This is a genomic window from Klebsiella sp. P1954 (genome assembly GCF_018199955.1).
Taxonomy (GTDB): domain Bacteria; phylum Pseudomonadota; class Gammaproteobacteria; order Enterobacterales; family Enterobacteriaceae; genus Klebsiella; species Klebsiella pneumoniae.
Map to the genome: position 1 here is coordinate 793012 of NZ_CP073373.1, position 112320 is coordinate 905331.

115 protein-coding genes, 1 pseudogene and 1 other annotated feature (1 of these 117 only partly in view) are annotated in these 112320 nt (G+C 58.7%); of the genes and pseudogenes, 65 read left to right on the forward strand and 51 right to left on the reverse strand.

The annotated features are described in order from the left end of the window. Positions 1-541, forward strand: partial view of a cob(I)yrinic acid a,c-diamide adenosyltransferase gene (gene cobO, locus KB890_RS03970; RefSeq protein ID WP_002901749.1) — the 3' portion only. Its footprint begins 50 nt before the window's first position; only the last 541 of its 591 coding nucleotides appear in the window; its start codon lies beyond the left edge, outside the window; its stop codon occupies positions 539-541. A 60-nt stretch (positions 542-601) separates the two neighbouring features. Here cobO and rluB read toward each other — a convergent pair whose 3' ends face one another. Next, complete coding sequence (gene rluB, locus KB890_RS03975) at positions 602-1504, reverse strand: 23S rRNA pseudouridine(2605) synthase RluB (protein ID WP_002901746.1); 903 nt, start codon at positions 1502-1504, stop codon at positions 602-604. Positions 1505-1651: 147 nt separating this feature from the next. Between rluB and KB890_RS27530 the strand changes: the two genes are divergently transcribed. From KB890_RS27530 to KB890_RS03990, 4 genes are all read left to right on the forward strand, one after another. Continuing rightward, the gene (locus tag KB890_RS27530) at positions 1652-1885 is read left to right on the forward strand and encodes a hypothetical protein (protein ID WP_071527864.1); all 234 of its coding nucleotides are present in this window, start codon (positions 1652-1654) and stop codon (positions 1883-1885) included. Between the two features lie 102 nt (positions 1886-1987). After that, positions 1988-2494, forward strand: a complete 507-nt coding sequence (locus tag KB890_RS03980) for a PAAR domain-containing protein (protein ID WP_004190748.1) — start codon at positions 1988-1990, stop codon at positions 2492-2494. Then, on the forward strand, positions 2494-3870 hold the full coding sequence (locus KB890_RS03985; RefSeq protein ID WP_004179461.1) for a PAAR domain-containing protein: 1377 nt from the start codon (positions 2494-2496) through the stop codon (positions 3868-3870). Before KB890_RS03980 ends, KB890_RS03985 begins: the two co-directional genes overlap by 1 nt. Then, the gene (locus tag KB890_RS03990; protein WP_004190751.1) at positions 3851-4273 is read left to right on the forward strand and encodes a hypothetical protein; all 423 of its coding nucleotides are present in this window, start codon (positions 3851-3853) and stop codon (positions 4271-4273) included. The genes KB890_RS03985 and KB890_RS03990 overlap by 20 nt, the downstream gene beginning before the upstream one ends. 528 nt (positions 4274-4801) lie before the next feature. Here the strand turns inward: KB890_RS03990 and gcvA are convergent. Continuing rightward, a complete protein-coding gene (gcvA, locus tag KB890_RS03995) occupies positions 4802-5698 on the reverse strand; it encodes a transcriptional regulator GcvA (protein WP_004179460.1) in 897 nt (298 codons plus the stop codon). A 111-nt stretch (positions 5699-5809) separates the two neighbouring features. Between gcvA and KB890_RS04000 the strand changes: the two genes are divergently transcribed. Further along, positions 5810-6718, forward strand: coding sequence for a DMT family transporter (locus KB890_RS04000; protein ID WP_004179459.1), 909 nt, complete (start codon positions 5810-5812; stop codon positions 6716-6718). Positions 6719-6739: 21 nt separating this feature from the next. Here the strand turns inward: KB890_RS04000 and KB890_RS04005 are convergent, their stop codons facing one another. Together KB890_RS04005 and rnm are read right to left on the reverse strand one after the other, a co-directional pair. Further along, on the reverse strand, positions 6740-7360 hold the full coding sequence (locus KB890_RS04005) for an L-threonylcarbamoyladenylate synthase (RefSeq protein WP_002901738.1): 621 nt from the start codon (positions 7358-7360) through the stop codon (positions 6740-6742). Positions 7361-7376: 16 nt separating this feature from the next. Then, on the reverse strand, positions 7377-8240 hold the full coding sequence (gene rnm / locus KB890_RS04010; protein ID WP_002901735.1) for an RNase RNM: 864 nt from the start codon (positions 8238-8240) through the stop codon (positions 7377-7379). Between the two features lie 159 nt (positions 8241-8399). Continuing rightward, positions 8400-8495, forward strand: a sequence feature (Trp leader region). A gap of 33 nt (positions 8496-8528) precedes the next feature. Here rnm and KB890_RS04015 point away from each other — a divergent pair. The 5 genes from KB890_RS04015 to trpA are packed head-to-tail and all read left to right on the forward strand — an operon-like array spanning position 8529 to position 15060. After that, positions 8529-10091 (forward strand): anthranilate synthase component 1, encoded by a 1563-nt coding sequence (locus tag KB890_RS04015; RefSeq protein ID WP_004176488.1) that lies wholly within the window; start codon positions 8529-8531, stop codon positions 10089-10091. Further along, entirely contained in the window at positions 10091-11686 is a 1596-nt protein-coding gene (trpD, locus tag KB890_RS04020; protein ID WP_004148109.1) for a bifunctional anthranilate synthase glutamate amidotransferase component TrpG/anthranilate phosphoribosyltransferase TrpD, read from the forward strand. The genes KB890_RS04015 and trpD overlap by 1 nt, the downstream gene beginning before the upstream one ends. A gap of 3 nt (positions 11687-11689) precedes the next feature. Beyond that, positions 11690-13048: a bifunctional indole-3-glycerol-phosphate synthase TrpC/phosphoribosylanthranilate isomerase TrpF gene (gene trpCF, locus KB890_RS04025; RefSeq protein ID WP_004179455.1), complete on the forward strand. Its 1359-nt coding sequence runs from the start codon at positions 11690-11692 to the stop codon at positions 13046-13048. 9 nt (positions 13049-13057) lie between these two features. Then, positions 13058-14251 carry a tryptophan synthase subunit beta gene (trpB, locus tag KB890_RS04030; protein WP_002901730.1) on the forward strand — a complete coding sequence of 398 codons (1194 nt, stop codon included), beginning with the start codon at positions 13058-13060 and terminating at the stop codon, positions 14249-14251. Continuing rightward, positions 14251-15060, forward strand: a complete 810-nt coding sequence (gene trpA, locus KB890_RS04035; RefSeq protein ID WP_002901728.1) for a tryptophan synthase subunit alpha — start codon at positions 14251-14253, stop codon at positions 15058-15060. The genes trpB and trpA overlap by 1 nt, the downstream gene beginning before the upstream one ends. Before the next feature lie 218 nt (positions 15061-15278). On the opposite strand, the gene KB890_RS04040 is transcribed toward trpA, so the two are convergent. The 3 genes from KB890_RS04040 to KB890_RS04050 are packed head-to-tail and all read right to left on the reverse strand — an operon-like array spanning position 15279 to position 18954. Continuing rightward, complete coding sequence (locus KB890_RS04040; RefSeq protein ID WP_004179454.1) at positions 15279-16538, reverse strand: glycerate kinase type-2 family protein; 1260 nt, start codon at positions 16536-16538, stop codon at positions 15279-15281. 2 nt (positions 16539-16540) lie between these two features. Continuing rightward, complete coding sequence (locus tag KB890_RS04045) at positions 16541-17629, reverse strand: tartrate dehydrogenase (protein WP_004179452.1); 1089 nt, start codon at positions 17627-17629, stop codon at positions 16541-16543. Positions 17630-17643: 14 nt separating this feature from the next. Next, entirely contained in the window at positions 17644-18954 is a 1311-nt protein-coding gene (locus KB890_RS04050) for an MFS transporter (RefSeq protein WP_004179450.1), read from the reverse strand. A 128-nt stretch (positions 18955-19082) separates the two neighbouring features. Between KB890_RS04050 and KB890_RS04055 the strand changes: the two genes are divergently transcribed. After that, on the forward strand, positions 19083-19991 hold the full coding sequence (locus tag KB890_RS04055) for a LysR family transcriptional regulator (protein WP_004179448.1): 909 nt from the start codon (positions 19083-19085) through the stop codon (positions 19989-19991). Between the two features lie 42 nt (positions 19992-20033). Here the strand turns inward: KB890_RS04055 and KB890_RS04060 are convergent, their stop codons facing one another. Next, positions 20034-20492 (reverse strand): MarR family winged helix-turn-helix transcriptional regulator, encoded by a 459-nt coding sequence (locus KB890_RS04060; protein WP_004179446.1) that lies wholly within the window; start codon positions 20490-20492, stop codon positions 20034-20036. 74 nt (positions 20493-20566) lie between these two features. Between KB890_RS04060 and KB890_RS04065 the strand changes: the two genes are divergently transcribed. Further along, complete coding sequence (locus tag KB890_RS04065) at positions 20567-21514, forward strand: quinone oxidoreductase family protein (protein WP_004179445.1); 948 nt, start codon at positions 20567-20569, stop codon at positions 21512-21514. A 35-nt stretch (positions 21515-21549) separates the two neighbouring features. On the opposite strand, the gene KB890_RS04070 is transcribed toward KB890_RS04065, so the two are convergent. Next, positions 21550-21822: a hypothetical protein gene (locus KB890_RS04070; protein ID WP_004179443.1), complete on the reverse strand. Its 273-nt coding sequence runs from the start codon at positions 21820-21822 to the stop codon at positions 21550-21552. 118 nt (positions 21823-21940) lie between these two features. Here KB890_RS04070 and KB890_RS04075 point away from each other — a divergent pair, with 118 nt between their 5' ends. The 3 genes from KB890_RS04075 to ybiX all read left to right on the forward strand — a co-directional run bounded on the left by KB890_RS04075 (position 21941) and on the right by ybiX (position 25969). Beyond that, on the forward strand, positions 21941-22648 hold the full coding sequence (locus KB890_RS04075; RefSeq protein WP_004179441.1) for an SDR family NAD(P)-dependent oxidoreductase: 708 nt from the start codon (positions 21941-21943) through the stop codon (positions 22646-22648). A gap of 309 nt (positions 22649-22957) precedes the next feature. Continuing rightward, positions 22958-25243 carry a catecholate siderophore receptor Fiu gene (locus KB890_RS04080; RefSeq protein ID WP_004179439.1) on the forward strand — a complete coding sequence of 762 codons (2286 nt, stop codon included), beginning with the start codon at positions 22958-22960 and terminating at the stop codon, positions 25241-25243. Between the two features lie 48 nt (positions 25244-25291). Then, a complete protein-coding gene (gene ybiX / locus KB890_RS04085; RefSeq protein WP_004179437.1) occupies positions 25292-25969 on the forward strand; it encodes a PKHD-type hydroxylase YbiX in 678 nt (225 codons plus the stop codon). An 84-nt stretch (positions 25970-26053) separates the two neighbouring features. Here ybiX and ompW read toward each other — a convergent pair whose 3' ends face one another. After that, positions 26054-26692: an outer membrane protein OmpW gene (gene ompW, locus KB890_RS04090; RefSeq protein WP_002901634.1), complete on the reverse strand. Its 639-nt coding sequence runs from the start codon at positions 26690-26692 to the stop codon at positions 26054-26056. Between the two features lie 269 nt (positions 26693-26961). Between ompW and KB890_RS04095 the strand changes: the two genes are divergently transcribed. From KB890_RS04095 to yciA, 5 genes are all read left to right on the forward strand, one after another. Beyond that, positions 26962-27375 (forward strand): YkgJ family cysteine cluster protein, encoded by a 414-nt coding sequence (locus tag KB890_RS04095; protein ID WP_002901633.1) that lies wholly within the window; start codon positions 26962-26964, stop codon positions 27373-27375. Between the two features lie 25 nt (positions 27376-27400). Beyond that, the gene (locus tag KB890_RS04100) at positions 27401-28144 is read left to right on the forward strand and encodes a YciC family protein (RefSeq protein ID WP_002901632.1); all 744 of its coding nucleotides are present in this window, start codon (positions 27401-27403) and stop codon (positions 28142-28144) included. Positions 28145-28198: 54 nt separating this feature from the next. After that, complete coding sequence (locus KB890_RS04105; protein WP_002901631.1) at positions 28199-28738, forward strand: septation protein A; 540 nt, start codon at positions 28199-28201, stop codon at positions 28736-28738. Positions 28739-29009: 271 nt separating this feature from the next. Beyond that, on the forward strand, positions 29010-31193 hold the full coding sequence (locus KB890_RS04110; protein WP_004179434.1) for a TonB-dependent siderophore receptor: 2184 nt from the start codon (positions 29010-29012) through the stop codon (positions 31191-31193). Positions 31194-31292: 99 nt separating this feature from the next. Further along, positions 31293-31691 (forward strand): acyl-CoA thioester hydrolase YciA, encoded by a 399-nt coding sequence (yciA, locus tag KB890_RS04115; protein WP_002901629.1) that lies wholly within the window; start codon positions 31293-31295, stop codon positions 31689-31691. A gap of 29 nt (positions 31692-31720) precedes the next feature. Here yciA and KB890_RS04120 read toward each other — a convergent pair whose 3' ends face one another. Further along, positions 31721-32257 carry a YniB family protein gene (locus tag KB890_RS04120; protein ID WP_002901627.1) on the reverse strand — a complete coding sequence of 179 codons (537 nt, stop codon included), beginning with the start codon at positions 32255-32257 and terminating at the stop codon, positions 31721-31723. Between the two features lie 188 nt (positions 32258-32445). On the opposite strand from KB890_RS04120, the gene hxpB reads away from it, so the two are divergent. From hxpB to KB890_RS04140, 4 genes are all read left to right on the forward strand, one after another. After that, positions 32446-33114 carry a hexitol phosphatase HxpB gene (hxpB, locus tag KB890_RS04125; protein WP_004140335.1) on the forward strand — a complete coding sequence of 223 codons (669 nt, stop codon included), beginning with the start codon at positions 32446-32448 and terminating at the stop codon, positions 33112-33114. Between the two features lie 149 nt (positions 33115-33263). Then, entirely contained in the window at positions 33264-34025 is a 762-nt protein-coding gene (gene kduD, locus KB890_RS04130; protein WP_002901621.1) for a 2-dehydro-3-deoxy-D-gluconate 5-dehydrogenase KduD, read from the forward strand. A 91-nt stretch (positions 34026-34116) separates the two neighbouring features. Continuing rightward, complete coding sequence (locus KB890_RS04135; RefSeq protein ID WP_002901611.1) at positions 34117-34707, forward strand: metal-dependent hydrolase; 591 nt, start codon at positions 34117-34119, stop codon at positions 34705-34707. Between the two features lie 135 nt (positions 34708-34842). Further along, positions 34843-36234, forward strand: coding sequence for an L-cystine transporter (locus KB890_RS04140; RefSeq protein ID WP_004151918.1), 1392 nt, complete (start codon positions 34843-34845; stop codon positions 36232-36234). A 59-nt stretch (positions 36235-36293) separates the two neighbouring features. Here KB890_RS04140 and cedA read toward each other — a convergent pair whose 3' ends face one another. Next, complete coding sequence (cedA, locus tag KB890_RS04145; RefSeq protein WP_008807754.1) at positions 36294-36548, reverse strand: cell division activator CedA; 255 nt, start codon at positions 36546-36548, stop codon at positions 36294-36296. Between the two features lie 190 nt (positions 36549-36738). Here cedA and katE point away from each other — a divergent pair, with 190 nt between their 5' ends. After that, on the forward strand, positions 36739-38997 hold the full coding sequence (katE, locus tag KB890_RS04150) for a catalase HPII (RefSeq protein ID WP_020323769.1): 2259 nt from the start codon (positions 36739-36741) through the stop codon (positions 38995-38997). 57 nt (positions 38998-39054) lie between these two features. Here katE and chbG read toward each other — a convergent pair whose 3' ends face one another. The 8 genes from chbG to osmE form a co-directional block, all read right to left on the reverse strand. After that, on the reverse strand, positions 39055-39813 hold the full coding sequence (gene chbG, locus KB890_RS04155; RefSeq protein ID WP_004179430.1) for a chitin disaccharide deacetylase: 759 nt from the start codon (positions 39811-39813) through the stop codon (positions 39055-39057). Positions 39814-39825: 12 nt separating this feature from the next. After that, entirely contained in the window at positions 39826-41172 is a 1347-nt protein-coding gene (locus tag KB890_RS04160) for a 6-phospho-beta-glucosidase (RefSeq protein ID WP_004148093.1), read from the reverse strand. 110 nt (positions 41173-41282) lie between these two features. Continuing rightward, on the reverse strand, positions 41283-42107 hold the full coding sequence (chbR, locus tag KB890_RS04165) for a transcriptional regulator ChbR (RefSeq protein ID WP_002901552.1): 825 nt from the start codon (positions 42105-42107) through the stop codon (positions 41283-41285). Between the two features lie 27 nt (positions 42108-42134). Continuing rightward, positions 42135-42482, reverse strand: coding sequence for a PTS N,N'-diacetylchitobiose transporter subunit IIA (gene chbA / locus KB890_RS04170; RefSeq protein ID WP_004179419.1), 348 nt, complete (start codon positions 42480-42482; stop codon positions 42135-42137). 53 nt (positions 42483-42535) lie between these two features. Next, a complete protein-coding gene (gene chbC, locus KB890_RS04175) occupies positions 42536-43894 on the reverse strand; it encodes a PTS N,N'-diacetylchitobiose transporter subunit IIC (protein ID WP_004148091.1) in 1359 nt (452 codons plus the stop codon). A gap of 11 nt (positions 43895-43905) precedes the next feature. Next, positions 43906-44022 (reverse strand): hypothetical protein, encoded by a 117-nt coding sequence (locus KB890_RS04180; RefSeq protein ID WP_014907779.1) that lies wholly within the window; start codon positions 44020-44022, stop codon positions 43906-43908. Between the two features lie 19 nt (positions 44023-44041). Beyond that, a complete protein-coding gene (gene chbB / locus KB890_RS04185) occupies positions 44042-44362 on the reverse strand; it encodes a PTS N,N'-diacetylchitobiose transporter subunit IIB (protein WP_002901547.1) in 321 nt (106 codons plus the stop codon). 278 nt (positions 44363-44640) lie between these two features. Then, positions 44641-44979 (reverse strand): osmotically-inducible lipoprotein OsmE, encoded by a 339-nt coding sequence (gene osmE, locus KB890_RS04190; protein WP_002901544.1) that lies wholly within the window; start codon positions 44977-44979, stop codon positions 44641-44643. A gap of 282 nt (positions 44980-45261) precedes the next feature. Between osmE and nadE the strand changes: the two genes are divergently transcribed. Beyond that, on the forward strand, positions 45262-46089 hold the full coding sequence (gene nadE / locus KB890_RS04195; RefSeq protein WP_004151921.1) for an ammonia-dependent NAD(+) synthetase: 828 nt from the start codon (positions 45262-45264) through the stop codon (positions 46087-46089). A gap of 100 nt (positions 46090-46189) precedes the next feature. Beyond that, positions 46190-47053 (forward strand): excinuclease Cho, encoded by an 864-nt coding sequence (cho, locus tag KB890_RS04200; RefSeq protein ID WP_004179417.1) that lies wholly within the window; start codon positions 46190-46192, stop codon positions 47051-47053. 87 nt (positions 47054-47140) lie between these two features. On the opposite strand, the gene spy is transcribed toward cho, so the two are convergent. The 6 genes from spy to KB890_RS04230 all read right to left on the reverse strand — a co-directional run bounded on the left by spy (position 47141) and on the right by KB890_RS04230 (position 53993). Next, positions 47141-47626 (reverse strand): ATP-independent periplasmic protein-refolding chaperone Spy, encoded by a 486-nt coding sequence (gene spy, locus KB890_RS04205; RefSeq protein ID WP_020323768.1) that lies wholly within the window; start codon positions 47624-47626, stop codon positions 47141-47143. 343 nt (positions 47627-47969) lie between these two features. After that, a complete protein-coding gene (astE, locus tag KB890_RS04210; RefSeq protein WP_004179413.1) occupies positions 47970-48935 on the reverse strand; it encodes a succinylglutamate desuccinylase in 966 nt (321 codons plus the stop codon). 9 nt (positions 48936-48944) lie between these two features. Continuing rightward, positions 48945-50270, reverse strand: coding sequence for an N-succinylarginine dihydrolase (astB, locus tag KB890_RS04215; RefSeq protein ID WP_004179412.1), 1326 nt, complete (start codon positions 50268-50270; stop codon positions 48945-48947). After that, positions 50267-51745 carry a succinylglutamate-semialdehyde dehydrogenase gene (gene astD / locus KB890_RS04220; protein WP_004151922.1) on the reverse strand — a complete coding sequence of 493 codons (1479 nt, stop codon included), beginning with the start codon at positions 51743-51745 and terminating at the stop codon, positions 50267-50269. The genes astB and astD overlap by 4 nt, the downstream gene beginning before the upstream one ends. Then, positions 51742-52776, reverse strand: coding sequence for an arginine N-succinyltransferase (astA, locus tag KB890_RS04225; RefSeq protein WP_004179410.1), 1035 nt, complete (start codon positions 52774-52776; stop codon positions 51742-51744). Before astA ends, astD begins: the two co-directional genes overlap by 4 nt. Beyond that, positions 52773-53993, reverse strand: a complete 1221-nt coding sequence (locus KB890_RS04230) for a succinylornithine/acetylornithine transaminase (protein ID WP_002901489.1) — start codon at positions 53991-53993, stop codon at positions 52773-52775. Before KB890_RS04230 ends, astA begins: the two co-directional genes overlap by 4 nt. 438 nt (positions 53994-54431) lie before the next feature. Here KB890_RS04230 and xthA point away from each other — a divergent pair, with 438 nt between their 5' ends. From xthA to KB890_RS04270, 8 genes are all read left to right on the forward strand, one after another. Then, positions 54432-55238 carry an exodeoxyribonuclease III gene (gene xthA, locus KB890_RS04235; RefSeq protein ID WP_002901486.1) on the forward strand — a complete coding sequence of 269 codons (807 nt, stop codon included), beginning with the start codon at positions 54432-54434 and terminating at the stop codon, positions 55236-55238. A gap of 213 nt (positions 55239-55451) precedes the next feature. Next, positions 55452-56108: a TVP38/TMEM64 family protein gene (locus KB890_RS04240; RefSeq protein WP_004140389.1), complete on the forward strand. Its 657-nt coding sequence runs from the start codon at positions 55452-55454 to the stop codon at positions 56106-56108. Further along, complete coding sequence (locus tag KB890_RS04245) at positions 56095-56805, forward strand: TVP38/TMEM64 family protein (RefSeq protein ID WP_004179407.1); 711 nt, start codon at positions 56095-56097, stop codon at positions 56803-56805. The genes KB890_RS04240 and KB890_RS04245 overlap by 14 nt, the downstream gene beginning before the upstream one ends. Continuing rightward, positions 56802-57362, forward strand: coding sequence for a carboxymuconolactone decarboxylase family protein (locus KB890_RS04250; RefSeq protein ID WP_004176519.1), 561 nt, complete (start codon positions 56802-56804; stop codon positions 57360-57362). The genes KB890_RS04245 and KB890_RS04250 overlap by 4 nt, the downstream gene beginning before the upstream one ends. Positions 57363-57364: 2 nt before the next feature. Then, complete coding sequence (locus KB890_RS04255; RefSeq protein WP_020323770.1) at positions 57365-58543, forward strand: ABC transporter substrate-binding protein; 1179 nt, start codon at positions 57365-57367, stop codon at positions 58541-58543. Next, positions 58516-60051 carry an ABC transporter permease subunit gene (locus KB890_RS04260; protein ID WP_004179403.1) on the forward strand — a complete coding sequence of 512 codons (1536 nt, stop codon included), beginning with the start codon at positions 58516-58518 and terminating at the stop codon, positions 60049-60051. The genes KB890_RS04255 and KB890_RS04260 overlap by 28 nt, the downstream gene beginning before the upstream one ends. Then, positions 60051-60683: an ATP-binding cassette domain-containing protein gene (locus KB890_RS04265; protein WP_004176522.1), complete on the forward strand. Its 633-nt coding sequence runs from the start codon at positions 60051-60053 to the stop codon at positions 60681-60683. Before KB890_RS04260 ends, KB890_RS04265 begins: the two co-directional genes overlap by 1 nt. A gap of 93 nt (positions 60684-60776) precedes the next feature. Next, positions 60777-62084 (forward strand): sulfurtransferase, encoded by a 1308-nt coding sequence (locus tag KB890_RS04270; protein WP_004179401.1) that lies wholly within the window; start codon positions 60777-60779, stop codon positions 62082-62084. 51 nt (positions 62085-62135) lie between these two features. On the opposite strand, the gene KB890_RS04275 is transcribed toward KB890_RS04270, so the two are convergent. Continuing rightward, on the reverse strand, positions 62136-62759 hold the full coding sequence (locus KB890_RS04275) for a CDP-alcohol phosphatidyltransferase family protein (protein WP_002901398.1): 624 nt from the start codon (positions 62757-62759) through the stop codon (positions 62136-62138). An 86-nt stretch (positions 62760-62845) separates the two neighbouring features. Between KB890_RS04275 and KB890_RS04280 the strand changes: the two genes are divergently transcribed. Next, positions 62846-63256 carry a pyrimidine (deoxy)nucleoside triphosphate diphosphatase gene (locus tag KB890_RS04280; RefSeq protein ID WP_002901395.1) on the forward strand — a complete coding sequence of 137 codons (411 nt, stop codon included), beginning with the start codon at positions 62846-62848 and terminating at the stop codon, positions 63254-63256. Positions 63257-63438: 182 nt separating this feature from the next. Beyond that, a complete protein-coding gene (gdhA, locus tag KB890_RS04285; RefSeq protein WP_004176526.1) occupies positions 63439-64782 on the forward strand; it encodes an NADP-specific glutamate dehydrogenase in 1344 nt (447 codons plus the stop codon). A 43-nt stretch (positions 64783-64825) separates the two neighbouring features. On the opposite strand, the gene KB890_RS04290 is transcribed toward gdhA, so the two are convergent. The 3 genes from KB890_RS04290 to selD all read right to left on the reverse strand — a co-directional run bounded on the left by KB890_RS04290 (position 64826) and on the right by selD (position 68980). Continuing rightward, positions 64826-65806 (reverse strand): NAD(P)H-quinone oxidoreductase, encoded by a 981-nt coding sequence (locus KB890_RS04290; protein ID WP_004179398.1) that lies wholly within the window; start codon positions 65804-65806, stop codon positions 64826-64828. Between the two features lie 179 nt (positions 65807-65985). Further along, positions 65986-67932, reverse strand: a complete 1947-nt coding sequence (locus KB890_RS04295) for a DNA topoisomerase III (protein WP_004148065.1) — start codon at positions 67930-67932, stop codon at positions 65986-65988. Between the two features lie 4 nt (positions 67933-67936). After that, complete coding sequence (gene selD / locus KB890_RS04300) at positions 67937-68980, reverse strand: selenide, water dikinase SelD (RefSeq protein ID WP_004176528.1); 1044 nt, start codon at positions 68978-68980, stop codon at positions 67937-67939. Positions 68981-69205: 225 nt separating this feature from the next. Here selD and phoC point away from each other — a divergent pair, with 225 nt between their 5' ends. Beyond that, positions 69206-69952, forward strand: coding sequence for an acid phosphatase PhoC (phoC, locus tag KB890_RS04305; RefSeq protein WP_002901387.1), 747 nt, complete (start codon positions 69206-69208; stop codon positions 69950-69952). Positions 69953-70687: 735 nt separating this feature from the next. Here phoC and KB890_RS04310 read toward each other — a convergent pair. Beyond that, positions 70688-71239, reverse strand: a complete 552-nt coding sequence (locus tag KB890_RS04310; RefSeq protein WP_004176531.1) for an NAD(P)H nitroreductase — start codon at positions 71237-71239, stop codon at positions 70688-70690. 165 nt (positions 71240-71404) lie between these two features. On the opposite strand from KB890_RS04310, the gene sppA reads away from it, so the two are divergent. The 5 genes from sppA to yajD all read left to right on the forward strand — a co-directional run bounded on the left by sppA (position 71405) and on the right by yajD (position 76995). Then, positions 71405-73258, forward strand: coding sequence for a signal peptide peptidase SppA (gene sppA, locus KB890_RS04315; RefSeq protein WP_004179393.1), 1854 nt, complete (start codon positions 71405-71407; stop codon positions 73256-73258). Between the two features lie 138 nt (positions 73259-73396). After that, positions 73397-74416 (forward strand): asparaginase, encoded by a 1020-nt coding sequence (gene ansA, locus KB890_RS04320; RefSeq protein WP_002901285.1) that lies wholly within the window; start codon positions 73397-73399, stop codon positions 74414-74416. Between the two features lie 9 nt (positions 74417-74425). Beyond that, positions 74426-75067, forward strand: a complete 642-nt coding sequence (pncA, locus tag KB890_RS04325; protein ID WP_004179391.1) for a bifunctional nicotinamidase/pyrazinamidase — start codon at positions 74426-74428, stop codon at positions 75065-75067. 169 nt (positions 75068-75236) lie between these two features. Further along, complete coding sequence (locus KB890_RS04330; RefSeq protein WP_002901255.1) at positions 75237-76490, forward strand: chitinase ChiD; 1254 nt, start codon at positions 75237-75239, stop codon at positions 76488-76490. Between the two features lie 160 nt (positions 76491-76650). Beyond that, positions 76651-76995 (forward strand): HNH nuclease YajD, encoded by a 345-nt coding sequence (gene yajD / locus KB890_RS04335; protein WP_211778012.1) that lies wholly within the window; start codon positions 76651-76653, stop codon positions 76993-76995. 94 nt (positions 76996-77089) lie between these two features. Here the strand turns inward: yajD and KB890_RS04340 are convergent, their stop codons facing one another. Together KB890_RS04340 and msrB are read right to left on the reverse strand one after the other, a co-directional pair. Further along, positions 77090-77368, reverse strand: coding sequence for a YeaC family protein (locus KB890_RS04340; RefSeq protein WP_002901249.1), 279 nt, complete (start codon positions 77366-77368; stop codon positions 77090-77092). A gap of 43 nt (positions 77369-77411) precedes the next feature. Then, complete coding sequence (gene msrB / locus KB890_RS04345; RefSeq protein WP_002901246.1) at positions 77412-77825, reverse strand: peptide-methionine (R)-S-oxide reductase MsrB; 414 nt, start codon at positions 77823-77825, stop codon at positions 77412-77414. 338 nt (positions 77826-78163) lie between these two features. Here msrB and gapA point away from each other — a divergent pair, with 338 nt between their 5' ends. After that, a complete protein-coding gene (gapA, locus tag KB890_RS04350) occupies positions 78164-79159 on the forward strand; it encodes a glyceraldehyde-3-phosphate dehydrogenase (RefSeq protein WP_002901243.1) in 996 nt (331 codons plus the stop codon). A gap of 73 nt (positions 79160-79232) precedes the next feature. Then, a complete protein-coding gene (locus KB890_RS04355) occupies positions 79233-80117 on the forward strand; it encodes a D-hexose-6-phosphate mutarotase (RefSeq protein WP_004140424.1) in 885 nt (294 codons plus the stop codon). A gap of 56 nt (positions 80118-80173) precedes the next feature. On the opposite strand, the gene KB890_RS04360 is transcribed toward KB890_RS04355, so the two are convergent. Together KB890_RS04360 and KB890_RS04365 are read right to left on the reverse strand one after the other, a co-directional pair. Continuing rightward, a complete protein-coding gene (locus tag KB890_RS04360; RefSeq protein ID WP_004176538.1) occupies positions 80174-81028 on the reverse strand; it encodes an aldo/keto reductase in 855 nt (284 codons plus the stop codon). Between the two features lie 91 nt (positions 81029-81119). Next, positions 81120-81866 (reverse strand): MipA/OmpV family protein, encoded by a 747-nt coding sequence (locus KB890_RS04365; RefSeq protein ID WP_002901236.1) that lies wholly within the window; start codon positions 81864-81866, stop codon positions 81120-81122. 416 nt (positions 81867-82282) lie between these two features. On the opposite strand from KB890_RS04365, the gene yeaG reads away from it, so the two are divergent. Further along, positions 82283-84217 carry a protein kinase YeaG gene (gene yeaG, locus KB890_RS04370; protein ID WP_002901234.1) on the forward strand — a complete coding sequence of 645 codons (1935 nt, stop codon included), beginning with the start codon at positions 82283-82285 and terminating at the stop codon, positions 84215-84217. An 85-nt stretch (positions 84218-84302) separates the two neighbouring features. Then, positions 84303-85586: a YeaH/YhbH family protein gene (locus tag KB890_RS04375; RefSeq protein WP_004152363.1), complete on the forward strand. Its 1284-nt coding sequence runs from the start codon at positions 84303-84305 to the stop codon at positions 85584-85586. Between the two features lie 45 nt (positions 85587-85631). Here KB890_RS04375 and KB890_RS04380 read toward each other — a convergent pair whose 3' ends face one another. Then, complete coding sequence (locus KB890_RS04380; protein ID WP_002901231.1) at positions 85632-86195, reverse strand: hypothetical protein; 564 nt, start codon at positions 86193-86195, stop codon at positions 85632-85634. A 158-nt stretch (positions 86196-86353) separates the two neighbouring features. Here KB890_RS04380 and KB890_RS04385 point away from each other — a divergent pair, with 158 nt between their 5' ends. Beyond that, entirely contained in the window at positions 86354-86836 is a 483-nt protein-coding gene (locus KB890_RS04385; protein ID WP_002901230.1) for a glutathione peroxidase, read from the forward strand. Between the two features lie 121 nt (positions 86837-86957). Here the strand turns inward: KB890_RS04385 and KB890_RS04390 are convergent, their stop codons facing one another. Further along, positions 86958-87269: a hypothetical protein gene (locus KB890_RS04390; protein WP_004179388.1), complete on the reverse strand. Its 312-nt coding sequence runs from the start codon at positions 87267-87269 to the stop codon at positions 86958-86960. 67 nt (positions 87270-87336) lie between these two features. On the opposite strand from KB890_RS04390, the gene KB890_RS04395 reads away from it, so the two are divergent. Beyond that, on the forward strand, positions 87337-87456 hold the full coding sequence (locus KB890_RS04395) for a hypothetical protein (protein WP_004220356.1): 120 nt from the start codon (positions 87337-87339) through the stop codon (positions 87454-87456). Between the two features lie 70 nt (positions 87457-87526). Here the strand turns inward: KB890_RS04395 and KB890_RS04400 are convergent, their stop codons facing one another. After that, positions 87527-88408 carry a LysR family transcriptional regulator gene (locus tag KB890_RS04400; RefSeq protein ID WP_004179386.1) on the reverse strand — a complete coding sequence of 294 codons (882 nt, stop codon included), beginning with the start codon at positions 88406-88408 and terminating at the stop codon, positions 87527-87529. 175 nt (positions 88409-88583) lie between these two features. Between KB890_RS04400 and KB890_RS04405 the strand changes: the two genes are divergently transcribed. Next, positions 88584-89801: an MFS transporter gene (locus tag KB890_RS04405; protein WP_004179384.1), complete on the forward strand. Its 1218-nt coding sequence runs from the start codon at positions 88584-88586 to the stop codon at positions 89799-89801. Here KB890_RS04405 and KB890_RS04410 read toward each other — a convergent pair. After that, positions 89798-90547, reverse strand: coding sequence for an SDR family oxidoreductase (locus KB890_RS04410; protein ID WP_002901225.1), 750 nt, complete (start codon positions 90545-90547; stop codon positions 89798-89800). The two genes, KB890_RS04405 and KB890_RS04410, sit on opposite strands and share 4 nt — an antisense overlap. Before the next feature lie 166 nt (positions 90548-90713). Here KB890_RS04410 and KB890_RS04415 point away from each other — a divergent pair, with 166 nt between their 5' ends. Beyond that, positions 90714-91619 (forward strand): LysR family transcriptional regulator, encoded by a 906-nt coding sequence (locus KB890_RS04415; protein WP_020324095.1) that lies wholly within the window; start codon positions 90714-90716, stop codon positions 91617-91619. 6 nt (positions 91620-91625) lie between these two features. On the opposite strand, the gene KB890_RS04420 is transcribed toward KB890_RS04415, so the two are convergent. From KB890_RS04420 to ltrA, 3 genes are all read right to left on the reverse strand, one after another. After that, positions 91626-92891, reverse strand: a complete 1266-nt coding sequence (locus tag KB890_RS04420) for a Y-family DNA polymerase (RefSeq protein ID WP_004179379.1) — start codon at positions 92889-92891, stop codon at positions 91626-91628. A 2-nt stretch (positions 92892-92893) separates the two neighbouring features. Beyond that, complete coding sequence (locus tag KB890_RS04425; RefSeq protein WP_002901192.1) at positions 92894-93313, reverse strand: translesion error-prone DNA polymerase V autoproteolytic subunit; 420 nt, start codon at positions 93311-93313, stop codon at positions 92894-92896. A gap of 78 nt (positions 93314-93391) precedes the next feature. Continuing rightward, entirely contained in the window at positions 93392-94879 is a 1488-nt protein-coding gene (gene ltrA / locus KB890_RS04430) for a group II intron reverse transcriptase/maturase (RefSeq protein WP_004178082.1), read from the reverse strand. A 614-nt stretch (positions 94880-95493) separates the two neighbouring features. Between ltrA and KB890_RS04435 the strand changes: the two genes are divergently transcribed. Further along, positions 95494-95736 carry a DinI family protein gene (locus KB890_RS04435; protein ID WP_002901096.1) on the forward strand — a complete coding sequence of 81 codons (243 nt, stop codon included), beginning with the start codon at positions 95494-95496 and terminating at the stop codon, positions 95734-95736. A gap of 170 nt (positions 95737-95906) precedes the next feature. On the opposite strand, the gene KB890_RS04440 is transcribed toward KB890_RS04435, so the two are convergent. Further along, positions 95907-97043 carry a glycosyltransferase family 9 protein gene (locus KB890_RS04440; protein ID WP_020806128.1) on the reverse strand — a complete coding sequence of 379 codons (1137 nt, stop codon included), beginning with the start codon at positions 97041-97043 and terminating at the stop codon, positions 95907-95909. On the opposite strand from KB890_RS04440, the pseudogene KB890_RS27535 reads away from it, so the two are divergent. The 3 genes and pseudogenes from KB890_RS27535 (at position 97038) to KB890_RS04450 (ending at position 98353) form a co-directional block, all read left to right on the forward strand. After that, positions 97038-97194 (forward strand): annotated as a pseudogene (locus KB890_RS27535) (hypothetical protein). The gene KB890_RS04440 and the pseudogene KB890_RS27535 overlap by 6 nt on opposite strands. Before the next feature lie 95 nt (positions 97195-97289). After that, complete coding sequence (locus KB890_RS04445; protein ID WP_004179374.1) at positions 97290-97790, forward strand: YbaK/prolyl-tRNA synthetase associated domain-containing protein; 501 nt, start codon at positions 97290-97292, stop codon at positions 97788-97790. A 116-nt stretch (positions 97791-97906) separates the two neighbouring features. After that, positions 97907-98353 carry a DUF441 domain-containing protein gene (locus tag KB890_RS04450; protein WP_002901080.1) on the forward strand — a complete coding sequence of 149 codons (447 nt, stop codon included), beginning with the start codon at positions 97907-97909 and terminating at the stop codon, positions 98351-98353. Here KB890_RS04450 and KB890_RS04455 read toward each other — a convergent pair. Then, complete coding sequence (locus KB890_RS04455; protein ID WP_004140469.1) at positions 98337-99131, reverse strand: AraC family transcriptional regulator; 795 nt, start codon at positions 99129-99131, stop codon at positions 98337-98339. The genes KB890_RS04450 and KB890_RS04455 overlap by 17 nt on opposite strands. A gap of 107 nt (positions 99132-99238) precedes the next feature. Here KB890_RS04455 and KB890_RS04460 point away from each other — a divergent pair, with 107 nt between their 5' ends. Further along, positions 99239-100414, forward strand: coding sequence for a CynX/NimT family MFS transporter (locus KB890_RS04460; protein WP_020324105.1), 1176 nt, complete (start codon positions 99239-99241; stop codon positions 100412-100414). Positions 100415-100445: 31 nt separating this feature from the next. On the opposite strand, the gene KB890_RS04465 is transcribed toward KB890_RS04460, so the two are convergent. Further along, positions 100446-101138 carry a CTP synthase C-terminal region-related (seleno)protein gene (locus KB890_RS04465; RefSeq protein ID WP_004179371.1) on the reverse strand — a complete coding sequence of 231 codons (693 nt, stop codon included), beginning with the start codon at positions 101136-101138 and terminating at the stop codon, positions 100446-100448. A 145-nt stretch (positions 101139-101283) separates the two neighbouring features. On the opposite strand from KB890_RS04465, the gene KB890_RS04470 reads away from it, so the two are divergent. Next, positions 101284-101793, forward strand: a complete 510-nt coding sequence (locus KB890_RS04470; protein WP_004150778.1) for a 2-thiouracil desulfurase family protein — start codon at positions 101284-101286, stop codon at positions 101791-101793. A gap of 4 nt (positions 101794-101797) precedes the next feature. Further along, entirely contained in the window at positions 101798-102136 is a 339-nt protein-coding gene (locus tag KB890_RS04475; RefSeq protein WP_014343000.1) for a DUF488 domain-containing protein, read from the forward strand. On the opposite strand, the gene KB890_RS04480 is transcribed toward KB890_RS04475, so the two are convergent. Further along, positions 102126-102365 (reverse strand): putative hemolysin, encoded by a 240-nt coding sequence (locus KB890_RS04480; RefSeq protein ID WP_004179368.1) that lies wholly within the window; start codon positions 102363-102365, stop codon positions 102126-102128. The genes KB890_RS04475 and KB890_RS04480 overlap by 11 nt on opposite strands. A gap of 300 nt (positions 102366-102665) precedes the next feature. Here KB890_RS04480 and KB890_RS04485 point away from each other — a divergent pair, with 300 nt between their 5' ends. The 4 genes from KB890_RS04485 to KB890_RS04500 all read left to right on the forward strand — a co-directional run bounded on the left by KB890_RS04485 (position 102666) and on the right by KB890_RS04500 (position 104155). Then, positions 102666-103679, forward strand: a complete 1014-nt coding sequence (locus tag KB890_RS04485) for a sensor domain-containing diguanylate cyclase (protein ID WP_004176549.1) — start codon at positions 102666-102668, stop codon at positions 103677-103679. A 57-nt stretch (positions 103680-103736) separates the two neighbouring features. Then, the gene (locus KB890_RS04490; protein WP_004150782.1) at positions 103737-103838 is read left to right on the forward strand and encodes a YoaK family small membrane protein; all 102 of its coding nucleotides are present in this window, start codon (positions 103737-103739) and stop codon (positions 103836-103838) included. Then, positions 103838-103912 (forward strand): protein YoaJ, encoded by a 75-nt coding sequence (yoaJ, locus tag KB890_RS27790; RefSeq protein WP_004213093.1) that lies wholly within the window; start codon positions 103838-103840, stop codon positions 103910-103912. Before KB890_RS04490 ends, yoaJ begins: the two co-directional genes overlap by 1 nt. A gap of 117 nt (positions 103913-104029) precedes the next feature. After that, positions 104030-104155 carry a hypothetical protein gene (locus KB890_RS04500; protein WP_004140488.1) on the forward strand — a complete coding sequence of 42 codons (126 nt, stop codon included), beginning with the start codon at positions 104030-104032 and terminating at the stop codon, positions 104153-104155. A gap of 59 nt (positions 104156-104214) precedes the next feature. Here the strand turns inward: KB890_RS04500 and KB890_RS04505 are convergent, their stop codons facing one another. From KB890_RS04505 to fraE, 4 genes are all read right to left on the reverse strand, one after another. Next, positions 104215-104478: a DUF2534 family protein gene (locus KB890_RS04505; protein WP_004190891.1), complete on the reverse strand. Its 264-nt coding sequence runs from the start codon at positions 104476-104478 to the stop codon at positions 104215-104217. Positions 104479-104608: 130 nt separating this feature from the next. Next, positions 104609-105247: a leucine efflux protein LeuE gene (leuE, locus tag KB890_RS04510; RefSeq protein WP_020324076.1), complete on the reverse strand. Its 639-nt coding sequence runs from the start codon at positions 105245-105247 to the stop codon at positions 104609-104611. 89 nt (positions 105248-105336) lie between these two features. After that, a complete protein-coding gene (gene lpxP, locus KB890_RS04515; protein WP_008807690.1) occupies positions 105337-106251 on the reverse strand; it encodes a kdo(2)-lipid IV(A) palmitoleoyltransferase in 915 nt (304 codons plus the stop codon). Positions 106252-106912: 661 nt separating this feature from the next. Then, a complete protein-coding gene (gene fraE, locus KB890_RS04520) occupies positions 106913-107956 on the reverse strand; it encodes a fructose-asparagine asparaginase (RefSeq protein ID WP_004150784.1) in 1044 nt (347 codons plus the stop codon). Positions 107957-108258: 302 nt separating this feature from the next. Here fraE and KB890_RS04525 point away from each other — a divergent pair, with 302 nt between their 5' ends. Further along, complete coding sequence (locus KB890_RS04525; protein WP_004140494.1) at positions 108259-109467, forward strand: HD-GYP domain-containing protein; 1209 nt, start codon at positions 108259-108261, stop codon at positions 109465-109467. Between the two features lie 73 nt (positions 109468-109540). Continuing rightward, entirely contained in the window at positions 109541-111325 is a 1785-nt protein-coding gene (locus KB890_RS04530; RefSeq protein WP_020324097.1) for a sensor domain-containing diguanylate cyclase, read from the forward strand. 6 nt (positions 111326-111331) lie between these two features. Here the strand turns inward: KB890_RS04530 and KB890_RS04535 are convergent, their stop codons facing one another. After that, entirely contained in the window at positions 111332-112222 is an 891-nt protein-coding gene (locus KB890_RS04535; RefSeq protein WP_004150788.1) for a LysR substrate-binding domain-containing protein, read from the reverse strand. Positions 112223-112320 lie beyond the last annotated feature (98 nt).

Sequence of the window (112320 nt, forward strand, 5' to 3'; positions counted from 1 at the left end):
TGACGCCCGGGTGGCGGCGGCCCAGGACGAGCGCGGCATTGTGATGGTCTTTACCGGCAACGGCAAAGGCAAAACCACCGCCGCCTTTGGCACCGCGACCCGCGCCGTCGGCCATGGCAAAAAAGTCGGCGTGATCCAGTTTATCAAGGGGACCTGGCCTAACGGCGAGCGTAATCTGCTGGAGCCTCACGGCGTCGAATTTCAGGTGATGGCCACCGGCTTCACCTGGAACACCCAGGATCGCGACAGCGACACCGCCGCCTGCCTGGCGGTCTGGGAGCATGCCCGCCGTATGCTCGCTGACGACCAGCTCGATCTGGTGCTGCTGGACGAGCTGACCTACATGGTGGCGTATGATTACCTGCCGCTGGAGTCGGTGCTGAGCGCCCTGCGTGAGCGCCCTGCCCATCAGTCGGTGATCATCACCGGCCGCGGCTGTCATCGCGATATTATTGAACTGGCCGATACCGTCAGCGAACTGCGTCCGGTCAAGCATGCATTTGATGCCGGGATTAAAGCGCAGATGGGGATAGACTACTGAGGGCCTGATAGCGCGGAAGGAAGTACGCGTTCCGGCGGCAAGTCACCGGAACGCATAACATTAACCGTTAGTCTTATTACGAGTACTGGAACGACGGTTGCTGTTGTTACCCTGGCGCGGATTAGCGCTGGTCTGGCTGTGACGCTTCACCGCCCGACGGATCTGATTGGCTTTCAACCGCCGACGGTCTTTCTCGACGGCAACCTTAGAGCTGGTTTCCGGCGTGAGCTCCACCAGCTCGCGCAGGTAGTTGGTCTGCGCCAGGTCCAGCTCGGTATAGCCGCCGCGCGGCAGGCCTTTCGGCAGCAGAATATCGCCGTAGCGCACGCGGATCAGACGGCTGACCTGCACGCCGACCGCTTCCCACAGGCGACGCACTTCGCGGTTACGCCCTTCGGTCAGGGTAACGTTATACCACTGGTTAATCCCTTCGCCGCCGGTGAATTTGATGGTTTTAAACGCTGCCGGACCATCTTCTAACTGTACGCCGCGCGACAGCTGGCGCAGCTTATCATCATCCACCTGGCCGAAAACGCGAACGGCATACTCACGCTCGACTTCACGGCTCGGGTGCATCAGGCGGTTGGCCAGTTCGCCATCGGTGGTGAACAGCAGCAGGCCGCAGGTATTCACGTCCAGACGACCAACGGCAATCCAGCGCGCGCCGCGCAGTTTAGGCAGACGATCAAACACCGTCGGGCGTCCTTCCGGATCGTTACGGGTGCACAGCTCGCCTTCCGGCTTATAGTAAGCCAGCACGCGGCAGATCTGCTCGGCAGACTCTTTCACCGAGATCAGATGACCATCGATACGAATTTTTAAACCAGGGACAATTTCCACACGATCGCCGAGGGTGGCGATTTTGCCGTCGACGCTGACGCGGCCAGCTTCGATTTTCGCTTCAATTTCACGGCGGGAGCCGTGGCCGGCGCGGGCCAGCACTTTTTGCAGTTTCTCGCTCATTGAGCTTCCTTAAGGTGTCGCCTTCCCAGGCGTCTGGTATGCTTTCAAAAACAACGAGTTAGCCTAAAACTCAACTTAACTCACTGATCTGTAAATATTTCATGGCACACAGCATGGCAAACAACGTATCACACAAGCTGTCACACAATGATTCGTGGGCGCACATACTACACGAATTTTAGACTAAATGATTCAACAAGTTTTGTGCGCCTGAGTCTTTCTGAACTTGGACGTATAACGATGAGCAATCCGGAACAGTCAAGCACAGCGAACGGGAAAACGCTGTGTGTCTACTCCAACAGTATCTACACATTTACCTTCGTCACGGAGTCGCAGCATTGCCCGTACAGCAAAAGCTTCGACATAGTCGATAGTAAATGAATCGCGCCATAACATTCACAAAATAAATATTTTAAAACGCAGTTTCATTTTTATGAAAAACAACTTCCGGCACATGGGTGTTATTTGTACAATGAATTACGTATGAAGATTAATTCACAACAAGCAGAGGGACTTATGCAGCAATATACCAACGAAATCACACCCGAAATTAATGAGGCCCAATCACAACCGCCTTACGACGAAGAGCTTTTGTCACTCTGCGATGATAAAACCCGGAAAGAACTTGAGGAAATTAAAAAACAGCATCTAAGCCGCCCGTTAGCTCACATTTTCCGGTTTGCAGTCGTTGGAAGTCTGACCCGTCGCGGTGGAGTCATTCGCCATGCTTCAGGCGGTGCGACTACCGGAGGATTACAAGTTGCTCGGGTAGGTGACAAGGTTGTATATGCTGATGGCAGCGAGTCCACTATTATTTCCGGTGCTGGCAAGGCCCGAATCATGCAGGGCGCATCCGCTGCACTCGTTGGCAGTATGCTTGATAATGGTGATGAAATAATCTCTACCCCACAATCGTGCAGCAAACTGGTTTTTCGTGAAGGCCGCGAACTCCCGGAAGGATTCTTGACCGTGTCAGGGAGTAAGCACTGATGGGCGTTAAGGGATACTATTTATTCAGAGGTGATAAGACACGATGTGGTGGCGTTATCACTGAAGGATGGAGCGACCACCAGCATTTTGACAGAGATATGTCCTGTGAAGGGCATAAAGTAACTTGTGGTAAACATCCAGGGCTTTACCGTATTTGTGGTGGGCTTGATGATGACATACACGGCAAAAGGATTGCCGGAACACTACACAGTTATAGCTCCTGCCCCTGTAAATCCAAATTCATCAATTCAAACTGGGATGATGATTACGAACTTGGTGGAGAAGCAACGGTAACGCACACTGATCTACCTCACCTCGTCAAGATGCCTGAACTTCCAGGGCCGATTGAGTCAGAACCGGAACAGAACGCCCAAACAGCAAAAAAGAAAACAGGTATAGATGCAGGTTTTGCCGTTATCACTTATGGCGGTACTACGGAAGCGTGGCAACGTCTGTTATTCACTGAAAACCCACCAGCAGGGGCAAAAGAGCTATTCTCTATTCTGAACGGCCCGGATGAAAGATACAAAGCTGGTTCGATTATGCTTCTGGTTGATCCAGAGAAACAGGACGACGAGCAGATTGCCCACATGAAAGCCGCGAAAGCGCGAGTTGATGCGGCGTTAGAACCGCTGACAATCCAGGAAGCTAACTTGCTGCACAAACACTACGCAACCATAGCTAATTTCACCAGCTACGCTGATACAGGAATTGGCCTTGCTGCTGATCCTGTTGGAAAATACTTTGAGAGTATCGAAAAAATACTCAGAGAGATTCAAGAAACGTATAAGAATACCTACATAACGAGAGGCTCGTTGATAGGAGAACAATTTTACATTCAACGTAGCCTGTTGTTTAAAGAGCTTGAATCAATACTTAAAGTCAGATTCCTGAATAAGGCTATGAAATTCGAAGAGTATACAAAAATAAAAAAAGCACTTGGCCTATCCAGCAGTTCTATTACCCACAAATGGAATGAAACGGGGATCAGTGACATTGAAGGCTATGCTACCCACATCGAACGGGCAGTTAAATACGTAAAAGCAATGCGTTACACTGGTTATTTAGGCATTGGTTTTAGCGGACTGCATTCACTAAATGAAATAAATGAGGCTTGTTCTGTTGGTCGCGAAGCTGAATGTACCAAGAAAAAGTATACTGAGATTGGTAGCTTTGCTGTAGGTACGGGGGTTGGTGTTGCTGGTGGCTATTTAGCAATACCTCTTTGTATCGCTATCGGTGTTGGTACTGCTGGTGTCGGAGGGCTTGCTTGCTCTGTGATTGCTGGGGCTGGTTTAGGCTATGTCGGTAGTAGTGCAGGTGGCGCATTCGGTGAATGGGGTGGAGAGCAGCTGTATGAAACTTTCGGTAATTAATTTTATAATTATGCATCGTAACTCGATTGGATTGGTATTGTGTCTATGCCTAATACTTACGGGGGTTATTTCAATTATTTACGATCGCATTTCGAAAAATAAATTCATTACTCTCTGTTCGCTATTTGTTGAAAAATTTGGCGCAAGACCAGTAGAGGCTTTAATTTATCAGGATGGGGGGTTCTTTTTCTCGTTTATGCGTGATGCTTTTTTTATTAAAGCATTATACTTTAAAGAAAACTCATTTCATACGCGAGGAATGGATAATGAACAAATTCGATTCATTAAAGAACTTCCTAATCAGTATACCGATTGGTTACGTGTAAAAGTACGATTTTCCGTGGTCGGTATTATTTTTCTATTCATGATGTTATCAGTTTTCTATTTACCATCATTCATTTAATTGAAATAAATAGCCAAGAGCAAAACTTGGCTATTTTATTCACTCCCGATCAGTATCATCAATTACATAAGAAACTGAGGATAAGGGAAACGTATGCAATTAGCGCATAGCGATCCCTCATATTGATCTTTGGCAAAAAGTCTATTCAGAGAAAAAATGATGATGTCGATTATATACGGGAGCTACCTGCAAACATCAAATACTGGTTTATCGCCGAATTGTTGTGTTCATTGGTAGGTTTTATTGCCCTACTAATTGGTGGTATCTGTCTTTGGGTCGATAAATGATTAATTCAGCAGAACTGATCATCTGCGGGTTAGGAAGATTAAGCCTCATCTGCGGTATAGCTGTTACGGTGCTCTCATTTATCAACAAAAAGCGCTTCTCCGCGACCTGTACGCTGTAAAAAGAAAAACTTCGTCGGGAAAGCTTCTGTTCGCCGCACCCCGTCTTTAGTATGGAACAGATTTTCCTCATTCTCCTGTGCCCATTCACGCATACGGATCTTTATCGGACAGCGCCCCCTCACTACGCGCGCTCCTCAGCAACGGCCGGGCGCTGGCCAAGCAGCCAGTCGCGAAAACAGCGGTTGGCAGGCGCCAGCAGCGCGGTCTCGTGGTAAACCAGATGATAGGCCAGCGGACAGGCGATGGGCTGCGCCAGAGGATTAACCAGCCGCCCCTGCGTCAGCGCAGGCGCTATGAATGAGCGTCGCAGCAACGCCATCCCCATACCGGCGAACGCCGCCTCCATCACGCCGTTGGAATCAGTGAACACCGGCCCACGCCGCGCGAAGTGCGGCGCCAGCCCCACGGCCTCACACCACAGCGCCCAGTCTTCACGATGTTCATCGTGCAGCAGCGGATACTGCAGTAGATCGCTCGCATCGGTGAGCGTCCGGCGCGGAGCAATCAGTTGCGGGCTACAGACCGGCATCAGATCGTCATCCAGCAGGCGGTAAGCCTGCAGTTCCGGCCAGCCGCCGACACCATGACGCACGGCAAAATCGATCCCTTCACTCAGCAAATCCACTCGCCGGTTGGTGGTGCCGATCTGGATCTCTATCTGCGGATAGCGTCGTTCAAAATCAGCCAGCCGCGGCAGCAGCCACTGAATGGCGAAGCCGCTGGTACAGCTGATAGCTACCTTTTCTGGTCCCGGGGGCACCTGCAGGCGCTGGGTGGCGGCGGCTATCTGATGAAACGCCGGCTGAACGGCCCGCAGGTAGATCTCTCCCACCGCCGTTAACTGTAACCGTCGCGGAGTACGGATAAATAGCGGGACATTCAGCGTCTCCTCAAGGCGGGCAATCTGCTGGCTGACGGCGCTGGGCGTGACGCAAAGCTCACTGGCGGCCAGCTTCAGGCTGAGCAGCCGCGCCGCCGCCTCAAAGCAGCGCAACGCATTCAGCGGCGGGAGTTTCATGGGTATGGAACCTCAGTTAAGAAAAACTTAATCATGTAAGCATAACGCGTTTGTCGCACGCTGCACGTGGGTTCTACAGTTGACTTCCTTCGTGACTACAAGGAGTCAATCATGCGTGTTATCGACTATGGCCGCCTGCTGCTGCTCGCCGCCCTCTGGGGCGCCAGCTTTTTGTTTATGCGCATCACCACCCCGGCCTTCGGGGCGTTGAACAGCGCTTTTCTTCGCGTACTGTTCGCCGCTATCGCGCTCGGGCTGTTACTCGGCGTGCAGGGTAAATGGAGCGGGTATCAGGGAAAATTCACATCCACTCTGCAGCTGGGGGTCATTAATTCAGGCCTTCCTTTTCTCATGTACTGCCTTGCCGCGCAATGGCTGCCGGCAGGGTACTCCGCCACGCTTAACGCCACGGCGCCGATGATGGGGGTGCTGATCGGCGCGTTATGCTTTGCAGAACCGTTAACCCTGCGCAAAGGCGGCGGCGCGATACTGGGCGCCATTGGCGTGGCGGTGATCGCGCGCCCGACATCTGGCCTTAGCGCCGCCCTGCTGCTGCCGGGGATTGGCGCCTGCCTGACCGCGACCGCCTGTTACGGTCTGGCCGGCTTTCTGACCCGCCGCTGGATCCAGCAGCGAGGCGGCCTCGAGGCTGAACGCGTCGCGCTGGGTAGCCAGGTCGGCGCCACGCTGTTTCTGTTTCCTTTCTTTCTCTGGTCCTGCTGGCATGGGCCTGCCGTAGACTGGCGGCAGAGTCTGCCGTGGATAGCGATAGTCATGCTGGGCGTGGTCTGCACGGCGGCAGGGTATATTCTCTACTTCCGCTTGATTGCAGATATAGGGCCGCTGCGTTCGCTGTCGGTGACCTTTTTGATCCCACCTTTTGCGGCGCTGTGGGGCTATCTCTGCCTCGGAGAGACAGTGGAGGAAGGATTGATTCTCGGCGCGCTGCTGGTTTGTGTAGCGCTATGGATGATTATCGTGCCGTCGGGGCGAAAACGCGGGGTACCGGACGGCGCATGATGCACCGCCCGGCAGATAGCCTTAGAGAAACGGCCTCACGTCGCCGACGCCTTCGCGCAGCACCACCGGGGTGTCTTCAGTGAGATCGATAACCGTGGTCGGCTGCTGCCCAAGGAAACCGCCGTGAATGATGAGGTCCACCACTTTCTCCAGACGATCTTTGATCTCTTCCGGGTCGGATTCGGTAAAGTCGCTGCCGGGCAGCATCAGCGACGTGGAGAGCATCGGCTCGCCTAAGGTCTCGAGCAACGCCTGAGCGATGGGGTTAGACGGGACGCGCATGCCGATGGTTTTACGCTTCTCCTGCAGCAGCCGACGCGGCACCTCTTTGGTCCCCTTAAGGATAAAGGTATAGTTGCCCGGCGTGTTGTTTTTCATCAGGCGAAACGCCACATTATCCACAAAAGCGTAGGTTGACAGCTCGGACAGATCGCGGCACATCAGGGTAAAGTTGTGGCCGTCCGGCAGCTGACGAATGCGGCAGATCCGCTCCATCGCCCCCTTGTCTTCAATTTTGCAGCCCAGCGCGTAGCCGGAGTCGGTAGGATAAACGATTACCCCGCCCTTACGCACAATCTCCACCGCCTGGTTAATCAACCGCGCCTGCGGGTTATCCGGATGGATATAAAAAAACTGGCTCATACTTCCCTCTCAATTTTTATTCGGCGGCCGCTTCCCAACTGTGCCAGACGCCTTCCACGCCGGCAGGAAGCCAGAGCTTACGGCCAAGTTCGATCCACGCGCAGGGCTGATGAAAATCGGATCCCTGCGACGCCAGAAGACCAAACTGCACGGCCAGGGTGGCCAGCTGGGCGCGTTCATGGGGCGCCTGCTGACACTGGGCCACTTCCATGGCATCACCGCCCTGCTCGCTAAAGTGGGCCAACAGCCGCTTCAACCACTTGGCGGAAAGATCGTAGCGCCCGGGATGGGCAATCACCGCCTTGCCGCCAGAATGATGAATCACATCAATCGCTTGTTTTATTGTACACCACTGCGGCGGCACGTAACCGGTTTTCCCGCGGGCAAGGTATTTTTTGAAGACTTCCGCCATGTTTTTCGCATGGCCGGCCTCCACCAGAAAACGGGCAAAATGGCCGCGGGTGACGGCGCCACCGTCCGCCAGTCGCAGCGCCCCTTCCCAGGCGCCGGGGATCCGCGCCTTCTCCAGGCGCTCGGCAATCATCTGACCGCGCTGCTGGCGCCGCGCTTTCTGCTCCTCCAGCAGGGCGGTCATCGTTGGGTGCGCAATATCAATATTCAGACCCACAATATGAATCTCGTGATTCTCCCAGAGGGTGGAAATCTCGACGCCGTTCACCAGGGTCAAGGGTAATCCGGCGCGGGCGATCTCCTCCCGGGCCGCCGGGATCGCCGCCACGCTGTCATGGTCGGTGATCGCCAGGGTGCCGACGCGCATCTCATGGGCGCGATGGACCAGTTCCTGCGGAGTCAGCCGCCCGTCAGAGGCGGTGGTATGGCTGTGCAGATCGTAAATCACTGCGTATTGGCTGTCGCTCAAAAGGACTCCTGCTGGACATCAACGTAAATAAGCGCATTATCATACCGACAGGCAGAGAAAATCTGCAAACAAGGGTTGACTTTATTCCATTGAACTAGTTAACTAGTACGCAAGTTCACATGAAGGGGTATCACGATGAAAATGCACTTTATCACTCTGCACAGCTGGTGGCGCACCTCCTGACGACGGGCGGCGTGATCGCGTTTTGCATTCAGCATACAGATACCCGGCCCGCCAATGAGCGGGCTTTTTATTGGACAAAAATAATACGAACAGGCGAGAACAATAATGCAAACATCCAAACCGGCACTCGAGCTTCTCACCAGCGACGCCATCTACCGGGAGAACCCGACGGCGTTATTCCACCAACTGTGCGGCGCCCGGCCGGCGACGCTGCTGCTGGAATCCGCTGACATCGACAGCAAAGATGACTTAAAAAGCCTGCTGCTAGTCGATAGCGCGCTGCGCATTACGGCCCTTGGTGACACTGTCACTATTCAGGCCCTCTCCGCCAACGGCGCGGCGCTGCTGGAACTACTGGACGGCGCGCTGCCCTCCGGGATCAACAATCAGCGCCAGCCCAACGGCCGCATCCTGACCTTCCCGGCCGTCAGCGCCCTGCTCGATGAAGACGCCCGTCTCTGCTCACTGTCGGTGTTTGACGCCTTCCGTCTCCTGCAGGAGCTGGTGAGCGTTCCGGACAACGAGCGCGAAGCGATGTTCTTCGGCGGCCTGTTCGCCTATGACCTGGTGGCCGGTTTTGAAGATCTTCCCCAGTTGCAAAGCGACACCGCCTGCCCGGACTACTGCTTCTATCTGGCGGAAACCCTGCTGGTCATCGACCATCAGACCAAGCATACCCGCATTCAGGCCAGCCTGTTCACCCCGCTGGAGAGTGAAAAACAGCGCCTGGAGCAGCGCCTGAGCCAGCTGCGTCAGCAGCTGAACGAGCCGCCGGCGCCGCTACCGGTTACCACCGTGGCCGAAATGCGCTGCGACGTTGACCAGAGCGATGAAGAGTACGGCGCGGTGGTGCGCAAAATGCAGCGCGCGATCCGCGCCGGGGAAATCTTCCAGGTGGTTCCTTCCCGCCGCTTCTCGCTGCCCTGCCCATCGCCGCTGGCCGCTTATGATGTGCTGAAGAAGAGCAACCCCAGCCCGTACATGTTCTTTATGCAGGACAATGATTTCACCCTGTTCGGCGCCTCGCCGGAAAGCTCGCTGAAGTATGATGCCGTCAGCCGTCAGATTGAGATCTACCCCATCGCCGGCACCCGGCCACGCGGCCGCCGCGCCGACGGCTCGCTGGATCGCGACCTCGACAGCCGCATCGAGCTGGAAATGCGCACCGATCATAAAGAGCTTTCCGAACACCTGATGCTGGTGGACCTGGCGCGTAATGACCTGGCGCGCATCTGCACCCCGGGCAGCCGCTATGTCGCTGATTTAACCAAGGTTGACCGCTACTCCTTCGTGATGCATCTGGTCTCCCGTGTAGTAGGCGAATTGCGTCAGGATCTCGACGTCCTCCACGCCTATCGCGCCTGCATGAATATGGGCACCCTCAGCGGCGCGCCGAAGGTCCGCGCCATGCAGCTGATTGCCGCCGCCGAAGGTAAACGCCGCGGCAGCTACGGCGGCGCGGTGGGCTATTTCACCGCCCACGGCGACCTCGACACCTGCATCGTCATCCGTTCCGCCTACGTGCAGGAAGGTATCGCTACCGTCCAGGCCGGAGCCGGCATTGTGCTCGACTCGGTTCCCCAGTCGGAAGCGGATGAGACCCGAAATAAAGCCCGCGCGGTGCTGCGCGCCATTGCCCAGGCCCATCACGCGAAGGAGATTTTCTGATGGCTGACATTCTGCTGCTCGATAATATCGATTCCTTTACCTATAACCTGGCAGACCAGCTGCGCGCCAACGGCCATAACGTAGTGATTTATCGCAACTCCGTTCCGGCGCAGGCGCTGATTGAGCGTCTGGGCACCATGGACAACCCGGTGCTGATGCTCTCCCCGGGCCCGGGTACGCCAAGCGAAGCCGGCTGCATGCCGGAGCTACTGACCCGTATGCGCGGCAAGCTGCCGATCATCGGCATCTGCCTCGGCCACCAGGCCATTGTCGAAGCCTACGGCGGCTATGTCGGCCAGGCGGGGGAGATCCTCCATGGCAAAGCCTCCAGCATTGAGCACGACGGCCAGGCGATGTTTGCCGGTCTGGCTAACCCGCTGCCGGTGGCGCGCTACCACTCGCTGGTCGGCAGCAATATTCCCGCCGGGCTGACGATTAACGCCAATTTCAACGGTATGGTGATGGCGGTGCGTCACGATGCGGATCGGGTGTGCGGCTTCCAGTTCCACCCGGAATCGATCCTCACCACCCAAGGCGCACGGCTGCTGGAGCAGACCCTGGCCTGGGCGCTGCAGAAGCTGGAGCATACCAACACCCTCCAGCCGATCCTTGAGAAACTGTACCAGGCGGAAACCCTGAGCCAGCAGGAGAGCCACCAGCTGTTCTCCGCCGTCGTGCGCGGCGAAGTGAAGCCTGAGCAACTGGCCGCCGCGCTGGTCAGCATGAAAGTGCGCGGCGAGCAGCCGCAGGAAATTGCCGGCGCCGCTACCGCGCTGCTGGAAAACGCCGCGCCGTTCCCGCGCCCGGACTACCTGTTTGCCGACATCGTTGGCACCGGTGGCGACGGCAGCAACAGCATCAATATCTCCACCGCCAGCGCCTTTGTCGCTGCGGCCTGCGGGTTAAAAGTGGCGAAACACGGCAACCGCAGCGTCTCCAGTAAATCAGGCTCTTCTGACCTGCTGGCGGCCTTCGGCATTAATCTCGATATGAACGCCGATAAATCCCGCGCCGCGCTTGATGAGCTGGGCGTCTGCTTCCTGTTCGCGCCGAAGTACCACACCGGTTTCCGCCACGCGATGCCGGTCCGTCAGCAGCTGAAGACCCGCACCCTGTTCAACGTGCTGGGGCCGCTGATCAACCCGGCGCATCCGCCGCTGGCGCTGATTGGCGTCTACAGCCCGGAACTGGTGCTGCCGATCGCCGAGACCCTGCGCGTGCTGGGTTATCAGCGCGCGGCGGTGGTGCACAGCGGTGGGATGGATGAAGTTTCACTACATGCGCCTACGGTGGTGGCCGAACTGCATAACGGGGAAATTAAAAGCTATCAGCTGACCGCCGACGACTTCGGCCTGACGCCTTACCATCAGGCGCAGCTGGCGGGCGGCACCCCGGAAGAAAACCGTGACATTCTGACGCGCTTGCTACAAGGTAAAGGTGAAGCCGCTCACGAAGCCGCCGTCGCCGCCAACGTCGCCATGTTGATGCGTTTACACGGGCATGAAGATCTGAAAGCTAACGCTCAGCAGGTACTGGATGTGCTGCACAGCGGCGCGGCCTATGACAGAGTGACCGCCTTAGCGGCAAGAGGGTAAATAATGCAAACCGTTTTAGCAAAAATCGTTGCCGACAAAGCGATTTGGGTGCAAGCCCGCAAACAACAACAACCGTTAGCCAGTTTTCAAAATGAGATCGTTCCGACGCAGCGCAATTTCTATGACGCACTGGCCGGCACCCGCACCGCGTTTATTCTCGAGTGCAAGAAGGCCTCACCGTCGAAGGGGTTGATTCGCGAGGATTTCGATCCGGCAGCGATCGCCAGCATCTACAAGCACTACGCCTCGGCGATCTCGGTGCTGTGTGATGAGAAATATTTCCAGGGCAGCTTCGATTTCCTGCCGATCGTCAGCCAGGTCGCGCCGCAGCCGATCCTGTGTAAGGACTTCACCATCGACCCTTACCAGATCTACCTGGCGCGCTACTATCAGGCCGACGCCTGCCTGCTGATGCTCTCGGTGCTCGACGATGAACAGTATCGTCAGCTCTCGGCGGTGGCTCACAGCCTGAATATGGGCGTGCTCACCGAAGTCAGCAATGAAGAGGAACTGGAGCGCGCCATCGCCCTGAAGGCGAAGGTGGTGGGCATTAACAACCGCGACCTGCGCGATATGTCGATTGACCTTAACCGCACCCGTCAGCTGGCGGCGCGTCTCGGCCCGGATGTCACGGTGATCAGCGAATCCGGCATCCATACCTATGCCGAAGTGCGCGAGCTGAGCCACTTCGCCAACGGCTTCCTGATCGGCTCCGCCCTGATGGAGCAGGCGGATCTGGAAACGGCGGTTAAACGCGTGCTGCTCGGCGAGAACAAAGTGTGCGGCCTGACGCGCCCGCAGGATGCCCAGGTGGCCTGGGAGTCCGGCGCCGTTTACGGTGGGCTGATCTTCGTCCCGACCTCGCCGCGAGCGGTGAATGACGCCCAGGCCAAAGCGGTGATCGCCGCTGCGCCGCTGCAGTACGTCGGCGTCTTCCGCAATGCGCCGCTGGAGGAGGTGGTCGCCCGCGCGCAGGCTCTGGGGCTGGCCGCCGTGCAGCTGCACGGTGATGAAGACCAGGCCTATATCGACGCGCTGCGCGACGCCCTCGCGGACAACGTCCGCATCTGGAAAGCGCTGAGCGTCGGCGAAACCTTCCCGGCCCGTACGCTCCGCCATGTCGACAAGTACCTGCTCGACAACGGCCAGGGCGGCAGCGGCCAGCGCTTTGACTGGAGCCTGCTGCAGGGCCAGGATCTGCGCAACGTCATGCTGGCGGGCGGCCTCGGCGCCGATAACTGTGTGGAAGCGGCCAAAAGCGGCTGTGCCGGACTCGATTTCAATTCAGGCGTAGAGTCGCAACCCGGGATTAAAGACGCCAGCAAGCTGGCCTCCGTATTCCAGACGCTGCGCGCATATTAAGGAGCAATAATGAGCACTTTACTGAACCCCTACTTCGGCGAATTCGGCGGCATGTATGTGCCGCAGATCCTGATGCCCGCCCTGCGCCAGCTGGAAGAAGCCTTTGTCAGCGCGCAGAAGGACCCGGCCTTTCAGGCGGAATTCACCGACCTGCTGAAAAACTACGCCGGTCGTCCGACGGCCCTGACCAAATGCCGGAATCTGACCGAAGGCACCCGCACCACCCTGTACCTGAAACGCGAAGATCTGCTGCACGGCGGCGCGCACAAAACCAACCAGGTGCTGGGCCAGGCTCTGCTGGCCAAACGGATGGGCAAAACCGAAATTATCGCCGAGACCGGCGCCGGCCAGCACGGCGTCGCCTCAGCGCTGGCCAGCGCCCTGCTCGGCCTGAAATGCCGTATCTACATGGGGGCCAAGGACGTCGAGCGCCAGTCGCCGAACGTCTTCCGTATGCGCCTGATGGGCGCCGAGGTGATCCCGGTGCACAGCGGCTCCGCCACGCTGAAAGATGCCTGTAACGAGGCGCTGCGCGACTGGTCCGGCAGCTACGAAAAGGCGCACTATATGCTGGGCACCGCCGCCGGTCCGCACCCGTTCCCGACGATTGTGCGTGAATTCCAGCGCATGATTGGCGAAGAGACCAAAGCGCAGATCCTTGAAAAAGAGGGCCGCCTGCCGGACGCGGTGATCGCCTGCGTCGGCGGCGGATCAAACGCCATCGGCATGTTCGCTGATTTTATCGAGGAAACCAACGTCGGCCTGATCGGCGTGGAGCCCGCCGGACACGGTATCGAGAGCGGCGAGCACGGCGCGCCGCTGAAGCATGGCCGCGTTGGGATCTACTTCGGTATGAAGTCGCCGATGATGCAGACCGCCGACGGCCAGATCGAAGAGTCTTACTCCATTTCCGCCGGGCTGGACTTCCCGTCCGTTGGGCCGCAGCACGCGTTTCTGAACAGCACCGGTCGCGCTGACTATGTGTCGATCACCGACGACGAAGCGCTGGACGCGTTTAAAGCGCTTTCCCGCCACGAAGGGATTATCCCGGCGCTGGAGTCCTCTCACGCTCTGGCCCACGCGCTGAAGATGATGCGCGAGAACCCGGAAAAAGAGCAGCTGCTGGTGGTTAATCTCTCCGGCCGCGGCGACAAAGACATTTTCACCGTACATGACATCCTGAAAGCGCGAGGGGAAATCTGATGGAACGCTATGAGACGCTGTTTGCCCAACTGAAAAATCGCCAGGAAGGCGCCTTCGTCCCCTTTGTCACCCTTGGCGATCCGGGACCGGAGCAGTCGCTGAAAATTATCGATGCGCTGATCGAAGGCGGCGCCGATGCCCTTGAACTGGGGATCCCTTTCTCCGACCCGCTGGCGGACGGTCCGACCATCCAGGGCGCGGCCCTGCGCGCCTTCGCCGCGGGAGTGACCCCGGCGCAGTGCTTTGAGATGCTGGCGGCGATCCGCCAGAAGCATCCGACCATCCCAATCGGCCTGCTGATGTATGCCAACCTCGTCTTCAGCCCGGGCATCGATGCGTTCTATGCCCAGTGCGCCCGCGTCGGCGTCGACTCGGTGCTGGTGGCCGACGTGCCGGTGGAAGAGTCCGCCCCGTTCCGCCAGGCGGCGATGCGCCATAACATCGCGCCGATTTTCATCTGCCCGCCCAATGCGGATGACGATTTACTGCGCCAGATTGCCTCTTATGGCCGCGGCTACACCTATCTGCTGTCGCGCGCCGGAGTGACGGGTGCGGAAAATCGCGCCGCGCTGCCGCTGCACCACCTGGTGGAGAAGCTGGCGGAATATCACGCCGCGCCGCCGCTGCAGGGCTTTGGTATCTCCGCGCCGGAGCAGGTGAGCGCCGCCATTGACGCCGGAGCCGCCGGGGCTATCTCCGGTTCCGCCATCGTCAAAATCATCGAACGCCACCTCGATGAGCCGCAGACCATGCTCGACGAGCTGAAAGCCTTCGTCCAGAGCCTGAAGGCAGCGACCAAAACCGCCTGACCATCAGCCGCCTGGCATCGCGCCAGGCGGCGATTTCCACGCGTTACCTTCCTTTCCATGTCATCTTGCACGCCAACACATCAGACGGACCGATGATCGACACCTTGACGCCAGGCGATGCGCTTTAGCGTGGAAATGGATGGCGGGCGGATACCGAAGATTTGAACTATGTTGAAAGGGAAAAATATCGCTCTCCCTGGCACAGGAGAGCGATACAGTCAGGCAATCAATATTGCCCGAATATCATTGACGTTGGTTAACGTCGGGCCGGTGATCAGCAAATCATTAAGCGCGTGAAAATAGCAGTAACTATCATGGCCATCCAGATATTGCACTGCATTAAGACCGCTCAGCTTGCCGCGCGCAAGCGTATCCGGGAAGACGATCGCACCTGCGGCATCTTCTGTGCCATCAATACCATCGCTATCTCCCGCCATGGCCCAGATACCGTGTTCCCCCTGGAGCGCACAGGCCAGACTGAGTAAAAACTCGGTATTGCGGCCCCCTTTTCCAGGCTGAGTGTTGTTTACTGTCACCGTGGTTTCGCCACCTGACAACAGCACAGCAGGCCCTGAAATCGGGTGACCATACTGCTTCGCCGATCTCGCCATACCGGCCATGACCACCGCCACTTCCCTGCTTTCACCTTCTATAGCATCCCCCAAAATAAGGGGGGTGAACCCATGTTGTCGTGCGGCCAGAGCCGCCGCCGCTAACGCCATCGCCGGCGTGGCGATAAGCCTGACCTCGCCTGTCGCGGCGTTTTCCACCGGGCCGGCCGGCTGGTTTAGCCGTTCGCTAACGGGCTTCGGGATCGCAATGCCATACCGCTGCAATACCCGGAGCGCATCACGTGGTGCGCTGTTATCGGCAACGGTGGGGCCAGACGCTACGTCCGTCGGATTATCGCCAGGCACATCGCTGATAATCAGTGATACGATGCGCGCCGGTTGCGCCATGGTCGCCAGCTTTCCGCCTTTCACCGCTGAGAGATGACGACGTACCAGATTCATCTCTTTGATGCTGGCCCCGCTATGGAGCAGGGCCCGGGTGATGGTCTGCTTATCTGCCAGCGTTAACCCCGGGGCGGGCAGCGCCATCAGCGCCGACCCTCCCCCTGAAATCAATGCCAGCACCAGATCATCGGCAGTTAAACCGCGCAGCGTCTCCACAATCAGCATTGCGGCAACCTCGCTCATGGCATCTGATACGGGATGAGCCGCCTCAATAATGCGGATGCGGCCCGCAGGAACCGCGTAACCGTAACGCGTCACCACCACGCCCGACACCGCCACATCCGGCCAGGCCGCATCCACGGCAGCCGCCATTGCCGCGGACGCTTTACCCGCACCGATCACCACACAACGGCCGCGAGGTTTTTCCGGCAGGTTAGCCAGGGTCACCGGCCCGGCGCGGGCACTGTTGACCGCATGTTGAAAGATATCCTGCAGGATCTCTGCAGCCTGTTCGTTATTCATGTTTATGCGGTCTCGACAATGTCAGCTTTAGCGTCAATGTAGTGCACCACGGCGCGTGTCACCTCCGCGGTATTGGCTGAGCCACCGACATCTGGCGTCAGAATGCCTTTTTCACACACATACTCAATGCTTTCCATAATCAGCGCAGCGGCATGGCGTTCGCCCAGATGTTCAAGCATCTGTACCGCGGTCCAGAAAGTGGCAATGGGGTTCGCAATCCCTTTGCCGGTGATATCGAATGCGGAACCATGGATCGGTTCGAACATGGAAGGGAAGCGGCGTTCAGGATCAATATTCGCGGTCGGCGCTACGCCCAGACTACCCGCCAGCGCGCCAGCCAGATCGGAAAGGATATCGGCGTGCAGATTGGTGGCAACGATGGTATCCAGGGTCTGGGGATGCAACGTCATACGGTGCGTCATGGCATCGACCAACATTTTGTCCCACTGCACATCCGGGAATTCCTGCGCCACTTCAGCGGCAATCTCATCCCACATCACCATACCATGGCGCTGGGCGTTGGATTTGGTCACCACGGTCAGCAGTTTACGTGGACGAGACTGTGCCAGTCTGAAGGCATAGCGCATAATGCGTGTCACCCCAACACGGGTAAAGATTGCCACTTCGGTACCGACTTCTTCAGGTAAACCACGGTGGGTACGGCCGCCGTTACCAGAATATTCACCTTCGGAGTTTTCGCGCACGATGACCCAGTCAAGATCGCCAGGCCCGCGGTTGCGCAGCGGTGAAGTGACGCCCGGCAGAATTTTGGTGGGTCGCACATTGGCGTACTGGTCAAAGCCCTGGCAAATAGGTAGCCGCAGGCCCCAGAGTGTGATGTGGTCAGGGACATCCGGGGCCCCCACCGCGCCGAAGTAAATGGCATCAAATGCTTTCAGCATGTTCAGCCCTTCTTCCGGCATCATCACGCCATGTTTTTTGTAATAGTCTGACCCCCAGTCAAAGGTCTCTATATCAAATTTCAGTTGCGGATCGTGGCGCGTCAGCGCGTGCAAGACTTCAATACCTGCCGAAATGACTTCCGGTCCGATACCGTCCGCAGGGATGGCAGCAATTTTGTAGTGACGCATCGTTACTTCTCCAGTTAATGAGTATGAGGATGTGGAAGCTCTGCCGTCGGCGATTTGTTCGCTCTGGCAGAAAGAATCATGACCACGAGGGCCGAGAGCGCCAGCAATCCGGCGACAAAGTACAGGCCCCAGCTGTAGCTACCGGTTTGCTCGCGGATCACGCCAATCATCATCGGGCCAACGAAACCGCCGAGGTTGCCGATGGAGTTGATAGCGGCAATGCCAGCGGCCGCAGCCGGGCCGCTGAGGAACAGGGTTGGCATGCTCCACAAAGGGGGTTTTGATGCGCTAATCCCCACGGTGACCAGCGTTAAGGCGACCATTACGGTAAACAATGTGCTGACATTACCGGCGTATATCAGCCCGGCACCCGCCAGCAGGCAGGCGCCAATGACGTGCCAGCTGCGCTCTTTGGTTCGATCGGAATGACGCGCCCAGAGGATCATGGCGATGACGCCGATCACCGCCGGAAAGGCGTTCAGGAAACCAATCTCCAGCGAGGAAGCACCGAAACTGCGAATGATTTGCGGGGACCAGATGCCAAGCGTATACAGCCCGGCTGAGGTACCGAAATAGACCAGCGCCAGCGCCAGGACGCGTATATCCGCTAGCCCTCGCCATGCGCTGGAATGGCTCTGTTTTGCCGCCCGTGCCCGCTCCTCGTCTTGCATGGCGTTTTCCAGCCAGGCACGCTCTTGATCAGTCAGCCATTTGGCCTTGGCCGGACGATCCGTCAGGAAGAACAGAACCACAACACCGAGCACCAGCGCCGGCAAAGCTTCCAGTACAAACATCCACTGCCAGCCGGCGTAGCCAAGGAAGCCATGCATCTCCAGCAGTGCGGCCGAAACCGGCGATCCCAGTGCTGTCGACAGGGGAGCTGCGGCCATAAAGATGGCAGTGACCTGCGCACGCCTGGCGGCAGGAAACCAGTAGCTGAGATAGAGAATGATCCCCGGGAAGAAACCGGCTTCCGCCACGCCGAGCAGAAAACGCAGAATGTAGAAGCTCGTCGTGCCCTGCACAAAAGCCATGCAGCCAGAGACGAATCCCCAGGTAATCATGACGCGGGCGATCCAGATGCGGGCGCCCACTTTATGAAGAATTAAGTTTGACGGTACCTCAAACAGAAAATAACCCAGGAAAAAAATTCCAGCGCCCAGACCAAAAACGGTGGGTGAAAATCCCAGATCCTGATTCATGGTCAGGGCGGCAAAGCCAATGTTGACGCGGTCAAGGAAGGCAATGAAGTACAGCAGCATGATGAAAGGAATAATGCGCAGGGTAACCTTACGCATCACCTTCTTTTCGAGGTCGTTTTTCATGACGGGATGCTCCATAGTGATGTAGGGTTGTTATCGTTTTGTAATAATCCCAGTATGAAGTTTTGAACCGCTTTATCATCGGCACGGCTTTATATAAATAATTTGTATAATCAGGTTTTGGTGAAAAAATGGATATAAATCAGCTACGTTGCTTTGTGGTGTTAGGTGATGAGCTTCACTTTGGCCGGGCTGCCCGTAAACTCGAAATGATGCCTGCGTCACTGAGTCGCTTTATTAAGCTACTGGAAGATGATTTGGGGATCAGGCTACTGAATCGATCGACCCGCAACGTGTCGCTAACACCTGAAGGCGCCGCCTTTTTAAATGAGGCCAAAACGGTCATTGCTGATTTCGATGCGCTACGGCAGCGATTCCGGAAAAATAGCCTGTTGCAGAAAAGAACGTTGCGGATCGGGGCTATCGACAGCGCAGCCAAAGGATTACTTCCTGAATTGCTTAATCTTTTTGTCAGGCGTTTTCCTGAAGCAGATATTCATCTTACAGAAGATAAATCTCACAAACTTATCCCCCGACTCATTTCAGGGTGGCTGGATGTGGTTTTTGTGCGCCCGCCGGAACATATTGATGCCACGCTGACAGCGCGTTTTATCGCCAATGAAACCTGCGTGCTCGCCGTGCCCGCTCATCACCGGCTGGTCAGTTATGACGAAGTCAGTATCGATGATTTCCGACACGAGCCGGTTATCTTGCCGGAAAGACGCACCCGGCGTCACAGCCATGACCTGACAATGAATATTTTCAAAGAGGGGGGCAGCATGCCTGTCATCGCGCAGTATGCTGAAGAGAAGCAGACTATCCTGAGTTTTGTTGCCGCAGGACTCGGCATTGCTCTGGTGCCAGCGTCCTATAAAGACATGAATGCCGACGGCGTGAAATACCTTGCGCTCACGCCGAAAAAGCATGTCGAAGGGCTCCCCCTCAGCGCGATGTGGCATCAGGGAAACAACACTCTCTATGTGAGATCCCTGCTGGAGATACTTTCCGACAACATCGACGAACTGACCCGTGAGTTGTGACGCAAAAGCTGATTGTTGCGCCAGGCGGCAACACACGAGAATTTAGCCTGGTTGCTGCAAACTGTCGGCGTATTTGCGCGTTAAGCGAAACAGCGCCTGCACTTCATCTTCCGGCCACTGCGCCAGCACCTGATTCATTAACCGCCGCCGCGCTACCGCAATACTGTCGATCATCTGTTGTCCGCTGGCGCTAAGCGTCACTTCGCTGATCCGTCGATCATGACGGTTCGGTTGCTTACAGGCGAGTCCCTGGGCTTCCAGTTTTTTCACCTGGCGGCTGACGGTGGTGTAATCGCGCCCTAAATGATCCGCCAGCTCAACCACCCCCACCGGGCCATGGCGTCCTACCGCCACCAGCAGCGGAAACAGCATCTGTTCCAGCTGGACGCCGGCCTCCTGGAGGATCTGCTCGTCGCGCAGCGGCTGGTTCATCACGCTGATGATATCCAGTAGCGCGCCGTGAAAGTCGGTAATGTCGTAGTCATTATGTGCATCTTGCATATATTAATTTTCCGCGTATAGTGCTGCAAAACAATATGTGTATTTTACACATAATTCCCGACAGGAGATAATTTATGAAAGCAGCCGTGGTTTTTGACCTCGCAGAAGGCCCGGTTTGGGCCAATTTTATCGACCCGCAGCCCGCGCCCGGCCAGACGCTCATTGACGTCCGCGCCGCCGCGCTGAGCCATGTGGTTAAGGCCCGCGCATCCGGACGCCATTACAGCTTCGACGGCAATCTGCCCTTTGTGCCCGGTATCGATGGCGTCGGCACCACACCTCAGGGCCAGCGCGTCTATTTCGCCTTCCCCACCGCCCCCTTCGGCAGTATGGCGCAGCAGGCGCCGGTTGCCCTGCAGAGTTGCCTGCCGGTGCCGGATGCGCTGGATGATATCCAGGCGGCGGCGATGGCCAATCCCGGCATGTCCGCGTGGGCGTCTCTGGTGACTCGCGCCCAGATCCAGGCCGGTGAAACGGTGCTGATTAACGGCGCCACCGGCAGCGCCGGTCAGCTGGCGGTGCAGATTGCCCGCTATCTGGGAGCGAAAAAAATCATTGCAACCGGACGGAATGCGCAGACGCTGGCGGCGCTGGACGCCGATGAGTGTATTCAGTTAACCGCTGATGATAAAACCTTGAGCGGGCAATTTTCAGCGACCAGCGCCGCGCAGATTGACGTGGTCATCGATTACCTGTGGGGACACAGCGCGGAAGTGTTATTGCCGGCCCTGGCGAAATATACCCCAGCCGGCAGACCGGTGCGCTATGTGCAGGTGGGGTCCCTGGCTGGCGCCGATATCGCGTTAAATGGCGCAGTTCTGCGTTCCGCACCGCTCGTGCTGATGGGCAGCGGTATCGGTAGCCTGTCGATGCCGCAGCTGCTGGCGGCGACAGGTGAAATGCTGCAGGCGGCGGTGCCGGGTAAATTCACCATCGCCACCACCCCGCGGCCGCTGCAGGAGATCGCGGCGGCCTGGCCGCGGGACGACAGCCAGAAGCGCACGGTTTTCACCCTCGGATAAAAAATCGCTTCCGCACAAAAGATGGGGTTGATATCTTAAATGAGAAATATTATCTTTCTCATCACTGAATAGTTGAGTAAATCACTCGGGTATTCAGTACGACATTGCTCACATTGCTTCCAGTATTTTTGCCCGCACTTGTGCGGGCTTTTTTTACTCGCGACACACCTCACGCACCCGCTGCCGCAGCCAGCGGTGGCCGGGGCCTGCTCCAGACGCGGATGCCACGCCTGCGAAACCGTAATCACCTCGGTACTGACCGGCAGCGGATCGAGAGCCGCCAGCAAATTAAAATCGGGATCGTTCATTATCGCTCCAGTCGCCAGACAGGGCGTTTGCTGCAAGATATGAGTGCACTGGCGGCGTCTTCCGCCCGATCTCGGGCCTGATTATAGTGAAGACCTCCTTTCTGCAGCGAGAGACATCATGAAATCCGATCAGCACAACACTATCCTCATCGTCGGCGCCTCGCGCGGCCTTGGCCATGCTATGGCGGCGACGTTCCTCCAGCACGGCTGGGAGGTCATCGGCACCGTGCGCGATTTATCATCCCACACGCCGCTCCACGACCTGGCCAAGACGCATCCCCTGCGGCTACGCCTGGCGACGCTCGACATTCGCGATGAAGCCCAACTGGCCGCGCTGCAGGCGACGCTTCCCCCGGCAAGCCTCGATATGCTGTTTGTCAACGCCGGTACCACCAATCGTGACCCATCGCAGACCATTGGCGACGTCTCCACCGAGGAGTTTTACCAGGTGATGCTCACCAATGCCCTGGCGCCGATGCGGGTTATCGAGCGCCTGCAGCAGGCCGTTAAACCGCAGGGGCTGCTCGGCGTGATGTCCTCCGGCCAGGGGAGCCTGACCAATAACCTTACCGGCCAGCGGGAACTCTACCGCGGGAGTAAAGCTGCGCTGAATATGTTTATGCGCAGCTTTGCCGCTCGCCCCACCTCGGCCTCCCATCCGCTGGTGGTGATGGCCCCGGGATGGATCCGCACCGAGCTCGGCGGGGCAGATGCCCCGCTGACCATCGAAGAGACGATCCCACGCCTGGTGAACGTCCTGCTCGACAAACGGCAACGTCCGGGACTGGAGTATCTCGATTACCAGGGCCGTACCGTGCCCTGGTGATCCGTGCCGGAACAACCATCATATGGCCGCCCGGAAGTTAACCCCGCCCGGCGCGGCTTGCTACCGACCTTATTCTGCAGCACATTCCCTATATTTCCGCTTTATCGTTCAAAAAATGTGAATTATGTAAATCGAAGTGAAGAAAGTTGTTTTAAGGTCAACTTTTCTATGTAAATATTAAGGCAAATGATAACTATTCTTTTTATCATTTATAGAATCACACCGGGTCAGCGCAAGCCAGACGACGAATAACGTCGCTTTTGCGCGGTGTGATATGTGCTCATAACAAAAAATAAGCCTGCATTTATCATGGAAAAAAACGCTTCTCTGCCTTTCGGCAGTTTCAACTCATTGGCATTGTTTACAGGTCTGTGTCTGGGAGCCTCGCCGGCAGCAGGCATCGCAGCGGAAAATTCGGTCAAAAATAGTGAAGAGACGCTGGTAGTGGAAGCCGCTCCGCCTTCACTCTACTCCCCCGGCGCTTCCGCCGATCCCAAGTTCAATAAACCGCTGGTCGATACCACCCGTACCATCACCGTGATCCCGGAACAGGTGATTAAAGATCAGGGCGTCACCAACCTGACTGACGCCCTCAAAAACGTTCCCGGCGTGGGGGCGTTTTATGCCGGGGAGAATGGCAGCTCAACCACCGGGGATGCCATCTTTATGCGCGGCGTGGATACCTCTAACAGCATCTATGTGGACGGCATTCGCGACATCGGCAGCGTGACGCGCGATACCTTCAATACCCAGCAGGTGGAAGTCATCAAAGGGCCCGCCGGCACGGACTATGGCCGCAGCGCGCCCTCCGGCTCGATCAATATGATCAGCAAGCAGCCGCGCCTTGACTCCGGGATCGACGGCTCGGCCAGCATCGGCAGCGCCTGGTCGCGCCGGGGCACTCTCGACCTGAACCAGGCGTTTAGCGACAACGCTGCGTTCCGTCTGAACCTGATGGGGGAAAAAACCCATGACGCTGGTCGGGACCGCATTGAAAACGAGCGCTATGGCATCGCACCGTCGCTGGCCTTCGGCCTTGATACCCCAACTCGTCTGTATCTGAACTATCTGCACGTCCGGCAGAACAACACCCCGGATGGCGGGATCCCTACCGTCGGCCTGCCGGGCTATTCGGCGCCTTCGCCGAAGTATGCCGCACTCAACTCCGCCGGGAAGGTCGATACCAGCAATTTCTATGGCACCGACTCCGATTACGATAAATCTACTACCGACAGCGGTACCCTGCGCTTCGAACACGATCTGACGGAGAATACCACCGTGCGCAATACCACCCGCTGGTCGCGAGTGAAACAGGAGTATCTTTTGACCGCGGTGATGGGCGGCGCGAACAATATCACCGCCCCCGATATCAATGACGTCAACACCTGGAGCTGGTCGCGTCTGGTTAATACCAAAGATGTCAGCAACCGCATTCTGACCAACCAGACCAATATCACCTCGACTTTCAATACTGGCTCGATAGGCCATGACGTCAGCGCCGGCGTGGAGTTTACCCGGGAAAACCAGACCAACTATGGCGTTAACGCCAAGACCGCGCCGGCGGTGAATCTCTACCATCCGGTGAGCAACCTGTCGATTGGCGGGCTGGACAGAAACGGGGCGAACGCCAACGGCCAGACCGATACCTTCGGGATTTATGCCTTCGATACGCTGACGCTGACCGAGCGGATTGAGATCAACGGCGGGCTGCGTCTCGACAATTACCATACCAAATATGACAGCGCCACCGCCTGCGGCGGCAGCGGACGCGGGGCTATCGCCTGCCCGCCCGGACAGTCGACCGGCAGCCCGGTCACCACTGTCGATACCGCTAAATCCGGCAATCTGGTTAACTGGAAAGCCGGGGCGCTGTACCGCTTAACCGAGCAGGGCAATGTCTACGTCAACTACGCCATCTCACAGCAGCCGCCGGGAGGCAGCAGCTTCGCCCTGGCCGCCAGCGGCAGCGGCAACAGCGCTAACCGGACCGACTTTAAGCCGCAGAAGGCGAAATCCAGCGAGCTGGGCACCAAGTGGCAAATCTTCGACAACCGTCTGCTGCTCAGCGCGGCGTTATTCCGCACCGATATTGAAAACGAAGTGGCCGCCAACGATGACGGAACCTGGTCGCAGTACGGCAAAAAGCGCGTGGAGGGGTATGAACTCTCCGCGACCGGAAACCTGACCCCGGACTGGACGATTATCGCCGGCTACACTCAGCAGCATGCGACAGTGACGGAGGGACAGAACGTTGCACAGGATGGATCTTCCGCCCTGGCCTACACCCCGAAACATGCCTTTACGCTGTGGACGCAGTATCAGGCCACCAGCGATCTGTCCGTCGGCGGCGGTGTGCGCTATGTCGGAAGCCTGCGCCGGGGCAGCGATGGTGCAGTCGGTACCCCGGATCACACCGAGGGCTACTGGGTTGCCGACGCCAAACTGGGCTATCGGGTCAACAGCAACCTCGATCTGCAGCTCAATATGTATAACCTGTTTGATACCGATTACGTGGCCTCCATCAACAAGAGCGGCTATCGCTATCATCCGGGCGAACCCCGGACCTTTATGCTGACGGCGAACGTCCATTTCTGAGTCTGCGCGTGGGGCCGTTGCGCCCCACTTTTTAGAGAGAACACCGCGATGATGTATCACATTCCTGACGTGCTATCGACAGACCAGGTGGCGGAATTTACCCGGCAGCTGGCGCAAGCCGAGTGGGTCGACGGGCGGGTTACGGTGGGTAGCCAGGGGGCGGCCGTCAAACAGAACCAGCAGATCGATACCCGAACGCCGCTGTATGCCCGCCTGCAGGCCGCTGTGCTCGATATGCTGCGCGGCCATCCGCAGTTTTTTTCCGCTGCGCTGCCGCGGACGATTTCCGCGCCGTTGTTTAACCGCTATGGGCCAGGGGAGACCTATGGTTTTCACGTCGATGGCGCCGTTCGCCAGAACGGCGAGGCGGCCTGGATGCGCACTGATCTGTCAGCGACGCTGTTCCTTTGCGATCCGGAGAGCTATGAGGGTGGCGAACTGGTGATTGAAGACACCTATGGCCAACATCGGGTGAAGCTCCCGGCCGGGCATCTGGTGCTCTATCCCGCCAGCAGCCTGCACTGCGTCACCCCGGTCACCCGCGGCGTCCGCCAGGCCTCTTTCCTGTGGATCCAGTCGATGGTCCGCGACGATAAGCAGCGTGCGATGCTTTACGACCTGGACCGCACCATCCAGTCTCTGAAGGCCCGCTTTGGCGACGGAGAAGAGGTCCTCTCCCTGCTCAACATGTATCACAACCTGCTGCGCCAGTGGACGGAAGTGTGATCCGCTGTTGATGACAGAGGCTTGCGGCAGACAGGTGTGACGAGACAATGAACTGGCCATCCGTTGGCCAGTTTACAGAAGAATTTAGAACCGATAGCCTGCGGAGAACATAAACACCCACGGATCCAGACGGGTGCTGACTTTCTGGTCCACACCGCCGGCTTTGAATTTCACATCGGTATCGATATCCATGTACCACACCGACATATTCAGCAGCCAGTCGCGGTTAATCAGATAATCGAGGCCGACCTGCCCCGCCGCGCCCCAGGAGTCCTTCAGGCTCAGATCGGAAAGCCCGGCCGCCTTGCCGGTATCGTTAAAGTCTTCATTAAAGAAGGTAGTGTAGTTGATACCGGCCCCCACGTACGGGCGCACCTTGCTTTGCGCATCGCCAAAGTACCACTGCGCCATCAGGGTGGGCGGCAGCTGATGGACGGTGGCGATAGTCCCGGTTGGCCCGGTGCCGACCTTATGGCGGAACGGCGTCGCGGCAAGCAACTCCACGCCAATGTTATCGGTCGCCATATAGGTAAAGGTTAAACCCAGCTGGGTATTGTTACTGACGTTGAAACTGCCAAGGCTGCCTAACACATTGTCAGAGCCCTCCGTCGGTCGGACGGTGGCGGTCCCGGCACGAATGAAAAACTCACCCGCTTCATGCGCCCAGACGCTGCCGGTAGAAAGCGTGCCAAGAATCAATGCCGCCGCTGCTAACTTCTTCATATCCACTTCCTCATTATGGTTTTTCAGCGCGGCCAAATATACCTATAACGAGTTACGTTTGATCTGTTTTAGATCACACTAAGTCCTCAGATTTAACATTTATTGATCCAGATTAATTTTCGCTACCGATCGCAATGCCTTGAATTGTTCGCACATCAATTTTCACTTTTCGCGCAAAAATTTATTTCTGCCCCTCTTGCCGTCGCTGAGGCGGCTGGATAAGTTAACTGCCGACAATCTGTGTTGATGCGTTTTTTTCAGGTGTAATTATGAGTGAAATCAACCCGTGCATGACGTGCGGTGCCTGTTGTGCGTATTTTCGAGTCTCTTTCTACTGGGCGGAAGCCGACGATGCGGGCGGCCTGGTGCCCTCCGCGCTGACCGAACCGCTGACCCCTTTCCTGCGCTGCATGAGCGGCACCAACCAGCGCCAGAGCCGCTGCGCGGCCCTGTCTGGCGATATCGGCGACGCCGTTCACTGCACTATTTATGAAAACCGGCCTTCGCCGTGTCGCGAATTCGCCATGTCCGGGGAAAATGGCGAGGAAAACGATGCCTGCAACCGGGCGCGGGCGCGCTACGGCCTGCCACCATTGCGGCCTCTTTACAAAGATATACCTGCCCTGACCGGCGCAGAGAGTGCTACGACGGAACGATTTGCGGTACAATCGCCGGCTAGTTAACACCTGCGACACTCAAGGAGAATGCATGTCTATCACGGCGAAGTCCGTCTACCGTGACACCGGGAATTTTTTTCGTAATCAGTTCATTACTATTTTACTGATTGCGCTGTTGTGCGCGTTTATTACGGTAGTACTTGGCCATGCCTTTTCACCCAGCGACGAGCAGCTGTCGATACTCAGCGAAGGCGATAACCTCGCCGGTAGCGCCGGGCTGTTCGAGCTGGTGCAGAACATGACGCCGGAGCAGCAGCAGGTTCTGCTGCGCGCCTCGGCGGCATCAACCTTCTCGGGTCTGGTAGGTAATGCGATCCTCGTCGGCGGCGTCCTGCTGCTGATCCAGCTGGTCTCCGCCGGTCATCGCGTTAGCGCCCTGCGCGCCATCGGAGCCTCGGCGCCGGTGCTGCCCAAGCTGCTGCTGCTGATCCTGTTCACCACCTTCCTGGTGCAGATGGGGATGATGCTGGTGCTGGTGCCCGGCGTGCTGTTGGCCATCGTGCTGGCCTTTGCGCCGATCATGCTGGTACAGGACAAAATGGGCATCCTCGGCGCCATGCGCAGCAGCATGCGCCTGGCGTGGGCCAATCTGCGGCTGGTGGCGCCGGCTATTATCGGTTGGCTGGTGGCGAAAACCCTGCTGTTACTGTTTGCTTCCAGCTTTGCCGCCCTGACGCCAAACGTCGGCGCGGTGGTGATTAATACCATCAGCAACCTGATTTCCGCCCTGTTGCTGATCTATTTATTCCGCGTGTATATGCTTATCCGCAGCTAATTTTAACCAGGACCGGGGCCTTCCCCGGTCCGTCCTGAAAGACGGGATCGATGTATGAAGCAGTTTCTGGATTTTTTACCGCTGGTGGTCTTCTTTGCCTTTTATAAGCTTTACGATATCTACGCCGCCACCACGGCGCTGATTGTGGCGACCGCCGTCGTGCTGATCTACAGCTGGGTGCGCTACCGGAAAGTGGAAAAAATGGCGCTGATCACCTTCGTGCTGGTGGCCGTCTTCGGCGGGTTAACCATCTTCTTCCATAATGATGAGTTTATTAAATGGAAGGTGACGGTGATCTATGCCCTGTTCGCCGGCGCGCTGCTGTTCAGCCAGTGGGTGATGAAAAAGCCGCTGATCCAGCGCATGCTGGGTAAAGAGCTGAGCCTGCCGCAGCAGGTCTGGTCGCGACTTAACCTGGCCTGGGCGGTGTTCTTTATTCTCTGCGGGCTGGCCAATATCTATATCGCCTTCTGGCTGCCGCAGAATATCTGGGTTAACTTTAAGGTCTTTGGTTTAACCGCCCTCACGCTGGTCTTTACCTTGCTGAGCGGGATCTACATCTACCGTCATATGCCGCAGGACGACCACCACTAACCCCTCCGCCGGCGCGCCATCGCGCGCCGCGCTCGCCCCCTATAAGCTTACTGCACTGGCAAACATTCCCTGCAACCACACAACCTCAGCGCATACGCTGACAGCTTCCCGGCCACACTGTGTAGGCTCTCTTCACGATTTCTCTCAACTGCATAAAAAGTTGCGGTAATTGTGAGGATTTTATGGAGATTCATCTCGTTACATTGTAATGATAATTGTTATCATTAATATTCTCGATCTCATTTTGCATTGTTTTGAAAAGGATATTTACATGAGATCGCCGCAATATTCTGTGCCCACGACCCTGGCGCTGGTCATATCCAGTCTCCTCGCCCCTAACGCCTTTGCTGAAGAATCAGAACAAGATACCGAAACGATGATTGTGCGCAGTACGGCGGAAGAGGCGCTTAAGCAACAGCCCGGGGTGTCGATTATCACGGCTGAGGATATTGCTAAGCAGCCGCCGGTCAACGATCTCTCAGACATCATCCGTAAAATGCCCGGGGTGAACTTGACCGGCAACAGCGCCAGCGGCAGTCGGGGCAACAACCGCCAGATTGATATCCGCGGCATGGGGCCGGAGAACACCCTGATCCTGATAGATGGGGTACCGGTCACGTCACGTAACGCGGTTCGCTATAGCTGGCGCGGCGAACGCGATACCCGGGGCGACAGCAACTGGGTACCTGCCGAAATGGTCGAACGGATTGAAGTTCTCCGCGGTCCGGCAGCCGCGCGCTATGGTTCCGGCGCGGCGGGCGGAGTGGTCAATATCATTACCAAACGTCCGACCAACACCTGGCACGGTTCGCTGTCTTTCTTCACCAACCAGCCGGAAAACAACAAAGAAGGCACGACCAATCGCGCTAACTTCAATCTCAGCGGCCCACTGGCCGGCGAGGCGCTGACGATGCGCCTGTATGGCAATATCAATAAAACGGAACCCGACGCCTGGGATATTAACCATGCGCAAAACGGCTCTTACGCTGCGGGGCGCGAAGGGGTCCGCAATAAAGACATTAACGCGCTACTGTCATGGAAAATGACCCCGCAACAAATTCTCGATTTCAGCTACGCCTATAGCCGTCAGGGGAATATCTATGCTGGCGATACCCAGTACAGCAACGGCAATCTTAGCCCGAACGGGCTGGTGGACTCCCTGTACGGCCACGAAACTAATCGCCTCTATCGCCAGTCCTGGGGACTGACCTACAACGGTCTATGGGATTGGGGCCAGTCCAAAGCCGGTGTTTACTACGAGAAAACCAACAATACCCGCCTGCAGGAAGGCTCTACCGGCCGCGTCGAAGGCATGATCAACAGTGAAGATTATGCCACCAGCCGTCTGGAATCCTGGCGTACTACCTCGGAATTCAATGTGCCTTTCTTCTGGCTGGCGGACCAGACGCTGACGCTGGGAATGGAATGGAACCATGATCAGCTCGACGACCCGGCATCGATGCAGGCCACTAACAGCAACGGCGAGACTATCCCTGGGACCTCGGGCGACCCTACGCAACGCAGTACCAAAAACAGCGCCACCCTCACCGGTATCTATCTGGAAGATAATATCGAAGCCGTGCCCGGCACCAACCTGATCCCCGGCATTCGCTTCGATTATCATAATCAGTTTGGCAGTAACTGGAGCCCCAGCCTCAATCTGTCCCAGGAGCTCGGCGATATGTTCACGCTGAAGGCCGGTATCGCGCGCGTGTTTAAAGCGCCAAACCTCTATCAATCCAGTAAAGGCTATTTGCTCTCCACCCGCGGCAACGGTTGTCCAAACACGATCGCTGAAGGCAGCTGCTACCTGCTGGGTAACCCTGACCTCGACCCGGAGATCAGTATCAACAAAGAGATCGGTATCGAATTTAACCTTAATGGTTACGCTGCCGGAGTCACCTGGTTTCGCAACGATTACAAAAACAAAATCGTCTCCGGAACAGAGGTACTGGGCTATACCTCCAGCGGCAATAATATTTTGCAATGGCAGAACGGCGGCAAAGCCGTGGTCGAGGGGCTGGAAGGAAATCTGCTGATCCCGGTGCTGAGAGATGTCCTCAGCTGGCGGACCAATGCCACCTGGATGCTCAAATCTGAAAGTAAAGAGACTGGCAACCCGCTGTCGGTTATCCCGAAATATACCGTTAACACGATGCTCGACTGGCAGGTAAACGACGCCCTGTCTGCGAATGTGAACTGGACGCTTTATGGCCGTCAGAAGCCGCGTCAGTATGCGGAGATCCGCAACGAAACCGGGACCCTTGCCACCACCGAGGTTGGCGCCTATTCCATCGTGGGTATTGGTACTCAGTATCAGCTAAACCGGGATATTCGCCTGAATGCAGGAATAAGTAATCTATTTGATAAACAACTGTATCGCGAAAATGCCGGCGCCTCGACCTACAATGAGCCTGGCCGCGCGTATTACGCCGGCGTTACCCTCTCCTTCTGAACCACCGCGCCCGCGCCAGCGGGCGTATTCCCCTATTCTCACTGCGCTATTTTCATAGTAGCATCCCGCTGATCGTCTTTGACCACAACAGAGTAGAGCATGACAACAACAGATCTCGCCCCAAAGGGCGAAATGGTTTTACGCACCCTGGCAATGCCGGCGGATACCAATGCCAACGGGGATATTTTTGGCGGCTGGCTGATGTCGCAGATGGATATTGGCGGCGCCATTATGGCCAAAGAGATCGCCCAGGGTCGCGTGGTGACCGTGCGGGTGGATGGGATGACCTTTTTACGCCCGGTCGCCGTTGGCGACGTGGTGTGCTGCTACGCCCGCTGCGTGAAGCGCGGCAACACCTCGGTGACAATCAATATCGAAGTGTGGGTGAAAAAAGTTTCTTCAGAACCGATTGGCCAGCGCTACAAGGCGACGGAAGCGCTGTTTATCTACGTTGCCGTTGATAATCAGGGAAAACCACGTCCTCTGCCAGCGGAATAAGAAGGTGCCCGGCTTGCCGGGCACCTGACTTACAGAAAGCCCAGCAGCGAAAAGAAGAAGTAACCGATGACAATCACGATCACCGGCAGCACGTACAGTGGGAAATACTGCACCAGGATCGTATGGCGCGGTACCACAATGCGTTCAGCGAGCTGCTCGCGGGTTAACCCATCTGCGCCTTTAGCCTGTTCGAGGATCAGCTGATCCTCAATCCCCTCGCGGAGAAATTTCGCCTGCCGCGCCATTCGCGCGCCGGAAGCCTGCAGGGCCATGCCGACGAACACCAGAATGAAGATGATCCAGAAGCCGATGTTCAGGCTATGGTGAAAATCCGGCAGCGGCGAGTTGTACCAGAAAAAGTTCAGGAACGGCGTGTTAAAGCGCATCATCTCAATCATCACGTGCGCAAAATCCATCATTACAGCATCAATGCCGGGTTTCTTTTCACTGTGCTCATACATAAATTTGAGCACAGAAATCAGCGTCGACAGCACGGCGGGAATAAAGATAACCCATCCTAAAATGCGTTTGATAACCGCTATGCGTCCAGCTTGTTGGTACGTCATGAGTTCCCCTTGTTAAAGACGCGTTGGTGGTTCGCCTGCTGCCTGTTGCGTGGCGCTGGCTTCCCTCGCTCCCCCGAGTATGTCGGGTATAAGTCTATCTGCCACGGCGAATTTCGCCCAATAATGCGCGGTATGATATACCATGATTGCCGATTCGTTTATCTGATTACGCAACAGGAGAAGGACATATGTCAGCGAAGCGCCGCATTGAGGCCGCGATATTTGATATGGACGGGTTGCTGATTGACTCGGAGCCGCTCTGGGATCAGGCGGAGGTCGAGGTCATGGAGAGCCTGGGGGTGGATACCCGTCGCCGCGATGAACTGCCCGACCTGCTCGGTCTGCGAATCGACCTGGTGGTGGATCTGTGGTACGCGCAGCAGCCGTGGCACGGCGTAGACCGGGCGGAAGCTACCGCGCGCATTATTCGTCGCGCCATTGAGCTGGTGGAAGCCTCACGCCCGCTGCTGCCGGGCGTACGCGAGGCAGTGGCCCTGTGTAAAGCTCAGGGCTTAAAGGTGGGCCTGGCCTCGGCCTCGCCGCTGATGATGCTGGAGAAAGTGCTCGATATGTTTGAACTGCGCGACCAGTTTGATGCTCTCGCCTCTGCGGAGCATTTACCCTGGAGCAAACCGCACCCGCAGGTCTACCTCAACTGCGCCGCTGCCCTGGGAGTCGACCCGCAGCGCTGCGTCGCGCTGGAGGATTCGGTCAACGGCATGATCGCCAGCAAAGCCGCGCGCATGCGGTCTATCGTGGTGCCGGAAGCGGAGAACAGCCGCGACCCGCGCTTTGCGCTGGCGGACGTCAAGCTTCCATCACTGCTGGCACTCACTGCTGAGAACTTGCTCGGTTAAGACCGCTGGCGGGTGCAACAATCGCTGTCACGCCGCCGGCAACAAAATCAAAACATTGTTTCATTTTAATTGTAATTTTGTTTTCCTCCCTCTATGCTGGTCACAGGTGGTGTCATCGTACGCCAGTAGATCAGCTGACAGAGGTGAATATGGTACTGAACGCCTTCGACCTGACGGGTAAGGTCGCCATCGTGACCGGTTGCGATACCGGCCTGGGACAGGGAATGACGCTGGGCCTGGCGCAGGCCGGGTGCGATATCGTCGGCATCAACCGTAAAATTCCCCATGATACTGCCGCCCAGGTGCTGGCGCTGGGCCGCCGCTTTCACGCCATTCAGGCGGATCTCAGCCAAGAGAATGATATGAGCGGTCTGGTCGACCAGGCGGTGGCGGCCATGGGCCGGGTCGATATTCTGGTCAACAACGCCGGAATTATCCGCCGCCATGATGCCCTGACCTTCACGGAAAGCGACTGGGACGCGGTGATCGACCTGAATCTCAAAGCGGTTTTCTTTCTCAGCCAGGCGGTCGCCAGGCAGTTCATTCGCCAGGGGGAAGGCGGGAAAATCATTAACATCGCCTCGATGCTCTCGTTTCAGGGCGGGATCCGCGTCCCCTCCTACACCGCCTCGAAAAGCGGCGTGCTGGGTTTGACCCGTCTGCTGGCCAACGAATGGGCTGGCCAGGGTATCAACGTCAACGCCATAGCGCCCGGGTATATGGCCACCAATAACACCCAGGCGCTGCGCGAAGATGAAGAGCGTAACCAGGCGATCCTCGAGCGCATTCCCGCTGGTCGCTGGGGAGTGCCGAAAGACCTGCAGGGGCCGGTGGTGTTTCTCGCCTCATCAGCGGCCGACTATATTAACGGCTATACGCTGGCCGTCGATGGCGGATGGCTAGCGCGCTGAGAGTTTGTGACAAAGAGTTACACCGTCACCTCTTCCGTACACTGTATAAAAACCCTATACTGTATGAATCGACAGTTTAGGGTGTGTTATCATGACGGCGGAAGGCCATCTCTTCTTTTCAATCGCCTGCGCAGTATTTGCCAAAAACGCAGAGTTAACGCCGGTGCTGGCGCAGGGCGACTGGTGGCATATTGTGCCCTCGGCGGTATTGACCTGCCTGCTGCCGGACATCGATCACCCCAAGTCGTTTCTTGGCCAACGGCTGAGCTGGATCTCAAAGCCCGTGGCGCGGGCCTTTGGCCATCGCGGCTTCACCCACAGCCTGCTGGCCGTCTTTGGCGCGCTGACGCTGTTCTATCTGAAAGTGCCTGACAGCTGGATTGTCCCGGCAGACGCTCTCCAGGGCCTGGTGCTGGGCTATCTCAGCCACATTCTCGCCGATATGCTCACCCCCGCCGGTGTGCCGCTGCTGTGGCCCTGTCGCTGGCGCTTCCGGCTGCCGATCCTTGCGCCGCGCAAGGGCAATCAGCTCGAACGCGCCTTGTGTATGGCGCTGTTCGTCTATGCCGTCTGGATGCCGCAGACGCTGGCGGACAACAGCGCGATACGCTGGTCATCCGGGGTGATCAATTCCCTGCAGATCACCTTCAATCGCTTTATAAGTCACCAGAGTGGGCGATAAAGCGGCGGAAAACGCCATTTGGTTATAACCCATTCCATTTGAATATAAGTCCTTGATAACGCCTTCTGCTAACCTTGCCGTCATAAGAGCTGGTTATCCACCAGCCCAGGTTATAAAAATATCAGGAGAACGGGGATGAACTTTCCATTAATAGCGAACGTAGTCGTGTTCGCCGTATTACTGTTTGCGCTGGGGCAAACACGTCATAAACAGTGGAGCCTGGCCAGAAAAGTGCTGGTCGGTCTGGCGACTGGCGTGGTATTTGGTCTGGCGCTGCAGCTGATCTACGGGTCTGACAGCCAGGTGCTGAAGGATTCCATCCAGTGGTTCAATATCGTCGGCAACGGTTACGTCCAGCTGCTGCAAATGATTGTTATGCCGCTGGTCTTCGCCTCCATCCTTAGCGCGGTGGCCCGCCTGCACAATGCCTCGCAGCTGGGGAAAATTAGCTTCCTGAGCATCGGTACTCTGTTGTTCACCACCCTGATCGCCGCCCTGGTTGGCGTGCTGGTGACCAATATGTTCGGCCTCACCGCCGAGGGTCTGGTCCAGGGCAGCGCGGAGACCGCCCGTCTGAACGCCATCCAGAGCAACTATGTGGGGAAAGTAGCGGATCTCAGCGTCCCGCAGCTGATCCTTTCCTTCGTGCCGAAGAACCCGTTTGCTGACCTGACCGGGGCTAACCCAACCTCCATCATCAGCATCGTCATTTTCTCGGCGTTCCTCGGCGTCGCAGCGCTTAAGTTGCTGAAAGAGGATGTGGAAAAAGGCCAGCGCGTGCTGACCGCGATCGATACCCTGCAGGGCTGGGTAATGAAGCTGGTTCGTCTGGTCATGCAGCTGACCCCTTACGGTGTGCTGGCCCTGATGACCAAAGTGGTTGCCGGGTCGAATTTGCAGGACATCATCAAGCTTGGCGGCTTCGTGGTAGCCTCGTACATTGCGCTGGGTATTATGTTTGTCGTCCACGGCCTGCTGCTGGCGATTAACGGCGTCAGCCCGCTGAAGTACTTCCGTAAAGTCTGGCCGGTGATCACCTTCGCCTTTACCAGCCGCTCCAGCGCCGCCTCCATTCCGCTGAACGTTGAGGCGCAAACCCGTCGTCTCGGCGTACCGGAGTCGATTGCCAGCTTCTCCGCCTCCTTTGGCGCCACCATCGGCCAGAACGGCTGCGCTGGTATCTATCCGGCAATGTTGGCGGTGATGGTCGCGCCGACCGTGGGCATCAACCCGCTGGATCCGATGTGGATTGCCACCCTCGTGGGCATCGTCACCGTCAGCTCGGCGGGCGTCGCCGGGGTGGGCGGCGGCGCGACCTTCGCCGCGCTGATCGTCCTGCCGGCGATGGGCCTGCCGGTGACCCTGGTAGCCCTGCTCATCTCCGTCGAACCGCTGATCGATATGGGGCGTACCGCGCTGAACGTTAACGGCTCAATGACCGCCGGGACGCTGACCAGCCAGTGGCTGCGCCAGACCGACAAGTCGATCTTCGATAGCGAGGAAGAAGCCGAACTGGCGCATCGCTAAACGGCAAGCACAAAAAAAACCGCTGATCATTCAGCGGTTTTTTTATTTCTGCAGCCGACTCAGGCTTCAATCTCACCTTCCTGACGCACCTGGTTAGCCCAGCGCTGCGCCGACTCCGGCACGCTGAATGCCGGTGAGCGACGGAAATGCTCCCCCATCAGCAGAAAAGCGACATACTTCCCGCGCAAAATCCAGACATCGCGAAAATGGTCCATTTTCACGGCATGTTCCGGGGGCGCAGGCTCCACGCGCGGCACGTAGCTAATGACAGGGCGATTTTGTTGGCGCAATGGTTTCATAACAAATGGATTCACTAAACATAGCGGGAAACAGAAACCTCTATCATAGCCGATTGTGGCCCCGTTCGTCGCCCCTTCGCCGCCGATGCGCATTTTAGGATAACTCCCTGCCCCCTCGCCGGGCGCAGACAGCGTAATGTTCTATAGTTAGAAGGGTTTTGGTCTATCAACGACCACTTTTAGCAATGAAAGCAGGAGACGAGTAATGTCTGATAAGCACCCGAACCCTCACCAACAGCAGGCACCGGTCCACGACAGCGAGGAAGCGCAGCCGGGTCTCGATTCGCTGGCGCCGGACGATCGGGAGTGGCGCCCCACGCCGAAACCTACCGCTCCGGGCGTCGAACCCACCGCCCCAGGCAGCCTGAAAGCGCCCGATACTCATAACAGCAAACTGGATTCCCTGGAAGCGCAACGCAAAGGGGGGGAAGATTTTCCGCTGACCACCAACCAGGGCGTGCGCATTGCTGACGATCAGAATTCGCTGCGCGCCGGTAGCCGCGGCCCAACGCTGCTGGAAGATTTTATCCTGCGGGAGAAGATCACCCACTTTGACCACGAGCGTATTCCGGAGCGTATCGTTCATGCCCGCGGCTCTGCCGCCCACGGCTACTTCCAGCCCTACAAAAGCCCGGCTGCGTTGACTAAAGCCGATTTTCTTTCGTCAGCCGATAAAATCACCCCGGTGTTTGTACGCTTTTCCACCGTGCAGGGCGGCGCGGGGTCGGCGGACACCGTCCGCGATATTCGCGGCTTCGCTACCAAGTTTTACACTGACGAAGGGATTTTTGACCTGGTGGGCAACAACACACCGGTCTTCTTCATCCAGGACGCGATGAAGTTCCCCGACTTTGTCCACGCCGTGAAGCCTGAACCCCACTGGGCCATCCCACAAGGGCAGAGCGCCCACGATACTTTCTGGGACTATGTTTCCCTGCAGCCGGAAACGCTGCACAACGTGATGTGGGCGATGTCGGATCGCGGCATCCCGCGCAGCTATCGCACCATGGAAGGCTTCGGGATCCACACCTTCCGTCTGATTAATGCCGAGGGCAAAGCCACCTTCGTTCGCTTTCACTGGAAACCGGTCGCCGGCAAGGCGTCGCTGGTGTGGGATGAAGCGCAGAAGCTGACCGGCCGCGACCCCGATTTTCATCGCCGCGATCTATGGGAGGCCATCGAAGCCGGGGACTACCCGGAATTTGAGCTTGGCCTGCAATTGATCCCCGAAGAGAATGAATTTGCTTTTGACTTCGACCTGCTCGATCCCACCAAGCTGATCCCCGAGGCGCTGGTGCCGGTGCAGCGGGTTGGCAGAATGGTCCTCAACCGCAACCCGGATAACTTCTTTGCCGAAAATGAACAGGCGGCCTTCCATCCCGGACATATCGTCCCGGGCATTGATTTCAGCAACGATCCGCTGCTGCAGGGGCGTCTCTTCTCTTACACCGATACGCAAATTAGCCGCCTGGGTGGGCCGAACTTCCATGAAATCCCCATCAACCGTCCGACCTGCCCGTATCATAATTTCCAGCGTGACGGGATGCACCGGATGGACATTGACACCAATCCGGCCAACTACGAGCCCAACTCGATTAACGACAACTGGCCGCGCGAGACGCCGCCTGCCGCCAAACGCGGTGGCTTTGAGTCCCTCGCCGAGCGCGTCGACGGCGAAAAAATCCGCCAGCGCAGCCCTTCGTTCGGCGAATATTACGCCCAGCCGCGTCTGTTCTGGCTGAGCCAGACGCCGATTGAACAGCAGCATATTATCGATGGTTTCAGCTTCGAACTCAGCAAAGTGGTCCGCACCTGGATCCGCGAGCGGGTGGTCGATCATCTGGCCCACATTGATACTAAGCTTGCGGAAGCGGTTGGGGCGAACTTAGGGATCGAACTGAGCGACGATCAGCGCAACATTACCCTGCCCGCCCCGGTCAACGGCGTGGAGAAAGACCCCAGCCTCAGCCTCTACGCCGACGCCGAAGGAGATGTGAAAGGTCGCGTGGTGGCAGTCCTGCTCAACGAACGCACCTCAGCGCAGGATCTGGTTCAGCTCCTGCAGGCGCTGCAGGCCCAGGGCGTGCACAGCAAGCTGCTCTACTCGCGAATGGGCGAAGTCATTGCCGACGATGGTTCTCCGCTGCCGATCGCCGGCACCTTCGCCGGTTCCCCTTCGCTGACGGTGGATGCGGTGGTGGTGCCCGGCGGCGACCTCAGCGCCCTGAGTCAGAGCGGTGACGCGCGCTATTACCTGCTGGAAGCCTATAAACATCTGAAGCCGATCCTGCTGGCAGGGGATGCGCGGCAGCTGACGTCCGTTCTGCATGTTCCGACCCAGGGTGAAGAGGGGGTCATCGTCACCGATGCGCTCGACACGCCAGCGGCGGACAAACTGCTCGCCCTGATGACGGCCCACCGCGTGTGGTCGAGAAGCCCGAAAATCGCCGCTATTCCGGCGTAGTAAAAAGCCCGGCACGCTGTGCCGGGCTTGATTCACTTTCCCTTTCCCCCGTCGGGCTTACACGTCGCGGTAGGTTCCCAGACGATAACCCCGGTCGGCCACCGCCGCTTTCAGCGAGGCAGATGTCAGCACATCAAGCTCATCCAGTCGCGGATAGCAGTAGGCGCTGCCCATAATGATCCGATCGACATAAGCCGGATGACACATCACCTCCAGGGAGCGCTCCCCGCGGGCGATGGAGGCATCCAGCGTCTGCAGAAACAGTTCCTCAGAGACCGCTTCGCCGTAAAACTCGCTGCTGAAGCCGGCGCTGCTGCGCGCCGCCTGCTGGTCGAGCTCACTCTGCGCCGCCACCTGGCGGTCAATGCGTAACGCAATGCCCTTCTCGCGGGCAAAGGCCGCGACGATGGGATAAATCTGGGCGAACATATGCACATGGTGATGGCTGTCGATATGCGTCGGCTCATGGCCGAAGAGTTCGACAAAACGACGGTACTGACACGCCAGCTCGTGGGCGATCTCTTCCAGCGGCAGGCTATCTTCTTCCGCCTGCTGCCAGATCCATTTGCCCAGCCGGCCATCGCGGGTTAATCCCGGCATGGCCGACAGCGGCTCGCCCAGCGTCAGCACAAAGTGCATACCGACCGCCAGCTCCGGAGTACTGCGGCTCAGCTGGGCGGCGTGGTCAATGGCCGCGCCGTTGACCAGCGCGGTGGTCGATGTCACCACGCCGTTGCGACAGGCCTCGATAATGCCGTAGTTCTGCCCTTTACTGAGGCCGAAGTCGTCGGCATTGACGATCAATACGCGTTCCATTTGCTACTCCCGTTACGATTTTAGTTTTTCGATCGTCGCCGCAAAGTTCGGCAGCCATTTTTCATGCGCCAGAATCATCTCCCGCGCCAGCTGTTCGGCGTCACGATCGGAATGGATCAGCGGGCTTAAGTTCAGCGCCAACAGGACATCGTTCAGCTCACCGCTGATCGCCGCCTGGCTGGCCGCCACTTCGAACCCCTTGATGGTGTAGATAAGCCCTAACACCTTCTCATCGAAATGAGTAATGCGCGGCGTCGGCTTCGCGCCGTCGCGGCCTAAGGTGCAGCTCATCTCTACCGCCCAGTCCGCCGGGATATTATCGACATGGCCATGATGCGGGATATTCACATAGTGCTCAGTCTGCTTGTCGTTATAGATGGCATTGATTACTTCGCAAGCGGCATCAGAGTAATAGGCCCCGCCGCGCTGCTCCAGCTCCTTCGGCTTAACGTTAAGATCCGGGTTTTTATACAGCTCGAACAGCTGTTTCTCCACCTTCTGCACCACCTGGGCGCGCGCACCGCCTTTGTAGTACTCGCCCATCTCAATCGCCAGCATCTCTTTTGGCTTAAAGTAGTAGAGCAGGTAAGAGCATGGGATCAGGCGCAGGGAGCGGATCAGCCCTTCGCTAAACGGCAGGTCGAAGATGTTTTTCACCGAGTTCGCGGTCAGACGGCCGGAGGCCACGCCGTCCAGCAGTTCATCGAAGCGCGAGACGCCGTTAACCAGCACGTCGCGGACGAACACCAGGTGGTTCAGACCAAACAGGTCGATATTCAGCTCATCGCTCGGGCTCAGCTGCAGCACGTCGGTGATGAACATCTTCATGCCGATAGGAATGTTGCACACGCCGATAAAGCGTTTGAAATTGGTGTGGCGATAGACCGCCTCGGTGACCATGCCCGCCGGGTTGGTGAAGTTGATGATCCATGCGTCGGGGCAAATTTCCTGCACATCTTTCACGATATCGAAAATCACCGGGATGGTGCGCAGTCCTTTAAACAACCCGCCCGCCCCGTTGGTCTCCTGACCCAGGTAGCCGTGACTCAGCGGGATGCGCTCATCTTTTTCACGCGCCTTCAGCTGGCCCACGCGCAGCTGGGTGGTGACGAAATCTGCGCCCTGCAGCGCTGCGCGGCGATCCAGCGTTTTATAGACTTTCATCGGCACGCCGGCTTTTTCCACCATCCGCTGGCACAGCGCGTGGATAATATCGAGCTTCTCCTGGCCCTCTTCGACGTCTACCAACCACAGTTCGCTTACCGGCAGTTCATGATAACGTTTCAGAAATCCTTCCAGTAATTCCGGGGTATAGCTGCTGCCGCCGCCAATAGTGACTACTTTTAATTTCTGGCTCATCTTTTTCTCCCTTAGGCGCTGCGCCTGGACGCAGGCCGCTCTCCGCAACAATGCGGACAGTTAACTTGAATGATTTTCGGTATAAACCTGGCGGCGAACGCCGCGCGGGTTTAATTAATACTGGTCAAATGTTTGCGATAACTGCTCGGCGTAAACGACGTCAGTTTTTTAAAGGTTTTAATAAACAAGCTCGGGCTGCTGTAACCTGATTCATACGCAATATCCGTCACCGAATAATTGGTAATTTCCAGCTGTTTTTTGGCAAAGTTGATACGGATATCATTAATTATCTGCATCGGCGTTTTACCATAATAGCGCTGGGTCGCCCGGGTTAAATATTCCTGCGTTTTTCCGGATAAGCGAACCATATTTTCAAGAGCGCCTTCACCGAATTTCAGCTTATCATGCATGGCTTCCACGGTATTTTTTAACCATTGCGGCGTCACGTCGGCAACCGGCTCTTCACGATAGTGGCGTAAACGGTTAATGACATAAAAGGAGACCAGCTCGATAAATTCGTCAAATTCCGTTTCGCGAAAATTGAGTGAGGCGATGACCGACTCAACGTAGCCGAGAAAAGCGCTCTGCACGGCGTAGACTTGCGAAGCCACCAGACCAAACGGCAGCAGCGGCAGGTAGTGTTTCTCAAAGAAGCGTCTGCTGATGCCGACGTTAAGGATGCGCGTCGCCCCGAACTCGTAAAAGCTCTGGTGGTGCGAGCCCATCGGGATAAAGACGAAATCCCCGCGCTCCAGCAGCACCCGTTTGCCATTGATCTCCTGGTAATAGCGCCCGGTTAACACCACGGTAAATTCGTAGTAATCATGCTGGTGAAGCCCGCTCACGCTTTCCGTTTTGTTATAGATGACCACATGAAAGTTCTTCCCGTTGAACAGCTGTTGTTCTCTGGCGGTACTGATCTCGGTGGTCATCATTCTGGGCTGCCTCATCGTCGCGATGGCCTATTGTACCTTCTCGTGCAGCTCAATCAATTCGGCCACCAGCTCACGAGCCAGCATGGAGGTCATCAGATGGTCCTGGGCATGCACCAGCACCAGGCTGACCTTCATTTTCCCTTCGCCCTCGTCGCTTTCGATAAGCTGGGTCTGCACGCGATGCGCCTCGCTCAGCGCCTGGCGCGACTGCTCCATCATCGCTTTCGCTGCGGCAAAGTCGCCCTGCTTCGCCTGCTTCAGCGCGGCATAGGCCAGGCTGCGGGCTTGTCCGGAGTTGATAATCAGCCCCATCACTACCTCTTCGAGGTCATTTTCCGGGGTCTCTACCGCGTCGATGTTGTCCAGATCAAACATAATATTTCCCTCATTTATCAGGCGGTACGGGACGCTGCCCGTACCGCGCGGTATCAGAATTTCAGTGCGTTAGCGATGTCTTCTTCGCTCTCTTCCTGCTCGATAACGGTCTGTGCTTTATTCGACAGCACCACAAACGGCAGGTAGACCAGGGTAGCGACGCCAAGGTTGAACAGGGCCACCAGCAGGGCGGCAACGCTGCCGTTACTGTTAAAGAACGCTCCCAAACCGGTCGGCATAGTCCACGGCGCCAGGTTGGTCACCGGTGGGATAATCCCCAGGCTGTAGGCCGCCAGCGTAATGGCCGCCAGAATCGGCTGAACCAGCACGAACGGGATGAACATCACCGGGTTCATGATGATCGGCAGACCAAACAGAATCGGTTCGTTAATCTGGAAGATGCCTGACGGCAGCGCCAGCTTGGCAACCTGACGATGGTCAGCGCGGCGAGAAGCGATAAAGATGGCGATAATCAGACCCAGCGTCGCCCCGGAGCCACCCAGCAGGATGTAGGAGTCGAGCATCGGCTTAGCCCAGAAGTGGAACTGTTTGCCCGCTTCGATGGCCGCATCAACAGAGCCGTACTGGTTGTACAGCGCGATGTTTTCCAGCGCCCACGGCGTCATGATGCCGTTATCCAGGGCGGTAAGCGCCAGAGAACCGTGCACACCGAAGAACCACAGCAGAGAGTTAAAGATAACGTATGCCCAGCCAACCACGCTGCCCATCGCCGCCAGCGGCGTCGAGATAGAGTCCATGATGATCTGGTGGAAGTTGCTGCCATAGCTCGCCAGGGCCCACGAAATAATGCCGAAGATGGAGAGGATCAAGAAGCCCGGGATCAGCGCTGAGAAAGAGCGTGATACCGACCCCGGCACGCTGTCCGGCAGTCTAATCACCCAGTTGCGACGGATCACGAAGGTGAACAGTTCCGCAACGACCAGACCGATAATCATCCCGGAGATGATGTTCTGCCCGCCCAACCAGTTGGCGCCCACCGCATAGGCTTCGCCCACGCTATACGGGGTCACGGTCATGAAGGCCGCCACCGCCAGCAGGCCAGCTGCCATCGGGTCAACTTTGCGCTCTTCCGCCAGCGCGGAGCCGATAAAGAACGGCGCCATTAGCGACATAATCCCGAGGGTGCCGTTATAGACGTTTCCGCCGATAGCCTTAAAGCCGTTTAAGGTTTCAATGGTGGAGGCATCCAGGCGAATGCCCATGGAATAAAAGAAAGAGCCTTCGCCGAAGCTCAGAAAAACGTTGTTAATTAACACAAACATGGCCCCGGCGAGGGTCAACGGCATTAATTTAATAAATCCATTTTTTATTGCATTAATATGCGGCTGCTTTCCTATTTTCACTGCAAAAGGAAGGAGTACCTTTTCAAGCGAATCGATCACTTTACTCATAGTCAATACCCTTAAAAGCCGCAATAAACTATTACGGCGATGATGTATGAAATTACTCTTTGACGGGAAAATAAACTCATTATTTTTTGACGTCCGGCAACAGGCAGCCGCCAGGCGTCAAAATACATCGAGTTTTAAAAGTTAAAATTATTGTGCTGCAGCTTTCTTAATAGCCGCGACGGCGGCTTTCAATACCCCTAAACCATCAACTTTGCCATAGAGAAGGGAGTCGATAACTTCAACCGGTTTATTCGGCAGCAGGCGCTGAATTTCCGGTAACATATACGCAATTTGTGGCCCTAATAATACTACGTCGGCTTCCGGCCCTTTTTCGCCCGCGAGGGTTTCGGGATAGGCTTCAATAATGACAGGGACTTCATATTTTTCCGCCTGCGCCCGCATTTTGGAGACCAGCAGTGACGTGGACATGCCTGCCGAGCAGAAGAGATAAATGTGTTTCTTTTCCATGAACGCTTCCTCAATGTGTGAGACCAGGGCCTTCAGTAACCGCTGAGAGCCGGTAAGACTGGTAACATCCGGTTAATTCTGTTTATGAGTTGAGTATACGGCAAGCTGAGCCGCCAGGATAATTCGCTGTTGAACAGAATTGTCTCTCATTGACCTCCGGTTTTGACTACCCTCACATTTTCATCCAAATAATTCGCGCAATTAAATAAGCATCATGACTCACAAAAAAGCCCGACCAGTGGTCGGGCTTACGTAGAAGTCAGTAAACAGTAGGAAGCTTACCTGGCGTTGCGCGGGTCGGTATCATACTCGGCGCAGGTCTGGTAGCCGGAGTTCATGACGTGACCCGTTTCGTCGAGGGCCACAAAGTAGGTTTCAACTTTACCATCTCGTTGACCGAGGATATAGGTCTGGCAGGTGCCGCGGGCATGGACCATGGTGACTTCCGTTGAAGGTTTGCCGGCGATCTGCATCACCTGCTGACGCGACATCCCTTTCTTCACATCTTTCACCACCGGCTGGGTAAACTGGTCTTTGGTACGATCGTAAGCGGTACAGCCCGCCAGTAAGGTTAACGCGACGGTGACGCCCAGTATTCCTGCTAAGCTTTTGTTCATTTTGGTTCCTCTTTTCTACTGTGTAACGATAAGCCTGGAATAAATAGTGTTATTTTTCAAGCCGAACAGCGAAATCATGTCAGGTTATGTTATTGCGTAAACAGGAGTGTTCTGCCGAAGTCGGACGGCGGCGCAATGCGCGGTACAGCATCTATAATGAAAACCTATGTCATTGATTGCCTTCTTTTCCGGCAGTCAAAACCCCGGTCCTTGTCGTTTCAGCGGCAAAGAGGTAGCTTTAAGCCAACAGCTTGCCAAACAGATTCACTTTCGGAGGGCGCGATGACGCTACAACAAGAGATTATTCAGGCGCTGGGCGCAAAGCCGCAGATTGATGTCGCAGGCGAGATCCGCCGCAGCGTCGATTTCCTGAAGTCATACCTGCAGACCTACCCGTTTATTAAATCGCTGGTGCTGGGTATCAGCGGCGGTCAGGACTCCACCCTGACGGGAAAACTGTGCCAGATAGCGATTAACGAACTGCGTGCCGAAACCGGCGACAGTAGCCTGCAGTTTATCGCCGTCCGTTTACCCTATGGCGTGCAGGCTGATGAGCAGGACTGCCAGGACGCCATCGCATTTATCCAGCCTGACCGGGTGTTGACAGTCAATATTAAAGCTGCGGTGCTGGCCAGCGAACAGGCGCTGCGCGAAGCAGGCATCGAACTGAGCGACTTCGTTCGCGGAAATGAAAAAGCCCGTGAGCGAATGAAGGCCCAGTACAGCATCGCCGGAATGACCAAAGGAGTTGTGGTCGGTACCGACCATGCGGCGGAAGCGATTACCGGCTTTTTCACCAAATATGGCGACGGCGGCACCGACATCAACCCAATTTTCCGCCTGAACAAACGTCAGGGCAAACAGCTGCTGGCCCATCTCGGCTGCCCGGAACATCTGTATAAGAAGCTGCCCACCGCCGACCTGGAAGACGATCGCCCCTCCCTGCCGGATGAAGTGGCCCTGGGTGTCACCTACGAGAACATCGACGATTATCTGGAAGGCAAAACGCTGGACCCGAGCATTGCCAAAACGATCGAGGGCTGGTATCTGAAAACCGAACACAAGCGTCGGCCGCCGATCACCGTCTTTGACGATTTCTGGAAAAAATAGTCTCTCCCCCCGCCCCGGCCTGCGCCGGGGTTATTTTTTGTCCTTTTCGCCGCAAAAATGGCCTGCTATACTGGATAGATAGACAGTACCAGGAGTTATTGTGGCCAGAAAGCAATCAGCCCCGCGTCTCGAGTTTGAGGCGGCGGCGATCTATGAATATCCCGAACATCTTCGCCCGTGGCTGGAGGCGCTGCCGAAGCTGCCGGGCGTCTATCAGTTTTACGGCGACAGCGACACGATGCCGCTCTATATCGGTAAGAGCGTCAACCTCCGCAGCCGGGTGTTATCCCACCTGCGCACCCCTGAAGAGGCCGCGATGCTGCGTCAGTCGCGGCGTATCACCTGGCAGCGCACCGCTGGCGAGCTGGGAGCGCTGCTGCTGGAGGCGCGGTTGATTAAAGAGCAGCAGCCGCTGTTTAACAAGCGGCTACGGCGTAACAAGCAGCTCTGCGCCTGGCTACTTGCGGACGACCGGCCGCAGATTGTCTATGCCCGTGAGGTTGATTTCTCGCACCAGCAGCATCTCTATGGCCTGTTCGCCAACCGGCGAGCGGCGCTGCAGATGCTGCAGAGCCTCGCTGACGAACAGCGCCTCTGTTATGGCCTGCTTGGTCTGGAACCACTCAGCCGCGGCCGCGCCTGCTTTCGCTCCGCGCTGGGCCGCTGCGCCGGGGCCTGCTGTGGAAAGGAGAGCGTGGAGGCGCACAGAGAGCGCCTGCTGGCGCAGATGAGCAGACTGCAGCTGGTGTGCTGGCCGTGGGCGGGGCCTGTGGCGCTGGAGGAGCGCGGCCCGGACATGACGCAGTATCACGTCATTCATAACTGGCTGTGGCTGGGCGCCGTTGAATCGCTCGACCAGGCAGCGGAGTTGACCCGTCTGCCCGCCGGATTTGACCAGGATGGTTACAAGATCCTCTGTAAGCCTTTGCTCAGCGGAGACTATCCGCTGCATCCGCTTGGCTGAGAAGCCACCAATAAAAAACCGCCGGCCCTGCCCAACGCCTGATGGCATTATTGGGCAAGACCGGCGGTCTTGATTCAGTGCGCTACATTATTCAGCAGGTGCAGGCATTTTACCTGCCGGCGCGTTGCGTTCTGTCAGATGCTTCTCAAAATTAGCATTGAACTGTTTTTTCTGCTCTGGGGTCAGAATGTTGTAGATCTTGTTCTGCGTTTCCAGGCGGGACAGCGCCATCGCTTTATGCTGCGCTTCCATCTTATCGATCTGCGCTTCCGCCTTCGCCTTATCGAAGGTGTCGCTGGCGATCAGCTCGTGCATCGCGCGGCGTTCTTCAAGGGACGGACGTTTCATATTTTCGCGCTGGCTCTTCATGATGTCGCGGATCTGCTGCTTCTGAGCATCGGTCAGGTTCAGGCCTTTAAACATCATGTCATGCTGACCCGGGCCGCCTTTATGATGCATCATCATCGGCTTGCTGTCGCTCGGCGCGGTGGTGGTATCGGCGGCGTGTGCCAGGTTAGCCGCGCCCAGAGCCAGAGTAGAGGCAACAAACAGTGCAGTGAGTTTCTTCATCATTCAATCCTTACTTTACGTTATTCTTACGGCGCGTTGCCGTGTTGACGAGATTAACTTTACGACGTTAATCGTCAATTAGTCAGAGCAAGAGTAAAACAATGAAAGTGTAAAAAACAGTTTCTCGCCAATTATGGAGAAAATAAGGAATTTAGCCGAAGAATTGCAATAAAAAATAAATAACTTACTGTTTTGCAGAGAAATTATGGAGAGTATAAAGGAGGGGAGATTAAAAACAAAGCATTTTACCAGGAATAATCTGCAAATTTACACTGGGGCACGAAAAAATAAGATGGCGAAAAAAGACGCGCGAAATAAAGCAGGCCGCCCGGCGGACGGCTTGCCCTCAGGATAATTTCTCCAGCATCAGGCCGGCGCGCAGTCCTTTCGCCACCGTCGGGTTAGGAAACAGAACATACTCCGTCTCAGGCCCCACCACATACCGCGTCTCGCCCTCCTCCGCCAGCAGCGTGCCGGGTTCGAAGGGGGTGAAGTTCAGCGTCTGATCCGCCATATGCAAGCGGAAATCATCGCTATGGCGGGTTAGCTGCTGTACCACCCGGTAGCGCAGCGGCGCTGGGGCGTCGGCAATGGCCAGATCCCCCACCAGCAGCCGGGAAAGCGCCCGCTGGACGGCGGCAAACTGCGTCAGATCGTTTTCCCCCAACGGCAGCGCTTTGCCCAGCTCAAGGGTGCAGGCCAGCGCCGCGAACCGTTCGCAGCTGAAGTGGGTGAAGGTCCCGCCGGGCTGGCGATGAAACACCAGCGCCTCCAGCCCGGCGCCGCCCAGCCAGTGAAGAAAATCCTCCTCCCACGGCGTATCGCGGGCCGGGAGCACGCCGAAGCGCGGATGTAGCGACCCGCGGATCGCGGTATGCAGATCGAGGTGCCAGCGCGGGCCATCGTGGTCGCGATAAAAGCGGGCCACCGCCTGCTCCAGCCGCTGCGCCCGCTGCGTCTCCTCACTGAGCGGAAACTGCCGCCAGCGCTCGCCAAACATGCGGTTCATATCGCTGTGCAGATAGCGCTTATTCGCCCGCAGCGCTGGTGGGTTGCCGACGATCACCAGCAGCCGCCAGCGCAGCGGGAGCGCCTCCCGGACCAGTCGCTGCACCAGCCGGTCGACGATCTCCACCGGCGCCGTTTCGTTGCCATGAATGGCGCAGGAGAGTACCAGCCCGCGCTCGCAGCGCGCATGCGGCGTCAGCTCAAGGATCCCCTCTCCCAACCAGTGCCAGCGAAAGTGCGCCGTCTCGCCGTGAAAATGGTGGGGCAAACGCCCCGCAAGAGTTAATGCCAGAAAGTGTTCCACCGCGCCCCCTTATTGCTGAAATGGATAAACCGAACCGAGCTGCAGGATCTGGGTCAACCGATCCAGCGCGTCGCGCCCTTCCCGCAGCAGCTGCGGGTCGGCGAGGTCGGCCTGGGTGAGACGATCGCGATAGTAGCGATCCACCCAGTCATTGAGGGTGGCAAACAGCGTATCGTTCATCAGGACGTGCGGATTGACCGCCTGATACTCCTCGGCCGTCAACACCACCCGCAGGCGCAGGCACGCCGGACCGCCGCCGTTGGCCATGCTCTCGCGCAGATCGAACACCCGCAGGTCGGCGATAGGGTTATCCCCGGCCAGCAGCTCATTGAGATATTCCCAGACGCCGGCATGCTCCTGCGCTTCCTGAGGCAGGATAAGCGCCATGCTGCCATCCGCCCGGCTCACCAGCTGGCTGTTGAACAGATAGGTGGCAACCGCCTCTGCCACCGAGACCCGGCTGGCGGGAACCACCAGCGGCGTAAAACCCGGCACCCGCTGCGCCAGCTGCTGGAGAAGCGCGGTCTGGTCGGCAAAGGCCTGCTCATGGCAGAACAGGACCTGACGGTTGCTCACCGCGATGACGTCGTTATGAAAAACCCCCGTGTCGATCGCCGCCGGATGCTGGCGGGCGAAGATCAGCTGGCGGGGATTGACCTGATTGAGGCGCGCTACCGCCTGGCTGGCCTCAAGGGTTTGCCGCGCCGGATAGCGACGCGGCGCCTCCTCGCTCCCCCGGCGGCGGCCATAGACAAAGAGCTGGACGCCGGGAGCGCCATACTCGCCGCCGAGACGATTATGGTTCGCCGCCCCTTCGTCGCCAAACCAGGCCGAGGCGGGCAGCGCCGGGTGGATAGCAAATCGCGTGCGGTCGGGGAAAATCGCCTGCAGCAGCGCCTCTGTGGTCGGTGCTTCGCTGGCGCGGTGGAATTTATCCTGCAGATTCGCCACCGTCAGATGCACCAGGCCATCCAGCGAATCGGCGGAGGGACACACCGTCGCCGCGTTCGCCACCCACATCGCCGAGGCCGAACTCACCGCCGACAGCAGATCCGGCTCCTGCTGCGCCACCCGGGCCACCACCTGCTCATCGCTGCCGCTAAAGCCCAGCTGGCGCAGAAGCGGCACGTTGGGACGCTCCTGCGGCGGGATCACCGCCTGCGGGTAGCCAGCGTCGGCGAGGGCTTTCATTTTTTTCAGCCCCTGCTTTGCCGCCAGCTGCGGGTTAGACACCCGATAGCGATGCCGGGTGGAAGCCTCATTGCCAAAGGAGAGTCCGGCGTAGTGATGGGTCAGCCCGGGCAGACCGTCAAAGTTGACTTCGCGGGCGGTCATGACGCCTCCCCGGCCAGAAAGTCGAGCCCCGGGCTCAGGCTGGCGGGCAGCGTCAGGGTCGGCGATTCAAGGCTGGCCATCGGCCAGGCGCAATAATCGGCGGCATACCAGGCCCCCGGACGATGGTTACCGGACGCCCCGGTGCCGCCGAACGGCGCGGTACTCGCCGCCCCGGTCAGCGGTTTGTTCCAGTTAACTATCCCTGCCCGCGCCTCGAGCAGCAGTCGATCGAACTTCTCCCGTTCCGGGGAGATTAACCCACAGGAGAGGCCGAAGCGGGTAGCGTTGGCTAAGGCAATCGCCTCCTCGAACGTGTCGTAGCGCCAGACCCCAAGCAGCGGGCCAAACACCTCTTCATCCTCGACATTGGCCACGTCGCTCATGTCGACAATCCCCGGCGTTAGCAGCGACGTCCCGGCCTGCAATAACCGCGGCTCCAGCAGGGTGACCGCGCCAGCGGCGACCCGCTGCAGCCAGGCCTGATGCACTTTCTGCGCGGCTTGTTCAGAGATAAGCCCGCCGAGAAACGGCTGCGGCTCGGCGTCCCACGCCGCCGGGATCAGCCGTTGGCTCACCGTCACCAGCCGGGAGAGGAAGGCATCGCCCGCCTCTCCGCGTCGGACCAGCAGACGCCGGGCGCAGGTGCAGCGCTGGCCAGCGGTAATAAAGGCGGACTGGATGGTCAGATGCACCGCGGCATCCACGTCCCGCGGATCGTCGACGATCAGCGGGTTATTGCCGCCCATCTCCAGCGCGAGGATCTTCTGCGGTTGCCCGGCCAGCTGGCGATGCAGATGAAAACCGGTGGTTGAGCTGCCGGTAAACAGCAGTCCGTCGATATCCGCCTGGCCGCTGAGCGCCTCGCCGGTTTCCCGACCGCCCTGCACCAGGTTGAGCACCCCGGCGGGCAGGCCGGCCTGCTGCCATAGTTTCACCACCGCTTCGCCGCTGCGCGGGGTGAGTTCGCTGGGTTTAAAGACCACGGTATTGCCCGCCAGCAGCGCCGGCACGATGTGCCCGTTCGGCAGATGGCCGGGAAAGTTATAGGGGCCAAACACCGCCAGTACGCCGTGCGGCCGGTGACGCAGCGTGGCGGCGCCGTCGGGCAGGTCGCTGTGCTGTTCGCCGGTGCGGACGTGGTAGGCCTTCACCGAGATCGCCACCTTGTTGATCATCGCCGTCACTTCCCCGGCCGCCTCCCAGCGCGGCTTTCCGGTCTCGGCGCCGATAACCGCCGTCAGCTCCGCTTTACTGGCTTCCAGCAGAGCGGCAAACTTTTCAACGATCGCCTGACGGGCGGCAAACGGCAGCCGCGCCCAGGACGGGAACGCCTGGCGGGCAGCCGCCACCGCCTCGGCAACCTGCCCGGCATCCGCCGCCTCGCCCTGCCAGACAACCTTCAGGTTAACCGGATCCTGTTTACTGAAACCTGGCCCACGGCCGGGCCGCCACTCGCCGTTAATCCACAGACTCATGCAGTTTTCTCCTCAGGGATCAGGCGCACCATGCGCACCTGGTCGCCAGCATGACACTTCAGCATATCCAGTTCGCGGGCGCTGAGGGTCAGCGTCTCGCCATCCGGATCGGCATGCACCAGCAGAGCGCGGAACTGGTGATACTGTTCATTCGCCACCAGGCACAGCGGCCAGTCACCGGGCGGGGTTTCGCCGGCCTCGGTGGTCACCAGACGGCTTTTGCGGATCGCCCGCACCCGGTCGATGTCGCACTCCAGAGTCGGGCCGCCGTCGAAAATATCGATGTAGTTCAGGTAGCGGAACCCCTCTTTCTCCAGCACCGTCCGGGCCGGGGCGGTCTGCGGATGAACCTTGCCGATCACCGCCTGTGCCTCAGGGGAAAGGAAATCGATATACAGCGGATGCTTGGGCATCAGGGCGGCAATGAAAGCCTTCTGTCCGGTGCCGCACAGGTAGTCGGCACGGGAAAACTCCATGGCGAAAAAGCGTTTGCCCAGGCTCTCCCAGAACGGCGAGTAGCCCTGCTCGTCAATCACCCCGCGCATCTCGGCGACCACCTTCTCATTGAAGCGCTCGCGAAAGGCGGCCATAAATAAGAAGCGTGATTTCGACAGCAGATAGCCATTGCCCTCTTTGCGCCACTGCGGGTCGAGGAACAGGGTACACAGCTCGCTGCTGCCGGTATGATCGTTGCTGAGAAACAGCGTCGGCAACGCCTGATAGACGTTGAGCTCCTTCGAGGCATGGACCTGGGTGCCGACCCGGTAGTTATACCAGGGATCGTTGAGCCCCACCGCCACCTCGATCGCGCAGATGCCCACCACCGCGCCGCTTTCGCTCTCCTCCAGCACAAAGACATAGCCCTGCTCGCTTTTCGGTAGCTCGCCGCGCCAGGTCTGCTGCGAGCGGGCGATCCGCGCTGCGAGGGTCGCTTCATCCACCGGCAGCGAGGTCAGCCCGCCGCCGGTCTCCGCTGCCAGCTTCAGCAGCCCGGGCAAATCGCCCGGCTCCACCGGTCGAATAACCATCATGATGAGACTCCTGCCACGAAACGCGCGCAGGCCCGCTCGACGCGATCCAGCCCGCTGTTCACCTCTTCTTCACTGACGTTCAGCGCCGGCGCGAAACGCACCACGTTGGCGCCGGCGATCAGAATCATCACCCCCTCTTCCGCCGCCAGGTTGCTGAGGGTTTTCGCCTTCCCGGCCCAGGCGTCGTTTAGCACGCAGCCGAGCAGCAGTCCCAGGCCGCGGATCTCCTTGAACAGGCCATAGCGGGCGTTAATTGCCTGCAGGCGTTCACAAAACCACTGATGGCGCTGTCTGACGCCGGAGAGCACTTCCGGGGTGTTGACGATCGACAGCAGTTCGCCGGCCACCGCCCCGGCCAGCGGGTTACCGCCGTAGGTGGTGCCGTGGGTGCCGACGGTCATCACGCTGGCGCAGGCCTCTGTCGCCAGCAGCGCGCCGATAGGGAAACCACCGCCCAGCGCTTTGGCGGTGGTCAGCACATCGGGCGTCACGCCGTAGTGCATATAGGCATACAGCTCGCCGGTGCGCCCGACCCCGGTCTGCACTTCATCGAAAATCAGCAGGGCGTTGTGCTGGTCGCAAAGCTGACGCAGGCCGCGTAAAAACTCGACGCTGGCCGGCACCACGCCCCCTTCGCCCTGCACCGGCTCGACGATCACCGCGCAGGTCTGGTCATTGATTAAGGCCTTTGCCGACTCGAGATCGTTAAATACGGCATGCTGGATCTGCGGCGGCAGCGGGGCGAAATCCCGGGAATAGGCCGGCTGACCGCCCGCCGAGACGGTGAACAGCGTCCGCCCGTGGAAAGCGTTCTGAAAGGCGACGATGCCACTTTTCTCGCTGCCAAAGCGATCGTGGGCATATTTACGCGCCAGCTTGAGCGCTGCCTCATTGGCCTCGGCGCCGGAATTACAGAAGAAGACCCGGTCGGCGAAGGTAGCATCGATAAGCATTTTGGCCAGACGCAGGATCGGCTCATTGGTGTAGCCGTTGCCGGTATGCCAGAACTTGCCGGCCTGGTCGGTCAGGGCTTGCACCAGACGCGGATGGGCATGCCCCAGCGCGTTCACGGCGATGCCGCCGGCAAAATCGATATACTCTTTGCCCTGCTGATCCCACAGCCGTGACCCGGCGCCCCGCACCGGAATAAACGCCGCTGGCGCGTAGACCGGCATCATCCATTCATCAAAGTGGTTACGCGTAATTGACTGAGACATATCGACCTCTTCCGGTAAATTAAAAGTAGCAATAATGTTAATAAATATGAGTTATTACGCTGTAAATGTAGATTGCACGGTTCGTGCCAGCCAGCGATAAAAATGCATAAATCGGATGAGATAACGCAGAATCAATGAGTTACAGCCGAACGCTATTCACTTAAAATGCATATTTAGTGAATAAGTATCCGACAAAGGGGGATAAACAGTGATTAAAGAAGATAAATTATGCAACGGTAAGATATAATTCTGTAATTGTGATCCTCTGCGAAATTTATCGTAGCTATTTGCCCTTTTTTGGCGCGGCATGCCCGCAAAAGGGGCACCCACGGCACGCTCATGCGCAGCGATTGGCAGAATGACGCATCCGGTGGCAGCCAGCCTGGCGAATTTCTGCTACCATCCCTGCACTATTCACCTTGCACAGTGGCAGCGACTATGAAATTCGTCTCTTTTAATATCAACGGCCTGCGTGCCCGCCCACACCAACTGGCCGCCATCGTCGAAAAACACCAGCCGGACGTGATTGGCCTGCAGGAAACCAAAGTTCACGACGACATGTTCCCTCTCGAAGAGGTCGCCAGGCTCGGCTATAACGTCTTTTATCACGGGCAGAAAGGCCATTATGGCGTCGCGCTGCTGACCAAAGAGACGCCGATTGCCGTCCGCCGCGGTTTCCCGGACGATGGCGAAGAGGCTCAGCGCCGCATCATTATGGCGGAGATCCCGTCGCCCTTCGGCAACGTCACAGTGATTAACGGCTATTTCCCGCAGGGTGAAAGCCGCGATCATGAAACCAAATTCCCGGCCAAAGCGGCGTTCTATCAGAATCTGCAGAACTATCTGGAGACCGAACTCAACAAAGAGAATCCGGTGCTGATCATGGGCGATATGAACATCAGTCCTACCGATCTGGACATCGGTATCGGTGAAGAGAACCGCAAACGCTGGCTGCGCACCGGCAAATGTTCCTTCCTGCCGGAAGAACGGGAATGGATGGACCGCCTGCTGGGCTGGGGCCTGGTGGATACCTGGCGTCAGGCTAACCCCGACAATCATGAGCATTTCTCGTGGTTTGATTACCGCTCCAAAGGCTTCGACGATAACCGTGGGCTGCGCATCGATCTGCTGCTGGCCAGCCAGCCTCTGGCGCAGCGCTGCGTGGAAACCGGGATCGATTACGAGATCCGCGGGATGGAAAAACCGTCCGACCACGCGCCGGTGTGGGCCACCTTCCGGCCATAATTCACGCCCTTCTCTCGCCTCCCGCTGTGCGGGGGGCAGAATTTCCTGAGCAAAATCAACAAAGCGACGGTAAACCATTGTGACGGTCGTCGGAACAGGATACTGTCGCGCGCACTTTTTGATGTCCACTGCGTCCAGACTGTACAGGAGCACCTCTCATGCAAAAGAAGCCGTCATCCGGCCATTGGTAAAGGGCTGGGACTTCTCGCGCTGGTGGCCACGCTGGCCGTTATCAGCCACCGCGTCGGTCTCCACGATCTGCTGACTCACCTGCATCTGCTTCAGGACACCCTCCGCCATCAGGGCGCCTGGGGATATCTGGTCTATGCTGCGCTGTTTATCATTGCCACCCTGTGTCTGATCCCCGGCAGCCTGCTGGTGATCGCCGGCGGGATGCTCTTCGGCCCGCTAACAGGCTCCTTGCTCTCGTTTGCCGCCGCCACCCTCGCCTCTTCGCTGTCGTTTTTAATCGCCCGCTGGCTTGGGCGCGATCTGCTGCAGCGCTATGTGGGCCATACCACCGTCTTTCAGGCGATTGAGCGCGGTATCGCCCGCAGCGGCTGCGATTTCCTGATCCTCACCCGCCTGGTGCCGCTCTTTCCCTACAACATTCAGAATTACGCCTACGGCCTGACGGCGATCCGCTTCTGGCCCTTTACCCTGATCTCGGCCGTGACCACCCTGCCGGGTCTGGTCATCTATTCGGTGATGGCCAGCGAACTGGCCCGCGAGGGGGTGACCCTCGCCTTCGCGCTCAAACTGAGCCTCGCCGGCGGGCTGCTGTTTGCCCTGGTGCAGATAGGTAAACGGTTTGCCCGCGCCCGTCGCGTGGCGGCGTGCAGTGAGGAGGTGCGCCATGACCCAACCTGATCGCCGTCACCTGCGCCGCGCCCGGCTGGCCCTTGCCGTCGTGGTCGCCGCCGCTCTGGCCGCCTGGCTGTGGTTCCCTGGCGGGCGTACCTTTCTGCAGCAGAGTCTGACGGCGTTAGCCTCCCTGGATCCTCAGCAGGTCAGAGGGTATATCGCCGCCTGGGGGCCGCAGGCCGCGCTGGTCTCATTTGCGCTGATGATCCTCCAGGCGATCGTCGCTCCGCTGCCGGCTTTCCTGATTACCCTGGCGAACGCCGCCCTGTTCGGCGCCTTCTGGGGCGGGGCGCTGTCGTGGTTCAGCGCCATGGCTGGGGCAGGGCTTTGCTTCTGCATCGCCAGAGCGCTGGGGCGCGAAGTGGTGGAGAAACTCACCGGCCGCGCGGTGCTGCGCAGTGCCGACGGCTATTTCACCCGCTTTGGCCCGCAGACGATCCTGGTCTGCCGCCTGCTGCCGTTTGTCCCGTTTGACCCGGTCAGCTATGCCGCCGGACTAACCTCGCTGCGCTTCTGGCCCTTTATGCTGGCCACCGGCGTGGGCCAGCTCCCGGCGACTATCGTTTATTCCTGGGCCGGGAGTCTGCTCACCGGGGGCACCTTCTGGCTGGTCACCGGGCTTTCGCTGCTTTTTGCCCTGGCGGTGGTCATCTCTATCGCCAAAAATATTTACCGTGAACGTCATAAGAGATCGTCGCCATGAGCTTACCCCCGCTGGATTCTGTCCCCCTGATCCTTCGTCCGCAGGCCTGGCTGCACCGCCGGCATTACGGCCAGGTGCTGAGCCCCATTCGCTGGTGGGGTCGGATCCCGTGGCTGTTTTACCTGGTTTCGCTGTTCGTGGGCTATATTGAACGCCGCCGCTCGCCGCTGGATCCGGTGCTGCGCTCGCTGGTCAGCGCCCGCATCGCCCAGCTGTGCCACTGCGAATTCTGTATCGATATCACCAGCATGACCCTCGCGGCGCGGAGCGGGAGCCAGGACAAGCTGCTGGCGGTCGCCGACTGGCGCAGCAGTACGCTGTTCAGCGAAAAAGAGCGCCTGGCGCTGGCCTATGCCGAAGCCGCCACCCAGACGCCGCCGGCGGTGGATGATGCCCTGCGTAGCGCGATGGCCGCGCATTTTGACGCCCGGGCGCTCACCGAGCTGACCGCCCTGATCGGCCTGCAAAATTTATCAGCGCGGTTCAATGCCGCGATGGCGATCCCGGCTCAGGGGTTGTGCCAGATACCCACCTCTTCCTCGCAGAATAAGGAGTAACGATGCGCCGTTTGCGTGATTACAGCCTCTGTCTGTGCCTGCTGCTGCTCTGGCCGCTGGCGGTTAATGCCGACGACAGCTGGCGGCAGATTCAGACGGAAGCCCGCGGACAGACCGTCTGGTTTAACGCCTGGGGCGGCGATCCGGCCGTCAATCGCTATCTGGCGTGGGTCAGCGAAGAGGTCAAACGCTATTACGCAATCGACCTGCGTATTGTGCCTGTCGCCGACGCCGCCGACGCAGTGAAACGCATCCAGACCGAGGCGCAGGCCGGTCGTCGCCAGGGCGGGTCAGTGGATCTGCTGTGGATCAACGGCGAAAACTTTCGCACGCTTAAACAGGCCAACCTGCTGCTCACCGGTTGGGCCGAATCGCTGCCCAACTGGCGCTATGTCGATCTGCAAAAGCCGGTACGGGAAGATTTTTCAGTCGCTACCGAGGGCGCGGAGTCGCCGTGGGGCAGCGCCCAGCTGACGTTTATCGCCCGCCGCGGACAAACGCCGCAGCCGCCCACCAGCCCGCAGGCGTTGCTGGCCTTCGCCAGAGCCCATCCGGGCAGCGTAACCTACCCGCGGCCGCCGGACTTCACCGGTACCGCCCTGCTGGAGCAACTGCTGATCGCGCTCACCGACCAGCCGGCCGCCCTGCGCCAGCCGCCGCAGCCGGCGACCTTTGCGGCGGTCACGGCCCCGCTGTGGCGCTATCTCGATGCGCTGCACCCGGCCCTGTGGCGGGCGGGCAAGGATTTCCCGGCGTCGCCGGCACGGATGGATACCATGCTCAACAATGGCACCCTCCGCTTATCACTCACGTTTAACCCGCTGCACGCCCGGCAGAAAGCCGCCAGCGGCGAATTACCGACGGACAGCTACAGCTTCGGCTTTACCGCGGGGACCCTCGGCAACGTCCATTTCGTTACCATCCCGGCTAACGCCCGCGCCGTCGCTGGAGCCAAAGTGGTGGTCAATTTCCTGCTCTCGCCTGAAGCGCAGCTGCGCAAGGCCGATGCCGCCGTCTGGGGCGATCCGAGCGTACTGGACCCGCAGCGTCTGCCTGACGGCCAGCGTCAGGCGCTGGCGGCAGCCCTGCCGCAGAATCTACCGCCGGTGCTTGCCGAGCCGCACGCGGCATGGGTTGACGCGCTGGAGCAGGAATGGCTGCGCCGCTACGGTACCCACTGATCCTGCTGGCCTGGGGGACGATGGCGGCGATCTATCTGCCGTTGCTCCCCGCCGCCGGGGAACTGGTGGGCGCTGCGCGCTCCCCGGCCCACTGGAGGGCGCTGTTCGCCGACCCGCAGCTGGGCCAGGCGCTGGCCGCCACGCTCGTCTCGACGCTGTTGTCCGTCGGCGGCGCGCTGCTGATCGCCCTGACCATCGTCGCCGCCCTCTGGCCTTCGGCCCGCTGGCGGCGGCTGGCTTCCCGTCTGCCGCTGCTGCTGGCGGTGCCCCATCTCGCCCTGGCGACGGCGGCGCTGCTGCTGTTCGCCGAAGGGGGCTGGCTCTGGCAGCAGTTGCCGTTTCTGACGCCGCCGGTTGACCGGTACGGCATCGGGCTTGGCCTGACGATGGCCCTGAAAGAGAGCGCCTTTGTACTGTGGGTGATCTATGGCCTGCTGGGAGAGAAACGCCTCGCCGACCAGGCGACCGCCCTGAAGAGCCTCGGCTACGGCCGCTGGCAGTGCCTGCGTTGGCTGGTGCTGCCCGCCCTGCTGCCCGCCCTCGGCATGGTGCTGCTGGCCACCACCGCCTGGAGCCTGTCGGCGGTAGACGTCGCCCTGGTGCTGGGGCCCGGCAATCCGCCCACCCTCGCCGTGCTGGCGTGGCAATGGTTAAGCCAGGGCGATGAGCTGCAGCAGGCCAAAGGGGCGCTGGCCAGCCTGCTGCTGATGGCGAGCCTCGGCGGGCTGGCGCTAGTCGCCTGGAGCGGATGGCGGCTACAGCGCCAGTACCAGCCCGATCTGCACGGTGTTCGTCACCCGCATCCTCATGCCCTGCCCGGCCGCCTGCTGGCGGCGCTGCTGCCGCTGAGCGGTCTGCTGGGCGCGCTATTGCTGGCGGGGCTGGCGCGCTCGGCGCCGCCGCAGATGGATGCCCTCGGCAACAGCCTTGGGCTGGCGCTGGCGGCCTGCGCCCTCGGCGCGGCTGTCTGCCTGCTGTGGCTGGCCTGCGGCCCGGCGCGAGGCGATGGCTGGGTCTGGCTACCGCTGGTCCTGCCGGCCCTGCCGCTGGCCGACGGCCAGTACCGGTTGGCGCTGTATGCCTGGCTTGACGGTGACTGGTGGACCGTCCTGTGGGGCCATCTGCTGTGGGTGGTGCCCTGGATGCTGTTTATTTTGCGCCCGGCCTGGCGCCAGCGCGATCCGCGGCTGACGGTTGTCGCCCGCACGCTCGGCTGGGGATCCACGCGTATTTTCTGGTTGCTGACCCTGCCTTCGCTAACTCGCCCACTGCTGACCGCCCTGGCGGTGGGCTTCTCAGTGAGCATCGCGCAGTATCTGCCAACGCTATGGCTGGGGGCTGGCCGAATTCCGACGCTCACCAGCCAGGCGGTGGCGCTCAGCAGCGGCGGCGAGGCGCAGACGCTCGCCGCTCAGGCGCTGTGGCAATTACTGCTGCCGGCGGTATGCTTTACCCTGACGGCTCTGCTGGCCTGGCTGGCAGGCCGCTATCGACGAGGACTTCGCTAGTGCTAACCGTAAACCATCTGACCCTGAGCGTGAGACGCCAGCCGCTGCTGCGGGAGGTCGCCTTTTCGGTAGCCCCGGGGGAGGTGCTGACGCTGATGGGCCCCTCCGGTAGCGGGAAATCAACGCTGTTTGCCTGGATGATTGGCGCCCTGTCCGGCGATTTTCGCGCCCGAGGCGAGCTGTGGCTCAACGAACGGCGTTGCGATACGCTGCCGACAGAGCATCGGCGCATCGGCATTCTGTTTCAGGACCCGTTACTGTTCGACCATTTCAGCGTCGGGCAAAATTTACAGCTGGCGCTGCCGGAGAACGTGCGCGGCGAGGCGCGAAAAACCGCGGTGGAGGAAGCGCTTAGCCGCGCCGGGCTGGCGGGCTTCGCCCCGCGCGATCCGGCCACGCTCTCCGGCGGGCAGCGGGCGCGGGTGAGCCTGCTGCGCGCCCTGCTGGCGCGCCCCGAGGCGCTGCTGCTTGATGAGCCCTTCAGCCGCCTGGATGCCAGCCTGCGCGCCGGGTTCCGCCGCTGGGTCTTTGAAGAACTGGCCCGCCAGGCCATTCCGGCGATCCTGGTGACCCACGATCGCGAGGACTGCCCGCCGACGGGGCGCTGCCTGGCGATGGAGCGCTGGCAATGAAGGACAATAGCGTGCAAACCTGCGTTACCGCAAAGAAATCGGCGCCTGGCGAGTGGAGAATACGCCCTCCACTTTTTACCGTCGGGCATTTCGATGAAACGTGTTTCTCAATTGACCGCACTCGCCCTGCTCATGGGGCTTGCTGCTTCCACTACCTGCGCCGCTGAAACCATGCCAGCGCTCACTCTCTCCCACCTGCAACAGCAGCACGGCGTGGCCATCGACACCCGGCTGAGCGCTTATTACAACGGCTGGCCGCAGCGCGCCAACGGCCCGGAAGGCCATGAGCCGCAGGCCCTCAATCTTTCCGCCCGCTGGCTCGGCGCCATGAGCGACGATCAGCTCCGCGCCTGGGCTAAGCAGCACCAGCTCCAGTCCGATACCCCCATCGCGCTGTACGGCAGCCCGGAGGATAACGTCAGCGTCGCGGCGCGGCTGAAACAAACGGGTTTCACCCGGCTCAGCACCCTGAGCGATGCGCTGAGCCAGACCGACCGTCTGCAAAAGCTGCCGCACTTTGAACAGCTGGTCTACCCCCAGTGGCTGCACGACCTACAGCAAGGGAAAGCGGTCGCCGCCGCCCCGGCAGGCGACTGGAAAGTGTTTGAAGCCGCCTGGGGAGCGCCGAAGCTCTATCTGCTGAGCCATATCCCTGGCGCGGGCTATATCGATACCAATGAGGTGGAGAGCGAACCGCTGTGGAATAAAGTGTCCGACGCGCAGCTGAAGGCGATGCTGGCGAAGCACGGCATCCGGCATGACACCACGGTGATCCTCTATGGTCGCGACGTCTACGCCGCAACGCGGGTGGCGCAGATCATGCTGTACGCCGGGGTCAAAGACGTGCGCCTGCTTGACGGCGGCTGGCAGACCTGGTCCGACGCCGGGCTGCCGGTAGAGCGCGGTATGCCGCCGGCGCAGCAGCCGGCGCCTGATTTCGGCGCGCCGATCCCCGGCCAGCCGCAGCTGATGCTGGATACCGAACAAGCCCGCGGGCTGCTGCATCGTCAGGACGCCTCGCTGGTCAGCGTCCGCTCGTGGCCGGAGTTTATCGGCACCACCAGCGGCTACAGCTATATCAAGCCGAAGGGCGACATCGCTGGCGCCCGCTGGGGCCACGCCGGGAGCGACTCCACGCACATGGAGGATTTCCATAACCCGGACGGCACCATGCGCAGCGCTGACGATATCGCTACCCTGTGGCGCCAGTGGAACATTCTGCCAAGCCAGCAAGTGGCGTTCTATTGCGGGACCGGCTGGCGGGCCTCGGAAACCTTTATGTATGCCCGCGCCATGGGCTGGCCGCACGTCGCGGTGTACGACGGCGGCTGGTACGAATGGAGCAGCAACCCGCACAATCCGGTGGCCCGCGGAGAGCGCGGCCCGGAAAGCAGTCAGTAACTCGCCCCGCCTCAGCGCGTCGCCCTTTGTCGGCGACGCGCGATACCCCGTTTACGCTGTGGTCGTTACCCGCTTTAAGGTCTGGTAGCCACTGCAGATGCGCGTCGCCGTCGTCAGCCAGCACAGCGCGCCAAACAGCCACGCCAGCCAGGCGAAATGCGCCGGAAACAGGCAGCCGAGGACAAACAACAGGATGGTCTCCGTCCCCTCCGTCAGTCCCCCGAGATAGTACAGCGATTTATGGGCGTAGCCGGGATTGGCGATCTGGTGCCTGGCCGCCAGGGCGGCAAAAGCGAGAAAGCTGCTGCCGGTGCCGATAAAGGCAAACAGCAGCCAGCCGCCCGCCAGGGCATTGTTCAGCGGATCCGCCAGAATAAAGCCGAACGGCACCAGGGCGTAAAAGAGAAAATCCAGCGCAATATCGAGAAAGCCGCCCGCGTCCGTGAGCCCGCGCCGCCGCGCCAGAGCGCCGTCCAGGCCATCCAGCAGGCGGTTAAGGAGAATGGCCGCCAGCGCCGCGCCATACCACCCCAGCGCCAGAAAGGGCAGAGCCAGCACGCCGATGGCAAAACCAACCAGCGTCAGCCCGTCCGGTGAGATGCCGGGGCGGTCAAGGGCGCCGGCGACAGCGTTAAGCAGGGGTTTAAGGCGCGGATGCAGGTGGCTATCAAGCACGAAGGTCTCCAGCAGGGTTGGCGGTTGTCAGTTACGGTCTATGGCGGTGATAATAGGCCATATTCGTCTTATTAACCTTGATGCTTATGCTAAAAATGATTGATGTTGTCGCCGCCATTATTGAACAGGATGGCCAGATTCTGCTGGCGCAGCGTCCGCCCCACGCCGACCAGCCGGGGATGTGGGAGTTCGCCGGCGGCAAAGTGGAGCCGGGTGAAAGCCAGCCGCAGGCGCTGGTCCGCGAACTGCAGGAGGAGATGGGCATCATCGCCCGCCCGGCTTGCTATATCGCTAGCCATCAGCGGGAGGTCTCCGGCCGCCGGATCCATCTGCACGCCTGGTGGGTGCCGCACTTTCAGGGCACGCCGCTGGCCCACTATCACACTCAGCTGCGCTGGTGCCTTCCCACAGAAGCGCTGGCCCTCGATCTCGCCCCGGCCGATATTCCTCTGCTGCACGCCTTTATCGCCCAGCGCCCCACCCTTTCCGTCCGCTGATCCGCCCGCCGCCTCGTCATCGCTTTTAGTTATGACGAGCGGGCAATTATAAATTTTGTTGTCGGCTCAATTTTTCCTTGCTTGCCTAAGGATTAGCGGTGTTATAGTCGGAAAATCGGTTTTTTCAAGGACCGAATCATAATAAATACATGCAACCACAACCATAAGGGGAACTGATATCTATGGATCAGACGTGCACTCTGGAAGGCTTTCTCACCCGCGTTCAACAGCGCGATCCTCATCAAACCGAATTTGCTCAAGCCGTCCGGGAGGTGATGACCACCCTGTGGCCTTTCCTTGAGGAAAATCCGCGCTATCGTCAGCTTGCTTTGCTGGAACGTCTGGTGGAACCGGAGCGCGTGATCCAGTTCCGCGTGGTGTGGGTGGACGACCGCAATCAGGTCCAGGTCAACCGCGCGTGGCGCGTGCAGTTCAACTCGGCCATCGGCCCGTATAAAGGCGGGATGCGTTTTCACCCGTCGGTTAACCTGTCGATTCTCAAATTCCTTGGCTTCGAGCAGACCTTCAAAAACGCCCTGACCACTCTGCCGATGGGCGGCGGGAAAGGCGGCAGCGATTTCGATCCTAAAGGCAAGAGCGATGGCGAAGTGATGCGTTTCTGCCAGGCGCTGATGACCGAACTCTATCGCCACCTTGGCCCGGATACCGACGTACCGGCGGGCGATATCGGCGTCGGCGGTCGCGAAGTCGGCTTTATGGCCGGAATGATGCGCAAGCTCTCCAACAACAGCGCCTGCGTCTTCACCGGTAAAGGACTCTCCTTTGGCGGCAGCTTGATCCGTCCGGAAGCCACTGGTTACGGCCTGATCTACTTCACCGAAGCGATGCTCAAACGTCACGGCCTCGGCTTCGAAGGCGCTCGCGTGGCGGTTTCCGGCTCCGGCAACGTCGCGCAATACGCCATTGAGAAAGCGATGGAGCTTGGCGCGCGGGTGGTGACGGCCTCCGACTCCAACGGCACCGTCGTTGACGAAGCGGGCTTCACCAAAGAAAAACTGGCCCGCCTGATCGACATTAAAGAGCGTGCCCACGGCCGCGTGGCCGATTACGCCCGCGAATTTGGCCTCACCTATCTTGAAGGCCAGCAGCCGTGGTCAGTGCCGGTGGATATTGCCCTGCCTTGCGCGACCCAGAACGAACTGGACGTCGATGCCGCCCGCCAGCTGATTGCCAATGGCGTCAAGGCCGTGGCGGAAGGCGCCAACATGCCGACCACCATCGCCGCAACCGACTTGTTCCTGGAAGCTGGCGTGCTGTTTGCCCCGGGCAAAGCGGCCAACGCCGGCGGCGTGGCGACTTCCGGTCTGGAGATGGCGCAGAACGCCGCGCGCATGGGCTGGAAAGCGGAAAAAGTGGATGCCCGTCTGCATCACATCATGCTGGATATCCACCACGCTTGCGTGCAGTACGGCGGCGAAGCGAAGCAGACCAACTACGTGCGCGGCGCGAATATCGCCGGTTTCGTGAAGGTTGCAGATGCCATGCTGGCCCAGGGCGTGATTTAACCTCCCCTAACTCCATCCCGGCGGCAGCCCGCCGGGATGCGTCTCACGACGTCATCGTGATCACAACTTTCCCCAGATGCTGACCACTGTCCAGACAGGCATGGGCCTCGGCAATCTCCGCCATCGGGTAGCTGGCGTAGATCATCGGCTTGCATTTCCCTGCCTCAAGCAGCGGCCAGACGTGGCGGCGCAGCGCCTCGGCAATCTGCTGTTTCTCCGCCGCCGTCCGGCCGCGCATGGTCGAGCCGGTGACGGTGGCTCGCTTGAGCATCAGAGTCTGAATATCAACCTCATGAGCGATTCGCCCGCCCATAAAGCCGATGATGACCAGTCGTCCATCCTTTTTCAGTAGCCCAAGGTTGCGGTTAAAGTAAGGGCCGCCAACAATATCCAGAATGACGTCCACCCCTTCATCGTTGGTCAGCTGGCCGATTTTCTCGGCAAAATCATCGGTTTTGTAGTTAATCGCCGTAGCATAGGGACGTAGCGCAGCAATTTTTTCGTCCTGGCCGACGGTGGCATAGACGGTCATCCCCAGCGCGTGGCACAGCAGGACCGCGGTGGTGCCAATCCCGCTGGCGCCGCCGTGGACCAGAATGCTTTCGCCAGGCTGCAGCTTACCCAGCTGGAAGACGTTCGCCCAGACGGTGAAGAAGGTTTCCGGAATGGCGGCCGCTTCGCTAAAGCTGAGGCCCGCCGGGATCGGCAACGTCTGGCCTGCCGGCACGGCGCAGTATTCGGCATAGCCGCCGCCGTTGGTCAGCGCGCAAACGCGATCGCCGGGCGTAAACGCTGTGACCTGCGCGCCGACCTTAACAACCACGCCCGCCACCTCGAGGCCGGGCACGGGGGTGACGCCCTCAGGCATGGGATACAGACCCTGGCGCTGCAGAATATCCGGCCGGTTGACGCCCGCCGCCTTCACCTCAATGAGCACCTCATGCTCCCCGATGGTGGGGATCTCCCCTTCGCGGATCTGCAATACCTCCGGGCCGCCCGGTTGGCTGATAGCAATATATTTCACGGGTCCTCCTTATCGCCTGTGAGAGAAATGGGGCATCGGCATCAGGAAAAGCGCAGCGGGCATCCCCTGCTCAGGGGCCCCGCGTCCAGGCTCTTCCCGGCTGTTTAGTGTAGACCATTGGCCTGACTGGCGGAGAAGCGGTGGCCGTGGGGTAACGCATCCTCGCGACCACCGGCGGGTTACTGCGGCGGCGGCGCGGTATCGTCTGCCGCTTTTTTGCCTTTCGGCTTCCCTTTACCTTTGCTGAACGACTTCTTCGCCCCGCCCGGCGCCACCAGGCCGCGGAACTGACGCACCGGCGTGCTGCGCGCCTGATCGATCAGTTGATACAGCGTCCCCACCAGCGGCTGCATAAAGTCCTGATAGCGGCACTGTTTCTCGCTGATCTGCGTCAACACCGACTCCCAGTGGGCGGTCATGTCCGGTCGCCCGGCCATCTCCGGCAGGGAATGAATGAGCGCCCTGCCGGCCTCCGAAGAGTGGATATAGCGCCCCTTTTTGCTCAGGAAACCACGCTTGAACAGCAGCTCGATAATCCCTGCGCGGGTCGCTTCCGTGCCGAGGCCGTCGGTGGCGCGGAGGATCTTCTTCAGATCTTTATCCTGCACGAAGCGGGCAATCCCGGTCATCGCCGACAGCAGCGTGGCGTCGGTAAAGTGGCGCGGCGGCTGGGTCTGACGCTCCACCACCTCGCCCCTCTCGCACAGCAGTTCATCGCCTTTGGCCACCACCGGCAGCGGCGTGCCGTCGTTCTCTTCATCGCGCTCTTTGCTGCCAAGCAGCGTCCGCCAGCCCGCCTCGGCCAGAAAACGCGCCTTGGCGACAAACTTGCCGTTGGCGATCTCAAGATCAATCTGGCATTTGCGGAACACTGCGTCAGGGCAGAACTGCATCAGATACTGGCGGGCGATCAGGGTGTACACCTTCGCTTCGTTATCGGTGAGCTTCACCTGGCTGCTGCGGGCGGTTGGGATAATCGCATGGTGCGCGTCGACCTTTTTATCATCCCAGCAGCGGTTGCGGATCTCCGGATCCACTACGGGCTGCGGCAGCAGGTCCGCCGCATGGACGGCAATCGCATTCAACACCGCATGGCGGCCAGCGAAGTGCTCTTCCGGCAGATAGCGGCTGTCCGAACGCGGATAGGTGATGAGTTTGTGGGTTTCGTACAGCTTCTGGCAGATATCCAGCACGTTCTGCGCGCTGAAGCCGAAACGTTTGGCCGCCTCAATCTGCAGCGCCGACAGCGAGAACGGCAGCGGCGCGGGTTCGGAATCGCGCTTATCGTTATAGCCGGTCACGATTGCCGGCTGGCCTTCGATGCGCTTAACCACATGCTCGGCCAGCGGACGATGCAGCAGGCGCCCTTCTTCATCCTGGTAAGGTTCGCAGGCTTCGCTCGGCACCCAGGTGGCGACAAAACGCTCCTCCTGCGGCGTGACGATATGCGCCTTCACGTCGAAGAAATCTTTGGCGACGAAATTTTCAATCTCTTCATCGCGACGGACCACCAGGCCAAGTACCGGGGTCTGCACCCGCCCCACCGAGAGCACCCCCTGATAGCCGGCGTTGCGCCCCAGCAGGGTGTAGGCGCGGGTCATATTGATGCCGTACAGCCAGTCGGCGCGGGCCCGCGCCAGCGCCGACACGCAGAGCGGCACGAACTCGCTGTTGGCGCGCAGACGGTTGATCGCCCGCTCCACCGCCTGCGGGTTGAGATCGTTAATCAGACAGCGCTGCACCTGCTGACGCTTCTCCGGCGCCAGCTGCAGGTAGTCGAGTACTTCGTCCACCAGCAGCTGCCCTTCTCTGTCCGGGTCGCCGGCGTGGATAACCTCCTCGGCGTCGCCGAGCAGGCGCTTGATGACATTCAGCTGTTTGGTGACCGAGGGCTTTGGCTGCAGCTGCCATTTCTCCGGCACAATCGGCAGATCGTTGAGATTCCACCGGGCATAGCGGCTGTCGTAGATGTCCGGCTGCGCCTGCTCCAGCAGGTGGCCGATACACCAGGTGACCACCTGCCCGTTGCCGCACTCAATATAGCCATCGCCTTTGCGGTGCGGTTTAGGCAACACATCGGCGATAGCCCGACCGAGACTCGGTTTTTCTGCAATAAACAACCGCATCGAATCAACGGATCTCGATCATGGGTCGCCCGCCGCGGGCGGTCACCAGCTCGCCGATGGCGGCCAGCTTAATGCCGAACTCCGCCGCGGCGGCCTGAACTTCCGCCTCCGCCTCCGGGGTCACCGCCAGCAGCAGACCGCCGGAGGTCTGCGGATCGCACAGCAGATCCCGCCACTCCGTCGGCATCTCGCCCATGAGATGGCCGTAGCTGGCAAAGTTGCGCCCGGTGCCGCCCGGCACCGCGCCGGCGGCGATATAGTCCTCCACCCCCGGCAGTTTCGGGATATCGGCATAGCGCAGCTGCGCCTGCACGCCGGCCCCGCGGCACACCTCGCTGAGGTGGCCGAGCAGGCCAAAGCCGGTGACGTCGGTCATCGCCTTCACCCCGTCGATGGCGGCAAACGCGGCGCCGGCGAGGTTCATCTGGCACATGGTCTCCGTCGCTAACCCTTGATGCTCTGGCTTGAGCAGCGATTTTTTCTCTGCAGTGGTCAGTACGCCGATCCCCAGCGGTTTGGTGAGATACAGTTTGCAACCCGCCTGGGCGGTGCTGTTTTTCTTGATGCGCTCGGTGGGCACCACGCCGGTGACCGCCAGACCGAAGATCGGCTCCGGGGCGTCAATGGAGTGGCCGCCCGCCAGCGCGATCCCCGCCTGCTGGCAGGCAAAGCGCCCGCCCTCCACCACTTCGCGAGCGATTTCCGGCGCCAGGGTGTTGATCGGCCAGCCGAGGATGGCAATCGCCATAATCGGTTTCCCGCCCATAGCGAAAATATCGCTGATGGCGTTGGTGGCGGCGATGCGGCCAAAGTCGAACGGGTTATCGACAATCGGCATAAAGAAATCGGTGGTGCTGACGATCGAGGTGCCATTACCGAGATCGTAAACGGCGGCATCATCGCTGGTTTCGTTGCCGACAAGCAGGTTTGGATCGACAAACTTCGCCTGCTCGCTATGCAGGATAGTTTCCAGCACTTTCGGGGAAATTTTACAACCACAACCGGCTCCGTGGCTGTATTGCGTTAAACGAATGGCTTGCTCGCTCATGGACATCTCCTGTCATTGCAATCCCGCTATGTTAGCGCCCAAACGCCAGGGTGGTAAGTACGACAGTCTGAAATCGCGTATGGTTGCTCATTAAGCAGACAAAAAGCCGTTTTTGCGAGACGCGACAATTTTTTCCCGACCATTTTCACTTTTACTTAAAGATGACAGAAATGTGACAGCACAGGACTGTCTTCTCTGGAATGATTATGACGTAAGGAAATTCTAATGAAAAAGCGTGTTCTTGCCCTTTGCCTGGCCAGTTTCTTCTCCGTTAACGCCTTTGCTCTGGTTCCCCCCGGGAACGATGTCACCACCAAGCCCGATCTCTACTATCTGACCAATGCCCAGGCCATCGACAGCCTGGCGCTGTTGCCACCACCGCCGGCGGTGGGCAGTATCGCATTTTTAAACGATCAGGCGATGTATGAGCAAGGACGTCTGCTGCGCAATACCGAGCGCGGGAAGCTGGCGGCAGAGGATGCCAACCTCAGCGCGGGCGGCGTAGCCAACGCCTTCTCCAGCGCCTTTGGTTCGCCGATCACCGAGAAAGACGCGCCGCAGCTTCACAAACTGCTGACCAATATGATTGAAGACGCCGGCGACCTGGCGACCCGCAGCGCGAAAGAGAAATACATGCGCATTCGCCCGTTTGCGTTCTATGGCGTCTCCACCTGCAACACCACCGAACAGGACAAGCTGGCGAAAAACGGCTCTTACCCGTCCGGGCATACCTCTATCGGCTGGGCCACCGCCCTGGTGCTGGCGGAGATCAACCCGCAGCGGCAAAACGAAATTTTGAAGCGCGGCTATGAGCTCGGCGAGAGCCGGGTGATCTGCGGCTATCACTGGCAGAGCGATGTCGATGCGGCGCGCATCGTCGGCTCCGCGGTGGTCGCTACGCTGCACACCAACCCGGCCTTCCAGCAGCAGTTGCAGAAAGCCAAAGATGAATTCGCGAAAAGGCAGAAGTAACGTCATCGCCGTTGCATTCCCGGATGCGGCGCCTGGCGCGCTTTGTCCGGGCTACAAAAACCGCGATTGATTCGAATGGTAGGGGTTGTAGGCCGGGTAAGGCGCGAGCCGCCACCCGGCATAGATGCGGCTCCGAGCCTGCTGCCATCGCCCGGCGGCGCTGCGCTTGCGCGGCCAGCCGGACGGTTCCCTCTCCCTCCGGGAGAGGGCCAGGGTGAGGGGAAGCACTGCAGTGTGGTTGTTTATGTTATCTGTGGCTTCAGCGTAGTTTGCGCTCCCGGTTAATCGTCTGCGTTATGTCGCTCATGGCGCCGGGAGCGCACAGGGGGCGGCCAGTCGCCGCCGCCCCCTGTACCCCCGGGCTCCGGCCAGCAAAATCGCCGCTGCACGGTCCCTTCGACTTATCCCTGCAGGCTTCGGGTCGGGCCGAGGCAGCGTCCCTGCAAAACACGGCCCTCAGCCCGCATCCATGCGGGCTGCCCCGGCCTGCCGGGAACGTCTCAGCGATTTTGAGGCCGTCAGCACCGGCAGTTTCAGCAAGAAAAGTGAATAAATTAACGACAGGTCGTACGAACGTAGGCCGGGTAAGGCGCAGCCGCCACCCGGCACAAAATCAGCTCTGTGCCCGCTGTCCTTGCCCGGCGGCGCTGCGCTTGCGCGGGCCTACAGACAATCAGAGCCGGATGCGTTGGCCGGGTAAGGCGCCAGCCGCCACCCGGCATAATAAGCACCGACTCAGAATCGCGTCACAAACGGCGCGGTATCCGGCAGGGCAATGGTGGTTGAGGCTTTTAGCTGCGGCGTCCCCAGATAGAGGAAGCCGACAATTTTATCCTGTTCGCGGCACTCGAAGCCGGCCCGCACCACCGGACTCTCGGTCAATGCTCCGCTGCGCCAGATACCGTTGAATCCCTGAGCCAGGGCCGCCATCTGCATCGCCATCACCGCGCAGCCAGCGGACATCTCCTGCTCCCAGCGCGGCACCTTAGGGTGGTCTTCACAGCGCGCGACCACGGTAATAATCAGCGGCGCGCGGAACGGCGCATTGCGGGCTTTCTCAATTCCCTTCTCATCCTGGCCGGCCTCTCTGGCCCCTTTTTCCAGCAACTGGCTGAAGCGCTCGCGGCCGTCATCGGCGATAATAAAGAAGCGCCACGGCTGCAGGGTGCCATGATCCGGGGCGCGCAGCCCGGCGCGCAGAATGTTTTCCAGCTGTTCGCCCGCCGGGGCAGGTTCCGCCAGGCGGGAAGCGCTCCGGCGATTAAGCAGTAGATCGAGAGCATCCATCTGTATAACTCCTGTGATGTCATTTTTCATAAAATTAACATGCACAAGGATTTTGTTACAGCGCGGTCGGTGATTCCTGCTGACAACCGACGGCTCACTCTTTAGGATAGCCAGACGCGGCGGCCCCTGCGGCCTGCCCTTTTTAGATAACGTTAGGGAGAAGACATGCGAACCCTTTGGCGACTGATTGCCAGCTTTTTTAAATGGACGTGGCGGATACTCAACTTTATTCGCAAACTGGCCCTCAATGCGATCTTCCTGGTGCTGGTGCTGGTATGTATCGGCATCTGGAGCCAGTTCAGCAGTACCACCAGCGAACATGCCGCGCGCGGCGCGCTGTTGCTGGATATTACCGGCGTGGTGGTGGATAAACCATCCGCCAGCAGCAAGCTCGGCGTGATTGGCCGCCAGCTGTTTGGCGCCAGCTCGGACCGTCTGCAGGAGAACTCCCTGTTCGATATCGTGCAGACCATTCGCCAGGCGAAGGATGACCGCAATATCACCGGTATTGTGCTGGATTTGAAAAACTTCGTCGGCGGCGACCAGCCATCCATGCAGTACATCGGCAAAGCGCTGCGCGAATTCCGCGATAGCGGCAAACCGGTGTATGCCGTCGGCAGCAGCTACAGCCAGGGCCAGTACTACCTGGCGAGCTTCGCCAACAAAATCTGGCTCTCGCCGCAGGGCGAGGTAGACCTGCACGGCTTCGCTACCAACGGGCTATATTACAAATCGCTGCTGGATAAACTGAAGGTCTCCACCCATGTCTTCCGCGTCGGCACCTATAAATCCGCCGTCGAGCCATTCATCCGCGATGATATGTCCCCTGCCGCCCGCGAAGCGGATAGCCGCTGGATTGGCGAACTGTGGCAGAACTACCTCAACACCATTGCCGCCAACCGCCAGATCACCGCCCAGCAGCTCTTCCCGGGCGCCCAGGGCATTATCGATGGCCTGCGTAAGGTGGGCGGCGATACGGCGAAATATGCGCTGGACAATAAGCTGGTGGATGAGCTGGCGACCTCCACGGAAGTGGAAAAGGCGCTGACCAAACAGTTTGGCTGGAGCAAAGCGGATAACAATTACCGGGCGATCAGCTATTACGACTACAACGTGAAGACGCCGTCTGACCAGGGTTCCGCCATCGCGGTAATCTTCGCCAACGGCGCCATCATGGACGGTGAAGAGACCCCGGGCAACGTCGGCGGCGACACCACCGCAGCGCAAATTCGCGATGCGCGCCTCGATCCGAAAATTAAGGCCATCGTTCTGCGCGTAAACAGCCCGGGCGGCAGCGTAACCGCTTCGGAAATCATTCGTGAAGAGCTGGCGGCAGCCAAAGCCGCCGGTAAACCGGTAGTGGTCTCGATGGGCGGCATGGCGGCGTCCGGCGGCTACTGGATCTCCACCCCAGCGGATTACATCGTGGCGAACCCAAGCACCCTCACCGGCTCCATTGGCATCTTTGGGGTGATCAACACCGTGGAAAATACCCTCGGGTCGATTGGCGTCCACACCGACGGCGTCGCCACGTCGCCGCTGGCGGATGTCTCCAGCACCAAAGCGCTGCCGCCGGAAGTGCAGCAGCTGATGCAGTTGAGCATTGAGAATGGCTATCAGCGCTTTATCACCCTGGTGGCTAACGCCCGCAAGAGCACGCCGGAGAAAATCGACCAGATCGCCCAGGGCCACGTCTGGACCGGGGAAGATGCTAAAGCCAACGGCCTGGTCGACAGCCTCGGCGACTTCGACGACGCGGTGGCCAAAGCCGCCGAGCTGGCGAAGCTGAAAACCTGGCACCTCAATTACTATCAGGAAGAGCCGACCTTCTTCTCGATGATGCTGGATAGCCTGACCGGCTCGGTACGCGCCTCGCTGCCGGCGGCCATTCAGGCCTGGCTGCCTGCGCCGGTCGCCGCGGCGGCCGAGACGGTGAAAGCGGAGAGCGACAAGCTGGCGGCGTTTAACGACCCGCAGAATCGCTATGCCTTCTGCCTGACCTGCGCTAACATCCGTTAATACGCAGCGGCTGCCCCGTCTCCCGGGGCAGCCTTTTTCCCTCTCCTGCCAACACTGCCACAAAGCCCGCGACCGACGCTGTATTTTTTCCTGCGTCTCTTTATACTGCGCCTGTCTACGACCAACCTAAGCGATGCTATGCAAAAAAAATCGATTTACGTTGCCTACACCGGTGGGACCATCGGTATGCAGCGCTCTGAACACGGCTATGTACCCGTTTCCGGCCATCTGCAGCGTCAGCTGGCGCTGATGCCGGAGTTCCATCGTCCGGAGATGCCGGACTTCACGATCCATGAATACCATCCGCTGATGGATTCATCCGATATGACCCCCGAGGACTGGCAGCACATCGCCGACGATATCCGCAGCCATTATGAGGAGTATGATGGCTTTGTGATCCTCCACGGAACCGACACCATGGCGTTTACCGCCTCGGCGCTGTCGTTCATGCTGGAAAACCTTGGCAAGCCGGTCATTGTGACAGGGTCACAAATTCCGCTGGCCGAGCTGCGTTCCGATGGTCAGATTAACCTGCTCAACGCCCTGTACGTCGCCGCCAACTATCCGATTAACGAAGTGGCGCTGTTCTTCAACAATCGACTGTTCCGCGGCAACCGCACCACCAAAGCCCATGCCGACGGCTTCGACGCTTTCGCCTCGCCAAACCTTGCCCCGCTGCTGGAGGCCGGGATCCATATTCGCCGTCTCGGTACTCCGCCGGCGCCGCAGGGCAGCGGAGATCTTATCGTGCACCCCATCACTCCGCAGCCGATTGGCGTGGTGACGATTTACCCCGGCATCTCCGCCGACGTGGTGCGTAATTTTCTGCGCCAACCGGTGAAAGCGCTGATCCTCCGCTCCTATGGCGTCGGCAATGCCCCACAGAATGGCGAGTTTATTCAGGTGCTGGCGGAAGCCAGCCAGCGCGGTATTGTGGTGGTCAATCTGACGCAGTGCATGTCCGGAAAGGTGAACATGGGCGGCTATGCCACCGGCAACGCCCTCGCCCAGGCGGGGGTCATCAGTGGTTTCGATATGACGGTGGAAGCGACGCTGACCAAGCTACACTATCTGCTTAGCCAGCAGCTGGACGTTGACGCCATTCGCGCGGCGATGCAGCAAAATCTGCGTGGCGAACTCACCCCCGACGAGGCTTAAGGAGGACGTATGGCACATCGAGCGCTGTTACTGGTTGATTTGCAGAACGACTTTTGCGCCGGCGGCGCGCTGGCGGTTCCAGAAGGCGACAGTACCGTCGAGGTAGCCAATGCGCTTATCGACTGGAGCCTGGCGCGCGGCGAGCCCATCGTCGCCAGCCAGGACTGGCATCCGGCGGATCACGGCAGTTTCGCCAGCCAGCACCAGGTGGAACCCTACACCGAGGGCGAGCTGGACGGCCTGGCGCAAACTTTCTGGCCGGATCACTGCGTGCAGCACAGCGAAGGCGCGGCGCTGCATCCGCTGCTCAAGCAGCAGGCGATCGCCGCTGTGTTTCACAAAGGGCAAAACCGGCTCATCGACAGCTATAGCGCTTTCTTTGACAACGGTCACCGGCAGAAAACCGAACTGGACGGCTGGCTGCGTGGTCAGGGGATCGTGGAGCTGACCGTTCTCGGCCTCGCCACCGATTACTGCGTTAAGTTCACCGTGCTGGATGCCCTGGCGCTGGGCTACGCGGTCAACGTCATCACCGACGGCTGTCGCGGCGTAAATCTGCAGCCGCAGGACAGCAGCCAGGCGTTTATGGAGATGGCCGCCGCGGGCGCCACGCTCTATACCCTCGACGACTGGCGGGAAACTCAGGCCTGATCCCTCCCCCCGGCGCCCTCGCGCCGGGTCTTCTTCTGCCGCCTCGCTATTGTCCATAAATTGAACTCTCTCGCAGTTTCAACAGGTTATTGCTGCTAGTCTGGCAAGGCTGTTTTTTCGCCACGCCATTTCCGTGGCGTGGTTATTTTTATGTCAAAGAGGAACCACTATGAAACGTTTGCCCTTGCTGGCAGCTTTGCCCTTGCTTTGCGCTTCCGCGCTCTCTGCCCAACCGCTGATGTCCGTCGGCTATTTTAACGGCGGCGGCGACGTCACCGCCGGGCCGGGCGGTGATATCGATAAGCTGGACGTCCGGCAGATCACCCATCTCAACTACTCGTTTGGCCTTATCTATAACGATGAAAAAGACGAGACCAATGCGGCCCTGAAGGATCCTGCTCATCTGCACGAGATCTGGCTGTCGCCGAAGGTGCAGGCGGATCTGCAAAAGCTCCCCGCCCTGCGTAAACAGAATCCGGACCTCAAAGTCCTGCTGTCGGTCGGCGGCTGGGGCGCGCGTGGTTTCTCCGGCGCGGCGGCGACCGCAGAAAGTCGCGCCGTCTTTATTCGTTCCGCGCAGAAAATCATCCAGCAATATGGTCTGGACGGCATTGACCTCGACTGGGAGTTTCCGGTCAACGGCGCCTGGGGACTGGTGGCCAGCCAGCCGGCTGACCGCGACAACTTCACTGCCCTGCTGAAATCGCTGCGTGAGGCAGTCGGTGAGCAAAAGCTGGTGACTATCGCCGTGGGCGCCAATGCCGAGAGCCCGAAAAGCTGGGTGGACGTCAAAGCGGTGGCCCCGGTGCTGAACTACATCAACCTGATGACCTACGACATGGCCTACGGCACGCAGTACTTCAACTCGAATCTGTATGACTCCAGCCACTGGCCGACGGTCGCCGCAGCGGATAAATACAGCGCCGATTTTGTGGTCAACAATTACCTGGCCGCCGGGCTTAAACCCAGCCAGATGAACCTCGGGATTGGTTTTTATGGCCGGGTACCGAAACGGGCGGTCGAGCCGGGGATTGACTGGACGAAAGCGGATGCGCAAAACAATCCGGTCACCCAGCCCTATTTTGGGCCACAACAGATCGCGCTGTTTGCCTCGCTGGGCTATGACCTGAGCAAAGACACCTACGTGAAATACAATGATATCGTGGGCAAACTGCTCAACGATCCGCAAAAGCGTTTTACCGAGCACTGGGACGATGAGGCGAAGGTTCCGTGGCTGTCGGTGCAGTCCGCGGAGGGCAAGCCGCTGTTCGCCCTCTCCTATGAGAACCCGCGCTCGGTAGCCATTAAGGCGGACTATATCAAGGCGAAGGGCCTCGCCGGGGCCATGTTCTGGGAATATGGCGCCGATGACCAGAATCAGCTGGCCCGTCAGCTGGCGGAATCGCTGGGGATCAAACACTAATCATGGCTGTTCCGCCGCATCGTCGGCACCGGGAGGCGTGACGCAGGCAGCATCGCCTGCAATGCAGGTATATCGCGCCGCCCGGGATAGGTTATGATGCCTGTTATCCGCTGCGCCAGGGGTTGGCGCAGCTTAACCGTTTGACAGGAGGCAGGGGGCCATGGCCTATATCCCCAAAAATTACGCACGTCTGGAAGTGGGTTACCGCGAAAAGGCGCTCAAGCTTTTTCCCTGGGTGTGCGGACGCTGCTCACGGGAGTTTGTCTACTCCAATCTGCGCGAGCTGACGGTGCACCACATCGATCACGACCACTCCAATAACCCGGAAGATGGCAGCAACTGGGAGATGTTGTGCCTGTACTGTCACGATCACGAACATTCCAAGTACACCGAAGTCGATCAGTATGGCTCCACGGTGGTGGCAGGAGAAGATGCGCAAAAGAGCGTCGGCGAGGCCACCTACAACCCGTTTGCCGATCTGAAAGCGATGATGAACAAAAAGTAAGCGAAGCGGCTGACCGCCGGACGCGGTCATTCGACATGACGCCATCCGGCGCGCGGTTACCCGACGCCGGAACGTCTCACCGCCGGCCGGCGGTTTATTGCAGTTTAACGGTGGCGATCGGCTTCGGCACGATGCCAAAATCCTCTTTCAGCTGCTGTTTGCTCTTCATTACCATCTGCCCGCTGGTGTCGATGGTCATGTGCTGGGCGTCGGTGTTATACCGGGCCTGCCAGAGCATCACCAGCTGCAGGCTATTTTCCTTCTGCTCCGGCGTCAGCGCGACGCCATCCGGCCATTTTCCCAGCTCTACCGCCGTCGCCAGACGCTGATACACTTCCGGCGTCATACTGTCGATAATTTGCTCAATGTCCATCTTCCGCTCACCTCCGCCTGGAATAATTTGCTGAATCGTTTCTTCAACCCTTGATTTGCTCGCCATTTTGCTCATCGGTGAAGCTCAGCGATGCCGAGTTGACACAATAGCGCTCGCCGGTCGGCTGCGGACCATCCGGAAACACGTGGCCGAGATGGGCATCACAGTTTCCGCAACGGATCTCAATGCGCTGCATGCCGTGCGAATTGTCGGTCAGATAGCGAATGGCCTCCGCGCTTACCGGCTCGTAGAAGCTCGGCCAGCCGCAGCCGGAGTCGTATTTAGTCTGGGAGTTAAACAGCGGCGCATCGCACACCAGGCAGTGGTACACGCCATTTTTCTTGTTGTGCAACAGCCGTCCGGTGAAAGGCGGTTCGGTGCCATGATGCTGCGTCACGTAAAACTGCATTTCGCTCAAGCCATTTTTCAGCTCTTCCGGGGTGGGTTTATTCGCCATGGGCTTACATCTCGCTTTGCAATGAACTACTTTCGCTCCAATTCTAACAAAACATTAACAATGAAGCGTACACTTTTGTTCTAAACTTATCCGGTGCCCACAGGCAGCCAGATAATTGTGACTTAAATCACGTTTTTATCTTAAATGCCCTTTAAAATTCCGCGCGCAGCCCCCATATGGAATTGGGCTCAAAGGGAAAGTGAGGCAAATCAATCGCGCAAAGGTCTGCTCAGGATTGATTTGTCGCAATGATTGACACGATTCCGCTTGACGCTGCGTAAGGTTTTTGTAATTTTACAGGCAACCTTTTATTCACTAACAAATAGCTGGTGGAATATATGACTATCAAAGTAGGTATCAACGGTTTTGGCCGTATCGGTCGCATTGTTTTCCGTGCTGCTCAGAAACGTTCTGACATCGAGATCGTTGCAATCAACGACCTGTTAGACGCAGAGTACATGGCTTACATGCTGAAGTATGACTCCACTCACGGTCGTTTCGACGGTACCGTTGAAGTGAAAGACGGTCATCTGGTCGTTAACGGTAAAAAAATCCGTGTTACCGCTGAACGTGACCCGGCTAACCTGAAGTGGGACGAAGTTGGTGTTGACGTTGTTGCTGAAGCAACCGGTATCTTCCTGACCGACGAAACCGCTCGTAAACACATCACCGCTGGCGCGAAAAAAGTCGTTCTGACTGGCCCGTCCAAAGACAACACTCCGATGTTCGTTCGCGGCGCTAACTTCGACGCTTACGCAGGCCAGGACATCGTTTCCAACGCTTCCTGCACCACCAACTGCCTGGCGCCGCTGGCTAAAGTTATCAACGACAACTTCGGTATCGTTGAAGGCCTGATGACCACCGTCCACGCTACCACCGCTACTCAGAAAACCGTTGATGGCCCGTCTCACAAAGACTGGCGCGGCGGCCGCGGCGCAGCTCAGAACATCATCCCGTCCTCTACCGGCGCTGCTAAAGCAGTAGGTAAAGTACTGCCAGAACTGAACGGCAAACTGACCGGTATGGCGTTCCGCGTTCCGACTCCGAACGTATCTGTTGTTGACCTGACCGTTCGTCTGGAAAAAGCAGCGTCCTACGAAGAAATCAAGAAAGCCATCAAAGCCGCTTCTGAAGGCGCTATGAAAGGCGTTCTGGGTTACACCGAAGACGACGTTGTTTCTACCGACTTCAACGGCGAAGTTTGCACTTCCGTGTTCGATGCTAAAGCGGGTATCGCACTGAACGACAACTTCGTGAAACTGGTTTCCTGGTACGACAACGAAACCGGCTACTCCAACAAAGTTCTGGATCTGATTGCCCACATCTCCAAATAAGTTGAGATGAAAAAGTAATCTGTAAGAGCGACTTCGGTCGCTCTTTTTTTGTCTGCAGAGATAGGATTGCACAATGATAAATAAAATTTTTGCTCTCCCGGTGAATGAAACCATTTCTCCCGTGATCTCCCGTCGCCAGCTGGACGACCTGGAGCTGATTGTCATCGACCATCCGCAGGTGAAAGCCTCTGTGGCGCTGCAGGGGGCGCACCTGCTCTCCTGGAAACCCGCCGGTGAAGAAGAAGTTCTGTGGCTGAGCAACAACACCCCGTTTAAACAGGGCGTCGCCCTGCGCGGCGGCGTGCCGATTTGCTGGCCCTGGTTTGGTCCTTCTGCGCAGCAAGGTCTGCCGTCGCACGGCTTTGCCCGCAATCTGCCATGGACCCTGGAAGGTCATGACGAAGACGACAGCGGCGTCATGTTGACCTTTGCGCTCCAGCACAGCGCTGAAACCATGAAGCTCTGGCCGCACGAGTTCACCCTCTATGCCCGCTTTAAGCTGGGTAAGACCTGTGAAATCGAGCTGGAAGCCCACGGTGAATTCGAGACCACCTCTGCCCTGCACAGCTATTTCAACGTCGGCGATATCGCGGCGGTGAAGGTGAGCGGTCTTGGCGAGCGCTATATCGATAAAGTGAACAATGCCGAAGAAGGCGTTCTGAGCAACGGCGTGCAGACCTTCCCGGACCGCACCGATCGCGTCTATCTCAACGCCGACAGCTGCAGCGTGATCCATGACGACGCGCTAAACCGCACTATCGACGTGGTGCATCATCATCAGCACAATGTGGTGGCCTGGAACCCGGGCCCGGCGCTGTCCGTCAGCATGGGCGATATGCCGGACGATGGCTACAAAACCTTCGTTTGCGTCGAAACCTGCTGCGTAACCCAGCCGCAGAAAGCCAGCGAAGAGACGCCCTCTCGCCTGGCGCAAACCATCAACGTGAAAAAACGCTAATAGCAAAAGCCCCGTTGGTAACGGGGCTTTTGCTTTTCTTTGCCGTGAACGATGGGTTAAACCATATCCAGCCGGGTTTTTCGCTGCGGCGGCGGATAGAGGCGGTCCAGCTGCGCGAGCTCTTCCCCACTAAGGACGATGTCGAGCGCTGCGGCATTCTGCACCACATGCTCAATACTGGCCGCTTTCGGGATCGCCAGCACTCCCGGATGACGAATCACCCAAGCGAGCAGCAGTTGCGCTACCGTAATCCCCCGCGCGTTAGCCATATTAATGATATCGCTATGCTGAAAAAGTCCATCGCGTAAGCGCCCCGCCTGCGCCAGCGGGCAGTAGGCCATCACCGGCAGACTGTGCTGCTGGCACCAGGGCAGGAGATCGTATTCAATGCCCCGCGATGCGAGATGGTAGAGCACCTGGTTGGTTGCACAGTGCTCGCCATCCGCCGTCCGCCACAGCGCCTGCATATCCTCGGTGTCCAGATTAGAGACGCCCCAGCGGCGGATCTTGCCCTCGGCCACCAGCTTCTCCATCGCCTCAACCGTCTCCTGCAGCGGGATATCCCCGCGCCAGTGCAGGAGATACATGTCCAGATAGTCGGTCTGCAGCCGGCGCAGGCTGTTTTCACAGGCGCGGTGCATCGCCGCTTTGCCGGCATGCCAGGGATAGACTTTGGAGACCAGCACTACCCGGTCACGCAGACCGCGGATCGCCTGGCCCACCACTTCCTCCGCCCCGCCGTCGGCGTACATTTCCGCCGTATCGATCACCGTCAGTCCATGGTCGATGCCCGCCCGCAGTGCAGCCACTTCCTGCTGACGCTGCGCCGCATGTTCGCCCATATACCAGGTGCCCAGCCCGATGGCCGGCACTGCCGCCTGCTCGCCGAAGCGTACTGTTTTTTTCACCATCTTCTCCTCCTTAACCGTATGCACCACCATAAAGCAAAACAGGGCGCAAGGCCCTGTTTTGATGCATGAAGCGCACTGTAAGAATGCACAATCAGAAGGTGTAGGTGATCCCGGTGGAGATCAGACCGCTCCAGGATTTATCCACCATCGGACTGTCGGTAATTTCATCCGACAGACGCGTGTAGCGCGCCACGCCGTAAACGCTCCAGTCACCAAGGAAGCGATAGTTAGCCGACAGTTCCAGATACGGGTTCCAGCTACTGTCCGGGTCATAGCTGCGCATGCCGCTGCGGCGCGACTCGTGCCGGGAGACGCCATAGTAGTATTCGTTCTGATTGTCGCTGTTCCACTCCACGCCAATACCCGGCGTCAGCGTCAGGTTACCGTTGGTGTAACGGTACAGCCAGGCGAGATCCCAGTTAATACCGTTGCTGTTATCCAGCGTATCGCCGGCAATCGTCGTGCGCAGGAAGCCATAGGGCGTGTTGTGGACATAAGAAAGACCGGCCATCACGGTCGATTTACGTTTATCCAGTCGACGCATCTGCTCGCTGTCGCTGTCGCCCGGCTTGAAGTACATTGGCGACCAGTAGGCCGTAATCGACAGTTTATCGTTGGTGTCATTCCACAGGTAGTAACCCCCGCCCAGACCGTGGAACCAGAAGTTTTCGCTCTCATAACTAATGACCGGCACCGGATAGACATCCGCATCATATTGCTTATACGGATGCTCAACGACCCCTACGCCAGCCCCAAGAGTGAACTTCCCGTCGGCATGCGCCGCGCTGGCGGACGTCGCTATCAGCACGCCGAGTGCCAGAAGTTTGATTTTAGTCACAATCCATATTCCCGTTGTCAAATAATCAGCCCGTGCAGTGTACCGTCGTAGGTCTCATGCCTCAAATTCTTTACCCGATATGACACAAATCGTTCACTTTGCCACCCTTCTCTTACCATCCGGTGACAGCCCGATGACAACTTTGCGTCCCAACGAATCAAAAAGCGTCATGTTCAGGATGAGTTATTGATATGTCATTGAAATTGATTTTCTGCGCCATGCAAGATTTCTAAATGCATCTACGCTTAAATTTAGAAGGTGTAATTGCCGGGCACATTCACGCTACCCCACCCGCAACCTGGCATAAGGGTTGCTGGATACCAGGAGAGCGATGTTCAGCTTATGTCTTCCGGGGGCCCCCACTATTCATATGAACGGCTCTCAACCTGTGCTAAAAAACGAAAGGACGGCATGCCATGAATATATTCGATCACTATCGCCAGCGCTACGAAGCTGCCAAGGACGAAGAGTTCACACTGCAGGAGTTTCTTACCATCTGCCGGCAAGATCGCAGTGCCTATGCCAATGCGGCAGAACGTCTGTTGATGGCCATTGGTGAACCCGTCATGGTTGATACGGCTCTCGAGCCGCGGCTATCCCGTCTCTTTTCAAACCGGGTTATCGCACGCTATCCGGCATTTGAAGAGTTTTACGGTATGGAAGACGCCATTGAGCAGATCGTTTCCTACCTCAAGCATGCCGCCCAGGGGCTGGAAGAGAAGAAACAGATCCTCTATCTGCTGGGGCCGGTGGGCGGTGGTAAATCGTCGCTGGCTGAACGGCTGAAAGCGCTGATGCAGCGCGTGCCCATCTATGTGCTGAGCGCCAACGGCGAACGCAGTCCAGTCAACGATCACCCGCTGTGCCTGTTCAATCCGCAGGAAGATGCGCAGATCCTCCAGAAAGAGTATGGCATCCCGACCCGCTATCTCGGCACCATTATGTCGCCGTGGGCGGCCAAGCGCCTGCACGAGTTTGGCGGCGATATCACTAAATTCCGCGTGGTTAAAGTCTGGCCATCGATTCTCGAGCAGGTTGCCATCGCCAAAACCGAACCGGGTGATGAAAACAACCAGGATATTTCAGCGCTGGTCGGTAAGGTGGATATCCGTAAGCTGGAACACTATGCGCAGAACGACCCGGACGCCTACGGCTACTCCGGTGCGCTGTGCCGCGCCAACCAGGGGATTATGGAGTTCGTCGAGATGTTTAAAGCGCCGATTAAGGTGCTGCATCCGCTGCTGACCGCCACCCAGGAAGGTAACTATAACGGCACCGAAGGGATCTCCGCCCTGCCGTTTAACGGGATCATCCTTGCTCACTCCAACGAATCGGAATGGGTGACCTTCCGTAATAACAAGAACAATGAGGCCTTCCTCGACCGCGTCTATATCGTCAAGGTGCCTTATTGCCTGCGTATCTCCGAAGAGATCCGCATCTATGAAAAACTGCTCAACAACAGTGAGCTGACCCATGCGCCCTGCGCCCCGGGCACCCTGGAAACGCTGGCGCGCTTTTCGATTCTGTCGCGCCTTAAAGAGCCGGAAAACTCGAGCATCTACTCGAAGATGCGGGTCTATGACGGCGAAAGTCTGAAAGATACCGACCCGAAAGCGAAGTCCTATCAGGAGTATCGCGATTACGCCGGGGTTGATGAAGGGATGAACGGGCTCTCCACCCGCTTTGCCTTTAAGATCCTGTCTCGGGTATTTAACTTCGACCACGTCGAGGTGGCCGCTAACCCGGTGCATCTGTTCTATGTGCTGGAGCAGCAGATTGAGCGCGAACAGTTCCCACAGGAGCAGGCCGAGCGCTATCTGGAATTCCTCAAAGGCTATCTGATCCCGAAATACGCCGAGTTTATCGGCAAAGAGATCCAGACCGCTTATCTGGAATCCTACTCCGAGTATGGACAGAACATTTTCGATCGCTATGTCACCTACGCTGACTTCTGGATCCAGGATCAGGAATACCGCGATCCGGACACCGGGCAGCTGTTTGACCGTGAATCGTTGAATGCCGAGCTGGAGAAAATTGAGAAGCCAGCCGGGATTAGCAACCCGAAAGACTTCCGTAACGAAATCGTCAACTTTGTGCTGCGCGCCAGAGCCAACAACAGCGGACGTAATCCGAACTGGACCAGCTATGAGAAACTGCGCACGGTTATTGAGAAGAAAATGTTCTCCAATACCGAAGAGCTGTTGCCGGTCATTTCGTTTAATGCCAAAACCTCAACCGATGAGCAGAAAAAACACGACGACTTTGTCGACCGCATGATGGAAAAAGGCTACACCCGCAAACAGGTTCGCCTGCTGTGCGAGTGGTACCTGCGGGTTCGTAAATCGTCCTGATGCGTCCAACCCGGCGGCACGCCGCCGGGTCAACTGCAGCTGAATGATGATAAGTAAAGTTGGCTAATGCAGTACAGGAGGGCATATGACCTGGTTCATAGACCGACGCCTGAACGGGAAAAACAAAAGCGCCGTCAACCGCCAGCGCTTTTTGCGCCGTTATAAGGCGCAAATTAAACAGTCGATCTCCGAGGCCATCAACAAGCGCTCGGTGACCGATATTGAGAGCGGAGAATCCGTCTCGATCCCGACGGACGATATCAACGAGCCGATGTTTCATCAGGGTCGCGGCGGCCTGCGCAACCGCGTCCACCCGGGCAACGACCATTTTGTGCAAAACGACCGCATTGAGCGCCCGCAGGGCGGTGGCGGCGGCGGCGGTAGCGGTCAGGGGCAAGCCAGCGCCGATGGTGAAGGAAAGGATGAGTTTGTCTTCCAGATCTCGAAAGATGAATACCTGGATCTGTTATTTGAAGATCTGGCCCTGCCGAACCTGAAGAAAAACCAGCACCGGCAGCTGAACGAGTTTAAAACCCATCGCGCGGGTTTTACCTCCAATGGGGTGCCAGCCAACATCAGCGTGGTACGTTCACTGCAGAACTCGCTGGCCCGCCGTACGGCGATGACCGCCGGCAAGCGTCGTGAACTGCGCGCCCTGGAGGAGGATCTGGAAGCCATCAGCCGCAGCGAACCGGTGCAGCTGCTGGAGGAGGAGCGCCTGCGCAAAGAGATTGCCGAACTGCGGGCTAAAATCGAGCGGGTGCCGTTTATCGACACCTTTGACTTACGCTACAAAAATTACGAAAAACGGCCGGAGCCTTCCAGCCAGGCGGTGATGTTCTGTCTGATGGACGTCTCAGGCTCGATGGACCAGGCCACCAAAGACATGGCCAAGCGCTTTTATATCCTGCTGTATCTGTTCCTCAGCCGGACTTATAAAAACGTCGACGTGGTCTATATCCGCCACCATACCCAGGCAAAAGAGGTGGATGAGCACGAATTCTTCTATTCTCAGGAAACCGGCGGCACCATTGTCTCCAGCGCCCTGAAGCTGATGGATGAAGTAGTGCAGGCCCGCTATGATCCGGCGCAGTGGAACATCTACGCCGCCCAGGCGTCGGATGGCGACAACTGGGCCGATGACTCCCCGCTGTGCCACGAACTGCTGGCGAAGAAAATTCTGCCGGTGGTGCGTTATTACAGCTATATCGAAATTACCCGCCGGGCGCATCAGACCCTGTGGCGCGAGTATGAACACCTGCAGGCGACCTTTGATAATTTCGCCATGCAGCATATTCGCGACCAGGAGGATATCTACCCGGTATTCCGCGAACTGTTTCACAAGCAGTCATCTAAAAGTGAAGCTTAATTAAATACTCAGCCAGTGAGTCGAGTGACTTGCTGGCTGTTTTCCTCAGACACAAGGCCCGGTGGCACATCCATACATCATGTAAAACGGAAACAACGGGGCCAGGGCAACGGCGCCAAGCGAGCTAATCGTTTTGGTCTTATCATTGATTGATACCACAACGGGGTGCGCTAACTGGTAGGCGGCGGCCAGATCTGACGCGTCCGATGCAGTCCAAAATCCTGTCGCTTTAAACAACACCCCGAGGCGATCGTTATCAATTTGCACCGCATGATACTGATTCACCAGCTCGCTATGCTGCCCGGCATCCAGTTTGCGCTGATCCATCACCACCAGATATTCCGCCGTCACCTCATGTTGTTCCACGACAAAGTTAACCCGCACGCCGGAAGCCTGTTGGTGAAAGCGTTCATAAAAGGTCTTATAACGCTGATATTCCTGAGGCACACCGTCACGGACAAAGCGGTAACTGTATTTCGCTGAGCTGGCGACAATACCGGACTCTGTGGGTTTCATCGCCACAATGGTATCCCGAGGCGGCAAGTTTGGCGTGCTGGTACATCCTGCGAGTATCGCCACCACCACCAGCGATAAGACATATTTCATCATTTTCAGCCGTTCCTGTTCGCGATTTTCTCTATGACATCTGGCGTTTTTTTAACACTCCAGGTACAAATCCCTAACCCTGTGTATCATAACTGCCTAATCTGCTTCAAACATTCGCGCGATCGTCAGCGTTGAACTGTTTCTACTCTCAGGAGCCTGCTATGACCCCTTTTTATCAATTGACGGCTACCCGCCTGCGCGGCCAGCCCCTCTCCATGGCTGACTATGCTGGCAAGGTGGTTCTGGTGGTGAATACGGCCAGCCATTGTGGCTTCACACCGCAATACGCTGGCCTGGAAGCGCTCTACAAAAAGTACGCGGCTCAGGGGCTGGTAGTGCTTGGTTTCCCGTGCAACCAGTTTGGTAAGCAGGAACCCGGCGGTGCGGATGAAATCGAGCAGACTTGTCACGTTAACTACGGCGTGAGCTTCCCGATGTTTGAGAAAGTGGACGTCAACGGCCCCGCCGCACACCCGCTGTTTCGTTATCTGAAACAAGCGTTGCCCGGCGTGCTCGGCGGACGGATCAAGTGGAATTTCACCAAGTTCCTCATCGGTCGCGACGGCACACCCCTCACGCGTTTTGCGCCGTTCACGACGCCGGAGAAAATGGAAGCCTCCATTGTCGCGGCCCTCACGCGCTGAGTGTTCCCATCATGCCACGTTCACCCAGCGGCGGCTGGCTGCCCATACAAGGTAGACGTCGCTCTCACGCAGCCAGCAACCGCCTGCTGCTGGCCAATCTTCCACCTGCCCGGTCATCAGCCTACAGCGGCGACACGACCTCGACTTCATGCTGAAACACATAGGGGTCGGAGAGGAGTTCGAATGCTTCGTCGTCCGGATAGGTGACCGCGACGTGATAGTCTTCGCCAGCGAAGGCTTTGACCGCCGCGAGATCCTGCCAGTAGGTGGCAAGAAAGAAATGCGCCCATTCGCCCTGGTTTTCCTGGCGCACCAGCGCCCCCCGGTTGCCGGCGATGCTCTGAGCGTGTTCCACGCCGGTCCGCTCGAGGTGGCGGGCAAACCCCTCAGCATGTTGCAATGGCACACAGCCGTGCCAGGTCCTGACAATCATTTGCGTTCTCCTGTGGTGATAAACGTCTCACCCTAACATCGACAGGCATTTCTGGGGGAGCGCAACAATGCCGCGCTGGCAACAACACAAAATTATTTTGCCGGACGGGGATATCCTCTCACTCTGCAGTATTTCCGACTGCGGGGCAGCATTGGGCCGAATATTGCGCGGCGAGTATCACTGTTAGCTGGCGCGGAGAAAATCGTGGCTCGTCAGCCTCGGGCAGTCTTATCGATACACGCCCAAGCCGCGCCCCTTCAGGGCATCGCCAGCCGATCTTGATGGTCCGCAAAGAGAGCGATGAGATGGTCGGCGAGAACCCGCACGCGTCTGGATCCGGCCAGGTCAGAATGCATCACCAGCCAGAGGGTCTGATCCGCGCCGATCTCCGGCTGCAGGCACTGCAGGCCGCTGGCCCGCGCCATAAAGTGCGGCAGGACGCCCAATCCGAGGCCCGCGGATACTGCGGAAACCTGGGCCACGAGCGTATTGGCTTCGACTTTACACGGCCGGCCGCGCAGGGTGCGCGTGATCCATTGGGCGGCCGGCAGGTGCTGGTGAGTTTCCGGCCACCCCACAAAGTCCGCCTCGCTCAGCGACAGGCCGTCCGCGCCGACCAGACAGTCGGCGGCGCCATAGACGCCAAACCCCACCGTCCCCAGCCGCTTTAACGTCAGATGCCCGGCCTCAGGCTTGACCATGCGGATCGCCAGATCGGCATCCCGACGGTGCAGGTTCACCGGCTGCACGCCGCTCAGCACCTCCACCCGCAGCTCGGGATAATGGTCCAGGAGCCCTTTCAGGGAGGGCAGAATAAAATGCGTGGCCAGGTTATCCGAGGTGGCCAGACGGACAACCCCGGCGACATGCCCCTGCAGTTGCGCCGCTTCGCCGAACGCCAGGCCAGCGTATTCCAGCGCCTCCGCCCGCGCGAGCAGGGCTTCGCCATCGTCGGTCAGGCGGTAGCCGCTCTGATGGCGGCTGAAGAGCGGAACGTTCAACGCCTGCTCCAGCCGATCCAGCCGGCGGGAGACCGTGGCAATCCCCATGTTCATCTTGTCGGCGGCGCCGCTCAGCGTTCCCGCCCGGGCGATGGCGAGGAATATGCGAGCATCATCCCAGTGAAATTCTGCGGTCATCTATTTTCCATATATGGAAAACGGCTCTCCGTTTTCCGCTCTTTTTTATCAATTTTGCAGGGATGATACTGCACGCCATTCGCGGAGACAACCAGGCCATCTGGTCGCCTGCTCTCTCCTCACCTGAACGTCCGTGCACCGCGCGGAACGCTCCTTTCCTAAGGATACGCCTGATATGAAAGAGATTGCTTTACCCCTCCACCCGGCGCCGGCGCGCGTCTGGATTGCCGTCGTTGCGCTCGGGATCTGCGCCTTTTCGATCGTCACCAGCGAACTGGCGCCGGTGGGCATGCTCAGCGCCCTGGCGGCGGATTTTCACCAGACGGAATCCGGCGTGGGCCTCGCCGTCACCGCCTATGGCTGGGTAGGCGCCCTGGCGGCTCTGCTTTCCGGCGCAATGCCGACGCGTATTTCCCGCAAGGCGCTGCTGGTCGGGCTGATGCTGATCCTCGCGCTTTCCTGCCTCGCCGCAACCCGGTCTTATTCGATATTCGCCCTGATGAGCGCCCGCATGATTGGCGCCCTGGCGCATGGCGCCTTCTGGGCCTTAATTGGCCTTGTCGCCGCGCAGCTGGTGCCGCCGCACCGGCTGGGGCTGGCCACGGCGATCATTTTTGGCGGCGTGTCAGCGGCAAGCGTAGTGGGGGTGCCGCTGGCGAGCTTTATCGCCACCCTGGCGGGCTGGCGACTCGCGTTTATGTCGATGGCCTTGCTGTCACTAGCCGCCGCTGCGGTGCTGTGCTCGACGCTGCCCCCGCTGGCCGCCCCTGCCCCCGTCAGGCTGCGTGTTTATCGCGATATCTTCCGCAATCCGCTGCTCGGTGGCCTGTATGGCGCCACGGCCTGCATCATTACCGCTCACTTTGCCGCCTTCACCTACATTGAACCACTGCTGATAAATCTGCAGGGAGTCCCGGCGACCGCTCTCTCCGGCCTGCTGCTGCTGTCAGGGGTTTCCGGGCTGCTGGGTAACGTTATCGCGGGTAAGCTTATCGATCGTCATCTGAAGGGGCTGATTTTCGCTGCGCTGCTGCTGAGCGGGGGCGCGCTGGCGCTCCTTGGCGCCGCCCGTCTTGCGCCACTGCCGTTCTGTTTTAGCGGGCTACTGTTAGCCCTGTGGGGCGCCGGCATCGCGATTGTGTTCGTAGGCTTACAGACCTGGCTGCTGCGCAGCGCGGGCGCGGTCGCCCAGCCGGCGTCAGCCATTTACGTGGCCATTTTTAATGCCGCCATCGGCACCGGGGCGTTTGTCGGCGGCCAGCTGATCGCCTCCGCTGGCCTGTCGGAAATGGTGTGGCTGGCGGCGGGGATCATGGTGGGCAGTACGCTGCTGATCGCCCTGCTGAAAGCGCCTCTGCCCGGTCAGATCAGTGCGGCGACGGCAGGCGCTTAGATTTGCGCCAGCCCGCCGTCGACATAGATCTCCGCGGCGTTAATAAAGCTCGACTCATCCGACGCTAAAAATACCACCGTCCGGCCAATCTCCTCCGGCTCGCCCAGCCGCCCGAGCGGTACGCCGGCCGCCAGAGCATCGAACAAGCCCTGGCGGTCCGCCTCCGCCACCAGCCCTCCCAGACCCGGGGTACGTACCGGCCCCGGGCTGACCACATTGATGCGGATCCCGCGGTCGCTAACCTCCAGCGCCCAGGAGCGCGCCAGGCTGCGTACCGCGGCCTTACTGGCGCTATAGATGCTGAAGTTAGCCGTCCCTTTTACCGCCGCCGTAGAGCCGGTCAAAATCACCGAGGCGCCATCGGCGAGCAGCGGCAGCGCTTTTTGCACGGTGAACACCACCCCGCGCACGTTGGTGGCGAAAATCCGGTCGACGTGTGCTTCGGTGATGGCGCTCAGCGGCAGCATGTCTCCGCCGCCGGCATTGGCGAACAGCACATCCAGCCGGCCGGACTCTTCGGCAATGGTCGCAAATACCGCGTCAAGGTCGCTTAACACGGCGGCGTCGGCGCGGATCCCGCGGGCGGCGGGCCCGATGAATCTTACCGCCGCATCCAGCTCCTCCTGACGGCGGCCGGTGATGTACACCTTCGCGCCCTGCTCCGCCAGCGCTTTCGCCGACGCCAGGCCAATCCCGGCGCTGCCGCCGGTGACTAACGCCACTTTATCCGCAAGTTTTTTGCTCATGGTGCATTTCCTTGGTTAGAGTATAAACAGGCCAGGCTCGCGAACGCGCCCCGCCGGGTATGGAAAGCACTGTAATCGTCCCGGCGAGGCGGAAAAATGGCCTAATCTGAAAAACACTCTTCCCCTCGGTGGATAATGACCTCCAGTAACCAGGATAAAGCGAATAATGGACCGGTTTTCAGCTCTCAAAGCCTTCACCCGCGTTGTCGAAGCCGGCAGCTTTACCCGCGCCGCGGACTCGCTGAATATGCCCAACGCCACCCTCAGCAAAACCATTCAGCAACTGGAGGCGCATCTTGGGGTTTCCCTCCTGCAGCGCACTACGCGGCGTATCACCGTGACGCCGGAAGGACGGGAGTACTATGAAAAAGCCCGCTGTCTGCTGGAAGACCTGGAAGAGATCGACGCGTCGTTCAATACCGCCCGCAATAAGCCGAAGGGCCATCTACGGATCGCCATCGGCGGGTCGACCGCGTGCGATGTGCTGATCCCGCTGCTGGCGGACTTTATGACCTCCTGGCCGGATATCCGTATCGATTTGCAGGTGGCCGATAAACCCGCGGACCTCATCAGCGGCAATATTGACTGCGCCATCCGCGGCGGTCCGATGGAAGACTCGACGCTGATCGCCCGTAAAATCGGCGAGGCGACGCTGGTCACCTGCGCCACCCCTGGCTATCTTCAGCGCTACGGCACCCCCGCCTCGCCGGATGAACTACATCATGGCCACCGGCTCATCAGCTATCTGTCGCCGGCCAGCGGCAGAGCGTTTCCGTTTCGCTTTACGCGTCACGGCGTCAGCACCGAGCTGAAGACAGAGCCCCATCTCGGCATCAATGAGAGCAACGCGCATATTGCCGCCGGCGAGGCGGGCTTAGGCATTGTGCAGACCTTTACCTATTCGCTGAAACCGGCGCTGGCGAGCGGCGAACTGGTGGAGATCCTCAGCGCCTGGCGCCCGACCCCCTATCCTTTACACGTTGTCTATGCCCGGCACCGGCACGTCCCGCCCCGGCTCCGCGTCTTTATTGACTGGCTGGCGGCGGTTTTTCCGGCCGCGGTGCAGGGATAGCGCGCGTTATCTGACGCGGAGCAGGTCGCCGTATCGCGTGGTGTAGCGCGGCGAGAGCATCTCTCGCTTCATCTGCCACTGCTGCTGGATCCCCTGGCCGGCAAAATAGAGCGCCCCCCTGCCGTTTTTCGCATTCAGCTGATCGAGAACCTGCATCAGTCTGGCGCTGTTTTGCCGCGGAGCAAGCTCGTCGAACAGATTCAGCTGGGCGACGCCCTGGCTGTAGAAATCGCCGAGCATCACGCCGGCCTTCTGATAGCGATGCCCCGCTTTCCAGATGGCATCCAGACAGCTCGTCGCCGCGGCGATAATATCCCGGGAGTCCTGGGTCGGCGTCAGCAGCTTTAGCGAGGCGCTGTTGCCGTAATAGGGTTCATTCAGCGCGAAGGGGCTGGTTTTGACAAAGGCGGAGACGAACCGGCAGTACTGATGCTCACCGCGCAGCTTTTCTGCTGCCCGCGCGGCATAGCTGCAGATCGCCTGGCGCATATCCTCATAGGCCGTAATCCGATCCCCGAACGAGCGGCTGCAGATAATTTCCTGCTTAGCGGGGGCAAACTCCTCCAGCGCCAGGCAAGGCTCGCCGCGCAGCTCCCGTACCGTTCGTTCGAGCACCACCGTGAAGTGCTTGCGGATAAAGCGGATATCGCTCTCCGCCAGCTGGAGTACCGTGCCGATCCCCATCGCTTCAAGCTTTTTGCCGATCCGCCGCCCGATGCCCCAGACCTCGCTCACCGGCAGCAGCGCCATCAGCTTTCGCTGCCGCTGCGGGCAGGACAAGTCCACTACCCCGCCCGTCTGCCGCGGCCACTGCTTCGCCGCGTGGTTGGCCAGCTTCGCCAGGGTTTTGGTCGGGGCGATGCCAACGCCCAGCGTCAGATGGGTACGCTGCAGCACCGTGGCACGGATTTCGCGGCCAAAATCGGTCAGATCTCTGCAATGACGCACACCGCTGACATCGCAAAAGGCCTCATCGATACTGTAAATTTCGCAGCGCGGGGTGAGCTCTTCCAGGGTGGCCATCACCCGGCTGGACATGTCGGCATACAGCTCATAATTACTGCTAAACGCCACGACGCCGTGGCGAAGAAACGCAGCCTTCTGCTTAAAGTAGGGTTCGCCCATTTTCACAAACGGCTTCGCCTCCGCCGAGCGGGCGATCACGCAGCCGTCGTTGTTCGACAGCACCACCACCGGCCGCCCCTTCAGGTCTGGCCGGAAGGCGGTCTGACAGCTGGCATAGAAGGCGTTCACATCACAATGCGCGAACATGATCAGCCCGCCGCCTTGATGATGTAGGTTACGACGCCGAAAATATCGAGCGTCTCCTCGCGGCCGACCACGATGGGCGAATAGGCCGGGTTCATCGGGTTAAGCTGCACCCGCGGCAGAAGCTGCAGCTTCTTTACCGTAAACTCGCCGCCGACGGCGGCAATCACGATATCGCCATGCTCCGCTTTACGCGCGCTGTCCACCACCAGCAAATCGCCTTCGTCAATGCCAGCATCGATCATGCTGTCGCCAGCGGCTTTGACAAAATAGGTCGCGCTGGGATGCTGCACCAGCAGCTCGTTGAGGTCGATTCGCTTCTCAACATAGTCCTGAGCCGGGCTGGGAAAGCCGCACTGCACCAGGTCGGCAAAAAAGGGAAAGGAGACAATCTGACGTAGCTCAACCGGCGTGTAAACGTTCATTTTTCAATCCACCACACAATGTCGCGGTAGGGATACCCGTTACCGGATACCCCCCGCACAGATCCCGGCGTGCGCGATTTACGCACCGGGCTCCTGCCTCGGGTGTCTGGCGGTGAACCGCTCCACAGGCCATGGATGAAGAACCCGAACCCTTGGTAGCCATGCGGCTGCCAGTTTGTTTGCTTTCGTCCAGGTCGTATCATCCTTCTGGCTCCTGCGCCTGAGCGCCCGGCGCCAGAGGTTTGTTACGTGTGTCCTGAACTTCTGCATGGTGGGGAAGTTGCCCGGTACCGAGTGATAGTTCAGGTATCCCTGAACCACTCTCCTGAGCCATTTTCCCTGTTCGGGGATTGAGTAATGCCAGCGCCTTCGCAGACCGTCTTTGATGGCTTTCAGAGTTGCCGTCATCCGATCCCGGCGGGTCTTTCGTATCAGCATGAACCTGCCGTTGCGATCTTTCCCGCTGATGTGCGTGAACCCGAGGAAGTTGAACGTTTCTGGTTTGCCTTTTCCCCTGATGGCACGGTTTTCGGCAGCGAAGCGGCCGAACTCCATCAGACGGGTTTTCTCCGGGTGAACCGTGAGTCCGAACTCCCTCAGTCTGCGCTGCATGGCTATACGGAAGCGCCGGGCATCGTATCGTTTGTCGAACCCGATGACGATGTCATCGGCGTATCTGACCATTACCACATTGCCTGTGGCATAGCGACGTCGCCACTGATGCGCCCACAGATCGAAGACGTAGTGGAGGTATATGTTTGCCAGCAGCGGTGAGATGACCGCACCCTGTGGGGTGCCTTCCTCCGTTGCTCGCCATTGACCCTCCTCCGACGTCCCGGCTGTGAGCCACTTACGTATGAGCCTGATTACCCTCCGGTCGCCGATCCGATGCTCTGTGAACCTGATCAGCCATTCGTGGCTCACCCTGTCGAAGAACTGACTGATGTCGGCATCCAGTACCCAGTTTACGTTAGTGCGTACCAGCCCTGTGGCCAGTGCGTCCAGTGCATCGTGCTGGCTTCGCCCGGGTCTGAACCCGTATGAGAACCCCATAAAGTCGTTTTCATAGACTGCGTTCAGGATTTTCACCAGCGCATACTGGACGATCTTGTCCTCCAGCGAGGCGATGCCGAGCGGGCGTTGTTTTCCATCCGCTTTTGGGATGTAGTGACGCCTGCCGGGCTGCGCCCTGTAGCTGCCCTGATGTAGCCTCCGGTGCAGATCTGTTATGTTGTTCTTCATGTTTCCGGCGTAGTCCATCCACCTGATGCCATCCACTCCGGCGGCCGCTTTCCTGCTCAGGGAGAGGAATGCGGCTTCCAGTGCTTCGACTGTCAGCAGGTGGAACAATGCTGTAAACCGTTCTTTCTTCCGCTGCTTCGCAGCTTCCCGCACGCGTGACAGCCTCTGTGACATGCTTTCCCGGCTCTGTGTCCGGCGCATGTGTGGCTGTTCCGCGTTCCCCTTGGCCCCGCTCCTTCGCTCCACTGACTCCGCTCCTTTCGGGTTGTTCGCCTGCTTCGCCGCTACTATGAGCGAGTCCGACTTCTCCTCTCCGTACATCACCGGCTATGACTCCTCGTCTTCCCGGTGCGGGCCATCTCCGACACTGGCAGATGGTCAGAGGGGAGATCTCCCGGTTCCCGCGTAGAGATCGTATTGACATGCCAGGGTCTCAGACCCCGCCGGGTCCATGTGGCACTCGCAGTATCGCACCCTATGATGTTGCCTTCCGTTAACAGTACAACGTCGGCACCCGGTAATTTAATATACATTTCGTGGCTCAATGGCTGGCCTGTCAACACCCCTGTCAACGCTTCGCCCCATACCTCGCGGTATGCAACGCATGACTCGGGGACCTTGTGGATTGCTGGTCCTTCAATGGTCGGGGACTTTCACCCCTTGATCTCTAACCGGTCTCCCGGCGCACACTGAATATATATACAGTAGTTTTGCCAATTTTACCGGTCAATATCGGCTCCAGCTATCAATCGCCAGCACTGAAATAACTCCTTGATGTCAATAGGGGTCTTCTTCAGCGCCAGCGAACCGTTTGCTGCTTTTGCGCGCAGCCCGCCCGCCGCGCGAGGTGGTAGATGCGCAGCGCCGCGGCATTCGCTTGACACTGTACATTAATACAGTAAAACTATCGCCCGCGATCAGCATACAGAGGACAGAAGATGTTTGTGGAACTGATTTATGACAAGCGCAATTTTGCCGGGCTGCCGGGCGCCAGAGAGGCCATTCTTAACGAGCTGACCAAACGCATGCAGCGCATTTTCCCGGAGGCGGAAGTGCGGGTGAAGCCGATGATGACGCTGCCGGCGATCAACACCGACGCCAGCAAGCATGAAAAAGAGCTGATCAGCCGCACGGTGCAGGAGATGTTTGAAGAGGCGGATATGTGGCTCACTGAAGAGTGATCCCGCCCGTCAGTCGCGGCGACCACCTCTTTAAGAGCTTTCCCGGATGTGGCAGAGCCGCGGGCAACAGTACAATAGCGGCGGTTGCAGACTGGCAATGCAACCTTCGCTCACCTGCTGGCTCTTGCATACGGCCAGCAGGTGAGCCCTACCTGTCTCCCCTCATCGCCTCACAGCGTCTCCGGTAGCGCCGCTATAATTCTATCCACTAGCCCGCGATGCTGATGGACCTTCCCGCATTTAACAATGATCTGCCTGGCGTTGTCATAGCCCGGGGCCCACAGCCGGTTATTAAGCAGAACGTCCTTATAGACCGCGATCAGCGGTTTGTTCCACGCCGCCGCCATGTGCACCACCGAGGTGTCCGGGGAGATAATCAGCTCCGCCTGGGCGATCAGCGCCATCGCATGGTGTAACGTGTTAAATGGGTTAATCACCACCTCCGGCGGTAGCGGGATGCGGATCTCGCGCCGGTGATCGAGCAGAATAACCGCGCTCCCCGGATGGCGGGCCAGCAGTTTGTCGAGCAGTTCCGTCAGCTGCGTCTGCGAGAGACTGCGGTCGGCATGGCCGGCAAAAATATTAATCACCACCGCTTTTCCGCTTAGCGACGCCAGATACTGCGCCACCTCCTGCATAATCGGCCCGGGCACCGCCAGGTCGTAAGCGTCCAGCCCGCGGGTGTCCAGTTGGAGATAATCGGCGATCAGCTCGAACGTTTTCGTCACGTGCCAGCGCTGGCAGTCAAAATCAAAAGAGTGGGAGTAGTGCTTAATCGATGGCCATTTATTAAACCCGAGCACTGATTTGGCTTTTATTTGTCGGAAAAGCCGCAGGCGATGCACGGGAATATCGAACAGCGAAGGATCAATAATAATATCGTACTTATTATTAGCCAGTTCATTAATAACGTCGCGAGGAACGTTATGATTAAATTTACGCAAAAAATCGGCGGACGTGACCGGGTCAGCTTCATAAATATGGCGGATCCGCGGGTTATAACGCATCACCTGGCTGTTAGAGGTCGTCAGCAAAAAATCAACGATATAGCCTGACTGATGCAGGCATTTCACCAGCGCGGAATCCACCACTACATCGCCGACCGCCCCCTCATTGCGCATCAACAGGACGGTTTTCGCAGACGACAAATCTACCGGCTGACGGCGTCGGCGATCCCAGAGTGCTTTCGCCACCCCCACCCGCAGGGCATTACGTACTTTCTTAGTAAAGTAATTCCGCCGTCTGTTGAGCTCCCTTATTTTATTAAATTTCTTGCGTGGGGAACCCTGCATGGTTGCATCGTGCATCATCCTAACCTCATTACGGCAATTATTAATATTCTGTGTCGTCCGATAGAGACTGAGCGAAATAAAAAAAGTTCGATTGAAAATGAAAATCATTCTTTTTTTTATTTACAAAACTCATCTGCGCCTGCGGGATTGCACCACAGCACTGTGAAGTAATAATGAGCGAATGGTGAATTTCCCGGCCCACCGTTGGCAGGCCGGCGCAACAGCGCTAAGCTGGCTGCTTTATGATGTCAGGAGGACGCTATGCTTGAAGCAGTAGAAGGTAATATCCACCAGCGGCTGTGCGCGCTGCTCGACGAGCACCGGGCCCGCTACCGGGTGATGGCGCACGACGCGGTCGGTCAGTGCGAAGCCGTCTCGGCAATCCGCGGCACCGCGCTTGGCCAGGGCGCGAAAGCGTTAGTCTGTAAAGTGAAAGGAAACGGCGTCAACCAGCATGTGCTGGCGATCCTCGCCGCCGATCGGCAGGCCGATCTCGCCAGCCTGGCCCGGCATATCGGCGGCAGCAAAGCCTCGCTGGCCAGCCCGGCGGAGGTGGAGGCCCTCACCGCCTGCGTGTTCGGCGCCATTCCCCCCTTCAGTTTCCATCCGGCGCTGCGGCTGGTGGCGGACCCGCTGCTGTTTGAACGCTTTCCACAAATCGCCTTTAACGCCGGGCGCCTGGACCGGTCGATCATTCTCGACACCGAAGACTATTTACATATCGCCCGACCAGAGATCGCGACCTTTCGCCGTCTTAGCTAACCGGGCATCCGCCCAGATTTCCGCCGCATGGCGTAAAAATCCTGTTTATTCACGCCACGATGCGTAGAGTAAGCGGGATATTTTTGGCATTCTTATTTTGGCAAGGACCTCTGTACATGTTTGATACCACCCTGTTGATCCTGCTGGGTCTGGCGGCGCTCGGCTTTATCAGTCATAACACCACCGTGGCGATCTCCATCCTCGTGCTGATTATCGTGCGCGTCACGCCGCTGAACGCCTTCTTTCCCTGGGTTGAGAAACAGGGACTGACCGTCGGGATCATTATTCTGACCATCGGCGTGATGGCGCCTATCGCCAGCGGCACGCTGCCGCCCTCGACGCTGATCCACTCCTTTATGAACTGGAAATCGCTGCTGGCGATTGCGGTCGGGGTGTTTGTTTCGTGGCTCGGCGGGCGCGGCGTCTCCCTGATGGGCTCCCAGCCGCATCTGGTGGCCGGGCTGCTGGTCGGTACAGTACTCGGCGTCGCCCTGTTTCGCGGCGTCCCGGTCGGGCCGCTGATTGCCGCCGGGATCATCTCATTGTTTATTGGGAAGTCGTAGCCAGGCTACCGTGATAGCGGCCCGGTGTCTGCCCGAGCCCTTTTTTAAACATGGTGATGAAGGCGGTGGTGGAATCGTAGCCCAGCGCCTGAGCCGTCTGCTGCACCGTCTGCCCGCGGATCAGCAGCTGCAGCGCGAGGATCAGCTGCAGCTGATGGCGCCAGCGGCGAAAGCTCAGCCCCGTTTCGCGCACTACCAGGCGGGCCAGATTCCGCTCGCTCATCGCAAACACCGCCGCCCACTGGCTCAGGGTTTGCCAGCGCGCCGGATCCTCGGCCATCATCGTCACCATTTGACGAATTTTCGGGTGGTTTGATACCGGCAGCTGCAGGTGCTCCTGCGGCTGGCGGGGCAGCTCATCAAACAGAACCTGCACCAGCCGGGCCGTGGCGGGGGCGGCCAGCGACTCTCCGCCGCGCTCCGCCAGAGTAAGGATCAGCTCTCGCACCAGCGGGGAAATCTTTAACGTACAGCAGCGATCCGGCATCGGCGCGGCGCCCGGCTCGATGAACAGGAAGCATACCTGGGCGCCGGGGGTAGCGCGGTTACTGTGGGACAGCTGCCCCGGAACCCACACCGCATACTGCGGCGGCACCATCCACATTGCGTTCTCCACCTCGCAGGTCAAGGCGCCGTGCAGGGCAAGGATCAGCTGCCCCTTACGGTGGGAATGCGCCGGAATATACTGCTCCGCCTCCACTACCCGGATACGAAAGGCAATGGCCGATTCGTGGCCACTGTCCGGTTCATAGCCATCCAGCCCCAGTCCAATCATCATCTTGTCCGATATTAGCGATAATCTGTCATTTTAGCTTGATTTAAACGAGGGACAAAGCCGCTATCGTAACCCCCCTCGTTAGTTACTTTGAGAATGATATGTCTTCTGTGATCTCCTCTACCGGCCGCCGTCCCGCGCTGCTGATTGCCGGTATCCTGCTCATCGCCACCACCCTGCGCGTGGTCTTTACCGGCGCGGCGCCGCTGCTGGACGCGATTCGTAGCGACTATGGCCTGACCACCGCGCAGACCGGGCTGCTCACTACCCTGCCGCTGCTGGCCTTTGGCCTTGTCTCGCCGCTGGCGGCAGGGGTTGCCCGCCGGTTCGGCATGGAACGCAGCCTGCTGCTGGCGATGCTGCTGATCTGCGCCGGCATTGCCCTGCGCTCCCTGCCCTCCGCTGCGCTGCTGTTTATCGGCACGGCGGTAATCGGCTGCGGCATTGCGCTGGGTAACGTGCTGCTGCCCGGGCTGATTAAACGGGATTTCTCGCAACATGTCGCGCGGATGACCGGCGCCTATTCCCTGACGATGGGCGGCGCGGCGGCGCTTGGTTCGGCGCTGGTGGTCCCCGTGGCGATGGCCGGATTCGGCTGGCGCGGGGCGCTGCTGCTGCTGATGGTCTTCCCGCTACTGGCGCTCCTCAGCTGGCTGCCGCAGTCCCGGCGCCGGGCGGAGACGCCATTGACCGGCTCAGGCGCTATGCATAACCGGGGGATCTGGCGGTCGGCGCTGGCCTGGCAGGTGACGCTGTTCCTCGGCATCAACTCGCTGGTCTATTACGTGATTATCGGCTGGCTGCCGTCGATTCTGCAGAGTATGGGCTATAGCGAAGCGCAGGCCGGCTCGCTGCATGGCCTGCTGCAGCTGGCGACCGCCGCGCCCGGCCTGGCGATACCGCTGATCCTGCATCGGCTGCGCGACCAGCGCGGGATCGCGGTGCTGGTCGCCCTGATGTGCGCCATCAGCGCCGCCGGGCTGTGGCTGTTGCCTGAGCTGGCGATCGGCTGGACGCTGCTGTTCGGCTTTGGCTCCGGAGCCACCATGATCCTCGGCCTGACGTTTATCGGCCTGCGCGCCAGCTCGGCGCATCAGGCCGCGGCGCTGTCAGGGATGGCGCAGAGCGTCGGCTATCTGCTGGCCGCCTGCGGGCCGCCGCTGATGGGCAGGATCCATGATGCCAATGGCGACTGGCATATTCCGCTGCTGGCGGTGGCGCTGATTTCGCTGGTGATGGCGGTCTGCGGCGCGCTCGCCGGACGTGACCGGGAAATTCACCCCTGAAGATGACCGGCAGCGCCCGCTGCCGGTGGAATTATTGTGCCGCGGCGCGGAGAAACGCCTGCACCAGCGGCGCGGGACGCCCGTCCAGCGCGTGACGCTCATGCTGGAACAAGGTGGCGACAAAAAACGGGTGCGTCACCAGCTCGACGGCGCGGATCTCACCCTCTTCATCCCAGCCGGTGACGCGCAGATCGCCCTGCTCCAGCTCCGCCGCAAACGCGCTGCTCACGCCGTACCGGCAGTGGTAGCCCTCTTCAATGCTCTCCCGGCCATAGGCGCGGGCAATCAGCGTATTCGCCCGCAGCTCGACGACGGCGGAGGTCTCCACCAGCGAACAGCTAAGGGGAGCGATCACCATCCGCCCTTCGCTGTCAGTTTCCGCATGGCCGGCATCCTGCCAGCCGAGCACGTTACGGGCGTATTCAATCACCGCGTGCTGAAAGCCGCCGCAGGTGCCGAGGAAAGGGATGCCGTTTTCGCGGGCATAGCGGATCGCAGTAAAGGCCCCCTGCGGATGACGATACGGGCTACCGGGAACGACCCAGACGGCATCGTACTCGGCCAGCGCCTCGCCGGAGACGATCGACGGGGTGGCGAGCCAGTCATATTTCACCGGCTGCTCCAGCACGGCGGCGGCATCGTCTATCGCCAGGGGAATGGCCTGATGGGCAACAATATCGGGGTGATAATCGCCGACAAGGGCGAGGCGTAAAGGAGTTTTCATAGCAGGTTCCTTATGTCTGGACGAGACGGACAGCACAAGGCACGTCAGAATAGCGATCCCGCCTGTGGAACACAATCCTTATTTTCACCCCACCGCCGTGGCCGACGGGTGAGGTATACTGGAAAAAGCGCGTAAGGGAGAGAGAATGAAAAATAAGCTTTTGGTCAGCGCCTGCCTGATGGGATTCCAGGTGCGGTATAACGGTAGTGAGAAGGCACAGCTGGCGGCGACGCTGTCCCGCTGGCAGCAGGCGGGGCGGCTGGTGATCCACTGCCCGGAGCTGGCGGCCGGTCTGCCTACGCCCCGACTGCCGGCGGAGATCCTCGGCGGTACCGGCGGCGATGTGCTTGCCGGACGGGCGCGGATCGTGGAAAGCGACGGCCGCGACGTCACCGAACATTATCAGCTGGCCGCCTGGCTGGCGCTCAGCGCCGCCCGGGAAGCGGGCTGTCAGGCAGCGTTACTCACCGACGGCAGCCCTACCTGCGGCAGCCAGTTTGTCTATGACGGTTCCTTTCGCGGACGGCGCAAAGCGGGCGCCGGCGTGGCCGCCGACCTACTCCGCGCCCACGGCATCACGGTATTTTCCGACGGGCAAATCCCGCAGTTGCTCGCCTGGATGGCACAGAAGGAGCAGGATGATGATTCAGTGTAAACGGGTGTATGACCCGCAGGAAAGCAGCGACGGCTATCGGGTGCTGGTCGACCGTCTCTGGCCGCGGGGGATTAAAAAAGAGGCGCTGGCCTGTGATGAGTGGTGTAAGGAGTTAACGCCTTCCGCTGAGCTGCGCAAAGCCTTTCACGGCGAGGCGATCGATTTCGCCCACTTCAGCCAGCGCTATCGTCAGGAGCTCGACGCCCATCGCGAAACGGGCCTGCGGCTGGCGGCGCTGGCGCAACGCCAGCCGCTGACGCTGCTGTACGCCGCGAAGAACACCGAGCAGAATCATGCCCGGGTGCTGGCCGCCTGGCTGGCGGCCCTGCCGGTTACGATTTAGCCGGATGATCCCGGCGCCACAGCGCCCACTCGTCGAGAGTTTCGCCGCTGGGTAGTTTGCACTGGGTGCTGACGCCCTGCGGCGTTTGCACCGGCACCCGGGTGCCGCCGGATTGCTGACAGTATACCGCCGCGGGGTTGGGCATGCCGATGGTTTTCGTCGGCGCAGTGGGCTGCGGCTGGGCACAGCCGGCTAATAACAGTGGCAGAATAGCCAGTAGCTTTTTCATTGTTCCTCCCTTTCCTGAATGCCCGGGGATTTTAGCCTGAATCTCCACGTTTTCTCCATCTTGCCTGCACTTTTCCCCCGTAGAGTAGCCCTGTTCTCGAACTGACCAGAGAACAGATCATTCCATAATCAATGAGTTTTTCCCCGTCGCCCCCGACGGGGCTTTTTTTCCCACCGCGTGGACAAGTATTCCCCAGACAGATGTGATAAATTTAAAAATATCACTGTTTATTTGACGCTGATGTCCGTTTGCAGCCCAATATGCTGGGGTGACGTTTGGCGTGCTGGAGCTGTATTATTCATGTCAGATTTTATTCTTGCCCGGGTGTCGCAAACCCTCGCTGCGGAACAGTCCCTGGAAACCCTGGTGCGCCAGCTGCTGGAGATGCTGGAGGCGGTAACGCGAATGGAGTCCACCTACCTCACCCGCATTGATACCAACGCCCAGCGGCAGCAGATCATGTTCGCCCACAACAGCAGCGAAATGCAGATCCCGGAAGGATTTTCCGTCCCCTGGGATGAATCCCTGTGCAAACGCGCCCTTGAGGATCAGTGTACGTTTAGCAATGACGTTGCCAACCGCTGGCACTCCTGCATCGCCGCCCAGGAGCTGGGAATCGCTACTTTTTTAAGCATTCCCGTCCGCCTGGCCGACGGCTCTCTGTTCGGCACCCTCTGCGCCACCAGCCGGCAACAACAGCCTTATAACCTCGAAGGCGAACAGGTCATGGGCCTGTTTGCGAAGCTCATTTCCCACTACGTGGAAAAAGACACCCTGGTGCAACAGCTGCAGGCGGCAAACGTCGCGCTGGAGCTGCACTCGTCTACCGATGAGCTCACCCAGCTTCCTAATCGCCGTGCGCTGTTTAAGCAGCTGGCGCTACGCTTTGCCTCCGCCCGCGCCCAGCAGCAGCAGGTCTCGCTGATTTTTATCGATCTCGATGGTTTCAAAGCCATTAACGATCGGTTCGGCCATCCGTGCGGCGACAGCTTTCTGGTGCAGGTCGGCAAACGACTCACCGCTGTCGCGCGCCGGGAAGATATCGTTGGCCGCCTTGGCGGCGATGAGTTTTTGATCGTCGGTAGCGCCCAGCAGCCTGCCGCACAGCAGGCGTATGTCACGTCTCTGCGTCAGGCTCTGTGCGGCGTCTACTTCCTCGGCGAACAGCGTATCGACTATGAGGGCGCTAGCTTCGGGGTGGTCACCTGCGATCCGCAGAGTATCGATGTTGAAGCGGCCTTACGCGCTGCCGATGAGGCGATGTACCAGGATAAGAAGTCCCGCCGCCAGGAGAATTTCATTCATATTGACTAAAGTACCGCGATATCCAGTATCATGCAGGGCATCATTCGTGGGCACAGGGACACAATCATGAAATTGGGTATTCTTTTCCCGGTGGCGATCTTTATCATCGCCGTCGTCTTTCTCGGCTGGTTTTTTGTCGGCGGCTATGCGGCGCCGGGTGGGGCATAATGAAAAAAAGCACCATTATCATGCTGGTCGTCGCCATCGTGGCGGTGGCCGGCACCCAGTTTGGCTGGTGGTGATCGCCGCGGCGATATTGCGGAGTTATCCTATCCCATCAATAAGTTAACCCTTTACACTCACGTTATCCGCCGCGGCATTCTCGCCCCCGGGGAATAAGAATAGCGGGAGAAGTAAGGATGAAAAAACCGATCGTGTTACCGTTGATTATTGCGCTGTGCACGCTGTTATCGGGATGCATTATTGACGATGGATATCATCCCCATCGCCACCACCACCATCATCACTATCATGACGACGACTAATGCTTCACGCTGTTGATAAGCCGATAAGACAGGGCGAACCGCGGTTCGCCCGTTGACGCTTAATCCTGACGATCGGCGCCGAGGAAAATAAAGCCGAGGGGGATAGCGAAGAGCGCGGTAAAGACAATGCTGTAAACCGTCACCATCGCCCCCTGCAGGAAGAACATGGACGTCGTCCACTCTGAGTACGGCATATTGTACTCGCTCACCACGCCCCCGAAGGTCGCCCGCCCCACTACCGCCAGCGCGATAGCAAACACCGCCGCGAGCGACAGACAGTATTTTTTGCAGTTTTTATTGCTGAGGAGTTTTTGCAGAATCATCGGGGCTTCCTTTTTGCTGAGCGATAAACGGCTGTATATGTAACACCAATGCAATAAAAAATGAAGGGTTTTTGTTACAGGGCAGAATAAGAGACGGCGGGCCGGTCAGCGGGTAACCGGCCCGTGGGGATCAGGACTGCAGGGTAGCCAGGCGCGCGGCGAACCCGACGAAAACCAGACCAATCAGGCTGTTGCCAAGTTTAGCCAGCTTCTTGCGGGTTTTGACGTAGCGGGTGACAAACGAGCCGGAGAGGATCAAAAAGCTCATATAGCAGAAGCTAATCACCTCGAGGGTCAGCGCCAGGATAAAGAACGCCACGCCGGGGGTTTTGGCGTTGACATCGATAAACTGCACGAAAAACGACACATAGAACAGAATCGCTTTCGGATTGGTCAGGCTCAGGGTCAGGGAGCGCTTGAGGATCGCGCTCGCCGGCTCCGCGCTGGCGTCGGACTGGCCGTCGCGCTGGGTCAGCACCGCATAGAGCATTTTGCCCCCGAGCCACAGCAGGTAAATTGCCCCGAGGTAGCGCACGACGTTAAACAACACCGGCGTGGTTTTAATCAGCGTCGCCACCCCGGCGAAGGCCAGAAACATCAGCACTGCGTCGCCAATAAAGACGCCCGCCGCCGCCAGATAGCCTTTCTTCACGCCATGGGCAATGCCCGTCTTCAGCACAAAAAATGTATTAGGACCAGGAACGAGGATGATAAAAATCGCCCCGACCAGGTAGGTCAAATAATTCAAAACACCAAACTCAGCGAACACTCTGCACTCCTTCGCGCACGACTAAAACATGATCCGGCTCACGTTACCCCAACTGTCGGGATTTTGAAAGCGCAGCCTGTGCGGGAAGGTTAATAGACGGAGGGTTCACCCAGCGGACGGGTTTTAAAACGGCGATGCACCCACAGATACTGTTCAGGGGCGCGCAAAATTTCGCGCTCAATGACTTTGTTGATGTAGCCCGCAGCGATTTGCTTATCCTCACCCGGATAGTCATTCATCACTTCGCTAATATGCAGGCTGTAGCCCTGACGATCCAGCTTACGTACCATGCTGATGCTCAACATTTTCGCGCCCGATAAGCGGGACAGGACATAGGTGCCGTTGGTGGTCGCCGCCTGCGGGACGGAGAAAAAAGGTGCAAAGACGCTGCCCTTGGGACCGTAATCCTGATCGGGCGCGAACCACACCGCTTCACCGGATTTCAAGGCATGCACCAGACCGGTCAGATTGTTGCGATCGATCATCGCTTTGTTCGAACGCAGGCGACCGCGGGTTTGCACCCACTCCATCAGCGGGCTGTTGTGCGGCCGGTAGGTGGCCATCATTGGCCGACACAGCCCCATCGCGCGGCCGCCCAGCTCCAGCGACATAAAGTGCACGCCGACGACCATTACCCCTTTCCCACCGCTAAGCGCGTGATTAAGGTTGGCGAACCCCTCGACATCAAACCATTTTTTGACCCGCTCGTCGCTCCAGAACCAGGCCATGCCGGTTTCGATAAGCCCCATTCCCAGCGACATAAAGTTTTGATCGATCAGCGTCTCGCGCGCCGCTGGCGACATGTCCGGGAAGCAGAGTTCGATATTACGCCGGGCGATATGTTCGCGGCGTTTAAGAAAGCGACGGGAAAGGCGACCAGCGCTGGTGCCGATAAAATGCAGCAGCGGATAAGGCAGTTGCACGATTAACCAGAGGATGCCGAGCCCGAACCAGGTCAGCCAGTTACGCGGGTGTAAAAGTTGTTTATTAAATACGCAGGCCATGATTTTTCCTGTAAACATTAATTATGTGGTAACGCTTAAGGAAAACAGAATCCATTTATCATCATTAGGCGGTACGTACAGCAAGTTCGACAATACTAATCCGCTGAAATTCCCTCCGGCAAGTAAAAAACAGCAAGCTGACAAAAAAACATAATTGCGGCACATATGTTACTAAATGTAAACTTAAATCTTGAACCACGCTCAATATATTCATCATGCATATCATTTTCACGCTAATCATCAGCGTTACTAACGAAAACAACCGAAAGCTGCCGCAGTGCGGCCCTGGCCGCCGGTGGCAGGCGTCCGCTGAGCCGCGCGATCGGCGGTCTGACCGCGTTGGGATGCATCGTAGTCTGTCAAAGCGAGTATTAAACGCGTCCCACTGCGAAATGCATCTTTTTTAATCGGTCAGCATAAAAAAGATTAAAACGACTTTAAGACAACAATTAAGAATAGACTTATTTAAACCTGCTTTTAAAATAAGCGCGGTGCATTGAAATACTGTGCCCGCCGGACAATAAAAAATATTTCTTTACGCCTCGTGGGAAACACAGGTGGAGTGAATGATGGGCAATCATTCGCCATCGATTTGCATGGAAGCCAGGTCATTGAGAAGAAAGCACGGCGAGGGTGTGAACAACGCCCTCGCCGCAGAGGATCAGTAGGTATGGAAATATTGCTGAATCAGCTGCGGATCTTTAGTCTGCGTCAACGCGGTCATCAGCAGTATACGCGCTTTTGCCGGGTTGAGGGAGTCGGCCACCAGCCCGGGCTGGCTGTCATCCGGCGGTACGACGCCGCTGCCGGTACGGGAGGCTCGCACCACCACGATGCCCGCCTGCTGCGCTTTTTTGATACCGGCGGCGCTACGTACCGACACCGACCCCGCCCCGGTTCCGGCGTAGATAATACCGTCGGCATGATGGGCGATCGCCGCATCGTACATATACTCCGGATCGTCCTGGTAACCATAAATAATCACCACCTTCGGCAGAACCTTCAGCTGACGCACATCGAACACCGAGCGCAGCGTGTGAATTTTATCCACCCGCGTCTCGAACTGGGGTTTTCCGCCCACCACGACACCAAGATAGCCCTCCTCGGGCGCCCGGAAGGTATCCAGCGAAGTGGCATTAGTTTTGGTGACAAAGCGCGCCGCGCCGATGCGGTCGTTAAGCACCACCATTACCCCGCGTCCCCGGGCATCAGGATCGGCGGCGACCGTGACCGCTTCCAGCAGGTTCATCGGCCCGTCGGCGCTGATCGCCGTCGCCGGGCGCATCGCCGCGGTAAAGACCACCGGCTTGTTGCTTTTCACCGTCAGATTGAGGAAATACGGGGTTTCATCCAGCGTGTCCGTGCCATGGGTGATCACCACGCCATCGACATCGTCCCGAGCCAATAGCGCATTCACCCGCTTCGAGAGCTGGAGAATAATATCGCTGGTCATATTCTCACTGCCAATATTGGCCACCTGCTCGCCCTCGACGTGAGCGATTTTACTCATTTCCGGCACGGCGTTAATCAGCGTCTGCACCCCAATCGCCCCGGCTTTATAGCCGGTTGTTTGGGTATTGCTGGCCGCCGAACCAGCAATCGTTCCGCCGGTGGCTAAAATAACAATATGCGGAAGACGCGTCTCGCTAAACGCCAGGCTGCTCATCGTCAATAACGCAATGGCAAGTAATGCTCTAAAATTCATACAGGTCACTCCCTTCATAGACATTAATCAAACTTACGCTTGCTTAATGCAAAGGGCTTGCCAGAATTCATTTCTTTTCTGGGGGGGAAATGGTTAACTATCAGACAATAATAAGGTTCTTAGGACGATATCGCCCAACTCTGGTGCACCACTGGATCTGAAACGGGCAGAGCTATGAACCAAAACATTCTGAGGATTTACCTGTTCAGCAACACACAACACGCATTGCGATCAGATTATCGACACTTCCGTCACCGGCGAGAGCATTTTTGCCCGCCAGGTCACGCGAACGGAGAACAGAGATGCGTATTGCCCTGAAGTCGGCCCTGATGCTGACCACCAGAGTCATCCAGATCATTAACCCTGAACTGCACCGGCATATGCAACGAACGGCCTTAATCGCCCTGACGCTGGCGCAAAGGCTGGAACTGCCTGACGAACGGCAGCAGACCATTTTTTGCGCCGCGCTGCTGCACGATATCGGCGTGCTGGGGGATAAACGCACCATTCATTCGCTGGATGCTATCGATAATATCCACGACCCGCATCAGCGCCAGGGTGTGGCGATGCTGGAGGGATTAGCGACCTTCCAGCCCATCGTTCCCTTTATTCGCGATCACCATTTTAGCCCGAACCACCGGGGCTCCCGCGAACAGCACATTGTCTATTTCGCTGATGCCTTTGAACGGCTGCTGCCGGCCGATAGCCACGTTGCCGCCTGGCCCACGCGGGCGGTGGTGGAACAGTTCGTCGCTTTGCATCGGGAGATCGATCCGCCGCTCTGCGATATCCTGTGCGAGGTCGCTGAAAATGCGAACTTCTGGCAGCACCTTCACCCCGGCCATATTCAGCGGCTGCTGGAGATTATTGGCCCCATCAACACGCGCTATCTGGATATTCACGGTCTGAAGGATGTCTGCCTGCTGATTGCCAAAATCGTCGACACCTACAGCAGCTTTACCGCCACCCATAGCATCATGGTGGGGGAAATCGCCCGCCAGCTTGCCCGCTGGATGCAGCTGCCGGAGCCCACCTGCCAGCAAATACAGATAGCCGGCTATCTACACGATATTGGCAAGGTCTATATCCCACTCTCCATTCTCGAAAAAGAGGGCGAGCTGGATGATGAGGAGCTGAGTCAGGTGCGGGAGCACAGCTACATGACCGGCGAACTTCTCAGCGACTATAGCGAGCTCGGCGACATCATTAACTGGGCCTCGAATCATCATGAAAAAATGGACGGCAGCGGCTACCCTCTGCATCTCGAAAAGGAGCACCTGACCCTCGCCGACCGGATTATCTCCATCGCCGATATTTTCACCGCGCTGACCGAAGATCGCCCTTATCGTAAAGGGATGGCCTGGCAGGAAGCCTTACAGATTATGGAAGCGGATGTTATAAATGGCGCTCTGGATAGCGATGTCTTCCTCGTTTTGCGCCACCATGCGGAAACGCTACACGCCATCATTCTTCAGACCCTTGCCCCTCTGCATAGCGAGCGCCGCCTCTGAAGCGGGCCGCCGTCGTGGCGGGGGCGGAGTTCTATAATCAAAACAGCTTCATCTGCATGCAAGGAAATTCACGGTGAGAATCGCCACCATCACTAACTGGGCTTACGGGATCACCGTTGGCCTGACGCTGGCTTCCGGGAGCGCTATGCTCATGGCCTCCAGCGCCGACCGCGTCGAACGCCAGGCGGTACAGCAGCGCCAGGTCTTTGATACCCTCTCCGACGAGGTGGAAAACGACGCCTGGGCGCTGTCTGACCTCGCCCGGCTGTACGTGATAAAGCCTTCGCCGGAGACGCTTACGCAATATCAGCAGCTGCAGCAGACCGACAAGAGCATAGAGCAGCGGCTGGGCGGCCTGAAAGATAACGGCGCCAGCCGCGAGGAGCTGGCGCTGCTCCAGGATGGCCTGCGGATCGCCAATGAGCTACAGGATGAACAGCAGGCGGCCCTGGCGCATGTCGCTCGCGGCGATGCGCCAGCGGCCATCGCGGTGCTGTACGGCACCGCGTACGAGACTGAACTGGAGCGCATGCAGACGCAGATCGATCGCTTCCGCCAGATGCTTGAGCATCGCGCCGCCGTCGCTATCGACCAGGCCACCGAGCGCTCGCGGATCTGGCGTACGCTGTCGGAAATCATGGTCGGCCTGACCGCCCTGATGTTTTTGTTCGTCCTCGGCTTCATTCTCAAACGCCGGGTGCTCTACCCGGTGGTTCGCCTGAGCGACGTGGTCCAGCGTCTCGCCTCCCAGGATTATGCGGTAGAGACGCCGCACTTTACCCAGGTGGATGAGATTGGTGACATGGCTCAGGCGATCCGCATTTTTCGCGAGAACGGCCTGGCCCGTCAGCGGCTGGAGCAGCAGCGCGACGCCGACTGGGCGATCCGCGAGCTGCTGGCGCGTATGACTCAGCGGCTGCAGGGCTGTGAAACCATTGAGGATGTGATTAAGGTGGCGGAGCGGTTTGCGCCGAATATCGCCCCGACGATCCCCGGTAAACTGTATGTTCTGGATACCGACCCCTGGCAGATGCGCTGCGTGGCGCAGTGGCTGTCACCCGCCGGTGAGACGACGCCCTTTTCTCCCGACGACTGCTGGGCGATACGGCGGGGACTCAGCCATCCGCCGGTGCAGGGCGAGCCCGATATCACCTGCTATCATCTGCCGGAGACGCACGCCGGCCAGCCGCTCTGCGTACCGCTCATCGCCCAGGGCGAAGCCATTGGCCTGCTGACCTTCCAGAACGTTACCGCCGGTGACGCTCCTTCCCGGGCCTATCTCGAGCTGATGGCGGAAGCGTTGGGCCTGGCGCTGGCCAATCAGCGTTTGCGCAGCGCCCTGCTGGAAAAAGCGCTGTTCGATTCCCTGACCGGCCTGCGTAACCGCCATCATCTTGACGAAGCGCTGCATTCGCAGATGGCGCTGGCGGTCCATACCCATACTCCGCTGAGCTGTCTGATGATCGACATCGATCATTTTAAAACCATCAATGATCGCTATGGCCATGAGGCTGGGGATCTGGTGATTAAGAGCGTTGCGACCATTGTGCAGCGCGCGGTGCGCGATATCGGCATGGCTTTCCGCTACGGGGGCGAGGAGTTTTTAGTGCTGCTCCCCGGGATTGACGAAGCCGGGGCGCACCAGTGCGCCAGCGAGATCTACACCCAGGTGCGCAATATGACGCTGCGCGATGGTCTGACCGAGATAGGCCAGGTGGATGTGTCGATTGGCATCGCCAGCTACCCGCAGCACACCCAAAGCGATAGTCTGCTGCGCGCGGCGGATGCCGCGCTGTACCGGGCGAAAGAACTGGGCCGCTCAAGGATTGTCAGCTTTGGCCGCCTGAAGACCAGCTAACCGGGACTATCGCTCAGCGGTATTAAGCAGCGAGATAACTTTCCTTACCACCGCCGAACGAATATGGCGGTGGTAAACCATGCTCAGCTCACTCTCCGCCAGCCGATCCTGGAGATCGATATACACCACGTTATCAAGGCGTAAGGCCCGCGCCGAGAGCGGAACCAACGCCACTCCCACCCCGGCGGAGACCAGGCTAATCATCGAGGTAACGTCGTTAATCCGCTGCGCCACCTGCGGCGTAAAGCCCGCGACGCGACAGGCATCCATAAAAACCTGCTCCAGTCCGGTGCCCTGCGGATCGTCAAGCGAGATCCAGTTGTCAGTGCGCAATGAGGCCAGATTAAGCGCGCCCACGCCGGCCAGCGGATGCTGTTGATAGAGCGCCAGGCAGAGCTTTTCACGTACAAACGGCCTGACCACCAGCGCGTCCGGCGGCGAGGCCAGCGGCGCGCGGATGATGGCGATATCCAGACGCAGATCCAACAGCGCTTCGTAGAGCATTTGCACATCCCCCTGCACCAGCGACAGCTCAATCCCCGGCCAGTCGGCGCGCAGCCGGCGCAGGAGCCCCGGCAGTTTACTGTCGTACATCGCGCTGGAGACATACCCCAAATGCAGCCTCCCCTGCTCGCCCCGCGCGGTGCGCTGGGCGTCCAGCACCGCCTGATCGGCCATTTCCAGCGCCAGCCGCGTCTTGTGTAAAAAGGCCTCGCCCGCGGCGGTCAGAGTCAGACGGCGGTTTGCGCGGGAAAAGAGCACCACGCCCAGGCGCTGCTCAAGCTGCTTAATCTGCTGACTGAGGGCGGGCTGGGCGATATGTAACCGCTCCGCCGCCCGGTGCATATGCAACTCTTCGGCAACGACCACAAAATGGCGTAACGCTCGCAAGGACATGGTCGGACTCCTCCCTACAAATTGATAAGAAAAAGCTTATCAATAAAGCATAAATGATGCAATTGATAACCATTAGCCTGCGAAGCATACTGTGCGCA

Bases quoted from the DNA above. Each gene is read 5' to 3' on its own strand.
- rluB (WP_002901746.1), bottom strand. From the start codon at position 1,504: ATGAGCGAGAAACTGCAAAAAGTGCTGGCCCGCGCCGGCCACGGCTCC.
- KB890_RS27530 (WP_071527864.1), top strand. From the start codon at position 1,652: ATGATTCGTGGGCGCACATACTACACGAATTTTAGACTAAATGATTCA.
- KB890_RS03980 (WP_004190748.1), top strand. From the start codon at position 1,988: ATGAAGATTAATTCACAACAAGCAGAGGGACTTATGCAGCAATATACC.
- KB890_RS03985 (WP_004179461.1), top strand. From the start codon at position 2,494: ATGGGCGTTAAGGGATACTATTTATTCAGAGGTGATAAGACACGATGT.
- KB890_RS03990 (WP_004190751.1), top strand. From the start codon at position 3,851: ATGAAACTTTCGGTAATTAATTTTATAATTATGCATCGTAACTCGATT.
- gcvA (WP_004179460.1), bottom strand. From the start codon at position 5,698: ATGAAACTCCCGCCGCTGAATGCGTTGCGCTGCTTTGAGGCGGCGGCG.
- KB890_RS04000 (WP_004179459.1), top strand. From the start codon at position 5,810: ATGCGTGTTATCGACTATGGCCGCCTGCTGCTGCTCGCCGCCCTCTGG.
- KB890_RS04005 (WP_002901738.1), bottom strand. From the start codon at position 7,360: ATGAGCCAGTTTTTTTATATCCATCCGGATAACCCGCAGGCGCGGTTG.
- KB890_RS04015 (WP_004176488.1), top strand. From the start codon at position 8,529: ATGCAAACATCCAAACCGGCACTCGAGCTTCTCACCAGCGACGCCATC.
- trpD (WP_004148109.1), top strand. From the start codon at position 10,091: ATGGCTGACATTCTGCTGCTCGATAATATCGATTCCTTTACCTATAAC.
- trpCF (WP_004179455.1), top strand. From the start codon at position 11,690: ATGCAAACCGTTTTAGCAAAAATCGTTGCCGACAAAGCGATTTGGGTG.
- trpB (WP_002901730.1), top strand. From the start codon at position 13,058: ATGAGCACTTTACTGAACCCCTACTTCGGCGAATTCGGCGGCATGTAT.
- trpA (WP_002901728.1), top strand. From the start codon at position 14,251: ATGGAACGCTATGAGACGCTGTTTGCCCAACTGAAAAATCGCCAGGAA.
- KB890_RS04040 (WP_004179454.1), bottom strand. From the start codon at position 16,538: ATGAATAACGAACAGGCTGCAGAGATCCTGCAGGATATCTTTCAACAT.
- KB890_RS04045 (WP_004179452.1), bottom strand. From the start codon at position 17,629: ATGCGTCACTACAAAATTGCTGCCATCCCTGCGGACGGTATCGGACCG.
- KB890_RS04050 (WP_004179450.1), bottom strand. From the start codon at position 18,954: ATGAAAAACGACCTCGAAAAGAAGGTGATGCGTAAGGTTACCCTGCGC.
- KB890_RS04055 (WP_004179448.1), top strand. From the start codon at position 19,083: ATGGATATAAATCAGCTACGTTGCTTTGTGGTGTTAGGTGATGAGCTT.
- KB890_RS04060 (WP_004179446.1), bottom strand. From the start codon at position 20,492: ATGCAAGATGCACATAATGACTACGACATTACCGACTTTCACGGCGCG.
- KB890_RS04065 (WP_004179445.1), top strand. From the start codon at position 20,567: ATGAAAGCAGCCGTGGTTTTTGACCTCGCAGAAGGCCCGGTTTGGGCC.
- KB890_RS04070 (WP_004179443.1), bottom strand. From the start codon at position 21,822: ATGAACGATCCCGATTTTAATTTGCTGGCGGCTCTCGATCCGCTGCCG.
- KB890_RS04075 (WP_004179441.1), top strand. From the start codon at position 21,941: ATGAAATCCGATCAGCACAACACTATCCTCATCGTCGGCGCCTCGCGC.
- KB890_RS04080 (WP_004179439.1), top strand. From the start codon at position 22,958: ATGGAAAAAAACGCTTCTCTGCCTTTCGGCAGTTTCAACTCATTGGCA.
- ybiX (WP_004179437.1), top strand. From the start codon at position 25,292: ATGATGTATCACATTCCTGACGTGCTATCGACAGACCAGGTGGCGGAA.
- ompW (WP_002901634.1), bottom strand. From the start codon at position 26,692: ATGAAGAAGTTAGCAGCGGCGGCATTGATTCTTGGCACGCTTTCTACC.
- KB890_RS04095 (WP_002901633.1), top strand. From the start codon at position 26,962: ATGAGTGAAATCAACCCGTGCATGACGTGCGGTGCCTGTTGTGCGTAT.
- KB890_RS04100 (WP_002901632.1), top strand. From the start codon at position 27,401: ATGTCTATCACGGCGAAGTCCGTCTACCGTGACACCGGGAATTTTTTT.
- KB890_RS04105 (WP_002901631.1), top strand. From the start codon at position 28,199: ATGAAGCAGTTTCTGGATTTTTTACCGCTGGTGGTCTTCTTTGCCTTT.
- KB890_RS04110 (WP_004179434.1), top strand. From the start codon at position 29,010: ATGAGATCGCCGCAATATTCTGTGCCCACGACCCTGGCGCTGGTCATA.
- yciA (WP_002901629.1), top strand. From the start codon at position 31,293: ATGACAACAACAGATCTCGCCCCAAAGGGCGAAATGGTTTTACGCACC.
- KB890_RS04120 (WP_002901627.1), bottom strand. From the start codon at position 32,257: ATGACGTACCAACAAGCTGGACGCATAGCGGTTATCAAACGCATTTTA.
- hxpB (WP_004140335.1), top strand. From the start codon at position 32,446: ATGTCAGCGAAGCGCCGCATTGAGGCCGCGATATTTGATATGGACGGG.
- kduD (WP_002901621.1), top strand. From the start codon at position 33,264: ATGGTACTGAACGCCTTCGACCTGACGGGTAAGGTCGCCATCGTGACC.
- KB890_RS04135 (WP_002901611.1), top strand. From the start codon at position 34,117: ATGACGGCGGAAGGCCATCTCTTCTTTTCAATCGCCTGCGCAGTATTT.
- KB890_RS04140 (WP_004151918.1), top strand. From the start codon at position 34,843: ATGAACTTTCCATTAATAGCGAACGTAGTCGTGTTCGCCGTATTACTG.
- katE (WP_020323769.1), top strand. From the start codon at position 36,739: ATGTCTGATAAGCACCCGAACCCTCACCAACAGCAGGCACCGGTCCAC.
- chbG (WP_004179430.1), bottom strand. From the start codon at position 39,813: ATGGAACGCGTATTGATCGTCAATGCCGACGACTTCGGCCTCAGTAAA.
- KB890_RS04160 (WP_004148093.1), bottom strand. From the start codon at position 41,172: ATGAGCCAGAAATTAAAAGTAGTCACTATTGGCGGCGGCAGCAGCTAT.
- chbR (WP_002901552.1), bottom strand. From the start codon at position 42,107: ATGATGACCACCGAGATCAGTACCGCCAGAGAACAACAGCTGTTCAAC.
- chbA (WP_004179419.1), bottom strand. From the start codon at position 42,482: ATGTTTGATCTGGACAACATCGACGCGGTAGAGACCCCGGAAAATGAC.
- chbC (WP_004148091.1), bottom strand. From the start codon at position 43,894: ATGAGTAAAGTGATCGATTCGCTTGAAAAGGTACTCCTTCCTTTTGCA.
- KB890_RS04180 (WP_014907779.1), bottom strand. From the start codon at position 44,022: ATGTATTTTGACGCCTGGCGGCTGCCTGTTGCCGGACGTCAAAAAATA.
- chbB (WP_002901547.1), bottom strand. From the start codon at position 44,362: ATGGAAAAGAAACACATTTATCTCTTCTGCTCGGCAGGCATGTCCACG.
- osmE (WP_002901544.1), bottom strand. From the start codon at position 44,979: ATGAACAAAAGCTTAGCAGGAATACTGGGCGTCACCGTCGCGTTAACC.
- nadE (WP_004151921.1), top strand. From the start codon at position 45,262: ATGACGCTACAACAAGAGATTATTCAGGCGCTGGGCGCAAAGCCGCAG.
- spy (WP_020323768.1), bottom strand. From the start codon at position 47,626: ATGATGAAGAAACTCACTGCACTGTTTGTTGCCTCTACTCTGGCTCTG.
- astB (WP_004179412.1), bottom strand. From the start codon at position 50,270: ATGACCGCCCGCGAAGTCAACTTTGACGGTCTGCCCGGGCTGACCCAT.
- astD (WP_004151922.1), bottom strand. From the start codon at position 51,745: ATGAGTCTGTGGATTAACGGCGAGTGGCGGCCCGGCCGTGGGCCAGGT.
- astA (WP_004179410.1), bottom strand. From the start codon at position 52,776: ATGATGGTTATTCGACCGGTGGAGCCGGGCGATTTGCCCGGGCTGCTG.
- KB890_RS04230 (WP_002901489.1), bottom strand. From the start codon at position 53,993: ATGTCTCAGTCAATTACGCGTAACCACTTTGATGAATGGATGATGCCG.
- xthA (WP_002901486.1), top strand. From the start codon at position 54,432: ATGAAATTCGTCTCTTTTAATATCAACGGCCTGCGTGCCCGCCCACAC.
- KB890_RS04245 (WP_004179407.1), top strand. From the start codon at position 56,095: ATGACCCAACCTGATCGCCGTCACCTGCGCCGCGCCCGGCTGGCCCTT.
- KB890_RS04250 (WP_004176519.1), top strand. From the start codon at position 56,802: ATGAGCTTACCCCCGCTGGATTCTGTCCCCCTGATCCTTCGTCCGCAG.
- KB890_RS04255 (WP_020323770.1), top strand. From the start codon at position 57,365: ATGCGCCGTTTGCGTGATTACAGCCTCTGTCTGTGCCTGCTGCTGCTC.
- KB890_RS04260 (WP_004179403.1), top strand. From the start codon at position 58,516: ATGGCTGCGCCGCTACGGTACCCACTGATCCTGCTGGCCTGGGGGACG.
- KB890_RS04270 (WP_004179401.1), top strand. From the start codon at position 60,777: ATGAAACGTGTTTCTCAATTGACCGCACTCGCCCTGCTCATGGGGCTT.
- KB890_RS04280 (WP_002901395.1), top strand. From the start codon at position 62,846: ATGCTAAAAATGATTGATGTTGTCGCCGCCATTATTGAACAGGATGGC.
- gdhA (WP_004176526.1), top strand. From the start codon at position 63,439: ATGGATCAGACGTGCACTCTGGAAGGCTTTCTCACCCGCGTTCAACAG.
- KB890_RS04295 (WP_004148065.1), bottom strand. From the start codon at position 67,932: ATGCGGTTGTTTATTGCAGAAAAACCGAGTCTCGGTCGGGCTATCGCC.
- selD (WP_004176528.1), bottom strand. From the start codon at position 68,980: ATGAGCGAGCAAGCCATTCGTTTAACGCAATACAGCCACGGAGCCGGT.
- phoC (WP_002901387.1), top strand. From the start codon at position 69,206: ATGAAAAAGCGTGTTCTTGCCCTTTGCCTGGCCAGTTTCTTCTCCGTT.
- KB890_RS04310 (WP_004176531.1), bottom strand. From the start codon at position 71,239: ATGGATGCTCTCGATCTACTGCTTAATCGCCGGAGCGCTTCCCGCCTG.
- sppA (WP_004179393.1), top strand. From the start codon at position 71,405: ATGCGAACCCTTTGGCGACTGATTGCCAGCTTTTTTAAATGGACGTGG.
- ansA (WP_002901285.1), top strand. From the start codon at position 73,397: ATGCAAAAAAAATCGATTTACGTTGCCTACACCGGTGGGACCATCGGT.
- pncA (WP_004179391.1), top strand. From the start codon at position 74,426: ATGGCACATCGAGCGCTGTTACTGGTTGATTTGCAGAACGACTTTTGC.
- KB890_RS04330 (WP_002901255.1), top strand. From the start codon at position 75,237: ATGAAACGTTTGCCCTTGCTGGCAGCTTTGCCCTTGCTTTGCGCTTCC.
- yajD (WP_211778012.1), top strand. From the start codon at position 76,651: ATGGCCTATATCCCCAAAAATTACGCACGTCTGGAAGTGGGTTACCGC.
- KB890_RS04340 (WP_002901249.1), bottom strand. From the start codon at position 77,368: ATGGACATTGAGCAAATTATCGACAGTATGACGCCGGAAGTGTATCAG.
- msrB (WP_002901246.1), bottom strand. From the start codon at position 77,825: ATGGCGAATAAACCCACCCCGGAAGAGCTGAAAAATGGCTTGAGCGAA.
- gapA (WP_002901243.1), top strand. From the start codon at position 78,164: ATGACTATCAAAGTAGGTATCAACGGTTTTGGCCGTATCGGTCGCATT.
- KB890_RS04355 (WP_004140424.1), top strand. From the start codon at position 79,233: ATGATAAATAAAATTTTTGCTCTCCCGGTGAATGAAACCATTTCTCCC.
- KB890_RS04360 (WP_004176538.1), bottom strand. From the start codon at position 81,028: ATGGTGAAAAAAACAGTACGCTTCGGCGAGCAGGCGGCAGTGCCGGCC.
- yeaG (WP_002901234.1), top strand. From the start codon at position 82,283: ATGAATATATTCGATCACTATCGCCAGCGCTACGAAGCTGCCAAGGAC.
- KB890_RS04375 (WP_004152363.1), top strand. From the start codon at position 84,303: ATGACCTGGTTCATAGACCGACGCCTGAACGGGAAAAACAAAAGCGCC.
- KB890_RS04380 (WP_002901231.1), bottom strand. From the start codon at position 86,195: ATGATGAAATATGTCTTATCGCTGGTGGTGGTGGCGATACTCGCAGGA.
- KB890_RS04385 (WP_002901230.1), top strand. From the start codon at position 86,354: ATGACCCCTTTTTATCAATTGACGGCTACCCGCCTGCGCGGCCAGCCC.
- KB890_RS04390 (WP_004179388.1), bottom strand. From the start codon at position 87,269: ATGATTGTCAGGACCTGGCACGGCTGTGTGCCATTGCAACATGCTGAG.
- KB890_RS04395 (WP_004220356.1), top strand. From the start codon at position 87,337: ATGCCGCGCTGGCAACAACACAAAATTATTTTGCCGGACGGGGATATC.
- KB890_RS04400 (WP_004179386.1), bottom strand. From the start codon at position 88,408: ATGACCGCAGAATTTCACTGGGATGATGCTCGCATATTCCTCGCCATC.
- KB890_RS04405 (WP_004179384.1), top strand. From the start codon at position 88,584: ATGAAAGAGATTGCTTTACCCCTCCACCCGGCGCCGGCGCGCGTCTGG.
- KB890_RS04410 (WP_002901225.1), bottom strand. From the start codon at position 90,547: ATGAGCAAAAAACTTGCGGATAAAGTGGCGTTAGTCACCGGCGGCAGC.
- KB890_RS04415 (WP_020324095.1), top strand. From the start codon at position 90,714: ATGGACCGGTTTTCAGCTCTCAAAGCCTTCACCCGCGTTGTCGAAGCC.
- KB890_RS04420 (WP_004179379.1), bottom strand. From the start codon at position 92,891: ATGTTCGCGCATTGTGATGTGAACGCCTTCTATGCCAGCTGTCAGACC.
- KB890_RS04425 (WP_002901192.1), bottom strand. From the start codon at position 93,313: ATGAACGTTTACACGCCGGTTGAGCTACGTCAGATTGTCTCCTTTCCC.
- KB890_RS04435 (WP_002901096.1), top strand. From the start codon at position 95,494: ATGTTTGTGGAACTGATTTATGACAAGCGCAATTTTGCCGGGCTGCCG.
- KB890_RS04440 (WP_020806128.1), bottom strand. From the start codon at position 97,043: ATGCACGATGCAACCATGCAGGGTTCCCCACGCAAGAAATTTAATAAA.
- KB890_RS04445 (WP_004179374.1), top strand. From the start codon at position 97,290: ATGCTTGAAGCAGTAGAAGGTAATATCCACCAGCGGCTGTGCGCGCTG.
- KB890_RS04450 (WP_002901080.1), top strand. From the start codon at position 97,907: ATGTTTGATACCACCCTGTTGATCCTGCTGGGTCTGGCGGCGCTCGGC.
- KB890_RS04455 (WP_004140469.1), bottom strand. From the start codon at position 99,131: ATGATGATTGGACTGGGGCTGGATGGCTATGAACCGGACAGTGGCCAC.
- KB890_RS04465 (WP_004179371.1), bottom strand. From the start codon at position 101,138: ATGAAAACTCCTTTACGCCTCGCCCTTGTCGGCGATTATCACCCCGAT.
- KB890_RS04470 (WP_004150778.1), top strand. From the start codon at position 101,284: ATGAAAAATAAGCTTTTGGTCAGCGCCTGCCTGATGGGATTCCAGGTG.
- KB890_RS04480 (WP_004179368.1), bottom strand. From the start codon at position 102,365: ATGAAAAAGCTACTGGCTATTCTGCCACTGTTATTAGCCGGCTGTGCC.
- KB890_RS04485 (WP_004176549.1), top strand. From the start codon at position 102,666: ATGTCAGATTTTATTCTTGCCCGGGTGTCGCAAACCCTCGCTGCGGAA.
- KB890_RS04490 (WP_004150782.1), top strand. From the start codon at position 103,737: ATGAAATTGGGTATTCTTTTCCCGGTGGCGATCTTTATCATCGCCGTC.
- KB890_RS04500 (WP_004140488.1), top strand. From the start codon at position 104,030: ATGAAAAAACCGATCGTGTTACCGTTGATTATTGCGCTGTGCACGCTG.
- KB890_RS04505 (WP_004190891.1), bottom strand. From the start codon at position 104,478: ATGATTCTGCAAAAACTCCTCAGCAATAAAAACTGCAAAAAATACTGT.
- lpxP (WP_008807690.1), bottom strand. From the start codon at position 106,251: ATGGCCTGCGTATTTAATAAACAACTTTTACACCCGCGTAACTGGCTG.
- fraE (WP_004150784.1), bottom strand. From the start codon at position 107,956: ATGAATTTTAGAGCATTACTTGCCATTGCGTTATTGACGATGAGCAGC.
- KB890_RS04525 (WP_004140494.1), top strand. From the start codon at position 108,259: ATGCGTATTGCCCTGAAGTCGGCCCTGATGCTGACCACCAGAGTCATC.
- KB890_RS04535 (WP_004150788.1), bottom strand. From the start codon at position 112,222: ATGTCCTTGCGAGCGTTACGCCATTTTGTGGTCGTTGCCGAAGAGTTG.